Origin of the sequence: Pseudomonas mendocina (genome assembly GCF_003008615.1) — a bacterium.
In the GTDB taxonomy this organism is placed as follows: Bacteria; Pseudomonadota; Gammaproteobacteria; order Pseudomonadales; family Pseudomonadaceae; genus Aquipseudomonas; species Aquipseudomonas mendocina_C.
The window spans coordinates 2881314-2996656 of record NZ_CP027657.1 but is presented as its reverse complement, the minus strand read 5'-3'; the positions used below and the strand labels follow the sequence as shown (position 1 = coordinate 2996656).

At 61.8% G+C, this 115343-nt stretch carries 96 protein-coding genes, 1 tRNA gene and 2 pseudogenes (2 of these 99 cut by a window edge); 53 read left to right on the top strand and 46 right to left on the bottom strand.

Annotation, left to right across the window (positions count from 1 at the left end; genetic code table 11):
- The 12 genes from C7A17_RS13910 to C7A17_RS13855 all read left to right on the top strand — a co-directional run.
- A protein-coding gene (locus tag C7A17_RS13910) for an LPS-assembly protein LptD (RefSeq protein WP_106738595.1) crosses the window boundary here: on the top strand, positions 1–1072 show its 3' end. Its footprint begins 1727 nt before the window's first position; only the last 1072 of its 2799 coding nucleotides appear in the window; the start codon falls outside the window, past its left edge; it ends in the stop codon at positions 1070–1072.
- The gene (locus C7A17_RS13905; RefSeq protein ID WP_106738594.1) at positions 1053–2345 is read left to right on the top strand and encodes a peptidylprolyl isomerase; all 1293 of its coding nucleotides are present in this window, start codon (positions 1053–1055) and stop codon (positions 2343–2345) included. The genes C7A17_RS13910 and C7A17_RS13905 overlap by 20 nt, the downstream gene beginning before the upstream one ends.
- A gap of 101 nt (positions 2346–2446) precedes the next feature.
- Positions 2447–3442, top strand: coding sequence for a 4-hydroxythreonine-4-phosphate dehydrogenase PdxA (gene pdxA / locus C7A17_RS13900; protein ID WP_106738593.1), 996 nt, complete (start codon positions 2447–2449; stop codon positions 3440–3442).
- 114 nt (positions 3443–3556) lie between these two features.
- Complete coding sequence (rsmA, locus tag C7A17_RS13895) at positions 3557–4366, top strand: 16S rRNA (adenine(1518)-N(6)/adenine(1519)-N(6))-dimethyltransferase RsmA (protein ID WP_106738592.1); 810 nt, start codon at positions 3557–3559, stop codon at positions 4364–4366.
- 29 nt (positions 4367–4395) lie between these two features.
- The gene (gene apaG / locus C7A17_RS13890) at positions 4396–4776 is read left to right on the top strand and encodes a Co2+/Mg2+ efflux protein ApaG (protein WP_106738591.1); all 381 of its coding nucleotides are present in this window, start codon (positions 4396–4398) and stop codon (positions 4774–4776) included.
- Positions 4776–5594 (top strand): symmetrical bis(5'-nucleosyl)-tetraphosphatase, encoded by an 819-nt coding sequence (locus C7A17_RS13885; protein WP_106738590.1) that lies wholly within the window; start codon positions 4776–4778, stop codon positions 5592–5594. Before apaG ends, C7A17_RS13885 begins: the two co-directional genes overlap by 1 nt.
- 31 nt (positions 5595–5625) lie before the next feature.
- Positions 5626–5955: a thiosulfate sulfurtransferase GlpE gene (gene glpE, locus C7A17_RS13880; protein WP_106738589.1), complete on the top strand. Its 330-nt coding sequence runs from the start codon at positions 5626–5628 to the stop codon at positions 5953–5955.
- Between the two features lie 280 nt (positions 5956–6235).
- On the top strand, positions 6236–8158 hold the full coding sequence (locus tag C7A17_RS13875) for a PrkA family serine protein kinase (protein WP_106742930.1): 1923 nt from the start codon (positions 6236–6238) through the stop codon (positions 8156–8158).
- Positions 8159–8232: 74 nt separating this feature from the next.
- Positions 8233–9504 (top strand): YeaH/YhbH family protein, encoded by a 1272-nt coding sequence (locus C7A17_RS13870; protein WP_064495166.1) that lies wholly within the window; start codon positions 8233–8235, stop codon positions 9502–9504.
- Between the two features lie 10 nt (positions 9505–9514).
- Positions 9515–11080, top strand: coding sequence for a SpoVR family protein (locus tag C7A17_RS13865; protein WP_106738588.1), 1566 nt, complete (start codon positions 9515–9517; stop codon positions 11078–11080).
- Positions 11081–11141: 61 nt separating this feature from the next.
- Entirely contained in the window at positions 11142–11654 is a 513-nt protein-coding gene (locus C7A17_RS13860) for a DUF4136 domain-containing protein (protein ID WP_106738587.1), read from the top strand.
- A 126-nt stretch (positions 11655–11780) separates the two neighbouring features.
- Positions 11781–13022, top strand: coding sequence for a multifunctional CCA addition/repair protein (locus tag C7A17_RS13855; RefSeq protein ID WP_106738586.1), 1242 nt, complete (start codon positions 11781–11783; stop codon positions 13020–13022).
- Between the two features lie 46 nt (positions 13023–13068).
- Here the strand turns inward: C7A17_RS13855 and folK are convergent, their stop codons facing one another.
- Both folK and folB read right to left on the bottom strand, forming a co-directional pair.
- On the bottom strand, positions 13069–13611 hold the full coding sequence (gene folK, locus C7A17_RS13850; protein ID WP_106738585.1) for a 2-amino-4-hydroxy-6-hydroxymethyldihydropteridine diphosphokinase: 543 nt from the start codon (positions 13609–13611) through the stop codon (positions 13069–13071).
- Positions 13602–13958 carry a dihydroneopterin aldolase gene (gene folB, locus C7A17_RS13845; RefSeq protein WP_106738584.1) on the bottom strand — a complete coding sequence of 119 codons (357 nt, stop codon included), beginning with the start codon at positions 13956–13958 and terminating at the stop codon, positions 13602–13604. The genes folK and folB overlap by 10 nt, the downstream gene beginning before the upstream one ends.
- A 75-nt stretch (positions 13959–14033) precedes the next feature.
- Between folB and plsY the strand changes: the two genes are divergently transcribed.
- Positions 14034–14603, top strand: a complete 570-nt coding sequence (gene plsY, locus C7A17_RS13840; protein ID WP_106738583.1) for a glycerol-3-phosphate 1-O-acyltransferase PlsY — start codon at positions 14034–14036, stop codon at positions 14601–14603.
- A 56-nt stretch (positions 14604–14659) separates the two neighbouring features.
- On the opposite strand, the gene tsaD is transcribed toward plsY, so the two are convergent.
- Entirely contained in the window at positions 14660–15685 is a 1026-nt protein-coding gene (gene tsaD / locus C7A17_RS13835) for a tRNA (adenosine(37)-N6)-threonylcarbamoyltransferase complex transferase subunit TsaD (protein WP_106738582.1), read from the bottom strand.
- A gap of 202 nt (positions 15686–15887) precedes the next feature.
- Between tsaD and rpsU the strand changes: the two genes are divergently transcribed.
- From rpsU to C7A17_RS13785, 10 genes and pseudogenes are all read left to right on the top strand, one after another.
- The gene (rpsU, locus tag C7A17_RS13830) at positions 15888–16103 is read left to right on the top strand and encodes a 30S ribosomal protein S21 (protein WP_003290642.1); all 216 of its coding nucleotides are present in this window, start codon (positions 15888–15890) and stop codon (positions 16101–16103) included.
- Positions 16104–16248: 145 nt separating this feature from the next.
- Complete coding sequence (gene dnaG / locus C7A17_RS13825; RefSeq protein ID WP_106738581.1) at positions 16249–18240, top strand: DNA primase; 1992 nt, start codon at positions 16249–16251, stop codon at positions 18238–18240.
- A gap of 67 nt (positions 18241–18307) precedes the next feature.
- Positions 18308–20155 carry an RNA polymerase sigma factor RpoD gene (gene rpoD, locus C7A17_RS13820; RefSeq protein WP_106738580.1) on the top strand — a complete coding sequence of 616 codons (1848 nt, stop codon included), beginning with the start codon at positions 18308–18310 and terminating at the stop codon, positions 20153–20155.
- 198 nt (positions 20156–20353) lie between these two features.
- Positions 20354–24088, top strand: coding sequence for a bifunctional diguanylate cyclase/phosphodiesterase (locus C7A17_RS13815; protein WP_106738579.1), 3735 nt, complete (start codon positions 20354–20356; stop codon positions 24086–24088).
- 16 nt (positions 24089–24104) lie between these two features.
- A tRNA-Ile gene (locus C7A17_RS13810) sits at positions 24105–24181 on the top strand.
- A 138-nt stretch (positions 24182–24319) separates the two neighbouring features.
- Positions 24320–24682 (top strand): annotated as a pseudogene (locus C7A17_RS27085) (PAAR domain-containing protein); the annotation flags it as partial.
- Between the two features lie 1040 nt (positions 24683–25722).
- Positions 25723–26118, top strand: coding sequence for a putative Ig domain-containing protein (locus C7A17_RS26780; RefSeq protein ID WP_158704667.1), 396 nt, complete (start codon positions 25723–25725; stop codon positions 26116–26118).
- Between the two features lie 175 nt (positions 26119–26293).
- Positions 26294–26650: pseudogene (locus C7A17_RS13795) on the top strand (DUF4172 domain-containing protein); the annotation flags it as partial.
- 269 nt (positions 26651–26919) lie between these two features.
- Positions 26920–27510 carry a nuclease-related domain-containing protein gene (locus C7A17_RS13790; protein ID WP_106738578.1) on the top strand — a complete coding sequence of 197 codons (591 nt, stop codon included), beginning with the start codon at positions 26920–26922 and terminating at the stop codon, positions 27508–27510.
- 179 nt (positions 27511–27689) lie between these two features.
- Positions 27690–30854, top strand: a complete 3165-nt coding sequence (locus C7A17_RS13785) for a metallophosphoesterase (RefSeq protein ID WP_106738577.1) — start codon at positions 27690–27692, stop codon at positions 30852–30854.
- 25 nt (positions 30855–30879) lie between these two features.
- Here C7A17_RS13785 and C7A17_RS26775 read toward each other — a convergent pair whose 3' ends face one another.
- The 3 genes from C7A17_RS26775 to C7A17_RS13775 all read right to left on the bottom strand — a co-directional run bounded on the left by C7A17_RS26775 (position 30880) and on the right by C7A17_RS13775 (position 33218).
- Positions 30880–31062 (bottom strand): hypothetical protein, encoded by a 183-nt coding sequence (locus C7A17_RS26775; RefSeq protein ID WP_158704666.1) that lies wholly within the window; start codon positions 31060–31062, stop codon positions 30880–30882.
- Between the two features lie 581 nt (positions 31063–31643).
- On the bottom strand, positions 31644–32036 hold the full coding sequence (locus C7A17_RS13780) for a helix-turn-helix domain-containing protein (RefSeq protein WP_106738576.1): 393 nt from the start codon (positions 32034–32036) through the stop codon (positions 31644–31646).
- Positions 32037–32117: 81 nt separating this feature from the next.
- Positions 32118–33218, bottom strand: a complete 1101-nt coding sequence (locus C7A17_RS13775; RefSeq protein WP_106742925.1) for a GGDEF domain-containing protein — start codon at positions 33216–33218, stop codon at positions 32118–32120.
- A 225-nt stretch (positions 33219–33443) separates the two neighbouring features.
- On the opposite strand from C7A17_RS13775, the gene C7A17_RS13770 reads away from it, so the two are divergent.
- The 4 genes from C7A17_RS13770 to C7A17_RS13755 all read left to right on the top strand — a co-directional run bounded on the left by C7A17_RS13770 (position 33444) and on the right by C7A17_RS13755 (position 40057).
- On the top strand, positions 33444–34904 hold the full coding sequence (locus tag C7A17_RS13770; protein WP_106738575.1) for a sigma-54 interaction domain-containing protein: 1461 nt from the start codon (positions 33444–33446) through the stop codon (positions 34902–34904).
- Positions 34905–35555: 651 nt separating this feature from the next.
- Positions 35556–36941: a GntP family permease gene (locus C7A17_RS13765; protein WP_106738574.1), complete on the top strand. Its 1386-nt coding sequence runs from the start codon at positions 35556–35558 to the stop codon at positions 36939–36941.
- A gap of 75 nt (positions 36942–37016) precedes the next feature.
- Positions 37017–38576 (top strand): acyl CoA:acetate/3-ketoacid CoA transferase, encoded by a 1560-nt coding sequence (locus C7A17_RS13760; RefSeq protein WP_106738573.1) that lies wholly within the window; start codon positions 37017–37019, stop codon positions 38574–38576.
- A 125-nt stretch (positions 38577–38701) separates the two neighbouring features.
- Entirely contained in the window at positions 38702–40057 is a 1356-nt protein-coding gene (locus C7A17_RS13755) for a hypothetical protein (protein WP_106738572.1), read from the top strand.
- Between the two features lie 46 nt (positions 40058–40103).
- Here C7A17_RS13755 and speB read toward each other — a convergent pair whose 3' ends face one another.
- Entirely contained in the window at positions 40104–41069 is a 966-nt protein-coding gene (gene speB / locus C7A17_RS13750) for an agmatinase (protein WP_106738571.1), read from the bottom strand.
- Positions 41070–41098: 29 nt separating this feature from the next.
- A complete protein-coding gene (locus C7A17_RS13745; RefSeq protein WP_106738570.1) occupies positions 41099–42172 on the bottom strand; it encodes a polyamine ABC transporter substrate-binding protein in 1074 nt (357 codons plus the stop codon).
- Positions 42173–42312: 140 nt separating this feature from the next.
- On the opposite strand from C7A17_RS13745, the gene C7A17_RS13740 reads away from it, so the two are divergent.
- Both C7A17_RS13740 and C7A17_RS13735 read left to right on the top strand, forming a co-directional pair.
- The gene (locus tag C7A17_RS13740) at positions 42313–43218 is read left to right on the top strand and encodes a LysR family transcriptional regulator (protein ID WP_106738569.1); all 906 of its coding nucleotides are present in this window, start codon (positions 42313–42315) and stop codon (positions 43216–43218) included.
- 81 nt (positions 43219–43299) lie between these two features.
- Positions 43300–43857 (top strand): NADPH-dependent FMN reductase, encoded by a 558-nt coding sequence (locus C7A17_RS13735; protein ID WP_106738568.1) that lies wholly within the window; start codon positions 43300–43302, stop codon positions 43855–43857.
- Positions 43858–43948: 91 nt separating this feature from the next.
- Here C7A17_RS13735 and C7A17_RS13730 read toward each other — a convergent pair whose 3' ends face one another.
- The 3 genes from C7A17_RS13730 to C7A17_RS13720 are packed head-to-tail and all read right to left on the bottom strand — an operon-like array spanning position 43949 to position 46510.
- Positions 43949–44653: a type 1 glutamine amidotransferase family protein gene (locus C7A17_RS13730; RefSeq protein WP_106738567.1), complete on the bottom strand. Its 705-nt coding sequence runs from the start codon at positions 44651–44653 to the stop codon at positions 43949–43951.
- Positions 44653–45798 (bottom strand): aspartate aminotransferase family protein, encoded by a 1146-nt coding sequence (locus tag C7A17_RS13725; protein WP_106738566.1) that lies wholly within the window; start codon positions 45796–45798, stop codon positions 44653–44655. The genes C7A17_RS13730 and C7A17_RS13725 overlap by 1 nt, the downstream gene beginning before the upstream one ends.
- On the bottom strand, positions 45791–46510 hold the full coding sequence (locus C7A17_RS13720) for an MOSC domain-containing protein (RefSeq protein ID WP_106738565.1): 720 nt from the start codon (positions 46508–46510) through the stop codon (positions 45791–45793). Before C7A17_RS13720 ends, C7A17_RS13725 begins: the two co-directional genes overlap by 8 nt.
- Before the next feature lie 102 nt (positions 46511–46612).
- Between C7A17_RS13720 and C7A17_RS13715 the strand changes: the two genes are divergently transcribed.
- The 4 genes from C7A17_RS13715 to C7A17_RS13700 all read left to right on the top strand — a co-directional run bounded on the left by C7A17_RS13715 (position 46613) and on the right by C7A17_RS13700 (position 50190).
- The gene (locus C7A17_RS13715; protein WP_106738564.1) at positions 46613–47500 is read left to right on the top strand and encodes a LysR family transcriptional regulator; all 888 of its coding nucleotides are present in this window, start codon (positions 46613–46615) and stop codon (positions 47498–47500) included.
- Between the two features lie 117 nt (positions 47501–47617).
- On the top strand, positions 47618–48199 hold the full coding sequence (locus C7A17_RS13710; RefSeq protein WP_106738563.1) for a TetR/AcrR family transcriptional regulator: 582 nt from the start codon (positions 47618–47620) through the stop codon (positions 48197–48199).
- Positions 48196–49074 (top strand): alpha/beta hydrolase family protein, encoded by an 879-nt coding sequence (locus tag C7A17_RS13705; RefSeq protein ID WP_106738562.1) that lies wholly within the window; start codon positions 48196–48198, stop codon positions 49072–49074. Before C7A17_RS13710 ends, C7A17_RS13705 begins: the two co-directional genes overlap by 4 nt.
- A gap of 456 nt (positions 49075–49530) precedes the next feature.
- Positions 49531–50190 carry an endonuclease gene (locus C7A17_RS13700; RefSeq protein WP_106738561.1) on the top strand — a complete coding sequence of 220 codons (660 nt, stop codon included), beginning with the start codon at positions 49531–49533 and terminating at the stop codon, positions 50188–50190.
- Positions 50191–50253: 63 nt separating this feature from the next.
- Here C7A17_RS13700 and hutC read toward each other — a convergent pair whose 3' ends face one another.
- From hutC to hutI, 5 genes are all read right to left on the bottom strand, one after another.
- On the bottom strand, positions 50254–50967 hold the full coding sequence (gene hutC, locus C7A17_RS13695) for a histidine utilization repressor (protein WP_106738560.1): 714 nt from the start codon (positions 50965–50967) through the stop codon (positions 50254–50256).
- A gap of 277 nt (positions 50968–51244) precedes the next feature.
- Positions 51245–52780 (bottom strand): histidine ammonia-lyase, encoded by a 1536-nt coding sequence (gene hutH, locus C7A17_RS13690; RefSeq protein WP_106738559.1) that lies wholly within the window; start codon positions 52778–52780, stop codon positions 51245–51247.
- A 156-nt stretch (positions 52781–52936) separates the two neighbouring features.
- On the bottom strand, positions 52937–54601 hold the full coding sequence (hutU, locus tag C7A17_RS13685; protein WP_106738558.1) for a urocanate hydratase: 1665 nt from the start codon (positions 54599–54601) through the stop codon (positions 52937–52939).
- 26 nt (positions 54602–54627) lie between these two features.
- The gene (gene hutG / locus C7A17_RS13680; protein ID WP_106738557.1) at positions 54628–55563 is read right to left on the bottom strand and encodes a formimidoylglutamase; all 936 of its coding nucleotides are present in this window, start codon (positions 55561–55563) and stop codon (positions 54628–54630) included.
- Positions 55553–56770, bottom strand: coding sequence for an imidazolonepropionase (gene hutI, locus C7A17_RS13675; protein ID WP_106738556.1), 1218 nt, complete (start codon positions 56768–56770; stop codon positions 55553–55555). The genes hutG and hutI overlap by 11 nt, the downstream gene beginning before the upstream one ends.
- Positions 56771–57338: 568 nt before the next feature.
- Here hutI and C7A17_RS13670 point away from each other — a divergent pair.
- Complete coding sequence (locus C7A17_RS13670; protein WP_106738555.1) at positions 57339–58682, top strand: OprD family porin; 1344 nt, start codon at positions 57339–57341, stop codon at positions 58680–58682.
- Positions 58683–58742: 60 nt separating this feature from the next.
- Here the strand turns inward: C7A17_RS13670 and C7A17_RS13665 are convergent, their stop codons facing one another.
- The 10 genes from C7A17_RS13665 to bioB form a co-directional block, all read right to left on the bottom strand.
- Positions 58743–60521 (bottom strand): acyl-CoA dehydrogenase C-terminal domain-containing protein, encoded by a 1779-nt coding sequence (locus C7A17_RS13665; protein WP_106738554.1) that lies wholly within the window; start codon positions 60519–60521, stop codon positions 58743–58745.
- Positions 60522–60693: 172 nt separating this feature from the next.
- Entirely contained in the window at positions 60694–62013 is a 1320-nt protein-coding gene (locus C7A17_RS13660; protein ID WP_394337040.1) for a GGDEF domain-containing protein, read from the bottom strand.
- 115 nt (positions 62014–62128) lie between these two features.
- Positions 62129–63934 carry a phenylacyl-CoA dehydrogenase gene (locus C7A17_RS13655; RefSeq protein ID WP_106738552.1) on the bottom strand — a complete coding sequence of 602 codons (1806 nt, stop codon included), beginning with the start codon at positions 63932–63934 and terminating at the stop codon, positions 62129–62131.
- A gap of 169 nt (positions 63935–64103) precedes the next feature.
- Positions 64104–64838, bottom strand: a complete 735-nt coding sequence (locus C7A17_RS13650) for a putative metalloprotease CJM1_0395 family protein (protein WP_106738551.1) — start codon at positions 64836–64838, stop codon at positions 64104–64106.
- Positions 64839–64892: 54 nt separating this feature from the next.
- Positions 64893–65192, bottom strand: a complete 300-nt coding sequence (locus C7A17_RS13645; protein WP_106738550.1) for a hypothetical protein — start codon at positions 65190–65192, stop codon at positions 64893–64895.
- A gap of 99 nt (positions 65193–65291) precedes the next feature.
- Positions 65292–65978: a dethiobiotin synthase gene (gene bioD / locus C7A17_RS13640; RefSeq protein ID WP_106738549.1), complete on the bottom strand. Its 687-nt coding sequence runs from the start codon at positions 65976–65978 to the stop codon at positions 65292–65294.
- Between the two features lie 37 nt (positions 65979–66015).
- Complete coding sequence (gene bioC, locus C7A17_RS13635; protein ID WP_106738548.1) at positions 66016–66891, bottom strand: malonyl-ACP O-methyltransferase BioC; 876 nt, start codon at positions 66889–66891, stop codon at positions 66016–66018.
- A complete protein-coding gene (locus C7A17_RS13630; protein ID WP_106738547.1) occupies positions 66884–67606 on the bottom strand; it encodes an alpha/beta fold hydrolase in 723 nt (240 codons plus the stop codon). The genes bioC and C7A17_RS13630 overlap by 8 nt, the downstream gene beginning before the upstream one ends.
- The gene (gene bioF, locus C7A17_RS13625; RefSeq protein ID WP_106738546.1) at positions 67599–68768 is read right to left on the bottom strand and encodes an 8-amino-7-oxononanoate synthase; all 1170 of its coding nucleotides are present in this window, start codon (positions 68766–68768) and stop codon (positions 67599–67601) included. The genes C7A17_RS13630 and bioF overlap by 8 nt, the downstream gene beginning before the upstream one ends.
- 59 nt (positions 68769–68827) lie before the next feature.
- Positions 68828–69886, bottom strand: coding sequence for a biotin synthase BioB (bioB, locus tag C7A17_RS13620; RefSeq protein ID WP_106738545.1), 1059 nt, complete (start codon positions 69884–69886; stop codon positions 68828–68830).
- Between the two features lie 196 nt (positions 69887–70082).
- Between bioB and C7A17_RS13615 the strand changes: the two genes are divergently transcribed.
- The 5 genes from C7A17_RS13615 (at position 70083) to rarD (ending at position 74189) form a co-directional block, all read left to right on the top strand.
- On the top strand, positions 70083–70376 hold the full coding sequence (locus tag C7A17_RS13615) for a hypothetical protein (RefSeq protein WP_106738544.1): 294 nt from the start codon (positions 70083–70085) through the stop codon (positions 70374–70376).
- A gap of 42 nt (positions 70377–70418) precedes the next feature.
- Positions 70419–71159 carry a ComF family protein gene (locus C7A17_RS13610; protein WP_106738543.1) on the top strand — a complete coding sequence of 247 codons (741 nt, stop codon included), beginning with the start codon at positions 70419–70421 and terminating at the stop codon, positions 71157–71159.
- 61 nt (positions 71160–71220) lie between these two features.
- Entirely contained in the window at positions 71221–71985 is a 765-nt protein-coding gene (locus C7A17_RS13605) for a TOBE domain-containing protein (protein WP_106742922.1), read from the top strand.
- 98 nt (positions 71986–72083) lie between these two features.
- Positions 72084–73058, top strand: a complete 975-nt coding sequence (locus C7A17_RS13600) for a serine/threonine protein kinase (RefSeq protein WP_106738542.1) — start codon at positions 72084–72086, stop codon at positions 73056–73058.
- A gap of 237 nt (positions 73059–73295) precedes the next feature.
- A complete protein-coding gene (rarD, locus tag C7A17_RS13595; protein ID WP_106738541.1) occupies positions 73296–74189 on the top strand; it encodes an EamA family transporter RarD in 894 nt (297 codons plus the stop codon).
- A gap of 281 nt (positions 74190–74470) precedes the next feature.
- On the opposite strand, the gene C7A17_RS13590 is transcribed toward rarD, so the two are convergent.
- Complete coding sequence (locus C7A17_RS13590; RefSeq protein WP_106738540.1) at positions 74471–74989, bottom strand: glycine cleavage system transcriptional repressor; 519 nt, start codon at positions 74987–74989, stop codon at positions 74471–74473.
- Between the two features lie 34 nt (positions 74990–75023).
- Positions 75024–75473, bottom strand: a complete 450-nt coding sequence (locus tag C7A17_RS13585) for a GNAT family N-acetyltransferase (protein ID WP_106738539.1) — start codon at positions 75471–75473, stop codon at positions 75024–75026.
- Between the two features lie 479 nt (positions 75474–75952).
- Here C7A17_RS13585 and C7A17_RS13580 point away from each other — a divergent pair, with 479 nt between their 5' ends.
- Complete coding sequence (locus C7A17_RS13580; protein ID WP_106738538.1) at positions 75953–78130, top strand: malate synthase G; 2178 nt, start codon at positions 75953–75955, stop codon at positions 78128–78130.
- Between the two features lie 239 nt (positions 78131–78369).
- On the opposite strand, the gene C7A17_RS13575 is transcribed toward C7A17_RS13580, so the two are convergent.
- Positions 78370–80427 carry an LTA synthase family protein gene (locus C7A17_RS13575; protein ID WP_106738537.1) on the bottom strand — a complete coding sequence of 686 codons (2058 nt, stop codon included), beginning with the start codon at positions 80425–80427 and terminating at the stop codon, positions 78370–78372.
- 212 nt (positions 80428–80639) lie between these two features.
- On the opposite strand from C7A17_RS13575, the gene C7A17_RS13570 reads away from it, so the two are divergent.
- Both C7A17_RS13570 and C7A17_RS13565 read left to right on the top strand, forming a co-directional pair.
- Complete coding sequence (locus tag C7A17_RS13570) at positions 80640–82571, top strand: putative nucleotidyltransferase substrate binding domain-containing protein (RefSeq protein ID WP_106738536.1); 1932 nt, start codon at positions 80640–80642, stop codon at positions 82569–82571.
- Positions 82568–83275, top strand: a complete 708-nt coding sequence (locus C7A17_RS13565; RefSeq protein WP_106738535.1) for a 3'-5' exonuclease — start codon at positions 82568–82570, stop codon at positions 83273–83275. Before C7A17_RS13570 ends, C7A17_RS13565 begins: the two co-directional genes overlap by 4 nt.
- Before the next feature lie 229 nt (positions 83276–83504).
- Here C7A17_RS13565 and C7A17_RS13560 read toward each other — a convergent pair whose 3' ends face one another.
- The 9 genes from C7A17_RS13560 to C7A17_RS13520 form a co-directional block, all read right to left on the bottom strand.
- Entirely contained in the window at positions 83505–85163 is a 1659-nt protein-coding gene (locus C7A17_RS13560) for a cation acetate symporter (protein WP_106738534.1), read from the bottom strand.
- Positions 85160–85471 (bottom strand): DUF485 domain-containing protein, encoded by a 312-nt coding sequence (locus tag C7A17_RS13555; RefSeq protein ID WP_106738533.1) that lies wholly within the window; start codon positions 85469–85471, stop codon positions 85160–85162. Before C7A17_RS13555 ends, C7A17_RS13560 begins: the two co-directional genes overlap by 4 nt.
- 158 nt (positions 85472–85629) lie before the next feature.
- Positions 85630–86937: a prephenate-dependent tRNA uridine(34) hydroxylase TrhP gene (gene trhP, locus C7A17_RS13550; RefSeq protein WP_106738532.1), complete on the bottom strand. Its 1308-nt coding sequence runs from the start codon at positions 86935–86937 to the stop codon at positions 85630–85632.
- A 69-nt stretch (positions 86938–87006) separates the two neighbouring features.
- Entirely contained in the window at positions 87007–87801 is a 795-nt protein-coding gene (locus C7A17_RS13545; RefSeq protein WP_106738531.1) for a PA3715 family protein, read from the bottom strand.
- A gap of 144 nt (positions 87802–87945) precedes the next feature.
- Positions 87946–88248, bottom strand: a complete 303-nt coding sequence (locus C7A17_RS13540; RefSeq protein ID WP_106738530.1) for a hypothetical protein — start codon at positions 88246–88248, stop codon at positions 87946–87948.
- 48 nt (positions 88249–88296) lie between these two features.
- Entirely contained in the window at positions 88297–89634 is a 1338-nt protein-coding gene (creD, locus tag C7A17_RS13535) for a cell envelope integrity protein CreD (protein WP_106738529.1), read from the bottom strand.
- A gap of 146 nt (positions 89635–89780) precedes the next feature.
- A complete protein-coding gene (locus C7A17_RS13530) occupies positions 89781–91076 on the bottom strand; it encodes a TRAP transporter large permease (RefSeq protein ID WP_106738528.1) in 1296 nt (431 codons plus the stop codon).
- Positions 91066–91542 carry a TRAP transporter small permease gene (locus C7A17_RS13525; RefSeq protein ID WP_106738527.1) on the bottom strand — a complete coding sequence of 159 codons (477 nt, stop codon included), beginning with the start codon at positions 91540–91542 and terminating at the stop codon, positions 91066–91068. The genes C7A17_RS13530 and C7A17_RS13525 overlap by 11 nt, the downstream gene beginning before the upstream one ends.
- 80 nt (positions 91543–91622) lie before the next feature.
- Positions 91623–92624 (bottom strand): DctP family TRAP transporter solute-binding subunit, encoded by a 1002-nt coding sequence (locus tag C7A17_RS13520; RefSeq protein WP_106738526.1) that lies wholly within the window; start codon positions 92622–92624, stop codon positions 91623–91625.
- A 524-nt stretch (positions 92625–93148) separates the two neighbouring features.
- Here C7A17_RS13520 and C7A17_RS13515 point away from each other — a divergent pair.
- The 4 genes from C7A17_RS13515 (at position 93149) to C7A17_RS27200 (ending at position 97969) form a co-directional block, all read left to right on the top strand.
- Positions 93149–94780: a VRR-NUC domain-containing protein gene (locus tag C7A17_RS13515; protein WP_106738525.1), complete on the top strand. Its 1632-nt coding sequence runs from the start codon at positions 93149–93151 to the stop codon at positions 94778–94780.
- Positions 94777–97077 (top strand): ATP-dependent DNA helicase, encoded by a 2301-nt coding sequence (locus C7A17_RS13510; RefSeq protein ID WP_106738524.1) that lies wholly within the window; start codon positions 94777–94779, stop codon positions 97075–97077. Before C7A17_RS13515 ends, C7A17_RS13510 begins: the two co-directional genes overlap by 4 nt.
- A gap of 324 nt (positions 97078–97401) precedes the next feature.
- Positions 97402–97773, top strand: a complete 372-nt coding sequence (locus C7A17_RS13500; protein ID WP_106738523.1) for a VOC family protein — start codon at positions 97402–97404, stop codon at positions 97771–97773.
- A gap of 64 nt (positions 97774–97837) precedes the next feature.
- Positions 97838–97969, top strand: a complete 132-nt coding sequence (locus C7A17_RS27200) for a hypothetical protein (RefSeq protein ID WP_267895729.1) — start codon at positions 97838–97840, stop codon at positions 97967–97969.
- Between the two features lie 187 nt (positions 97970–98156).
- Here C7A17_RS27200 and creC read toward each other — a convergent pair whose 3' ends face one another.
- The 6 genes from creC to C7A17_RS13470 form a co-directional block, all read right to left on the bottom strand.
- The gene (gene creC / locus C7A17_RS13495) at positions 98157–99578 is read right to left on the bottom strand and encodes a two-component system sensor histidine kinase CreC (protein ID WP_106738522.1); all 1422 of its coding nucleotides are present in this window, start codon (positions 99576–99578) and stop codon (positions 98157–98159) included.
- A 3-nt stretch (positions 99579–99581) separates the two neighbouring features.
- Positions 99582–100262, bottom strand: coding sequence for a two-component system response regulator CreB (gene creB, locus C7A17_RS13490; RefSeq protein WP_106738521.1), 681 nt, complete (start codon positions 100260–100262; stop codon positions 99582–99584).
- A 271-nt stretch (positions 100263–100533) separates the two neighbouring features.
- Positions 100534–100974, bottom strand: coding sequence for a CBS domain-containing protein (locus C7A17_RS13485; RefSeq protein ID WP_106738520.1), 441 nt, complete (start codon positions 100972–100974; stop codon positions 100534–100536).
- Positions 100975–101143: 169 nt separating this feature from the next.
- The gene (locus C7A17_RS13480; protein ID WP_106738519.1) at positions 101144–103174 is read right to left on the bottom strand and encodes a methyl-accepting chemotaxis protein; all 2031 of its coding nucleotides are present in this window, start codon (positions 103172–103174) and stop codon (positions 101144–101146) included.
- A gap of 162 nt (positions 103175–103336) precedes the next feature.
- Positions 103337–103849 carry a retropepsin-like aspartic peptidase RloA2 gene (gene rloA2, locus C7A17_RS13475; RefSeq protein ID WP_106738518.1) on the bottom strand — a complete coding sequence of 171 codons (513 nt, stop codon included), beginning with the start codon at positions 103847–103849 and terminating at the stop codon, positions 103337–103339.
- 88 nt (positions 103850–103937) lie between these two features.
- Positions 103938–105176: an HD-GYP domain-containing protein gene (locus tag C7A17_RS13470; protein WP_106738517.1), complete on the bottom strand. Its 1239-nt coding sequence runs from the start codon at positions 105174–105176 to the stop codon at positions 103938–103940.
- Between the two features lie 162 nt (positions 105177–105338).
- Here C7A17_RS13470 and C7A17_RS13465 point away from each other — a divergent pair, with 162 nt between their 5' ends.
- From C7A17_RS13465 to aauR, 7 genes are all read left to right on the top strand, one after another.
- Positions 105339–106229, top strand: a complete 891-nt coding sequence (locus C7A17_RS13465; RefSeq protein WP_106738516.1) for an acyltransferase — start codon at positions 105339–105341, stop codon at positions 106227–106229.
- A 276-nt stretch (positions 106230–106505) separates the two neighbouring features.
- A complete protein-coding gene (locus C7A17_RS13460) occupies positions 106506–107414 on the top strand; it encodes a glutamate/aspartate ABC transporter substrate-binding protein (protein ID WP_106738515.1) in 909 nt (302 codons plus the stop codon).
- A gap of 471 nt (positions 107415–107885) precedes the next feature.
- The gene (locus C7A17_RS13455) at positions 107886–108632 is read left to right on the top strand and encodes an amino acid ABC transporter permease (protein ID WP_106738514.1); all 747 of its coding nucleotides are present in this window, start codon (positions 107886–107888) and stop codon (positions 108630–108632) included.
- Positions 108629–109297, top strand: coding sequence for an amino acid ABC transporter permease (locus C7A17_RS13450; protein ID WP_199796327.1), 669 nt, complete (start codon positions 108629–108631; stop codon positions 109295–109297). The genes C7A17_RS13455 and C7A17_RS13450 overlap by 4 nt, the downstream gene beginning before the upstream one ends.
- Positions 109294–110028, top strand: a complete 735-nt coding sequence (locus C7A17_RS13445; protein WP_106738512.1) for an amino acid ABC transporter ATP-binding protein — start codon at positions 109294–109296, stop codon at positions 110026–110028. Before C7A17_RS13450 ends, C7A17_RS13445 begins: the two co-directional genes overlap by 4 nt.
- A gap of 102 nt (positions 110029–110130) precedes the next feature.
- Positions 110131–112014: a sensor histidine kinase gene (locus tag C7A17_RS13440; protein WP_106738511.1), complete on the top strand. Its 1884-nt coding sequence runs from the start codon at positions 110131–110133 to the stop codon at positions 112012–112014.
- Complete coding sequence (aauR, locus tag C7A17_RS13435; RefSeq protein ID WP_106738510.1) at positions 112011–113333, top strand: two-component response regulator AauR; 1323 nt, start codon at positions 112011–112013, stop codon at positions 113331–113333. The genes C7A17_RS13440 and aauR overlap by 4 nt, the downstream gene beginning before the upstream one ends.
- 275 nt (positions 113334–113608) lie before the next feature.
- On the opposite strand, the gene fdhA is transcribed toward aauR, so the two are convergent.
- Together fdhA and purU are read right to left on the bottom strand one after the other, a co-directional pair.
- The gene (gene fdhA, locus C7A17_RS13430; RefSeq protein ID WP_106738509.1) at positions 113609–114808 is read right to left on the bottom strand and encodes a formaldehyde dehydrogenase, glutathione-independent; all 1200 of its coding nucleotides are present in this window, start codon (positions 114806–114808) and stop codon (positions 113609–113611) included.
- Between the two features lie 243 nt (positions 114809–115051).
- Positions 115052–115343 carry the final stretch of a formyltetrahydrofolate deformylase gene (purU, locus tag C7A17_RS13425; protein WP_106738508.1) on the bottom strand. The gene runs 572 nt beyond the window's last position, so 292 of the gene's 864 nt are visible here — the last part of the coding sequence; the start codon falls outside the window, past its right edge — the gene reads right to left on this strand; the stop codon is at positions 115052–115054.

The window sequence follows — 115343 nt, the reverse complement described above, 5'->3', positions numbered from 1 at the left end:
CAACCTGGACGGCAAGGGTAAAGACGAGCTTGCGACCATCGACCCTGATGACCAGTGGTTCGGCGTCGATTACAAGCGCTCACCCAACCGTGGCGTCGGTATGTTCAGCGTCGACAGCGGCCTGTACTTCGACCGCAACACCCAGCTGTTCGGCAAGGATTTCCGCCAGACCCTGGAACCGCGTGCGTTCTACCTCTACGTGCCGGAAGAAGACCAGACCGATATCCCGGTCTTCGACACCGGCGAGCCAACATTCAGCTACGCCTCGCTGTGGCGTGAAAACCGCTTCAGCGGCAAGGATCGCATCGGCGACGAGAACAAGCTGTCGCTCGGCGTAACCAGCCGCTGGATCGAACCGAACGGTTTCGAGCGTCAGCGCTTCAGCATCGGCCAGGCCTTCTACTTCGAAGATCGTAAGGTGCAGATGCCAGGCATCGACTACCGCGTACGTCAGGAGGCCACCGCCGACGTTTCGCCTTATGCGCTGGAGTACCTCTATCGCTTCAACCGCGACTGGCGCTTCTCGTCGACCTTCAACTGGGATCCAGATCAGCACGCGACCCGCTCGGGTAGTGCGATGTTCCACTACCAACCGGAAGCCAACCCGAACAAGGTGGTCAACGTCGGCTATCGCTATCGTAACGACACCGTGCGCTATGACCGCGACAGCGGTACCTGGACGACCAATCCGGACTACGGCACACCGGGCAGCCCCAACTACATCAAGAACTACTACAAGATCGACCAGCATGACTTCTCCGTCATCTGGCCGCTGGCTCCACAGTGGAGCCTGATCTCGCGCTGGCAGTACGACTACGGTCGCAACCGTACTCTGGAAGCCTTCGGCGGCTTCGAGTACGACAGCTGCTGCTGGAAGCTACGCCTGATCAACCGCTACTGGATCGACTATGACGAAGTCAGTCTCGACCCGTCGCGCAACGACGAGCCCGACCGCGGCATCTTCCTGCAGATCGTCCTCAAGGGCCTCGGCGGCGTTGTCGGCAACAAGGTGGAAACTTTCCTCGACCAAGGCATTCAAGGTTACCGTGAACGTGAAGACCAAGCTTTCTGATTGCCTGCGCCCCCTGCTGTTGGGCGCAGCACTGCTGGCGGTGACGGCTCAGGCCCAAGTCCGCCCCCTGGATCGCGTCGTGGCCATCGTCGACAACGACGTGGTCATGCAGAGCCAGCTCGACGCCCGCCTGCACGAAGTGCAACAGACCATCGGCAAACGCGGTGGCTCCTTGCCGCCCGAGCATGTGCTCAGCCAGCAGGTACTCGAACGCCTGATCATCGAGAACATCCAGTTGCAGATCGGTGATCGCTCCGGCATTCGCATCACCGACGAGGAACTCAGCCAGGCCATGGGCACCATCGCTCAGCGCAACGGCATGTCCCTCGAGCAGTTCCGCGAAGCCCTGGCACGCGACGGTTTGTCCTACGCCGATGCCCGCGAGCAGGTTCGCCGCGAGATGATCATCAGCCGCGTACGTCAACGCCGCGTGGCCGAGCGCATCCAGGTTACCGACCAGGAAGTGCAGAACTTCCTCGCCTCCGACCTGGGCAAGATGCAGCTGTCGGAAGAGTTCCGCCTGGCCAACATCCTCATCCCGGTGTCGGAAGCTGCCTCCTCCAGCGAAATCCAGGCCGCGGAGCGCCAAGCGCAGGAGCTGTATCAGCAACTGCAGCAAGGCGCGGATTTCGCCCAACTGGCCATCTCCCGCTCCGCCAGCGAAACCGCGCTGGAAGGTGGCGAAATGGGCTGGCGTAAGGCCGGTCAGCTACCGCCGCCGTTCGACAACATGATCAACATGCTGAATCCAGGCGAAGTCACCGAACCGGTTCGCACGCCGGGCGGCTTCATCATCCTCAAGCTGATCGAGAAGCGCGGCGGCGATACCCAGGTGCGTGACGAAGTGCATGTTCGCCATATCCTGATCAAACCCAGCGAAATTCGCAGCGAAGAAGAAACCCGTCGCCTGGTCGAGCGCCTGTATCAGCGCATCGTTGCCGGCGAGGACTTCGCCGAATTGGCGAAGAGCTTCTCCGAAGACCCGGGCTCAGCGCTCAACGGCGGCGATCTGAACTGGATCGACCCTAGTGCACTGGTTCCCGAGTTCCGCGAAGTGATGAACAACACGCCGAGCGGCGAGCTGTCCAAGCCCTTCAAGAGCCCTTACGGCTGGCACGTGCTGCAGGTCATGGGCCGTCGCGCCACCGACAGCAGCGTCCAGTTCCGCGAGCAACAGGCCGCCAACCTGCTGCGCAATCGCAAATACGACGAGGAACTGCAGGCCTGGCTGCGGCAGATCCGCGACGAAGCCTACGTCGAGACCAAGTTGTAATCCCCGTAGCTCGACCAGAAAGCCCGGCCCTGCGCCGGGCTTTTTCGTTATGCGCACAAGCAGCGTAAACTGACCGGCCCGCGACCTCTGCGAGACCGCCCATGAGCGCACACCGACTCTTTGCCCTGACCCCTGGCGAGCCCGCAGGGATCGGCCCTGACCTATGCCTTCTGCTCGCTCGGGAGAAGCAGCCCGAGACGCTGGTGGCCATCGCTAGCCGCCAACTGCTGAGCGAACGCGCAGCGCAACTTGGGCTGGACATCGAACTGCTAGGCGCCGAGCCTGGACAGTGGCCGGACAGCCCCGCAGCAGCCGGCAGCCTGTATGTCTGGGATACGCCACTGGCGGCACAAGCCGAGCCCGGCAAACTGGCCCCCGCCAACGCAGGTTATGTGCTTGAAACCCTGACCCGTGCCGGCCAGGGCTGCCTGAACGGCACATTCGCCGGGATGATCACAGCCCCCGTGCACAAGGGCGTGATCAATGAGGGCGGCATCGCCTTTTCCGGGCATACGGAGTTTCTCGCCGACCTGACCCATACCGAGCAAGTGGTGATGATGCTGGCCACCCGTGGCCTTCGTGTCGCCCTGGTCACCACCCATCTACCGCTGAAAGATGTCGTCGCCGCCATCACTGCTGAACGCCTGGAGCGCGTTACCCGTATCCTGCATGCCGATCTGCAAAGCAAGTTCGGCATCGCCGAGCCACGCATCCTGGTCTGCGGTCTCAATCCACATGCGGGCGAAGGCGGGCACCTTGGCCGCGAGGAAATCGAGATCATCGAACCGACACTGAAGCGCCTGCGCACAGAAGGCATGAACCTGATCGGCCCCTTGCCAGCCGACACCCTGTTCACTCCCAAGTACCTCGAACATGCCGATGCCGTCCTGGCCATGTATCACGACCAGGGCCTGCCGGTGCTCAAGTTCAAGGGTTTTGGCGCCGCGCTGAACGTCACCTTGGGACTGCCGATCATTCGCACATCGGTGGATCACGGCACCGCGCTGGATCTCGCCGGTACCGGCCGGATAGATATCGGCAGCCTGCAAGTGGCACTGGAAACTGCCTACCAGATGGCTGCCAGCCGAGCGAATTGAACCACTGACGCCACGAGCCGCGCCCGTGGCGACATTCGCTGGTAGACTGTGCGACTTCTTTTTTTGCATCCAGCCTCGATGCGTTACGCCTCGAGGCGCTCCGCGGAGCCGCCCATGTCCGAATACCAACACCGCGCGCGCAAGCGCTTCGGCCAGAACTTCCTGCACGATGCCGGAGTAATCGACCGCATCCTGCGCGCCATTCGCGCCAAGGAAGGCGAGCGTTTGCTGGAGATCGGTCCGGGCCAGGGCGCCCTGACCGAGGGATTGCTGGGCAGCGGCGCACAACTCGACGTGATCGAGCTGGATCTCGACCTCATCCCCATCCTGCAGCACAAGTTCGGCAGCAACCCGCGCTTTCAACTGAATCAGGGTGATGCCCTGAAGTTCGACTTCACCCGCCTCGGCGCCTCACCGCGGAGCCTGCGTGTGGTCGGCAACCTGCCCTACAACATTTCCACCCCGCTGATTTTCCACCTGCTCGACAACGCACCGCTGATTCGCGACATGCATTTCATGTTGCAGAAGGAAGTGGTCGAGCGCATGGCAGCAGGCCCTGGCGGTGGCGACTGGGGACGCCTGTCGATCATGGTGCAATACCACTGCCGCGTGGAGCATCTGTTCAATGTCGGCCCAGGCTCCTTCAATCCACCCCCCAAGGTCGATTCGGCTATCGTACGCCTGGTTCCTCATGAAACCCTGCCGCACCCAGCCAAGGATCACCGCCTGCTCGAGCACGTCGTTCGCGAAGCGTTCAATCAGCGCCGCAAGACCCTGCGCAATACCCTGAAACGGCTGTTGCCAGCCGAAGCCATCGAGGCGGCCGGCGTTGATGGCAGCCTGCGTCCTGAGCAGCTGGATCTGGCGGCGTTCGTCCGTCTGGCCGACCAGCTATCCCTGCAGCCCTCCGCTGCGCAGGACTAAACTGCAATCACGCCAAACGGGTTATCCGCATGTCCGACCCTCGCTATCAGATCGACGTCAGCGTTACCACTCGCTACCTGCCCGGCCAGTCGCAGCCGGAGCAGAACCGCTACGCGTTCTCCTACACCGTGACCATCGTCAATAGCGGCGAGGTGCCCGCACAGTTGCTGTCGCGCCACTGGATCATCACCGACGGCGATGGTCGCGTACAGGAAGTGCGTGGCGCCGGGGTAGTCGGCCAGCAACCGCATATCGAGCCAGGTGCCAGTCACACCTACAGCAGCGGTACGGTGATGGCCACCCAAGTCGGCATCATGCAGGGCAGCTACCAGATGCTCGCCGAGGACGGCAAACGCTTCGATGCGACCATTGCGCCCTTCCGTCTGGCCGTACCGGGAGCCCTGCACTGATGGCTGTGTATGCCGTCGGCGACCTGCAGGGCTGCCTGAAGCCGCTCAAGTGCCTGCTCGAGCAGGTGTCATTCGATCCGGCACAAGACCAGCTCTGGCTGGTAGGCGACCTGGTCAATCGTGGCCCGCAGTCGCTGGAAACCCTGCGCTTCCTTTATTCCATTCGCCACGCCGTGACCTGTGTGCTGGGCAACCACGATCTGCATCTGCTGGCCGTGGCCCACAACATCGAGCGCCTGAAAAAAGGCGACACCCTGCGCGAAATTCTCGATGCCCCGGATCGCGCCGACCTGCTCGACTGGTTGCGCATGCAGAAACTGGTGCATCACGATGCCGAGCGCAAGGTCACCCTGGTGCATGCCGGCATTCCGCCACACTGGACGCTGAGCAAGGCTCTGCGCCGCGCTGCTGAGGTCGAAGAAGCCCTGCGTGACGATGCGCGCCTACCATTGTTTCTCGATGGTATGTACGGCAACGAGCCTGCGAAGTGGAGTAAGGAGTTGCAAGGAGTAACCCGCCTGCGAGTGATCACCAACTACTTCACCCGCATGCGCTTCTGCAAGGCAGATGGCACGCTGGATCTGAAGAGCAAGGAAGGCGTTGGCAGTGCCCCGCCCGGCTTCGCCCCCTGGTTCAGCCACCCACAGCGCAAGATGCGCGGCGAAAAGATCATCTTCGGCCACTGGGCGGCGCTCGAAGGCAATTGCCAGGAGCCCGGCCTGTACGCACTCGACACCGGTTGCGTCTGGGGCGGTGCGATGACCCTGCTCGACGTAGACAGCGGCGAACATCGCCGCTGCACCTGCCCCAAGGAATAAGCCCCCACGAATCACACAAAGGCACCCGAACATGAGCGAATTCAAGCGTATTTCCCCACAACAGGCGCACGAGCTGCGCAGCAACGGTGCCGTCGTGGTCGATATTCGCGACCCACAGAGCTTCGCCAATGGCCATATCAGCGGCTCGCGTCACCTGGATAACCACTCGCTGCATGACTTCATCACTCAGGCCGACCTCGACGCGCCGCTGATCGTGTCCTGCTATCACGGCAATTCCAGCCAGGGCGCCGCAGCCTACCTGGTCAGCCAGGGTTTTTCCGAGGTATACAGCCTGGACGGTGGTTTCGAGCTGTGGCACGCCACTTACCCGAGCGAAATCGCACAAAGCAGCGAAGAATAAATTTCTCCAGCCGGCAGGCCGCGTCCGCTCTGGCCTGCCGGCTCTTCCCGACGCACGGTAACATCCAGTTATCGTTGTCCCGCCCTTGACGCTCGGCAGAACGAACTATTCTGTTACTTAGGCCATCCCACTCAAGGTACAGCCGGCCAACCGGCATCGGGCCATCGGTAACGACTTTCTGGTTTTGGGGGATTCTTCTCGGCTTGTTCTGAAGCCGGGGTTGCCCAGCACCTGCATGACCGATCCCGAGCCAGCCTTCAGCATCGAGCGAGGTGAAGTCATGAGCATTTTCAGTCACTTCCAACAACGTTTCGAGGCGACCCGCCAGGAGGAGTACTCGCTGCAGGAGTACCTCGAACTGTGCAAACAGGATCGCAGCGCCTACGCCACTGCGGCCGAACGCCTGCTGATGGCAATCGGCGAACCGGAGCTGCTCGACACCTCGAGCAACTCCCGACTGTCACGAATCTTCTCCAACAAGGTGATCCGCCGTTATCCGGCCTTTGCCGACTTCCATGGCATGGAAGAGTGCATCGACCAGATCGTCTCCTACTTCCGCCATGCCGCGCAGGGTCTGGAAGAGAAGAAACAGATCCTCTATCTGCTGGGCCCGGTAGGCGGCGGCAAATCCTCGCTGGCCGAGAAGCTCAAGCAACTGATGGAGAAGGTGCCCTTCTACGCCATCAAGGGCTCACCGGTATTCGAGTCGCCGCTGGGTCTGTTCAACGCCACCGAAGACGGTGCGATCCTCGAAGAGGACTACGGCATTCCACGCCGCTACCTGAATTCGATCATGTCGCCCTGGGCCACCAAACGCCTGCAGGAGTACGGCGGCGACATCAGCCAGTTCCGCGTGGTCAAACTCTACCCGTCGATCCTCAACCAGATCGCCGTGGCCAAGACCGAACCTGGCGATGAAAACAACCAGGACATCTCTGCCCTGGTCGGCAAGGTGGATATCCGCAAGCTGGAGGAATTCCCGCAGAACGATGCCGACGCCTACAGCTATTCGGGGGCGCTGTGCCGGGCCAACCAGGGCCTGATGGAATTCGTCGAGATGTTCAAGGCGCCCATCAAGGTGCTGCACCCGCTGCTGACCGCCACCCAGGAAGGCAACTACAACAGCACAGAAGGCCTCGGCGCGATTCCCTACAGCGGCATACTGCTGGCCCACTCCAACGAATCGGAGTGGCACAGTTTCCGCAACAACAAGAACAACGAGGCCTTCATCGACCGTATCTACATCGTCAAGGTGCCCTACTGCCTGCGCGTGACCGATGAGATCAAGATCTACGACAAGCTGCTGATCAACAGCTCGCTGGCCAAAGCCCATTGCGCGCCGGATACCCTGAAGATGCTCGCCCAGTTCTCCACCCTGTCGCGCCTGAAGGAGCCGGAGAACTCCAATATCTATTCGAAGATGCGCGTCTACGACGGTGAGAACCTCAAGGACACCGACCCGAAAGCCAAGTCGATCCAGGAATACCGCGACAGCGCCGGTGTCGACGAGGGCATGAACGGTTTGTCGACCCGCTTCGCCTTCAAGATCCTGTCCAAGGTCTTCAACTTCGACCCGCACGAGATCGCTGCCAACCCGGTGCACCTGCTCTACGTGCTTGAGCAACAGATCGAGCAGGAACAATTCCCCGCCGAGGTGCGCGAGCGCTACCTGCGCTACATCAAGGAATACCTGGCACCGCGCTACATCGAGTTCATTGGCAAGGAAATCCAGACCGCCTACCTGGAGTCCTACAGCGAATACGGGCAGAACATCTTCGACCGTTATGTGCTGTACGCCGACTTCTGGATCCAGGATCAGGAATACCGCGACCCGGAAACCGGCGAGATCCTCAACCGCGTAGCGCTCAACGAGGAACTGGAGAAGATCGAGAAACCGGCCGGCATCAGCAACCCGAAGGATTTCCGCAACGAGATCGTCAACTTCGTGCTGCGCGCCCGCGCCAACAACAATGGCAAGAACCCCACCTGGCTCAGCTACGAGAAGCTGCGCGTGGTGATCGAGAAGAAAATGTTCTCCAACACCGAGGATTTGCTCCCGGTCATCAGCTTCAACGCCAAGGGCAGCAAGGAGGATCAGCAGAAGCACAACGACTTCGTCAAACGCATGGTCGAGCGCGGCTACACCGAGAAGCAGGTACGCCTGCTGTCGGAGTGGTACCTGCGGGTTCGCAAGTCTCAGTAAGCCCTGTCCGGCGCGTACCGCGCGTCGGGTCATTCGCTGCCTGCCCGTAGCTACGGGCAGGCTAGGGAGACGTCATGAGCTATGTGATCGACCGGCGCCTCAACGGCAAGAACAAGAGCACGGTGAACCGCCAGCGCTTTTTGCGGCGTTACCGTGAGCACATCAAGAAGGCGGTGGAAGAAGCCGTCAGCCGGCGCTCCATCACTGACATGGAGCACGGCGAGCAGATCAGCATTCCCGGCCGCGATATCGACGAGCCGGTGCTGCATCACGGCCGCGGCGGCAAGCAGACCATCGTCCACCCTGGCAACAAGGAGTTCACCACCGGCGAACGTATCCCGCGTCCGCAAGGAGGTGGCGGTGGGCGCGGCAGCGGCAAGGCGAGCAACTCCGGCGAAGGCATGGATGAGTTCGTCTTCCAGATCACCCAGGAGGAGTTTCTCGACTTCATGTTCGAGGATCTGGAACTGCCCAACCTGGTCAAGCGCCACCTGACCGGCGCGGAAACCTTCAAGACCGTACGCGCCGGCATCAGTAACGAGGGCAACCCCTCGCGCATCAACATCATCCGCACCCTGCGCTCGGCCCATGCACGGCGCATTGCGCTGTCCGGCTCCAGCCGCGCCAAACTGCGCGAAGCCAAGGCCGAACTGGAACGACTGCGACGGGAAGAGCCGGACAACTTCGGCGATATTCAGGCGACTCAGGAAGAAATCGAACGACTCAGTGCACGCATCCATCGCGTACCGTTTCTCGATACCTTCGACCTCAAGTACAACCTGCTGACCAAACAGCCCAACCCCAGTTCCAAGGCGGTGATGTTCTGCCTGATGGACGTATCCGGCTCCATGACCCAGGCCACCAAGGACGTGGCCAAGCGCTTCTTCATCCTTCTGTACCTGTTCCTCAAGCGCAATTACGACAAGATCGACGTGGTATTCATCCGCCACCACACCAGTGCCAAGGAAGTGGACGAAGAAGAATTCTTCTACTCCCGCGAGACCGGCGGCACCATCGTATCCAGCGCGCTGAAGCTGATGCAGGAGGTCATGGCCGAGCGCTACCCGATCAACGAATGGAACATCTACGCCGCGCAGGCGTCGGACGGCGACAACTGGAACGACGACTCTCCCGTATGCCGGGATATATTGATCAACCAGATCATGCCGTTCGTGCAGTATTTCACTTACGTCGAGATCACCCCACGCGAACACCAGGCGCTGTGGTTCGAATACGAGCAGGTGGCCGAGGCCTTCGCCGACAGCTTCGCCCAGCAACAACTGGTTTCTGCGGCGGACATCTATCCGGTGTTCCGTGAACTGTTCCAGCGTCGCCTGGTGAGCTGAGGGCTAAGCCATGAATGCTACCGCCAAAAAGCGCCAACCGCTGTCCACCGGTTCGGAATGGACTTTCGAGCTGATCCGCGCCTACGACCGCGAGATCGCTCGCATCGCCGAGCGCTATGCGCTGGACACCTATCCGAATCAGATCGAGGTCATCACTGCCGAGCAGATGATGGACGCCTACGCCTCGGTAGGCATGCCGCTGGGCTATCACCACTGGTCGTACGGCAAGCATTTTCTTGCCACCGAGAAAGGCTACAAGCGCGGCCAGATGGGCCTGGCCTACGAGATCGTGATCAACTCCGATCCCTGCATCGCCTACCTGATGGAGGAGAACACCATCTGCATGCAGGCACTGGTGATCGCCCACGCCTGTTACGGTCACAACAGCTTCTTCAAGGGCAACTACCTGTTCCGCACCTGGACCGACGCCAGCTCGATCATCGATTATCTAGTGTTCGCCAAGCAGTACATCATGCAATGTGAGGAGCGTTACGGCATCGACGCCGTGGAGGAATTGCTCGACTCCAGCCATGCCCTGATGAACTACGGCGTAGACCGCTACAAACGCCCCTACCCCATCTCCGCCGAAGAAGAACGCAGGCGCCAGAAAGACCGCGAAGAACACCTGCAGAAGCAGATCAATGACCTGTGGCGTACCATTCCCAAAAGTGCGGACAAAGGCGGCGAGAAGGACAGCAAGCGCTTCCCCGCCGAGCCGCAGGAGAACATCCTCTATTTCCTCGAGAAGCACGCGCCGCTGCTGGAGCCCTGGCAACGCGAAGTGATCCGCATCGTGCGCAAGATCGCCCAGTACTTCTACCCGCAACGCCAGACCCAGGTGATGAACGAAGGCTGGGCCACCTTCTGGCACTACACCCTGATGAACGACCTCTACGACGAAGGCCTGGTCACCGACGGCTTCATGATGGAGTTTCTGCAGTCGCACACCAGCGTGGTCTACCAGCCGCCGTTCGACAGCCCCTACTACAGCGGCATCAACCCCTATGCCCTGGGCTTCGCCATGTACCGCGACATCCGTCGTATCTGCGAGGAACCCACCGAGGAAGACAAACACTGGTTCCCCGACATCGCAGGCAGCGATTGGCTGACCACGCTCAAGTTCGCCATGAACAGCTTCAAGGATGAAAGTTTCATCCTGCAGTTTCTTTCACCCAAAGTGATTCGCGACTTCAAGCTGTTCGGCATCCTCGACGACGACCAGAAGGACGAACTGCTGGTGCCGGCCATCCATGACGAACCCGGTTATCGCACCATCCGCGAACTGCTTGCCGCGCAATACAACCTGGGCAACCGCGAACCCAACGTACAGATCTGGAACATCGACCGTCGGGGCGACCGCTCGCTGACCTTGCGCCACCAGCAGCACGACCGCAAACCACTGGGCGACTCTACCGAAGAGGTACTCAAGCACCTGCACCGTCTGTGGGGCTTCGATATTCACCTGGAGGTGTGCCAGGGCGATCAACTGATCACCACCCAGCACGTCCCACCACGCGGTAGCGCCGAGGGGGACAACGAATATCCTCGCCTGGATCTGATCATTCCACCCATTTGATCGGTTGCCGGGCATGACGCGAGCAATCAGCATCGCAGGCAGACTCCGCGAGAAGCCGCGCATGCGCTTATTTCTGGTAATTCTCCTGTGCCTGGGACTGGCCACCTGCACCAGTCATATTCCCCAGGCACGCATACTCAGCCCCGCCGATGCCTCGCTCGCCGGGCGCCACAGTTTCGAGCTGATCGACCCACAATCCAGCCTGGAGGGCGAAGCGCCCTTTCCAGAGCGTTATCGCCAGCTTCCGCAACTGCTGCGCCATGGCCTATCCGCACGGGGTTACCACGAGAGCCAGCAGCCGCAACTACATCTCTATTACTGGCTGGCCGTGCAGGACAGCCCATTGATGTTCAAGGTCGACACGCCGCCACCCAACGCACTTGGTTCCTATCAGGCCATCCATCGCTTGCGCGACGAAACCGGTACCTTGCGCCTGCGCCTCACCGACCTTGACGGGCGCATTCTCTGGGAAGGCGTGATCAGCACCGGACTGAGCCCGGCGCGTGACAGTGCCGAACTGCTGGAGCGTGCTATTCAGGTGCTGACCGAGCAGATTCCGCAAGCCACACCGTAGCCCGGATGCAATCCGGAGATATCCGCGCGAACGTCCCGGATTGCATCCGGGCTACCTCTATAAACCGTTGCGCGGCGCAGCCTGGCGCGATCTTCGGTATCCTCTGCGCTCAGTGGAGGAACAGACATGCAGATCTACAAAGTCGGCGGCGCAGTACGTGATCGTCTGCTCGGCCGCCCCGTCAGCGAAGTGGACTGGGTCGTGGTCGGTGCCAGTGCCGAGCAGATGCTCGAACTCGGTTACCGCCCCGTGGGTGCCGACTTTCCGGTATTCCTGCACCCGCAGACGGGCGAGGAATACGCCCTGGCTCGCACCGAGCGCAAGAGCGGCCGCGGTTATGGCGGATTCACCTTTCACGCCAGCCCCGACGTCACGCTGGAAGAAGACCTGATCCGCCGCGACCTCACCGTCAACGCCATGGCCGAGGACGAACAAGGCGCGCTGATCGATCCCTACAATGGCCAGCACGATCTTCAGGCACGCATCCTGCGCCACGTTTCCCCGGCCTTCGCCGAAGACCCGCTGCGCGTACTGCGCGTCGCCCGCTTCGCCGCACGCTATGCGCCGCTCGGTTTCAGCGTTGCGCCGGAAACCCTGGCACTGATGCGTCAGTTGGCAGAGTCCGGCGAACTGGGCCATCTCACCGCCGAACGCAGCTGGAAGGAAATATCCCGCGCACTGATGGAGCCACGCCCGGATGTATTCATCCAGGTGCTACGCGACTGCGGCGCGCTGGCCGCCCTACTGCCAGAAGTGGACGTCCTGTTCGGCGTACCGCAACCGCCCGCCCATCACCCGGAGATCGATACCGGTGTGCATGTATTGAGCGTGCTGCGCCAGTGTGCCGAACATCAGCAACCGCTGAACGTACGCTGGGCGTGCCTGCTTCACGATGTTGGCAAGGGGCTGACCCCAGAGGCCGACTGGCCACGTCATATCGCCCACGAGCACAAAGGTCTGAAGCTGATTCAGGCGATCAACGAACGCTGCAAGGCACCGCGTGACTACGCTGAGCTGGCGTCACTCGTCGGCGAGTTCCATACCCACGGGCACCGTGCCCTGGAGCTGCGTCCCTCGACGCTGCTGGAGCTGCTGCAACGCTTCGACGTGTTCCGTCGGCCGCAGCGCTTCGCCGAGTTCGTCGCAGCTTGCGAAATGGACGCGCGTGGTCGCCAGGGTCTGGAACAGCGTGAATATCCACAAGCCGCATATCTGCTAGGCGCCGCCGAGGTCGCTCGGCAAGTGGCGGTCAAACCGCTGCTAGAAAAGGGTTTCAAAGGTGCCGAGCTGGGCGAAGCGCTCAATCGCGAACGTCTGAAAGCGCTCAAGGGCTACAAGGAGCAGCAGTCTCTTTTAACGAAACCGTAGAGTGCGCCATGCGCACCACTGGTAACTGCGGTGCGCGCGGCGCACCCTACGCAGCCCCGTCCGAATGCGCCTGCAACAGCGCCTGCGGCGTCAACTCGGCACCACGCCACTGAAAGGCGGCTGGCCAGAGTTGCTGATTGATCTGCGTCGCCGCCCACAGCTCAGCGAACGAACGACCATCCACCGGGTGCTGCAACTGCGGCGCCAGCAGCGCCAGGGGCCACAGCACGAAAGCGTTCTTGAGAATCTCCGCGCGCGGCAGGATCAAGCCATTGAAGTTGCCGACCTGCTCACCGTACAGCAGTACGTCGATATCCAGCGGCAAACCCTTGCGATCCGGCGCGTAGCGGCCGTTGTCGGCTTCGATGAATTTCAGCCGGCGATCCAGCTCCAGCAGCGGTAGCTCGGTCTCGCCCACCACCACCAGATTGAAGAAGTTGCCGCTCTTGATGCCCACGGCGTGGCTCTCGAATACCGGCGAGCAGCGCATGTCAGCAAGCAGACCAGCCAGTGCCTCGAGCCCGGCAACAAGGTGAGCCTCGCGCTCGATATTGCTGCCGAGGCCAAGGAATACCCGGGTCAGAGACATCCGCGCTCGATCTCCACGCCTACCCCACCACGTGCCGCCGGCACGGCGCCGGGCTTGGTCAGCTTGAGGCGTATCCAGGGAATCTGGAATTCCTCCATCAACACCTGCACCAAGCGTTCGGCGAAGGTTTCCACCAGGATGAATTGCGATTCGGAAGCGAAGGCCTGAATACGCGCGGACACGCTGGCGTAGTCGAGCGCCCGGTTGAGATCATCGTCGGCCGCGGCCGGGCGGTTATCCCAGCCCATCTGCAGGTCGAGGCGCAGGCACTGGCGAATGTCGCGCTCCCAATCGTAGGCGCCGATCACCGTATCGACCTCCAGCCCCTCGATAAATACTCTGTCCACCCACACTCTCCGCGCCACGACAAGGGCGCCACACCTCGTTAGAATCGGCCCACCCCATGCATTGGAATGGCCACCATGTTCTGGCTTCTGGCGATCCTCGCCTACCTGCTCGGCTCGTTGTCCTTCGCCATCCTGCTCAGCCGACTTGCTGGCGGGCCAGACCCGCGCGCCAGCGGCTCGGGTAACCCCGGCGCCACCAATATGCTGCGGGTGGCCGGCAAGAAGCTCGCTGTCATGACGCTGATCGGCGACCTGCTCAAGGGCCTGCTACCGATCCTGATCGCCAAGCTGCTCGGCCTCAGCCTGCATCAGCAGGCCTGGATCGGGCTGGCCGCTGTCGTCGGCCACCTCTATCCACTGTACTTTCGCTTCCGCGGCGGCAAGGGCGTGGCCACTGCCGCCGGCATGCTGCTCGGCCTCTACCCACCAGCCGCACTACTCGCCCTTGCGGCATGGGCTCTGGTCTTCCTGCTGACCCGCACCAGCTCACTGGCCTCGCTGATCGCTACCCCGCTGACGCTGCCACTGCTGGCCTGGCAACAACCGGCGGCCCTGCTACCGGCCTGCGTGCTGACCGGGCTGATCGTCTGGCGTCACCGCGGCAACCTGCGTGATCTGTTCGCCGGCCGCGAGCGCCGTTTTTAAGCAACCTGTCGGGATGAAAATCGCGGCTGAAGCCGCTCCTACAGGGCATCGACTCATTAGAGCGCCGGCAACGACTCCATCGGCCAACGCGCCTGCACCTTGATCGCCAGATCCTCATGCTGCCCGGCCAACAGGCGCTGACAACCGGCATAGGCGATCATCGCGCCGTTGTCGGTGCAGAAGCGTGGCCGCGCATAGAACACCTTGCCCTTCATCTCACCCAGCATGCGCTCCAGATGCTCACGCAGCGCCTTGTTGGCACTAACGCCGCCCGCGATCACCAGGCTTTTGAGCCCCGTCTGCTTGAGCGCACGCTTGCACTTGATGGTCAGAGTCTCAACCACGGCCTGCTGGAAGGCCAGCGCGATGTCGCGGCGAGCTTGATCGAGGTCGTCGTCATTGGTACGACACTGCTGCCAGGTATTGAGGGCGAAGGTCTTCAGGCCACTGAAGCTGAAATCCAGGCCAGGGCGATCGGTCATCGGCCGAGGGAAGACAAAGCGTCCCGGCGTGCCCTGCTCTGCCAGTTTGGCAATTTCCGGGCCGCCAGGATAATTGAGCCCCATCAGCTTGGCGGTCTTGTCGAACGCCTCACCCGCGGCATCGTCCAGCGACTCGCCGAGCAATTGATACTGGCCAATGCCATCGACCCGCACCAGTTGGGTGTGTCCACCGGAAACCAGCAAGGCGACGAACGGAAATGCCGGCGGCTGTTCTTCCAGCATCGGCGCCAGCAGGTGACCTTCCATATGGTGTACGCCGATAGCCGGTATGCCCCAGGCGAAGGCCAGCGCCTGCGCGCAGGAAGCGCCCACCAGCAGCGCACCGACCAGGCCAGGGCCAGCCGTGTAGGCCAGCGCGTCGATATCGCTGGCCTGCTTGCCGGCTTCGTCCAGCACCTGGCGGATCAACGGCAACATGCGTTTGACGTGATCGCGCGAAGCCAGCTCAGGCACTACGCCGCCGTAGACCCGGTGCAGGTCGATCTGGCTGAACAACGCATCGCTCAGCAGGCCGCGCTCGCTGTCATAGAGCGCAACGCCGGTTTCATCGCAGGAAGTTTCCAATCCCAGTACGAGCATGGAGTAAAGCCTTGGTTTGCCGCGTAGAACGAAGGCGCGCATGATAAGCGCCGCCCAATCCTCCGGCCAGCGCTTTTCGACCTAAGGGCTTTGCATTCCTCGCCCCGAGGGGGTAACATCCGCAACCCTTGAAAACCGACGCACCCCGAGCCATTTGCCGGGAACGCGTTGAACACCGGTAATTAACGAAGGTACGACCTGGATGCCAGCCGTCAAAGTTAAAGAGAATGAACCCTTCGACGTAGCTCTGCGTCGTTTCAAGCGCTCCTGCGAGAAAGCCGGTGTACTGGCTGAAGTCCGTAGCCGCGAATTCTACGAAAAGCCGACCGCTGAGCGTAAGCGCAAGGCCGCTGCCGCTGTTAAGCGTCACGCCAAGAAAGTGCAACGCGAACAGCGTCGCAGCGTTCGCCTGTACTAATTCAGTACACGCAACGCCCGACTGCCCGGCTTCGGCCGGGCATTGCATTTGAAGACTCCGCCTCGCGCCTCAGCGAGTGTGCGGAGTTTTTGCTTTTCTACCAATCGTTGTCCCGCGTTCGCGCCGGGCAGTATGCTGAGCGCCTATGGCCGGCCTGATCCCGCAATCCTTCATCGATGACTTGCTCAACCGCACCGACATCGTCGATGTGGTGAGTTCGCGCATCCAGCTGAAGAAGACCGGCAAGAACTACAGCGCCTGCTGCCCGTTCCACAAGGAAAAGACCCCTTCCTTCACCGTCAGCCCGGACAAGCAGTTCTACTATTGCTTCGGCTGCGGCGCCGGCGGCAATGCCCTCGGCTTCGTCATGGATCACGATCAACTGGAATTCCCCCAGGCGATCGAGGAACTGGCCAAGCGCGCCGGCATGGACGTACCGCGCGAGGAAAGCGGCCGCGGGCACAAACCCAGGCAACCGGTCGACTCCCCACTCTACCCGCTGCTCAATGCCGCGGCTGAACATTATCGCCAGGCACTGAAAAGCCATCCGCAGCGTAGATATGCAGTGGACTACCTCAAGGGCCGCGGCCTGACCGGCGAAATCGCCCGTGATTTCGGCCTCGGCTTCGCCCCGCCCGGCTGGGACAACCTGCTCAAGCAACTGGGCGCCGACGCCCTGCAGCAAAAAGCGATGATCGACGCCGGTCTGCTGATCGAGAACGCCGAAAATGGCAGGCGTTACGACCGTTTCCGCGACCGCATCATGTTCCCCATCCGCGATAGCCGCGGCCGGGTCATCGCCTTCGGCGGCCGGGTACTGGGCGACGACAAGCCCAAATACCTCAACTCGCCGGAAACCCCGGTTTTCCATAAAGGGCAGGAACTCTACGGCCTGTACGAGGCGCGCAAGCACAACCGTGATCTCGACGAGATCATGGTGGTCGAAGGCTATATGGACGTCATCGCCCTGGCCCAGCAAGGCCTGCGCAATGCCGTCGCAACCCTGGGCACGGCGACCAGCGAGGAACACCTCAAACGCCTGTTCCGCATCGTGCCCAGCGTGCTGTTCTGCTTCGACGGCGACGCGGCTGGCCGCAACGCCGCCTGGCGCGCACTGGAATCGACCCTGCCCAGCCTGCAGGATGGGCGGCGCGCACGCTTTCTGTTCCTGCCCGAAGGCGAAGACCCGGATACCCTGGTGCGCGCCGAGGGCACCGATGCCTTCCGTGCCCGTATCAATCAGCACGCGCAGCCGCTGGCAGACTATTTCTTCCAGCAGCTCAGCGAAGAAGCCGACCCGCGCTCACTGGAAGGCAAGGCGCACCTGGTAACCCTGGCAGCGCCGTTGATCGACAAGATTCCCGGCAACAACCTGCGCGCACTGATGCGCCAGCGCCTGAGCGAAATCACCGGCCTTTCCGGCGAAGCGCTCAGCCAGGTCGCCAGCAGCCCACGCAGCCATGCCCCAAGCACGACCAGCCAGGCACCGACCAGCGATTACCCGGACTATGGCGATATCCCCGACAGCGCCTACTACGACGCCACGCCGGATCTCGGCGGTTACGAGCAACCGGCACCGCAACAGCAGCACTACGAGCAGCGCAGCAACGACAACGGCAAAGGCAGCTGGAAAAAAGAAGGTGGCAAGTGGAGCAAGAAGGGCAAAGGCGACTTCGCGCCACGTGCCCCACGCACCGCAGTCAGCGTCGAATCACCGCATCTGAGCGCATTGCGCACACTTTTGCATCACCCGCAGTTGGCACAGAAGGTCGAGGACGTCAGTCATTTCGCCGACGAAGACGACACCTATGCCCAGCTACTGGTCGCCCTGGTCGGCGCCCTGCAAAAGTCGCCCAACCTGCGCTCGCTGCAATTGATCGCGCGCTGGCACGGCACGGAGCAAGGCCGTCTATTACGGGCATTGGCAGAGAAGGAATGGTTGATTTCTGCCGATAACCTTGAACAACAGTTTTTCGACACTATAACTACTCTTGCAGCCCGCCAACGCGAGCGCAGCCTGGAACAACTGCTGCGCAAGGCCCGTCAAAATGAGTTGAGCGCAGAGGAAAAAGATCAGCTGCGCGCCCTGCTAAGCCGTAACGCATTACCAGTTTCCCCCTCCCCAACTGGCGCGTAGGGCTCGTGATCAGGTATAATCCGCGGCTTGTTTTTAGCCCGCCAAGACCTTCAGTGGATAGGGTGTTATGTCCGTAAAAGCGCAACAGCAATCTCGTTTGAAAGAATTGATCAGCCGCGGTCGCGAGCAGGGTTACCTGACGTACGCGGAGGTCAATGACCACCTGCCGGAAGATATTTCCGATCCGGAACAGGTGGAAGACATCATCCGCATGATCAACGACATGGGGATCAACGTATTCGAGAGTGCTCCGGATGCGGACGCCCTGTTGTTGGCCGAAGCCGACACCGACGAAGCGGCGGCAGAAGAAGCCGCAGCCGCCCTCGCCGCCGTTGAGACCGATATCGGCCGTACCACCGACCCGGTGCGCATGTACATGCGTGAAATGGGTACCGTGGAACTGCTGACCCGCGAAGGCGAGATCGAAATCGCCAAGCGCATCGAGGAAGGCATCCGTGAAGTCATGAGCGCCATCGCTCACTTCCCCGGCACTGTCGACGGCATCCTCGCCGAGTACAAGCGTGTCACCACCGAGGGCGGCCGCCTGGCCGAAGTACTCAGTGGTTACATCGACCCGGATGACGGCAGCGTGCCCGACGAAGCCGCCGCTCCTGTTCCTGTAAAAGAAGGCGCCGCTGCTGAAGAGAGCGACGACGACGAGGAAGAAGAGAGCAGCGACGACGAGGAAGAAGAAGGCGACGGCGGCCCGGATCCGGAAGAAGCGGCACGCCGCTTCACAGCCGTGGCCGAGCAGCAGGAAAAAGCGCTGAAGGCTCTGAAGAAGCATGGTCGTGGCAGCAAGCAGGCCACCGAAGAGCTGGCCGCACTGGCCGAGCTGTTCATGCCGATCAAGCTGGTGCCCAAGCAGTACGACGCCCTGGTCACCCAGGTGCGCGATGCCCTCGACCGCCTGCGTACTCAAGAACGCGCCATCATGCAGCTGTGCGTGCGTGACGCTCGCATGCCGCGTGCCGACTTCCTGCGCCTGTTCCCGGGCAACGAAATCGACATGAGCTGGGCTGCCGATCTGGCCAAGGGCAAGGCCAAGTACGCCGAAGCCCTGGGCAACCTGCAAGCCGACATCCAGCGTTGCCAGCAGAAGCTGGTCGATCTGGAAGCCGAGTGCAGCCTGAGCCTGGCCGAGATCAAGGACATCAACCGTCGCATGTCCATCGGTGAAGCGAAAGCTCGCCGCGCCAAGAAGGAAATGGTCGAGGCGAACCTGCGCCTGGTCATCTCCATCGCCAAGAAGTACACCAACCGCGGCCTGCAGTTCCTCGACCTGATCCAGGAAGGCAACATCGGCCTGATGAAGGCGGTGGACAAGTTCGAATACCGTCGCGGCTACAAGTTCTCGACCTACGCCACCTGGTGGATTCGCCAGGCAATCACCCGCTCGATCGCCGACCAGGCGCGCACCATCCGTATTCCGGTGCACATGATCGAGACCATCAACAAGCTCAACCGCATCTCCCGTCAGATGCTGCAGGAAATGGGTCGCGAACCCACTCCGGAAGAGCTGGGTGAGCGCATGGAAATGCCCGAGGACAAGATCCGCAAGGTATTGAAGATCGCCAAAGAGCCGATCTCCATGGAAACCCCGATTGGCGACGACGAAGATTCGCACCTGGGCGACTTCATCGAGGACAGCACCATGCAGTCCCCGATCGATGTGGCCACGGTCGAAAGCCTCAAGGAAGCCACTCGCGAAGTGCTGGCCGGCCTCACTGCCCGTGAAGCCAAGGTTCTGCGCATGCGCTTCGGTATCGACATGAACACTGACCACACCCTCGAGGAAGTGGGCAAGCAGTTCGATGTCACCCGTGAGCGGATTCGTCAGATCGAAGCCAAGGCGCTGCGCAAGCTGCGCCACCCGACGCGAAGCGAGCATCTGCGCTCCTTCCTCGACGAGTGATACCAAAACCCCCGGCCCAAGCCGGGGGTTTTGCTTTCAGGGCACATCTGCGCAGAGCCACCTCGGGGGTCAGGGGAACAGCCCGTCGCCCCGCCAGGCCGCCCGCAAATAAACGGCACCGCTGCCGTTGCAATCAAACTGCCACCCCTGCATGGGCGGTCTACACTGCGACGATACCGATCGCGAAACGAGACCGTTATGCCCCGCTTGCCAGCCATTTTGATGTTGTGCCTGGCGTATTGGATGACCCCGGCCCTAGCCCTCACACTCAGCGAACAAGAGCGCACCTGGCTGGCCGCCCACCCCGAGCTGCGCCTGGGCGTCGATGCATCCTGGCCACCGTTCGAATTCCGCGATGAGCAAGGCAACATCCAGGGCCTTGCCGCCGACTACGTCAGACTGATCGAAAAGCGCCTCGACGTGCAGTTTCAACCCGTCGAACCCAGCAACTGGAGCGCGATACTGGAACATGCTCGTACAGGTCAGGTCGACCTGCTGCCGGCCATCATGTCGACGCCAGAGCGTCAGCAGTACCTCGCCTTCACCCGCCCCTACCTGAACTTTCCCATCATCATCATGGCTCGTGAGGGCGGGCCGCAGCCGAAGAAGATCAACGACCTGTACGGCCTGAGGGTCGCAGTCGTCGCCGACTACGCACCACACGAACTGCTGCGCCAGCAACATCCGGATCTCAATCTGCTCACCCTGCACAATGTGGCCGCAGCCCTTCAGGCCTTGGCCACCGGTCAGGCCGATGCCCTGGTCAGCGACCTCGCCTCCAGCGTCTGGAGCTTGCGTCAGCTCAAGCTCGAAGGCCTGTACATCAGCGGCGAGACGCCCTATCGCTACCAACTGGCGATGGCCGTGCCACGCGATCAGCCAATCCTGATCGGTATCCTCGACAAACTCTTCGCCGACCTCAGCCCTGCGCAGATATCCAATCTGCAAGCGCCCTGGATCGGCAGCGACCTGGACAACCGCAGCGCCTGGTATGAAGTGCTGTCGTACGCCTTGCCGGCACTGCTCATCCTGCTGGCCGTGATCGCGGCGATACTGCGCATCAATCGCCGCCTGAAACACGAAATACGCAACCGAGAGGCTCTGGAGCAGGAGCTACGCAGCCGCGAACAGCACTTTCGCGACATGGTCGAAAGCCTCTCGGCCATCACCTGGGAAACCGAGTCGAGCGGGCTCACCTACACCTACGTCTCGCCCCACGCCGAAAAACTGCTCGGCTACCCCCTGCAGGAATGGCTGCAGCCCGGTTTCTGGCAACGCCACCTGCACCCGGACGACCACCAACGCACCCTGCGCACGTGCCTGGAGCAATGCGCCAATGGCGAGGATCATGCCCTCGAGTACCGCCTGCTCGCAGCCGACGGCCGCACCGTCTGGGTTCGCGATATCGTCACCCTGCTGCAACGCGGCGAACGCCAGGTCATTCGCGGCCTGATGATCGACATCAGCGAAGCCAAGCAGACCGAACAGGCGCTGCGTCTGTCCGAGCAGAAATTCGCCTCGGTGTTCCAGCAATGCCCGGACATTCTCATCATCTCCCGACGTCTCGACGGCGTGCTGCTCGAAGTCAACGCCGCCTTCACCGCCCAGACCGGCCTCAGCAGTGAACAGGCCATCGGCAGAACCGCCACCGAACTCGACCTGTGGGGCATCCCAGGCATCGGCCCCAGCCTGCTACTGCGCCTGCAGGACGACCGCCTGCGCAACCTGGAAATGCCCTTCCGCCGCGTCGACGGCAGCCTGTTCACCGGGCTGATCTCCGCCAGCCCGTTCATCCTCGACAAGACGCCCGTGCTGGTCATCGTGGTGCGCGATATCAGCCAACTGAAAACCACCCAGCAGCAACTGCAGATTTCCGAGGAGAAGTTCGCCAAGGCGTTCCACGCCTCGCCCGATGGCCTGCTGATTACCCACCGCCGCGACGGCCTGATAGTCGAGGCCAACGAAGGTTTCAGCCGCATAACCGGCTACGGCCTCGACGAGATCAACGGGCAAAGCACGCTCAGCCTGGGCATCTGGGCCAACCCGGATGACCGCCAATACCTGATAGACAGCGTCCGCCAACAGGGCAGCGTGCGCGAAATGATTGCCCCGGTGCGCACCAAGGAAGGCCATCAGCGCCTGTGTGAGCTGTCCGCCCAACCGCTGCTCATCGGTGGTGAGGAGTGCCTGCTGACCATTGCCCGCGACATTACCGAGCGCCAGCGCATGCAGGACGAACTGCAGCAGGCAGCCACCGTTTTCGAGAGTACCGCCGAAGGCGTGATGATCACCGACCTCGAACAACGCATCACCGCCGTCAACCGCGCCTTCAGCCAGATCACCGGCTACAGCGAAGCCGAGGCCCTCGGCCAGCGCCCCAGCATGCTGGCTTCCGGTCAGCATGACAGCACCTTCTATGCCGCCATGTGGCACAGTCTCGCGGCCAACGGCCACTGGCAAGGTGAGATCTGGAACCGGCGCAAGAACGGCGAGTTCTATCCCGAATGGCTGAACATCAGCGCCGTGCGCAACAGCGACAACCTGATCACGCATTTCGTGGGCGTATTCGCCGATATCTCCAGCCTCAAGCATGCCCAGGCTCGACTCGATCACCAGGCCCATCATGATCACCTGACCGGCCTGCCCAACCGCTTGCTGTTCGAAAATCGCCTGCGCAGCGCGCTGGACAGCTCACGCGTCAGCGAACAATTGGGCGCGGTGCTGTTTCTCGACCTCGACCGCTTCAAACAGATCAACGACAGCCTCGGCCACCCGGTCGGCGACCAATTGCTCAAAGCCATCGCCGCACGCCTCAAGCTGCAGTTGCGCAACGTCGACACTGTCGCCCGCCTCGGCGGCGACGAATTCATCATCCTGCTGCCGAGCCTGCAACAGGCACAGGACGCCGAACAGGTCGCGCAGAAACTGCTGCATTGCTTAAGCGCCCCCTTCGAGATCGACGCCCACGAGTTCTTCATCAGCGCCAGTATCGGCATCAGCCTCTACCCGCAGGACGGCATGGACGTCGCCACACTGGTCAAGAACGCCGACGCCGCCATGTACCAGTCCAAGGCGAAAGGACGCAACCGCAGCGAGTTCTATACCCGCTCGCTGACCTTTCAGGTCAACGAGCGCATGGCCATGGAACAGGAACTGCGTCGCGCCCTGGAGCGCAACGAGCTGCGCCTGTACTACCAGCCAAAGTACTGCCTGCGCAGCCAACGCCTGATCGGCGCCGAAGCCCTGGTACGCTGGCCACACCCGGTATTCGGCGACATACCACCGGATCGTTTCATCCCGGTGGCCGAAGAAAGCGGGCTGATCGTTCCGCTGGGTGACTGGGTGCTGGAAGAGGCCTGCCGCCAACTGCAGGAATGGCAGGAGAGCAATCGCGGCTTCGGCACCCTCTCGGTCAACCTGGCCGGCGCCCAGTTGCACCAACCCAGCCTGTTACCGCGCATCAAAGAACTGCTACAGCGCTACGACCTGGCGCCTGAGTTGCTGCAACTGGAGATCACCGAAAATTTCATCATGAACCAGTCCGGCGAAGCGCTGGAGATTCTCCATCGCCTCAAACAACTGGGCGTACAACTGGCCATCGACGACTTTGGCACCGGCTACTCCTCGCTCAGCTACCTCAAGCGCCTGCCGCTGGATGTGCTGAAAATCGACCAGTCGTTTGTCCGCGGCCTACCCGACGACCCGCACGACCTGGCGATCACCCGCGCCATCATCGCCCTGGGCAACAGCATGCAACTGACAGTGATCGCAGAGGGCGTGGAGACCAAAGCCCAGGAACTCTGCCTGGCCGCCGAAGGCTGCCTGCAGATTCAAGGCTATGTGGTCAGTTGCCCCCTCTCCGCCGAAGCCTTCGCCCGGAAATTTCTTTCGCCAGGTCAAGCAGTTGGCGCTGGCGAGAACGCGCCGTTATAATCCGCCGGCCTTCTGGGGGCCTATAGCTCAGTTGGTTAGAGCAGAGGACTCATAATCCTTTGGTCCACGGTTCGAGTCCGTGTGGGCCCACCACCTTCAAAGCCGCGCATTGCGCGGCTTTTTCATGCCTGCGGCAAAACAGCTAGGCAGACAGATCAAGCCCTGGTGAAAGCCTGGCGTCTCTCCAAAAACGTGACTTTTCACTCAACAAGCAATTACTCGAGAGTCGGCGTGGTAGCTCAAGTAGTAGGATCAACTGCTACTAAAAGGAGCTTCACCATGAGCGGAAAACCGGCGGCTCGCCAAACTGACCCTGTCTCCTGCCCTCTTCCTGGGCACGGCACCAATCCTATCGTTACTGGCTCACCCGACGTCCTATTCAACCACTTACCGGCAGCACGTCTAAGTGATGCTGCCGCCTGCGGTCAGGCCATCAGTGGTGCCTTTTCCAGCACAGTTCTGATCAATGGAAGACCCGCCAGCACACTCGGCAGCACAACCGACCATGGTGGTGTGATAGTTGGCGGTTCGGGGGACATAATCATTGGTGACTCGATCGTGTCAGCCCCATTTAGTGCACCAATCTCGCTGCCAACTGCGAAAACCCAGGCACCAACGGTATCCATCCGAGGTATCGAAGTACCGATCTCTGCCATGGCCTCACATTTTGCTGCCCCAGCTAAGGCTGCGAGGCCGCTAACGCCTTTACCCCCTACCTCGCCGACGTCGCCTCCACCATTAGCGGCTGCAGCTCAAACGCTGGCGAGCTTCGAGAATGACAAGAACCGGCAGAGCCGTGTCTTCAACGACCAGGCCTATCCAATGGGCACACCTGGCGATCCGTTCGAGAAGAGTAAAGTTGTGGAGCAGCTCCGGGTACGAGTAGCCAGAGCACACGGGCAGTATGTGTCGACTCAGGAAAGAATCGCCCCCTACCCTAATCAGCAAGAGGCAAGCCTCTGTGGCCCCGCTGCATTCTTCTATGCCCTGCTAATGGATCGCCCTGATCTCTACACTCAAGCAATCGTCGACCTCTGGGAAACTGGCGAAACCACCATAGGGCAGTTGCATATCAAGCCCAGCCATGACTGCCGAAACCCCAAGAACTTCAGCGACACGTCGGCAGGCGACCGCATATCGGCAATTGACTGGATATCGCTAGCCAGCCTTCGTGACAGTGAAAATGCCTTCTTCGATTACGACTCACCCAGCGATCAGGTACCAGGGATTACCCTACCCGGAAAAGTGGAGTCTTGGTTTACAAAGTCTGGTGCTACCGTGGTCTTCGACAACATCCAATTTCGGGGGCATATCAATCTCAAGCAATTCATGGAGCTGCTTAGTTATCAAGGCCCTCAGTACCATGTCACTTCGCTCGTTTGCGCCATGATGGTAGACGGAGGGGTCGGGCTCGGTAAAAACCACTGGATCGTGTGGGAAGGCACTCCAGAGACTCAGGCAGGGGCGATAACCCCTACCACCGACCTGGAAGAAGAGATTACCAACTCCAGTTTCTTTTCCTGGGGCTACGTAGCGCACCAAACAAGGAGAGGCTACAGCCTGAAACAACTGCTGAAGGACATATTCGGCGGGATCGTTTTCAGCAGAATCCCATAATCAGGATGGACTTCCTTATGCTGCGCAAAGCACTTTTTACCCTTTTTCTCATTGTGCCGCTCTCCGGCTGTGAAACCATTATGTTCGGAAACGTTATGGTGAGCTGCGCAACTAGGCCGAATCCGGTGATGCTTCCCGAAAGCCTTCCAGTAGCAAAGGTCGGTCAGCCCTATAACGCCCACCTTGAAGTGGTCGACACTTCCACGCCGGTTCATGGCATCTATGTGAGTGATAAGCATCCATTGCCCGAAGGACTGCGAGTAGAGCACGAAAACCGCAGTCCGCATGGCCTAATCACTGGCACGCCAATGAAAGCTGGCTCCTACGAAGTACACATGTCCGCTGGCACCTATGGCACGCAATGCGCGGGCCTGCGAGCAAGACGGGTCTATACACTCGAAGTCACCGAGTAGAGCGCGACCGATCAAATGGCCTTGCTCGCGAATCACAACCGGGCCACCTATCAGAACCATTAGGCAGGAGCAGGCCAGCATGAGCTGCGGATTAGACAGTGAGCCGAATAGCCGACATTATCGGCTCACTGAATGAGCCGAATAGGCTCGCTAATCGGCTCATAGATCCCCCTCAATGAACGACCCGCTCTGGATCTGGCAGCAGCCCGACTGGCCACACGTCAGTTGGCAAGCAGAAACGCTTGCACCGCTGCTGCGCGCTTGCGCTCAGTCTCAGAGGCGTTTGTTAGGGATGCTTGGCGCGGTGGGCAGTGACACCGAAGTGCAGAGCAGCCTGGATGCCATGCTGCAAAACATCGTCGCCTCTTCAGCCATCGAGGGCGAGCAGCTGAATGTTGGTTCGGTGCGTTCATCACTGGCGCGACGCCTGGGGCTGAACGAAGAAGGTCGAACCACGTCGCGCTCCGAAGGCCTGGCGGAACTGCTGCTCGATGCCACCCGTGCGCACCAACAACCGCTGGACGAACAGCGACCCGCCACCTGAGCGACTTGCTGGAAAAGGGCTGCATCGAGCGGCTGCCCGGCGGTGGGCGCAGTATGCGTTACCAGATAGCACGCTGAGCGCCTGAACCGGGCTCATCAGCCGTTGGTGCGTCATCGCGACATAGGACAATGGTCGCGTCCCCCTTGAGCCATTGGAAGCAATTAGCCATTATCCGGAACAGTGCCAGGCAATTGGATTTCGGCACGCCTGCTCGCCCGCGACACGGGCGCCCACCAAGCAGTTGCTCAAGGAAGAAAATGGATTACAGCCCAATAGTCGCCCAAGTCTGGAGCATGCTGGCCTGGCTCATCCCGGCAGTCTTGTTAATCGGCCTGCTCAAATCGCCCTGGGCCAAGGGGCAGATCGGCGAACTGCTGGTGCGCCTGTTTGCCCATTGGCAGCTGGACAAGCAAACCTACCGCCGCCTGCACAACGTCACCCTGAACACGCCGGATGGCACCACGCAGATCGACCACGTATTCCTCTCGCCCTACGGCATCTTCGTACTGGAAACGAAGAACATGAGCGGCTGGATCTTCGGCAGCGAGAAGCAGGCGCAGTGGACGCAGAAGCTCTACAAACGCACCGTCCAGCTGCCGGTATTCAGCAAGGCTGAAGTCGACGCCATGCTACACGCTATGCAAACCAGTCGCCGCGCCCCGACCCTCGCTACTCATCGCACACATGTGCAAAACCTCAAGCGCCGCAGCGATCTCACAGCCGAGCGGCAATGTCCGAGATGCGGTAATACGCTGCTGATTCGCACAGTGAAATCAGGAGCTAAAGCAGGACAGCTATTTTGGGGATGCTCTGGACTTCCGAAGTCTCGGACGATGCAGAGCCTTTAAAGACAAGAGAGGGCAACGAATCGTGGTCTGCCCCCCAAACACCCACAAGAAGGGCCCCGCAAGAAAGGGAAAAATGTCGACCCAGTATGCCCCAAAGAGCCGAACCATACAGAGTGTCTGATTCAGGGAGTCACCGGAAATGTCTTTATGACTCTAAACATCAATAAGGAACTGAGTTCATGGAAAATATTTTACATATATCTGACCTACACATATCTACAAATCCCAAATATGGACTTCACTTCGAAAATAGCACACCCATTGCTAACGCAACCGCTAAAGACGCCATTGAGACGATGGCAGCATCAGGAAAAAAAATAGATTCGATAATATTCTCTGGCGATATCGCGTTTAGCGGAAAGACAGAGGAATATGAAAAAGCGCTATCTCACTTCGTTAACCCTCTTTTAGAAGCATTAGAGCTATCCTATAAAAACCTCTACATTTGCCCTGGAAATCATGACTCTGATCGCTCAGCTGTAGACCGCTTTGAAAAGTCGTATAGAGAAAACTCAAGCCTACAAGAAAAGAACCAACTAGCAAAGGACATTATTTCGGGATCTCAAACTTGGCAAAGAGTAAAAGCATACAATGAATTCAGATCCTTGATAGATAAAGAAAAGAACAATGTAGCGCAATCAAACCAGCTATTCTCCACATACAAAATAACTGAAAACTTCCACCTACTATGCCTTAGCAGTTCATGGCTCGCGCAAGATGACAACGACAAAGGGAAACTTTTCATCACCGAATCACAAATAAAAGAGGCCATTCGTAGCACCCCTGGCAACAGCCAAAGAATAATGATCATTCATCACCCAACAGGATGGCTTGACCAAGAAGACACTAAACAAGTATCAACACAGATAGAAAGAAAGATTGACGCCTTACTGTTTGGCCACATGCACGAGTTCGATCAAAGCATAGAATCAAAATTTTCCGAAGAAATCACTTTACGCCTTCAAGCGGGCACTCTAGATCCGGGAGAAGAAAACCCAGGATACTCCATAATCTGCTTACAAAATAAAGGCAATATAAAGTACGGAAAAATCATTTACAGAAAATATTGCCAAGAAAACAAACAGTATACCCAGTGGAATGAAAGAGGGAAAAATGGAGAGTTTGATTTCTCCACTGATGGAATCATTACTTTCGACTCAGAAAAATTCTCAGCACTATCCGGAAGGATTCTTGACAAAGCGGATAAAGAATTATTGATCAACACTGGGCTTTCTGATTCAAAAAAGAAGAGTGTACGAGATCTGTTCATTAGTCCAAACCTGGGCCGACCAGATTGCATAGAAATGTTTAGCTCGGTAAAAAAAATCAAAACCTTCGAAGAACTCCTCAACTTCAAAGGGGTTTCCATTATTTCTGGCGGAGTAAAAAAAGGCAAAAGTTTCGCACTACAGTATATATATGCTAAAAAATTAGAAAAACAGGCTACCCGCAATTTTTCTCAAATCGCATTTCACCTGGATTGCAAAGCTGAAAAACTACATTCTAAAAGCAGGATAATTCAAAAACTTTGCGAAACTTACATCGATCCTGATCTAGGAACTTCATTCGAGAAAAAAATAAAGCAAAGCATTTCAGACGGTTGCGCAACAATTCTCATTGATAATTTTTGTGAGGCAACAGCGGTAGAGCGCAGCTCAATTATAGATTTCATCGTAGAGAATCCCCTCTGCAACTATACTATTAGCATATCAACCGCCGAGGAAATGAGTGTAATCGGTGAGCTTTCAGACAGAGACGGACTAACCATTGGAGCCACATCCATTGGCGTATTAAAGAGAACAAACATACGAGAAATAATATCAAAATGGGCTCCTTCTATGTCTTTCGACACAGAAGACCGAATATTTAGTGACGTAATGCAAGTAGTTAAAAACTCTCAACTACCGCACAATCATTTCATTTATTCCATGCTACTCGCAATCTATGAAAACAAGCGCGAGTTAAAAGGAATTCTGAACGAAGCAGATGTTATAGAAAACTTCATAGAAATCTTATTAAAAAAACACTTCATCAGCACATCACCAAACCAACCGCAATACAAAGAACTGCTTCACTTCCTTGGTTTTCTTTGCCATGAAATGATTCTTAAAGACTGCTATACATTTGACAGAAACCATCTCCTGAGCATGGCGCTAGAATTCAACAAATATACAATGTTTAGCTACCCTGCCGAATCATACATTGAGCCATTAATATCTAGCGGGATCCTCACAAATATTCCCCCACATCAATTTACTCAACTGTGCTTTCTTGATTATGGGGTCGCATACTACATGCAACATTCCAAGGAGCTTTTAGAGCACGTGTTTGCAGATAGAAATTACTTGCGCCACGACAAAGCCATCGAGTACTTCGCATCGAAAAACCCCTCATCAATAAACTCTCTAAAATTTATAAAAGAAAAAACAGATGCTGCAATTCAGACCGCAAGAGACATCATAATCTCCGATCACAATATTGACATTTCAGCTTTAGACCTCAATAAAATTGACAACATTTCCTTTTTAGACATTGCTTCCACCTCGGAGCAATTCGAAGAAAAAATCAAAGAAGTAAAAAGTGATCGAGCAAGACACGATGAGCTAATGGACAAGATCAGTCCTCTTGAGCCCAAGGGGAAATTGGCAGAACGACCAAAGCCTTTCGCAGGCCCTAGCAGCTCTGATTGCATAGTAAACTTAAGAGAAAACCTGTCGCTGTACTCTAGGGTTTTTAGAAGTACAGAGCTAATCATGGATCCAAGTGAAACCCTCTCATTTTTCGAAGATATTGTTCTCGGCCATATATACCTAACAAAAGCAATAATTAGCAGACTTGACGAGGACTTAATAATTCCTCTAATCATGCCAAAGATAGATTCAGAATTTCTTGCAGAAGACATTACCAAAGAAGAGCGAGATGAATTTGTATCTACATTTAAAGCCCTTATATCCGTAATCAAGGGCGTCATACCAAACCATGTACAAGGATTAATGAGCGAAAACCTTTCAAGCCGAAAACCTAGACTTCACAACATAATTGAGCGATCTATTAAGGACAACGACAATGACGTCATACTTTCTCTTTTAATATTCTTGCTACTCGACATCGAACGCGGAGACACTATAAAAAACATAAACGCCCTAATTGATATCAACACAAAATTCTCTAAAACGGCAACATTCTTCAAAATTATACAAATGCTAACCAACAAACACGACTTACCTGAAGACGTAAGAACCTATCTTTCCAAGTCAGCACTACAGTTAGTTAGCAGCAATAAAGAAGGCTTAGGACAACGAATTCAGATGTTTCAGAAAAAAATCGAAGCCGAATTTGGATGAGCGATTAGAGATAAAAATAATTATCTTACACCGGCTTTACGCCGGTGTTTTTATATACTCGCAGACCCCGTGATAAAAAATAAACCACCTCTATAAAACCAAGTCTTCTTATATTTTCACTAGTTTTCAGAGTTCCTAAGCAATCCACCATCCTTATGCCAATTTTTCCCAGATTTTCTGCTTGAGGATGGTAATTACGCATCAGCATGCGAGTGTCCTTATGGCCAGTGAGAAAAGGTAGTTTATTTTCCTCTGTGGTGGCGCGCCGCTGGGCGCCTAATTACTAGGTGCTCTAACTCTTAATCAAAAGCCCCTTTTCTTCAGCCACTATTGCCAACCAACTCATCCTCAAAACGCTGCACAAAGCTGCTCAAGCTAATGTGTTGCCTGATGGCCTGGGACAACCAGCAGGTCAATTTGCTGGAGTGGCAGGGTGAGTTGTGGATCGCCCTGGGCGAGTTGCCGCGCTTCCATCGGCAGGTCCAGCCAGCGCCGCGCAAACCATGCTCGTGGTTGGCGCGCTGGTGGCGTGGGTCTCTCCGAGCTGGGGCAACGCGTTGAACCCCGAACAATCAAGGAACGACGATTACTTCTCGCGGCAATGCAACTTCAGACGGTGGGTTCGCTAACCCGGACGGCGACTAAACGAGACAGCGTATCGCCAGTTCATCGCCCCCGTTTCGCGGCGCCAGCAGAGGATACGAGTATTCCAGACGGCCCCAAAAAAAACCTGCTGCCCACCACCTTCAAAGCCGCGCATTGCGCGGCTTTTTCATGCCTGCCGCCGACTTATTCGCTGAGATTGGCCTTCGGCGCGATTCGGTCGAAGACCTCGGGCGTCAGCGCTGTATCACCGGCCTCGTCGAGGACGTCGCGTGGGCGTTCGCTGCCGGGGATGCTGCTATCGAGCATGCTGAGCAGTTGAGCGCCGCGCGGGGTCAGCACGAAGTTCTCGCCATTGCCGCCCTCTTCTTCCGGGCGCGGTTCGATGAAGCCGCTTTCCAGCAGGCGTGCCTCGTAACGTGCAGCCTCGGCGCGCAGGTGGTCGAGGTTGTCGACGCTCTCGCCCGCCTGGTCGAGTTCCTCGGCCAGGTCTTCGGCGTAACGGCGCGGCGCGAACGGTTTGCCGGCGCCGTTCTGCACTTCGTGGAGCAGGCGCTCGATCAGATCCCAGTTGTACATGGCGGCATCTCCGCTATCGATGGGCTTACTGGTTCCGACTGCCCAGCCCGGCGATAGGTTCGACCTGATTGCCCGGCCGTCTCAGAGGCGTACGTCGAACTTGTCCAGCAACAGCTCCCCCACTGGGTCGGCACTGACCAACTGGTTACGCCCCCGCTGTTTGCCACTGTAGAGACGGCGATCCGCTGCCCGGTAGAGCTCGGCGGCGCCGCGGCCATCCATGGGCCAGGTGGCCAGGCCGAACGTGGCAGACAGGGCAATCTGCTGGCCGTCATATTCCAGTGGTTGTTCTGTGATCTGTTGGCGCAGTTTCTCGACCATCGAGTAAGCGCCCGCCGCATCGGTGTAGCGCAACAGCAGGCCGAACTCTTCTCCCCCTAGCCGCCCGAGGAAATCGGTGACCCGCAGCCGCTGCTGCAGTATCTGGCAGATATGCCGCAGCGCCATGTCCCCCGCGTCATGCCCCCACTGATCGTTGACCTGCTTGAAATGGTCGACGTCGAGCAGTACCAGCACCAGCTTCCCACTGCTGCGTTCCGCCTCCTGAATGCTGCGCTGCAGGGCGTGCTGGAAGCTGCCCCGGCTGGCTACACCGGTCAGCGAGTCGGTTTGCGCCAGGCGCTCCAGCTCCTCGTAGGCCTGCATGCGCAGGCCGTCGTAGATGTGCACGAATACCAGGATGAGAACGCCGCACAGGGCCGCGTTGCCCAGGTCGATCAAGCCCTTGGTATCCAGGCTCAGGTGCTTGTCGGCGAAATACAGCAACAGCCCGGCAACCATGAAAGGGGCCGCCAGCAAGAAACCACGCTGCTTACCCAGCAGCAGATAGGCCAGCAGGGGAATCATGTACAGCCAGACGAAAGCTGCCGATGAGGCGTCCGGCATGATGATGATGTAGAGAATGAAGCTGAAGGTGGGGATCAGGTAGAGGTAGATCCACAGGTACAGATGACGAGCGTGCTCGATACGCCAGGCACCGAACAGCAGAATGGCCGTGCACAGCACCTCGAGGATGGCGAACGGGTAGTTGCCGGCCAAAGCCTGCAGGATGGAAAACCCGCCCAGGGTCAAACCGGTGGCGAGCAGGATGGTGCGCATCAGGGCGCGCTTGCCTGCTTCACGTAACCCTTCGCAATGCCCCGCGCCTATGTCCCTGTCATGGTTCTGCTTGCCATCGACCATTTTCATGTCCAACACCGCCGTGGTCGGTGCGCAGCCCTCCCCACGCACCATCACGCAACTATAGACCTCAGGCAGCCATTAGCCGTAGCTGAATCAAACGGCTGTTTACGCCATTTACCATTACCGTCGACAGCACCCGAGAAGCCGTACCCCTCAGGCGCGCTGCCTTGCTCGCGGCGCAGGGCCCCTCCCATAATCGCCGACACCTGATTTCGGAGAGCCGCCATGGCCATTTCCCGCGACGATCTCGACCAGCACGGCCTGATCATCGGTGTGTCGCCCGAGCGGTTCCGCGCGGTGGCCATGCCGCTGCTGTTCGACCACCTCGACGCCCAATGCGAGGGCACCATCGCGGTCAATCGCCAGGCGCGCATCGTCTGGATCAACGACAAGTACGCGCAGAAGGTCGGTATCGCCGATGCGCGCACAGCGCTGGGCAAGGAGATCGAGGAGGTGTTGCCTGCCAGCCGCCTGCGCGAGGTGGTGGAAAGCGGCCAGCCGAGCATGCTCGATCTGATGGCCTTCGGCAGCGAGCATTTCGTGGTCACCCGGATTCCGCTGCGTGATGAGGACGGCACCCTGGTCGGCGCGCTGGGCTTCGTGCTGTTCGACCGCGCCCGTCACCTCAAGCCACTGATGGCCAAGTACAACAACCTGCAGACGCAGTTGCTCGCCACTCAGCACGAGCTGGCCAAGGCGCGGCGAGCGCGCTACACCATCGCCGGGTTCATCGGCGCCAGCGCAGCGGCCAGCGAGGTCAAGCGCCAGGCCCGCCGCGCCGCGCAGCTCGATGCCACGGTGCTGATCCGGGGGGAAACCGGAACAGGCAAGGAGCTGCTGGCCCAGGGTATTCACAACCTGTCGCCGCGTGCCAACGGCCCTTTCGTGGCGGTCAACGTCGCAGCGATTCCGGAAACCCTGGTCGAGGCCGAGCTGTTCGGCACCGCGCCAGGCGCCTTCACCGGAGCCGAGCGCAAGGCGCGGATCGGCAAGTTCGAGGTGGCCAACGGCGGAACGCTGTTTCTCGATGAGATCGGCGACCTGCCGCTGCCCTTGCAGGCCAAGCTGCTGCGTGTCCTGCAAGAGCAGGAAGTGGAGCCGCTCGGCTCCAACCAGGTCAAGCCGCTGAATGTGCGGGTGATCGCGGCTACGCATATCGATCTGGAAGCCAAGGTGGCGGCTGGGCAGTTCCGCGATGACCTCTACTACCGACTCAACGTGCTGGCCCTGCGCGTGCCGCCGCTGCGTGAACGGGCCAGCGACATACCCGCGTTGATCGAACATCTGCTGGATGATCTGGCCAACCGCTCCGGCCTGGCGCCGCTGGAACTGAGTGATGACGCCCTGGTCCTGCTTTGCGCCCAGCCCTGGCGCGGCAATGTGCGCGAGCTGCGCAATCTGCTGGAACGGGCGCAACTGGCCGTCGATGGACGAGTGGATGGCGAGGCCTTGCGCGGTTTGCTGGTCGACCCGGTCGCACCGAGCGAGCCAGCGCCCGTTGTGCCAGCGGCAATCGACATGGCACAAAGCCTGGCCGAGCAGTTGGCGCAGGCTGAACGCCAGGCGCTGCTGGCGGCATTGGTCGCCACCGACGGTAATCGCCAGTTGGCGGCTGAACGCCTGGGGATTTCCCGCGCCGGGTTCTACGCCAAACTGGCGCAGCATGGGCTGGGGCGAAAGAGCTGAGCGCCCTCGTTGCTTTTCGTAGAAGCGGTTGGGCGGCATTTCGTTTCGGCCGCGATGCTCTCCACAACGCTTCGCGGCTAAAGCCGCTCCTACAGGTACCGGTGCCGGTCGCAATTGCGTAGCCCGGATGAAATCCGGGGATAGGTAACTAAAAAACCCGGATTGCATCCGGGCTACGGCGCGGCATAAAGACAGTTGGCGGGTTTCACCCGCCCTATGTATGGCCTCCTTGTAGGAGCGGCTTCAGCCGCGATTGCTGCTTCGTCACAGTCGCGGCTAAAGCCGCTCCTACAGATTCCGTTGCCGGCCGCAATTGCGTAGCCCGGATGAAATCCGGGATCAGGCCCCGCAAAAGTCCCCAATTACATACGAGCTTCGAATCCAGAATTCTGGAATTCAACTCAAATAAAATCCACAAACCTGGACTTAATCCAGAAAAATGGACACTTACCTAGATCTAGCCTGACGCCTCCGCGCTCGGCATAAACGCCTGAAACCCTCACTGTACAAGCCTTTCGAGGCTATCGACCAAAGTCTCACCCCGGTCTGGCACGACTCTGGCTCTATATCCGGCAAAGGCGCGCTGCCGCATCTGCGCCTTCCCGATAAAACGGCCTTGAGCCGGTAGAACAACAACAAAAGGAACCACCCATGGGTACCCTCGGTATTCTGATTTCCCTCGCATTGTTGATGTACCTCGCCTATCGCGGCATCAACGTCCTGATCCTCGCCCCGCTGCTGGCCTTGCTGGCGCTGCTGTTCGCTGGCGATATCGCCCTGCTGCTGCCCACCTACACCCAAGTGTTCATGAAGGCCATGGGCGGCTACGTGATCCAGTTCTTCCCGCTGTTCCTGCTCGGCGCCTTGTTCGGCAAGTTGATGGACGACTCAGGGTCAGCGCGCGCCATCGCCCACGGTATCGTCGCCAAGGTCGGTAGCGAGCGGGCGATTCTGGCTATCGTGCTGGCCTGCGCCATCCTCACCTACGGCGGCGTGTCGCTGTTCGTGGTGGCCTTCGCCGTGTATCCGATCGGCGCCGCGCTGTTTCGCGAGGCGGGCATTCCCAAGCGCCTGATCCCCGGTGCCATCGCCCTCGGCTCGTTCACCTTCACCATGACCGCGCTACCGGGCACGCCGGCGATCCAGAATGCCATCCCCAACCCGTTCTTCGGCACCGACGCCTTCGCCGCGCCGGGCCTGGGGATGATCGCCGCCCTGATCATGTTCGGTTTCGGTACCTGGTGGCTGAACAGCCAGGCGCGCAAGCTGAAGGCGGCCGGTGAGGGATATGGCCAGCACAAGGACGACCCGATCGTTCAGGACACCGGCTACACCCCGGGCTTCTGGCTGGCGCTGCTGCCGATCTTCCTGGTGATCGCGCTGAACTTCCTGATGGCCAAGCAGATCCTGCCCAATATCGACGCCAGCTACCTGGCCAAGCCGGAATACGGCGGCCTGCAGGATGCCCGCTCGCTGATCGGTATCTGGTCGATCATCGTCGCCCTGGCCGCCGCCATCGTGCTGCTGATCGCCATGCACTGGAAACGCTGGCTGGATCTGAAGAAGAGCGTCAACGAAGGCTCGTTCGGCGCGATGCTGCCGATCCTCAATACCGCCGCTGAAGTGGGTTACGGCACGGTGATCGCCTCGCTGGCCGGCTTCGTCATCATCCGCGACCTGGTGCTGGGCGTGTCAAGCAACCCGCTGATCTCCGAGGCGGTGGCAGTGAACATCCTGGCCGGGATCACCGGTTCGGCTTCCGGCGGCCTGTCCATCGCCCTCAAGACTCTCGGCGAGCAGTATCTGGAGATGGCCAACGCCGCCGGCATCAGCCCCGAGCTGCTGCACCGGGTGGCCGTGATGGCGTCCGGCTGCATGGACACCCTGCCGCACAACGGCGCGGTGATCTCGCTGCTGGCGATCTGCAAGCTCACCCACCGCGAATCGTACAAGTTCATCTTCTTCAACACCGTGGCCTTCCCGCTGCTGGCGCTGGCTGTCGTGATCACCCTGGGCACGCTGTTTGGCAGTTTCTGACGACCGCTGCAGGAGCGGCGGGCGGTGCTCCGCCCAGCCGCGCCTGCAAATACCCGTTTTGCATGAGTACCCGCTATGAGCAAGATCATGACCGCCGCCGCTGCCGTGGCGCGTATCCCGGACAACGCCAACCTGGCCACCGGCGGCTTTGTCGGCATCGGTTTCGCCGAGCAGATCGCCATTGCTCTGGAACAGCGCTTCGTTGCCGAGCAGGCACCGCGCGATCTGACCCTGGTGTATGCCGCCGGCCAGGGTGACGGCAAGGGCCGCGGCCTCAACCACCTGGCTCATGAAGGCCTGGTGCGCCGCGTGATCGGCGGTCACTGGGGCCTGGTGCCAGGGTTGCAGAAGCTGGCGGTGGACAATCGCATCGAGGCCTACAACCTGCCGCAGGGGGTGATCTCCCAGCTGTTTCGCGACATCGCCGCCGGCAAGCCGGGGCAGTTGTCACGCGTCGGCCTCGGCACCTACGTCGACCCGCGCCATGGCGGCGGCAAGCTCAATGCACGCACCACAGCCGATCTGGTGCGGCTGATGCCCATCGACGGCGAGGATTACCTGTTCTACCCGACCTTTCCGGTGCATGTCGGCATCGTCCGCGCCACCAGCAGCGATCCCGATGGCAACCTCAGTTTCGAGCGCGAGGCGTTGACCATCGAGAGCCTGGCCATCGCCATGGCTGCGCGCAACAGCGGCGGTCTGGTGATTGCCCAGGTCGAACGAGTGGTCGAGCGCGGTTCGCTCAACCCACGTCAGGTGAAGATTCCCGGCATCCTGGTGGATTGCGTGGTGGTGGCCGAGTCGGCCAATCACCAGCAGACCTTCGCCACCGCCTACAACCCGGCCTTCGCTGCGGAAACCCGCGTACCGGTGGACAGCCTGGCACCGCTGCCGCTGGACGTGCGCAAGCTGATCGCCCGCCGCGCGGCGCTTGAGCTCAAGAGCGGCGCAGTGGTCAACCTTGGCATCGGCATGCCCGAGGGCGTCGCGGCGGTGGCCGCCGAAGAAGGCGTGATCGAGCGCCTGACCCTGACCGCCGAGCCCGGTGTGATCGGCGGCGTGCCGGCTTCGGGGCTGGATTTCGGTGCAGCGAGCAACCACAGCGCGCTGCTCGACCAGCCTTATCAGTTCGATTTCTATGATGGCGGCGGCCTGGATATCGCCTTCCTCGGCCTGGCCCAGGCCGATGCAGCTGGCAACCTCAATGTGTCCAAATTCGGCTCGCGCCTGGCCGGCGCCGGCGGCTTCATAAACATCAGCCAGAACGCCAAGCAGGTGGTGTTCGTCGGCACCTTCAGCGCCGGCACGCAGGACATCCGCATCGAGGACGGCCAGTTGCGCATCGTCCAGGACGGCGCACTGCGCAAGTTCGTCAGCGCAGTGGAGCACCGCACCTTCGCCGGACGCCTGGCTGCCGAACGCGGCCAACCGGTGCTCTACGTCACCGAGCGCTGCGTATTGCGCCTGAGTGTCGAAGGCCTAGAGCTGATCGAGGTGGCGCCGGGCGTGGACATCGAGCGCGACATCCTCGCCCGCATGGACTTCGCCCCCATCGTGCGCGAACCGAAACTGATGGATGCGCGGCTGTTCCGGCCCGAGCCAATCGGCCTGGCGCAATGCCTGGGAAATCTTTGAGCGTGAACTCACGGGCCGCACAGGCCCGTTTTTTTGCCTGCGCTCACGCGCTCTAACCTGCATGGTTGCGCGCCCGGTTCGGGGCTGGCATGGTGCGCCTCTCTCATGAACAAGGATCGTTACCGATGAGCATGCCCGCCCCCACTCCGTTCGTTTTCTGCACCAACCCCATCGAAGGGGATATGCCCTTCCAGGCATGGCCAGATCTTTCCCTGGAAATCGATGGCCAACCCGAGCACAGCGAAAATCTGCTGAACCTGGCAGGTTTCCTGGTACGCCAGGCATTGGCCGACCAGCATCCGGAGCGCGTCAGGCACGCCGCGGATGTCGAGCCGCTGCTCTATGGGCTCAGAGCCCATGTCCAGTTGCACTCGGGTGGCTGCTTCAACTTCGGTGAGGAGCATCCTGATCCGGATCAGCCGTTGCATGAACACCAGATAATCCCCGGCATTTACATCGGCAATCTGCTGTTGCTGGCCGACGGGCCTGCCAGCGCCGGAGTCGAAGCACTGCACGCGCGCCTGAAGCCGGTCGATGCCATGGCCAAGGCACTGAAGCAATTGCAGGAGTCCGATATCTCGCAGCCCGTGAGACATACCTGCGCGCTGTTGCCAGGCATGACCATCACCCTGACCCCGGCGTTTGCCGATAGCCGAACCCTGGTTTACCCGAGCCGCCTGGATACCTATCAGGAGCAACTCAAACTGGAAGAACTGGCCGGCCTGCCACAGCAGCATTGTGAAATCGTCCTTGGTGGTCAGCCACTGGACGAAAGCCAGCCGGCCTATCCAGTCACCTACGACATCCTCTCGGCCATGCTGCGTGCGCTGCGCCAACGTGCTCTCGAAAGCGGTCAGCCCGACCTGTCCGCCCGCCAACAGGAATGGCAGCACGTACGCCTGGTGGTCGGCAGTGACGTGCACTACAGCGCGCAATACATGCTCAACCCAGAGACCTATCTGCCGGCCTTCGGCAAGCCGGTACGCGGTGTGAAGCTGGTTGGCCAACAAAGCATCCTGCTGCCAGAGCACCTCGAGCTGCCTGCGTTGGAACAGCTGTGGGAGGCCCTGGCACACGAGGAAATGCGTGAGGAATGGCAGCGGGTACAGGGGAGCGATGACGACGCCGACCGCTCGTTGATGATCAACCTCGAAGTGACCTGCAAACTGGAGGTACTCGCCATCGGAGCCGGCCAGCAACCGCAGGTACTGGAAAGCTATCGCGACAGTGAGCTCATCCAGGCACCCGTTGAACAGAAGGCCTTAAAGATAGAACCGGCAGGCTCGTTTGCCCCCTCGCGGGAGCCCGAACGCGCCACCGACATTGGCCAACTGGCGAATACCGCTGTAACCAATGTCGAGCAAAGGATAGACAGAGCCAGTGGCGATGACGCCGCTGCTGGCATGTCGAGTGGCCGCGGCGCGCTTCTGCTGGCCGTGGTAATGGTGGCTGTGATGGCGGCGGTTCTGCTCAAGGGCTGAAGACCGCAAAGCCAGCCTCGGCGCCTCCGGGCTGGCTTCGAGCGGCTCAACCGGCTACATCGACCTTATGCCGGGCGGCATACAGGCAGATCATCTCCATCGCCAGGGTGGCGCCGGCCAGCGCGGTGACCTCGGCGTGATCGTAGGGCGGCGCCACTTCCACCACGTCCATGCCGACCAGGTTGATGCCACGCAGACCACGCAGGATTTCCAGCGCCTGGTGGCTGGACAACCCACCACAGACAGGCGTACCGGTGCCGGGCGCGAAAGCCGGGTCGAGGCAATCGATATCGAAGGTCAGGTACACCGGATGGTCACCGACACGCGCGCGAATACGCTCGGCGATCTGCTCTGGCGTACTGCGATGCGCCTCACGCGCATCGAGTACCTGAAACCCCATCACATCATCATTGGTGGTGCGCAGGCCGACCTGCACCGAGCGCGCCGGGTCGACCAGGCCTTCGCGCGCGGCGTGGTAGAACATGGTGCCGTGGTCGATGCGCTTGACCTCTTCGTCCGGCCAGGTATCGCTGTGCGCATCGAAGTGGATCAGCGCCAGCGTGCCGTGCTTCTTCGCATGTGCCTTGAGCAGCGGATAGCTGATGAAGTGATCGCCCCCCAGAGTCAGCAACGCGCTGCCGGCATCGAGAATCCGCGTGGCGTGCGCCTCGATCACCGCAGGAGTGTCCTGCGGCGTGCCGTGATCGAAATGGCAGTCGCCATAGTCGACGCAGGCGAGCACATCGAAGGGGTCGAACTCCCAGGGGAAATGCCGTGCCCAGGCTGACTGGATCGAAGCCGCGCGGATCGCCCGCGGGCCAAAGCGGCTGCCAGGACGGTTGGTGGTGGCGGTGTCGAACGGCACACCACTGATGGCCAGATCCACCCCGGTGAGGTCACGGCTATAACGCCGGCGCATGAAGCTGGTGATACCGGCGTAGGTCGGCTCGGCTGCGGTGCCGTAAAGGCTGTCGCGGGTGATGGCCTGGTCGTTGTCGAAGGCTTGATCCATGGCGGTTCTCGATCTCTCAGGAAAGTCGCTCAGTACTGACTGCGGAACGCCGTCCACAGACGGGTGCGCTGACGCTGCTCACGCAGGCTCAGCACCTGCTCGGCGAACAGGCGCGCACGCACGGCCTCGGGCGGGTAGATATCCGGGTCGCCGCTCACCGCTTCGTCCAGCAGCGGCGTGGCCGCGCGGTTAGCGTTGGCGAAGAACAGCTCGTTGGTCAGCTCGGCGATGGCCTCAGGCTGCAGCATGAAATCAATGAAGGCACGCGCCGCCTGCGGGTGTGGCGCATCGGCCGGAATGGCCATGGTGTCGAACCAGATCAGCGTGCCTTCACGCGGGATGCGATAGAGCACCTCGAACGGCTGCTCGGCCTCGGCAGCGCGAGCGGCGGCCATGCCAGCGTCGCCGGTATAGGTCAGCGCCAGGCAGGCTTCGCCCTTGGCCAGGTCATCGATCTGCCGGGCATTGCCGATGTAGCGCAGGTTCGGTTGCAGCACCGCGAGCAACGCACTGGCAGCTTGCAGATCGGCGACATCAGCGCTGTACGGCGGTTTGCCCAGGTAATTGAGAGCGATGGCGATCACCTCCTGCGGCGAGTCGAGCACGGAGATGCCGCAGTCCTTCAATTTGCTGGCGTATTCGGGCTTGAACAGCAGATCGAGGCTGTTCAGCGCCACGCCGGGCAGGCGCTGCTCGACGGCCTGCTTGTTGATGGCCAGGCCCACCGTGCCCCAGGTGTAGGGCACGCCGTAGCGATTGCCGGGGTCGACACTGGTCAGCTTGGCCAGCAGTTCCGGGTCGAGGTTGCCGGCATTTTTCAACGCACCGACCGGCTGCAGCGCCTTGGCCTGAATGGCACGCGACAGGCCGCTGGAAGCCGGGAAAACGACGTCGTAGCCGCTGCCACCGGTCATCAGCTTGCTCTCCAGCACATCGGTACTGTCGAAGGTGTCGTATTTGACGCGGATTCCGCTTTCGTCCTGAAAGCGCTTGAGCGCCTGTGGCGCCACGTAGTCGGCCCAGTTGTACAGATTGAGCTGCTTGGTCTCCGCCGCCAAAGGCGTGGCGATGACCAGAAGCAGCAGGCTTGCAGCAAGACGCATGGTTCGATCCTCTGGCAGATGCGGTTGACTGTACCTCTCTCGTGGAGGCTGGGATATCTGCATCCTGCGCCCGCCGTTGCTTCGGATAAATACGAAGTGTTCTACTCCAACATCGACAGTCATCAATGTGTGGAACCCTGATGCTCAGCCAACTACGCGATCTCGACCTGCAACTGCTGCGGCTGTTCGTCACCGTGGTGGAGAGCGGCGGCTTCAGTGCCGCGCAGGGCGAACTGGGCATTGGTCAGTCGACCATCAGCACGCAGATGGCCAAGCTGGAAACCCGCCTGGGCTTTCGCCTGTGCGAGCGCGGCAAGGCCGGCTTTCGCCTGACGCCCAAGGGCGAACAGGTGCTGAGTGCCACGCGCAAGTTGTTCGCCGCCATCGAGACCTTCAAGGGCGAAGCCCAGGGCATGGCCGACAAGCTGCTCGGCGAATTGCGCATTGGCGTTTCCGAGGCGCTGTCGGATGAGGTGCTGGAACGTATCGGCGAGGCCATCGGACGTTTTCGTCAGCGCAACCAGGCGGTGCAGATCGAGCTGCTCAGCGCCATGCCCGCCGAGCTGGAGCGGCGCCTGCTACAGGATCAGTTGCAGCTCGCCATCGGCTACTTTTCGGGTAACCAGATGGCGCTGGATTATCAGCCGCTGTTCGATGAGCGCCAGCGCCTGTACTGCAGCCGCCAACATCCGTTGTTCGAGCGGGAAACGCTGAGCGTCGATGATCTGCAGGACTGCGACCGGGTCGTACATCCCTACCGCTTCGTCGCCGCCGACGAGCCATGGCAAGGCGGCACCAGCAGCGCACGTTGCGAACAGGTCGAGGGCAGCCTGGCGTTCATCCTTTCCGGCGCACACCTGGGTTACCTGCCCGAGCATGTTGCTGAGCCCTGGGCCGCCCGCGGCAGCCTGCGCGCCCTGCCCGGCAAGTGGGATTTCACCGTGCAATTTCATCTGGCCAGCCATCGCGGCCATCCTGCCAGCGAGGCGCAGAAAGCCTTCGCCGAAGATCTGCTGAGCGCCTTCGGCAACACGAATACAGGATAAGAGCACCGAGCCAGAGCACCCGCGGAAACATCCGGGGTCTATAGTGGTGATTCCTTCCTCACCACACCTTCGGGAGTACACATGAGCAAGACCTACAATGTCGCCGTACTGGTCGGCAGCCTGCGCAAGGCCTCCATCAACCGCAAGCTGGCACTGGCGCTGGCCGACCTGGCGCCGGCTTCGCTGAATCTGGAAATCCTCGAGATCGGCGACCTGCCGCTGTACAACGAAGACGCCGACGGCGAGAACGCACCGGCCGCCTACGCCCCCTTCCGCAGCAAACTCAACGCCGCCGACGCGGTGCTGTTCATCACCCCCGAGTACAACCGCTCGATCCCCGGCGCGATGAAGAACGCCATCGACGTCGGCTCGCGTCCTTATGGCAAAAGCGGCTTCAGCGGCAAACCCGGCGCTGTACTGAGCGCCTCGCCAGGCGCAATTGGTGGTTTCGGCGCCAACCACCATCTGCGCCAGTGCCTGGTGTTCCTCGACGTCTACGTGCTGCAGCAGCCGGAGGCTTACCTCGGCGGCGCGGGTAACTTCTTCGACGAGAACGGCGTGCTCAGCGACAGCATCAAGCCGTTCCTGCAGAAATTCATCGACGCCTACGCGGCGTGGGTGGCCCAGCACGCCGGCTGATCCCCGACGTCACGCAGTGGTCGCCAGGGATGGCAGGCCATAAAAAACGCCCCGCTGAACGGGGCGCTGCGAAAGGCTCGCCAAAGGGTGTTCAGGTCATGTGGGCATGGGCACCCGAGAGGTAATCGAGCATGCGCAGCAGCGTCGCGTTGGCCGATGCCGAATGGGGCGCGGCATCACGAATGCTGGCCGCGTCCTGAACCTGGCCAGGCAAGCGCAAATCGGCAGCATCATGCTGCAGGCGCTCATCCAGACTCTGCGCATCGCACTCCAACGGGCAGAGCAAACCGATGGCACGTTCCTGCCAGACGAAACCCTGCAACTCGTCCGCGGCTGATCCATACAAGGCGATGGCGCCATGCGGCAGGTTGCAAATCTCACGCTGCCAGTGCAGCGCCAGCAAACGCTGCGGCAACATGCGACCAAGCGGAGAAAGACGCGATTGCGGGTCTTTCTCCAACTGCCACCAACCGATGCGCACACCATCCGCACACGGGCTGACGCGCGCGCCCAGCGCCTCGGCAAGTAGCTGAGCCCCGAACGCCGTACCGAAGACCCGCTTGCGAGCCAGCAGCGCCCGATGAATCAGGCGTTTCTCCTCGGCCAGCCAGGCATGGCAGCGCTCATCGTGAACGCTCAACGAGCCACCAAGCAGCACCAGCAACTCGAACTCCTCCAGCATCGGCAGAGGCGTGCCGACATAAGGCCGGTGCACGCTCACTTGATGTTCGCCAAGCCAGCGCTCGAGCGCCGCCGGCCCTGCAGCTGCGCTGTGTTGAATCACCGCGATACGCATCAGGCCACCTCCACGCGCGCTTGCTCGACACGCTGCAGTGCCCGTCCCAGGCGCCTGAGCATTTCCTCGACGTTGCCATGGCTGACCGTCATTGCCGGGCTCAAGCGCAGACAGTCACCACGAGCCACCCCGATCAGCAGTCCCTGCTCACGTGCTGCACGCCGCACCGCACTGGCCGTCTGCCCGATCAGCGGCAGGCCGAGCAACAAGCCGTGCCCCCGCAAAGGGCCGTGCCCATGGCGCCGCGCCAGTTGCGCCAGGCCTTCGCGCAGATGTTCGGCCACTTCTCGTACCTGGCCGAGAAAACTGCCTTCGAGCACCGCCGCCAGCACCGCGACACCGGCGCAGGTCAACAGGGCCTCGCCAGGGAAACTCGCTGGCGACTCGGCATCGGCCTGCGCGGCGATGCTCCCTCGGGCCAGTACGGCAGCCAGCGGCAAGCCACCAGCCAATGCACTACCCAGGGTCAATAGGTCGGCGCGCACGCCGTACAACTCCTCGGCCAGCAACGTCCCACAACGTCCCATGCCGCTGCTGGTTTCATCGAGGATCAGTACGGCGCCCTGCTCACGGCATAGCCGCTGCGCGCCTTGCAGGTACTCCAGTGTCGCCGGCACCACACCAGCAGACTGTTGTAAGGGTTCGATCAGCACCGCAGCGCAACGCGAGTCGATGACTGCAGCAAGTGCCTCGAGGTCATTGAAAGGCACACGCAGCACCTGGCTCGCCGCCCCGAATACGATAGGGTCGAGGTGGCTGCCTTCGAGCAGAACCAGGCGCTCGGCGGCTGGATTCTGTGCGGCGGCCCATTGCAGGGCCAGACGCACCGCCAGTGCATTGGCCCGCACACTATCGCTGCAGAAGGCCACACGCTCACTGCCAGCGGCCTGACACAACTGCGCGGCCAGCTTCAGCTGACCACGGCTGCATTGCTCAAGCCCGGAGCTGATCAGCAAGTCCGCTTGCCGACGCAGGGTTTCCAGCAACAAGGTCGGGCTATGGCCAAGGCTGTTGGCGCCCAGGTTCTGGTCGAAGTCGAGATAGGCGCGCCCCTCGGCATCCCACAGCCAGGAGCCCTGGCCACGCACGCACAACGGCCCGGGCCGCTCGCCCATCAGATGCAGACGTGCCATGGCATCACGCATAACGACGCCCCTCTCCGGCCAGCATTCCTTCCAGCGGCAAGCCCAGCAGACGCGCCGACCAATCCTCCAGTCGGCCCGTTCTCAGGCGCTGCGCCGCAGCCTCACGCCAGCGGGCCGAGAGTGCCGGGCACAGCTGCAACTGCTGCAGGCCCGCCCGCTCCATGGGGAAGTGATAGAAATGATGCAGCGCCTGCGCCACGCTTAGGCTCGGATAACTGCGCTGTACCAGCTCGAAAGGATTCTCGGCGCTGACGAAACCGGGCTTGAGCACCCGATAGAACCAGCCACAGCGGCCACTGTCCTGCACCACTTGGGCTAACTCAGGGTGAGCGCCCAGCCGATTCAGGCGATAGCAGGGCGAGCGCGGCTGGCTGACCTGCAGCAGCACATCGCCCCAGCGGAAGATATCGCCGATGCATACCTGCTCCTCGGTCAGACCACGACTGGAGAGGTTTTCAGCGAAGCTCGACAGCGGCCATGGCAACGCCGGATACAGCGCCTGCCAATAGGCGTAGTGCTCGGCCGGGTAATGGTGCAATGCCCGCTCCGGGCCGCCGTGAAAGCGTGCATCGCCCTGCTCGTCCTGCCCCAACCCTTGCGGCCATAACCACAAACGGTGGTCGACTCGTTGCTTGCGTTGCGCACAACTGAGGCCGCCACCTATATCTTCGGCTTTACCTATGAAAACACCCTGAATCTCGACCTGACTCACCGACCGCTCCGGCCTTATCGGCTGTTGATCATGTGGCTAGACTAGGGAGCTTCGGGTTATTTTGACATTTCGATTTCCCTGCTTGATTCATAACTTGAACTTATGGATTTTCGTCAGCTCCGCTATTTCGTCGCACTCTACGAAGAAGGCCATGTCGGTCGCGCCGCCGAGCGCCTGAGCATCTCCCAGCCAGCGCTGTCACAGCAGATCCGCCAACTGGAAAGCGACCTGGATGTCAGCCTGTTCCAGCGCAGTGGCCGGCGCCTGCTCCCAACGCTGGCCGCGCATACGCTGTACAACCATGCGCTGCCCCTGCTCGACGGCATGGAACGGGCGCGCGAAGCACTGCGCAGCTTCCGTGGCCCGGGGCCGCGCAGCCTGTCCATTGGCGTGCTGCAGACAGTCAATGCCAACCTGGTGCCGCTGCTACTGGAACGTCTGCAGCAGGCGCAGCCGCAACTGGTGGTCAAGCTCTACGAACTGTCCGGAGTGGATATCGAGCGACGCCTGCTCAGCGGCGGCCTGGACATCGGCATCGGCTTTCTGCCGCCGCGCCAGCCGGGCCTGCACAGCCTGGCGCTGTACGAGGACGAGTTGCAGTTGGTGATACCGGAGAATCATCCGTTACGGGAGTTTCGCAAGGTGTCACTGAGCCAGGCCGCAGAGCTGCCGATGCTGCTGCTCGGCGAAGAGTTCCGCATTCGCCAGATCTGGCAGGAACAGCTCGCCCTGCTCGGGCGCAGGCCGCAGGTACAGGCCGAACTGAACCATATGAACGGCATTCTCGACAGCCTGCCACACACCACCCTGGCCAGCGTGTTGCCCGGTCGCGCGCGGCAGATGCACGCTCATCGCGGCCTGCTCTGGAAGCCCTTGAGCGAGCCACGTATCCCGCTGCATGTCGGCCTGGTCTACCGCGACGCACAGCGCCAGCAGGCGATGATCGACTTGCTGCGTACGGCGCTCGATGGTGCCTGGGAAACGCCCTAGGTTCTGTACGAAGAGTGTCTGTACATCGGCGATCCTACGCCTCGATTGCCGATATGCCGTGATCCACGGCCTGAATGGCACTCGCCACTAGACCGATCGGTCTACATAATCCTGGCCATGACCAAGAGCACTCGCGACAACCTGATCGACACCATGATCGATGCCCTGCAGCGCAAAGGCCTGCACGGCGTCGGCCTGAGTGAACTGCTGGCCAATGCCGGAGCGCCCAAAGGCAGCCTTTATCATCACTTCCCGGGCGGCAAGACCGAGTTGGCGGTAGCCGCCATCGAACGTGTCGGTTCGCGTGCCGAGCAGGCTTTCGCCACGCTGTTCGAGCGGCAGCCCGATCCACTCGATGCACTCAGCATCTGGTTGCAGACCGCTCTAGGCCAACTGCAAGGCAGTGCCTTCGAACGCGGCTGCCCTCTGGCCGCCATCGCCCTGGAAAGTGGCCCCGAAGACGGCGAAATCCGCGCAGCACTGGCCAATGCCTTCGCCGATATCCGCCGGGCATTGCAGCAGCAGTTGCAACGCCACGGCTATCCGCAGCCAGAGGGCCTGGCCGCACTGTTCGTCGCACTTTATGAGGGCGGCTTGCTGCAAGCGCGCGTCGCCGGTAGCAGCGAGCCATTGAAGCAGGCCGTCGACACCCTCCTCCTTCTGACCCGCCAGCACCGTACGGAGTCCAAGCCAGCATGAACGCGCCGATTCGCAGCGAAACCCAGCCTCTACTCGCCCTCGACGACTACCAACTCACCGCCACGCGCTATCACGCCGAGCGGCCCAAAGCACAGTTGCTGATCGCTGGCGCCACCGGCGTACCTCAAGGCTTCTACCGACGCTTAGCCGAACATGCCGCTGCTCGTGGTTTCGACACCATGACCCTGGACTACCGCGGCGTCGGTCAATCCAAACCGGCCAGCCTGCGCGGCTTCGACATGGACTATCTGGACTGGGCCCACCTCGATCTGGCAGCGGCGGTCGATCAACATCGGCATGCCGAACGCCCGTTATTCATGATCGGCCATTCGTTCGGCGGCCATGCCTTCGGCCTGCTGCCCAACCATGCAGAGGTGTCTGGTTTCTACACCTTCGGCACTGGCGCTGGCTGGCATGGCTGGATGCCCAAAACCGAGCAGGTGCGGGTACTTGCCATGTGGCGGGTGATCGGCCCGCTGATCACCCGTTACAAGGGCTACCTGGCCTGGAGCAAACTGGGCATGGGCGAGGATCTGCCGCTGGGCGTCTACAGGCAGTGGAAACGCTGGTGCCGCTTTCCACATTACTTCTTCGACGATCCGCAGATGGTAGGGCTGGCCGAGCGCTTCGCTAACGTGAAGACCCCGATGGTGGCGCTCAACACCCTGGATGATCTGTGGGCACCGCCCGCCTCACGCGATGCCTTCATGGCTGCCTACGTCAACGCACCCTACCAGGCGCGCACACTCGACTCGCAGGTCGAAGGCCTGGGCACTATTGGTCATATGGGTTATTTCCGCCCTGCGGCGCAGCGCCTGTGGGACGAGACGCTGGACTGGTTCGAGCAATTGCGCGTCGAGCAGCGAGCAGCTTGAGAGAGATGCGCAACGCTTAATTAAGAAGAGCCGGTGCGCGCAGCGCACCCTACATGACGGGGCGAAGGCCCCAAAAAAGAAAACCCCGCGATTGCGGGGTCTTGCAGACTGTTGTCCTGACATCCTTGATCTGCTCACCATCCCGGTGGCTGTCCAGCGTGTCCCTGTTCGTCGATGCGCTTCCTGCGCTGAATCCATGGAAGAAAGAGTACGCTCGTACCCGAACGGCTGACAGTGGCGATAATCGGGACATCGTGTAAGCCGTGGCTTACACGACTCCTTGCCCTCGCTCCGCCAAGCGAAACGGCGTTCGCGATGGCTTGTCATCCCCGTAGACCTCAGAGAGCGATGGCAAAAACTGCTCCCAGTGGTTTTTTGTGACGCACGTCTTGCTAGACTCCAGCTTGTCCTACAAAAACAACAGACTCCGACAACGGCGGTCACTGGGGCTCGAACATGCGCGTGGTCACACTGCTTCTCGGTTGCCTGGCAACCTGCATCAGCCTTCTTTCCCTCGCCAACGGCCAGAACCAGCTCGGCGACGTCAAACAGGCCATCGAACAGGCCTTCTGGCAGGATCTCTATGGTAATGGCGGTACGACCCTCTACTGTGGCCAGACCTTCCAGCGCGAGAGCGGCACCCTGATCGCCAGCCCCATATACAGCAGCAAGCAGCTCAAGAGCGCATTGCGCTGCGTCACTGACCGCCAGTGCACGATCATGAACCCGCGCTACCCCTACATCGTTGCGGATCTGCACAACTACTACCCGGCCCTGGCGCGCGTTGAGCTGGTACGGCGCAATGCACAGTTCGCCGACCTGGCCGACGACGTGCCGAGCAAGTTCGCCGATATCGGCTGCGACATGAAAACCAGCTTCCAGTTGGTGGAGCCGCGCGACGAAGCCAAGGGCAATATCGCCCGCGCCATCTTCTACATGCACATCGAATACGGCCTGCCCATCGTCGGCCTGGTGCCGATGTACAAGGCCTGGCACCGGATGGATCCGCCGGATGCCGAGGAGAAGGCGCGCAACGACAAGATCGAAGCGTTGCAGGGCACCCGCAATCGCTTTATCGACGACCCTTCGCTGGTGGATCAGCTGATCAGCGATTGACGTAGGGAGCGCCGCGCACCGAGGCTTTCGTGGGTTCGACTGGCTCGGCGCGCATGGCGCACCCTACACTCTGCGTTTATGCAGCGAGCGCAGCTTGTAGCGGTCACCGGGATGGATCAGCCGCGCGTAGCTGATCAGATGATCGTCCGACCAGGTACGACGGATCACACTCAGGCAGGGCATGGCCGGGTCGATCTGCAGGTGCTCGGCGGTTTGCGCATCCACCAGCACGGCCTCGACCACATGCTCGACATCCGAGATAGGGCAACTGGCGACCAATACTTCGTTGGGCGTCTGTCGGGTGAAATCGCTTTGCAGATAATGCGGCACCCAGCGCGGGTTGACGAAGCGATCCTCGAGCTGGATCGGCAGATCGTCCTGTAGATGCACGAGGATGCTGTGAAACACCTCCGAGCCCAGGCGCAGCCCCAAACGCAGCGCCACCTCGTCATCGGCGGCGATGGCCTCGCAGCGCACCACGCGATTGCCATAGACGTGACCGCGACCGCGCACTTCACTGGCGATGTTCATCACTTCATGCAGGGGCGATTCGGCCTTGCGGTCGGTGACGAAGGTGCCGAGCCCGGCCTGGCGTACCAGATAGCCCTTCTGCACCAGGTTCTGGATTGCCTTGTTGGCGGTCATGCGACTGACGGCGAAGTCACGCGCCAGTTGTTCCTCGGGCGGAATCTGGTGATTGACCGGGTAGACGCCGCCATGGATGCGCTCGAGCAGAAAATCCTCGATGGCTTTGTAGCGCGGGGTGGTGCTGGTCACGGAAGCTCCTTGGAAATGCCCGGTGCGCGGATGATAGCCTCCACCGCTACAACTGGCAGTAGAGCCATTGCCGAAACGGCAGAGCGTAGGGCGGACTCAGGAGCGCCAGCGAACAGTCCGCCTGCTCCAACGGCGTACTGCTTCGCGACGACTGCATGGATGCAGGAGGTAGAGCGACGCAGGAGGCCAAAGCCGAGTACGCCCTACAAGAGCTGTAGCGCGGATGCAATCCGGGAGCCGAAACGGCAACCACGGGATCGCATCCGCGCAACTCGAATCACCCCACCGACGGCAACATGCCGACCGGCAGCAGCGGGGTCAGCACACGCTCGGCGAGCAATGCATTGGCTGCGGCGATGTCCGGGGCGAAGAAGCGATCCTCGACGTAGTACGGCACCTTGGCGCGCAACGCCTGACGCGCCTGTTCCAATGCAGGAGTGCTCTTCAGGCCCTCACGGAAGTCCAGGCCCTGGCAGGCGCCGAGCCATTCCACGGCGAGGACGCCACGGGTGTTTTCGGCCATGTCCCACAGGCGCTTGCCGGCGTTAGGCGCCATGGACACATGGTCTTCCTGATTGGCCGAGGTGGGCAGGCTGTCGACGCTATGCGGGTGGGCCAGCGCCTTGTTGTCGCTGGCCAGTGCAGCGGCGGTGACCTGGGCAATCATGAAGCCGGAATTGACCCCACCATTGGCCACCAGGAACGGCGGCAGTTGCGACATGTGCTTGTCCATCATCAGGGAGATGCGGCGCTCGGACAGCGAGCCGATCTCGGCGATGGCCAGGGCGATATTGTCGGCAGCCATGGCCACCGGCTCGGCGTGGAAGTTGCCACCGGAAATCACCTCGCCTTCGGCAGCGAACACCAGCGGGTTATCCGACACCGCATTGGCCTCGACGCCGAGCACCTCGGCGGCCTGGCGCAGCTGGGTCAGGCAAGCGCCCATGACCTGCGGCTGGCAGCGCAGCGAATACGGATCCTGCACCTTGTCACAAGCCGCGTGGGAACGGCCGATCTCGCTGCTATCACCGAGCAGATGGCGATAGGCCGCAGCGGCATCGATCTGCCCGCGCTGACCACGAGCGGCATGAATACGCGCATCGAATGGCGAGCGCGAACCCAACAGCGCCTCGACGCTCAGCGCGCCACAGACGCTGGCAGCAGCGTACAGATCTTCGCCCTCGAACAGACCGCGCAGCGCGTAGGCGGTGGACACCTGGGTGCCATTGAGCAGAGCCAGGCCTTCCTTGGCGGCCAGGGTCATCGGCTCCAGACCGGCGATGGCCAGCGCCTCGCTGGCCGGCAACCACTGGCCGTCATGACGCGCCTGACTTTCCCCAAGCAGAACCAGCGACATATGCGCCAGCGGCGCCAGGTCGCCAGAAGCGCCGACAGACCCCTTGAGTGGGATATGTGGATAGACCTCGGCATTGACCAGGGCGATCAGCGCCTCGACCACCTTGCGGCGGATACCGGAGAAACCGCGCGCCAGGCTGTTGATCTTCAGCAGCATGATCAGCCGCACCATGGCGTCATCCAGCGCCTCGCCAATGCCGGCCGCGTGCGACAGCACCAGTGAACGCTGCAGCTTTTCCAGGTCATGGCTGGCAATGCGGGTCGAGGCCAGCAGGCCGAAGCCAGTGTTGATACCGTAGGCCGTACGGCCTTCGGCGATGATCGCTTCGACGCAGGCAACGCTGGCCTCGATGGCCGGGTAAGCGCTGGCATCCAGAGTCAGATGCACGGGCGCCTGGTAGACGGCGCGCAGGTCGGCAAGGGTCAGTTGGCCGGGCTTCAGGTTCAGCGTGTTCATGTTCTGTTCATCCAAGAGCTTGTTCAAAGTCTCGCGAGCTAGAGCCAAACGGTGGCGCAAATGGCTGAGGACGCGGAGTTTACGAGCTGTACATGAGCAGTCCGAAGTCGTTTGCAACGCCATTTGGCCGAGGCGCAGCAGACTTTGGACATGCTCTCAGCCGATCATCGGCAGATTCAGGCCCTGCTCACGGGCGCAATCGATGGCGATCGGGTAACCAGCATCAGCGTGACGCATGACACCAGTCGCCGGATCGTTGGTCAGCACGCGAGCGATACGTGCCGCCGCTTCGTCAGTACCGTCACAGACGATCACCACGCCGGAGTGCTGGGAAAAGCCCATGCCCACACCACCGCCATGATGCAGGGATACCCAGGTAGCGCCACTGGCGGTATTGAGCAGGGCATTGAGTAGCGGCCAGTCGGACACAGCATCGGAGCCGTCCATCATCGCTTCGGTCTCGCGGTTGGGGCTGGCCACCGAACCGGAGTCGAGGTGATCACGGCCGATGACGATAGGCGCGCTCAGCTCTCCCGAACGTACCATCTCGTTGAACGCCAGGCCGAGCTTGGCGCGCTGGCCCAGGCCGACCCAGCAGATTCGCGCCGGCAAGCCCTGGAAAGCGATGCGTTCACGGGCCATGTCCAGCCAGCGGTGCAGGTGGGCATCATCTGCGATCAGCTCCTTGACCTTGGCGTCGGTCTTGTAGATGTCTTCAGGATTACCGGACAACGCCGCCCAGCGGAACGGGCCGACACCACGGCAGAACAGCGGGCGAATATAGGCCGGGACGAAACCGGGGAAGTCGAAGGCGTTGCTCACGCCCTCTTCCTTGGCCATCTGGCGGATGTTGTTGCCGTAGTCGAAGGTCGGTACGCCGCTCTTCTGGAAATCGAGCATGGCCTGCACGTGCACCGCCATCGACTGTTTGGCGGCCTTGACCACCGCTTGCGGGTCGGTCTGCGCGCGGTCGCGGTACTGCTCCCAGCTCCAGCCAATTGGCAGATAGCCGTTGAGCGGGTCGTGGGCGCTGGTCTGGTCGGTGACCATGTCCGGGCGCACGCCACGGCGTACCAGTTCCGGCAGTATCTCGGCGGCGTTGCCCAGCAGGGCGATGGAAATGGCCTGGCCTTCGCCGGTGTACTTGGCGATACGCGCCAGCGCATCGTCGAGGTCGGCGGCCTGCTCATCGACGTAACGGCTGCGCAGACGGAAGTCGATGCGCGACTGCTGGCACTCGATATTCAGCGAACAGGCACCGGCCAGGGTCGCGGCCAGTGGCTGGGCGCCGCCCATGCCACCCAGGCCTGCGGTCAGCACCCAGCGGCCCTTGAGGTTGCCACCGTAGTGCTGGCGGCCGGCCTCGACGAAGGTTTCGTAGGTGCCCTGGACGATGCCCTGGCTGCCGATGTAGATCCAGCTGCCGGCGGTCATCTGGCCGTACATGGCCAGCCCCTTGGCATCCAGTTCGTTGAAGTGTTCCCAACTGGCCCAGTGCGGCACCAGGTTGGAGTTGGCGATCAGTACGCGCGGTGCATCCTTGTGGGTGCGAAATACACCGACCGGCTTGCCGGACTGAACCAGCAGAGTCTCGTCGTCGTTGAGCTGCTTGAGCGTCTCGACGATCTTGTCGAAACACTCCCAGTTGCGTGCGGCCCGGCCGATGCCGCCATAGACCACCAGCTCCTTGGGGTTCTCGGCCACGTCCGGGTCGAGGTTGTTCATCAGCATGCGCAGCGGCGCCTCGGTCAGCCAACTCTTGGCGTTGAGCTGAGTGCCGCGCGGGGCGCGGACTTCGATGTCGCGATAGCCTGTGGTCACAGCGGTTTCCTCTTGTTGTTCGGCGCTCAGAGGCTGAGCAGATGGATCAGGCGCGCTGCCGCCTTGGCGGTGCGGTTGTCGATGTCGTATTCGGGGTTGAGCTCGGCGAAGTCGATCAGACGCAGCTTGCCGCTGGCCTTGAGTCGTTCGAGCAGTGGCTCAAGCAACTCCAGACGCACGCCACGCGCGGCCGGGGCGCTGACACCAGGCGCTTCGCAGGCGGGCAACACATCGATATCGATGGTCAGGTAGAGCGCATCGCAGTCGGCAGCGAAGGCGTCGAGCTCGGCGCCGATAGCATCGAGGGTCGACTCGCGAATCTCGTGATCCTCATGCACCAGCACGTTCAGTTCGGCGGCGCGGGCAAATAACGCACGGGTATTGCTGGCGCGGCTGACGCCCAGGCAGGCGTAGCGGAACGGCCAGCCACGCGCCGCACTCTGCTCGGCGATCTGCGCAAACGGCGTACCGGAGGAGTGCACATGGGCCGGGTCGCGCAGGTCGAAATGCGCGTCGAAGTTGACGATGCCGATTCGTGGGACGGCCTTCCGACTCAGATGCTCAGCCAGGCCTGACCAACTGCCGAACGCCACCTCGTGCCCGCCGCCGAGCACCAGCGGCAAGTGGCCGGCGTCCAGCAGCGCGCAGACCTTGCGGCCAAGGCGCGCCTGCGCCGCCTCCAAGTCGCCATCCTCGCAGCAGACGTCGCCAACGTCATAAGCCGGCGCCAGGCGGTGCCAGGCCAGATTGGCCAGTGCCTTGCGCAGCGCCAATGGACCGCCCGCAGCCCCCACCCGCCCATGATTGCGGCGCACGCCTTCATCGCAAGCAAAACCCAACAACGCCAGGCCAGGCTCGCTGCCCTCGACCAGCGTCTGGATACGCTGATGCCAGCGGGTGCTATCCGCTTCGGGATCAACGCGCCCCCTCCAGGCCTCCATCGAATGACGATCAACGGTCATGGCTGATGGCTCCATTGAACACACGCTGGCGCAGGCGCCCGGCCTGCACTGCATAGGCCAGTTCGGCCGGTTGCTGGATGTCCCAGACGCAGAGATCAGCGGGTGCATCGACAGCGATACGCCCCAGCTCGGGTAGGCCAAGTGCGCGGGCGCCGTTTGCGGTCATGCCGGCCAGCGCCTCGCTCGGAGTGAGACGAAATAGTGTGCAAGCCAGGTGCGCCATCAACGTCGGCAGGCAGATTGGCGAAGTGCCGGGGTTGGCATCGCTGGCCACCGCCATGGGTACACCGTATTGGCGCAGCAGATCGATGGGCGGCAACTGGGTTTCGCGCAATACCTGAAAAGCCCCAGGCAGCAGCACGGCGACAGTGCCGGCTTCGGCCATGGCGCGCACACCAGCTTCGTCGAGGTATTCGACATGGTCGGCGGACAGCGCGCCATAGCGTGCAGCCAGAGCGCTACCCCCAAGGTTGGACAGCTGCTCGGCATGGGCCTTGATCGCCAGACCGTGCACCTTGGCCGCTCGATAGATGCGCTCACATTGTGCCGGGGAAAAACCGATGCCCTCGCAGAACACGTCCACCGCATCGGCCAGGCCCTCGGCAGCGGCGGCCGGAATCATCTCGTCGCAGACCAGGCTCACGTAGTCGTCGGCGCGACCGGCATATTCCGGCGGCAAGGCATGGGCGCCAAGCAGCGTGGTGATCACACGCACAGGACGCAGTTCGCCGAGCCGGCGCGCCACGCGCAGCATCTTCAGTTCATCGGCTACCGTCAGGCCGTAGCCGGACTTGATCTCGACAGTAGTCACACCATCGGCCAGCAGCGCATCGAGACGCGGCAAGCTGACAGCGATCAGTTCGTCTTCGCTGGCCGCGCGAGTGGCGCGTACGCTGCTGAGGATGCCACCACCGGCGCGAGCGATTTCCTCGTAGCTCGCCCCTTCCAGGCGCTGCTCGAATTCGCCGGCACGATTCCCGGCATACACCAGGTGGGTATGGCAATCGACCAGGCCGGGGGTCATCACTCCACCTCGCCCAGCTTCGACTGCGCCCTGGGCATGTGCTTCATCGAACTCACGCGCCGGCCACAGCCCGGCGATGCGCCCATCGGCTACCAGCACGGTCATCGCTTCGTCTAGCAATTCCAGACCATCGAAGACCTGCATATCGCGCCAGATCTGCCTGGGCATCGACTCAGTCGACATGGGATTCTCCGCGATTAATTTGTATATACAATATGAGGCAGTATTAATTGCGTCAAGCCATGCTCGCTGAATGGATCAGCAGCAGCTGAGACGGATATGGTTTTCTATGGGAACTCAGGTTTCAAACAGAGAAAAGTGCATCTGGTAGGTGAAAGCTGCCATAAGGTCATTATGGACGAGCGCCATTCTAGAGCTTCTCCGCCCACCAAATGTATATACATAAACTAGAAAATCCCGGGCAACGTAAAGCTCCGGGTTTGGCCTGATCTGCCAACGCCTCCTCGTGCAACTGGTCTGCGCCACTGAAAGCACGAATCTGGAAGCGACACCATCCGATGTCTATGCGCCACTTGGTCGGTTTCTGACCAATGAGTGTCGCTCCCGCCCGCCAACCCTGCCCTTGGCTACGTAACCTCCGCCGAGGTTCGTTTCTGACGAACCATTGGGGGATTTCGCTGCTTTTCGGCCAGCACATCGGCCCTTTCAACACTCTCGCCTGATGCAAGGGAGGACGCGACACCCCTTTCTCTGCCGCCAACGATGTATAAAAACATACGGAGAGCAAGCAATGTCATTGAGCAGAAAATCACTACTGGCCCTGGCCATCAGCGCCGCAACGGCCTCGCCATTGGCACTGGCACTGGCCAGCCAAGCCGAAAGCCAGGGTTTCATAGAAGACAGCCATCTGAGCTTTCTGGCACGCAACATGTATTGGCACCATGACTACCACACCTACAAAAACAGCCCGCAGTGGGATGCCGACCGTCGCGAGTGGGGTCAGGGCCTGCGTCTGGACTACACCTCGGGTTACACCCAGGGCACTGTCGGCTTCGGCATCGATGCCAGTGCTTATGGATTGATAAAACTCGACGGCGGGCGCGGTCACGCGGGCACTGCCGGGGTTCTGGTTCCCGATGGCGAGGGGGCTGCCGACACCGCGGGCTCGGTGGGTGCCAACGTCAAAATGCGCATCTCCAACACCGAGCTGAAATACGGCAACAATCTGCGACCGTACAACCCGGTATTTGCTGCCGCCGATGCACGCCTGGTGCCCGGCACCGCGACCGGTCTCTGGCTGACCAGCAACGAATTCTCGAAGGCCAACTTCGAGGCCGCTCACCTGACCGCCGCCAAGGACTTCAACAGCACCAACAGCGACGATGATTTCTGGGCCGCCTATGCGGGCGTGAGCACCGACACCGTCGACTTCGTCGGTGGCAACTTCACCATCACCGACAACCTGACGGCCAGCCTTTACGGCTCCGAGTACACGGACATCTGGCGCCAGTATTACGGTAACCTCAACTACACCTTCCCGATCAGCGACGACCAGAAGTTGAACTTCGACTTCAACATCTATCAGACCGATGATGACGGCAAGAAGAAAGCGGGCAAGATCGACACCACCGCCTACTCGCTAGCCGCGGCCTATACCCTCGGCGCGCACACCTTCAAGCTGACCTACCAGGAGATCGACGGCGACCAGCCATTCGATTACCTCGGCCTCGGCCCAGGCACCTTCCACGACTCCATCTACCTGGCCAACTCCTCGCAGTTGGTGGACTTCAACGGCCCGAACGAGAAGTCTTACGGGGCGTTCTACAACCTCGACTTCGCCAGTTACGGCATTCCCGGCCTGTCCTTTGGCATTCGCTACATCAAAGGCACCGACATCGATGGCAGCAAACTGGCCGGTAGTGGCAGTGCCTATGCAGGGCTCTACGCTGGCGCCGATGGCGAAGAGCACTGGGAGCGCGACGTCGACATCAAGTATGTGGTGCAGAGCGGCCCGGCCAAGAACCTTGCCACCCGTGTACGCTGGGCGACCCACCGTATCTCTGGCGCGGCCGGCTGGGACGGCGACGCCGATCAGGTACGGGTGATTTTCGAGTACCCCTACGAAATTTTCTGAGTCACCTGTAAATGCAAAAAGCCCCGGCACTATCGCCGGGGCTTTTGTTTTGCGCGGTACTTAGAACTGCTCAGCGTTCAGCAGGTATAGGCTTTCACTGCCAGCCTTGACCGAGGCACTCAGCGAGTGAATGCGTGGCAACAGGCGAGCGAAGTAGAAGCGCGCAGTGCCCAACTTGCTGGCGTAAAACTCGTCCTGACCTTCCTTCCCCTGGGCTGCACGCGCCATCAACGCCCACATGTAGGCGTAGGCGGTATAGCCGAACACGTGCAGGTACTCCACCGACGCGGCCCCAATTTCGTTGGGGTTGCCCTTGGCACGATCCAGCACCCAGGCGGTCAGCTCGTCGAGGTTCTGCACGGCGGCGGCCAGCGGCCTGGTGAACTCACCGAGACTGGAATCGGCCGAAGCGATGAAGGCTTTGATCTCGTCAGCCAGGTGTGCGTAGAAGCTGCCACCACTACCGACGATCTTGCGACCCATCAGATCCAGCGACTGGATGCCGTTGGTGCCTTCGTAGATCTGGGTGATACGGCAATCCCGAACAAGTTGTTCCTGACCCCACTCGCGAATGAAGCCGTGGCCGCCGAAGATCTGCTGGCCGTGCACGGTGGTTTCCAGCGCCATGTCGGTGAGGAAGGCCTTGGCCACCGGAGTCAGCAGCGCCACCAGCTCGTCGGCGCGCTTGGCGGTTGCCTTGTCCTCGCTGTACTTGGCGGTATCGAGCTGCATGGCGACGTAGCTGGAGAAGGCACGGCCGCCCTCGTTCAAAGCCTTCATGGTCAGCAGCATGCGGCGCACGTCCGGATGCACGATGATCGGGTCAGCCGCCTTGTCCTTGGCCACCGGGCCGGTCGGCGCGCGGCTCTGGATACGCTCGCGGGCGTATTCGATGGCGCTCTGGTAGCTGCGCTCACCCAGAGCCAGGCCCTGGATGCCGACGCCCAGGCGCTCGTAGTTCATCATGGTGAACATGGCATTGAGCCCCTTGTTCACCTCGCCAACCAGATAACCGGTGGCACCGTCGAAGTTCATCACGCAGGTGGCCGAAGCCTTGATGCCCATCTTGTGCTCGATGGAGCCGCAACCCAGCGAGTTGTTCTCGCCCAGTGAACCGTCGGCATTGACCATCACTTTCGGCACGATGAACAACGAGATGCCTTTCGGGCCAGCCGGTGCGTCCGGCAGCTTGGCCAGCACCAGATGGATGATGTTCTCGGTCAGGTCGTGCTCACCGCCGGTGATGAAGATCTTGGTACCGCTGATCTTGTAGCTGCCATCGGCCTGAGGTTCGGCCTTGGTGCGGATGATGCCCAGGTCGGTACCGGCGTGCGGCTCGGTCAGGCACATGGAACCGGCCCAGACACCGGCGTACATGTTCGGCAGGTACTGCGCCTTCAGCTTTTCGCTGGCGTGATTGAGGATCGACAGGCAGGCACCGGCAGTCAGCATCGGGTACAGGCCGAAAGACAGGTTGGCCGAGTTGACCATCTCCTCGACCTGGGCGCCGATCACCTTGGGCATGCCCATGCCGCCGAACTCGGGCGAGCCACCCACACCGACCCAGCCACCTTCGGCATAGGTCTGGTAGGCCTCGGGGAAACCGGCCGGGGTTTTCACCGCGCCGTTGTCCCAGGAGCAGCCTTCCTCGTCGCCACTACGGTTCAACGGAGCGATGCTGCCCGCGGTGACCTTGCCAGCTTCTTCCAGGATGGCGCTGGCGGTATCGGCATCCACCACTTCGGCCAGGGCCGGCAACTCGGCCCAGAGCTTGGAGACTTCGAATACTTCATTGAGCACGAAGCGCATGTCGCGCAGGGGGGCTTTGTAATCGGCCATGACACATCCTCGAAAACGGACTTACGTGAGATGGCCGAGTTTACTGGAACAACTTTATAGACACATAGGGTCGTGTTGTGACCAATAATTCACAAAAAGTCACCAAGTGCTTGACCTGAAAACACCCTGCCAAAAAGCCAAAAATGGCCGTGACCATTCGTCTGCAAAGTGCCTATTCACGACTCGGTGCCAGCTTGACCGCGCCCCGCCGCTGCCCGGCACTGCGAATGCAATTACGTCCAGCCGCTTTGGCGCTGTACAGCGCCTTGTCCGCCTCCTTGATCACTTCCTGCGGACTACGCTGCTCAGCCTGACGCTCGGCAACACCCATGCTCACGGTCACCGAGACTTCGCTAGCCGCCTTGCCGGCACGGCGCTGCTTACCCTCCTGGTCGTCATGCGGCCGACTCTGTTTGTCACGCAGTTGCATGCGGTACTGCTCGATGGCCAGGCGTACCGCCTCCAGGTGCGGCAAGCACTGCTCCAGGCTCTTGCCTGGAAACAGCAGGGTGAATTCCTCACCGCCATAGCGATACGCCTTACCGCCACCAGCGACCTTGCGCAGTTGGCTGGCAACCAGGCGCAGCACCTGATCGCCGACGTCATGGCCGTGGGTATCGTTGAATTTCTTGAAGTGGTCGACGTCGACCATGGCGATCACATAATCGCGGCCCAGGCGCTGCAGACGCTCATTGAGCGCACGTCGCCCAGGCAAACCGGTCAGCTCGTCACGGAAGGCCATCTGGTAGGCCTCATGCGCAACTGCGGCGACCAACATGAGCATCACCATGCTGATCATCACCTGCAGCGCATTGGCCAGGATGAACACCTGCGGCAGCATCCACAGCAGCCCGAGAAGTCCCACCAACTGCGCAGCATGCAGCGGCCGCGGGCGACGCAAGTACTGCACCAGCAGCGCGATGAAAGCGACCAGGAATGCCAGGTACACCAACTGCGCCAGGCTCATCCAGGCGCCGTGCAGGGATGGCCAGTGAATCTGCGCCAGCCAGTCGGCGATCCCTTGTGGATAACGCCGCCCCAGGCCGAAAGCCACCGCGCTGACCGCCAACAGCACCAACGCGCGGGCGAAGATGTCCTGCAGCAGATGCGAGCGCTCCTCCCAGCAGCCATAGAGCGCGTAGAGCAGTGGCAGCAGCAGGCAGATCAGATGGAAAACCAGCGCCGCGTCGTCACGCACCTGCCCGCTATCGCGAAAGTGGTCGATCTGGATGTCCAGCAGGAAGTAGCTGACATACAACACCAGCAGCAGAAAGACTTCACGCTGGCGGCCATAGACCAGACAGAACGCGCCGCCGAGCAGCAACAGCAAAGTCGGCAAGACATTGAACAGGGAGATGAAGAATTCGCTCAGCACCGGCAAGCGTGCAGCTACCAACCCGCCGACCAGCAAAGGCAACGACGAGTAGAAATGGCTGAGGCGCAGATTGGCCGGACGGATCACGCTGGCATCCCGAACGAGAGATGAAGGCATTCTGCCTGCTTCGACTCTTGAAAACAGCGACAGGATGCGACATTCACTTCAATGCCCAGTGCAAAAACGACAACGCCGCCCCTGAGGGCGGCGTTGTGGTTCAACCGATCAGGACTCAGAAGCCCAGAGCGAAATGCTCTTCTTCCATATCCATCAGGTTGTTGGCACCGGACAGCATGGCTTCGACATGCATGCGGGTACGCGGCAGGATGCGCGCGAAGTAGAAGCGAGCGGTCTGCAGCTTGGCCTTGTAGAAAGCCTCATCGTCAGTACCAGCAGCCAGCTTCTCGGCAGCCAGACGCGCCATGTCGGCCCAGAAGTAGGCCAGGCAGGCGTAACCGGAGTACATCAGGTAGTCCACGGAGGCGGCACCGACTTCCTCGCGATCTTTCATCGCGGCCATGCCGATCTTCATGGTGATGTCGCCCCACTCCTTGTTCAGCTTGGCCAGCGGCTCGACGAATTCCTTGACGGCGTCGTTGCCTTCGTTGGCCTGACAGAACTTGTGCACGATCTTGGTGAAGTTCTTCAGAGCGCCGCCCTGAGTCATCAGCACCTTGCGGCCCAGCAGGTCGAGTGCCTGAACGCCGGTGGTGCCTTCGTACATCATGGAGATGCGACAGTCACGCAGGTTCTGCTCCATGCCCCACTCGCTGATGAAGCCGTGGCCACCGTAGATCTGCATGCCATGGGAAGCGGCTTCGAAGCCCACTTCGGTCATGAAGGCCTTGGCGATCGGGGTCAGGAAAGCCAGCAGCTCGTCAGCGGCTTTCTTCTCTTCTTCGTTCTGGCTGTGCTGAACGATATCCACTTGCTTGGCAGTGAAGTAGACCATGGCGCGGTTGCCTTCGGCGAACGCCTTCATGGTCAGCAGCATGCGGCGTACGTCCGGGTGCACGATGATCGGGTCAGCGGCTTTTTCCGGCGCTTTCGGGCCAGTCAGCGAACGCATCTGCAGACGCTCGCGAGCGTACTTGATGCCACCCTGAAAACCGACTTCGGCGTGAGCCAGGCCTTGCAGCGCGGTACCCAGACGAGCGGTGTTCATGAAGGTGAACATGCAGTTCAGGCCTTTGTTGGCCGGGCCGATCAGGAAGCCGGTCGCACCGTCGAAGTTCATCACGCAGGTGGCGTTGCCGTGAATACCCATCTTGTGTTCGATGGAGCCACAGGAAACGGCGTTGCGCTCGCCTACGCCACCTTCGGCGTTGGGCAGGAACTTCGGCACGATGAACAGCGAGATACCCTTGGTACCAGCCGGTGCATCGGGCAGGCGGGCCAGAACGATATGGACGATGTTGTCGGCCATGTCGTGCTCACCAGCGGAAATAAAGATCTTGGTGCCGGTGACCTTGTAGCTACCGTCAGCCTGCGGTTCGGCCTTGGTGCGCAGCATGCCCAGGTCGGTGCCGCAATGCGGCTCGGTCAGGCACATGGTGCCGGTCCACTCGCCGGAAACCAGCTTGGTCAGGTAGGTGTGCTTCTGCTCGTCGGTGCCGTGAGCGCTCAGGGTGTTCATCGCGCCATGGCTCAGGCCGGGGTACATGCCCCAGGACCAGTTGGCCGAACCGACCATCTCGCTGACAGCCAGACCGAGCGATTCCGGCAGGCCTTGGCCGCCGTGCTCGACGTCATGAGCCAGGCTCGGCCAGCCGCCTTCGACGAACTGCTGATAGGCCTCTTTGAAGCCGGTCGGGGTTTTCACACCGGATTCGCTCCAGGTGCAACCCTCGGTGTCACCCACACGGTTCAGCGGTGCCAGAACCTGCTCACAGAACTTGGCGCCTTCCTCGAGGATGGCATCGACCATGTCTGGAGTGGCGTCCTGGCAGCCAGGGAGGCTCTGGTAGTGCGCTTCGTAACCCAGCAGTTCGTCGCGAACGAAACGAATGTCACGCAAGGGGGCCTTGTAGTCAGGCATAACGGTAAACCTCTGCGGTGGATTCCTAGTTGTTAGGGGGACCGGCTTGTCGGTCGCTTTTGGGATTACTCCCAGTTGCCTGGCCACTAGGTTGCGGCCAAAGCAGTCAAACAGGCGTTTGAAACATACGTTTACGCCACCCCCTTGTCAAGCACTGCCAATCGGCCGACTACGCGACCAGATCGATGCTCGGCTGCGGCGCGGATGACTCACCCAAACGCCGATACAGATCAAGATTAGGCGCTGACGGCAGAGGCTGCTGCGTCGGTGAGGAGGGTTGCTCCTTCACCTGCTGAGAGTCGTCACGCTCCTTGCGCGCCTCCACCGCGGCGATGGCCTCTTCGCGACGCTGTTCAGCCAGTTCTACGCGCGCCTGAGCCGCCTGCGCCTGAGCTAGAGCGGCTACACGCAAATCCTGTGGCGAGGGTTCGATGGGCGCGAGCGCAGCGCGCAAGACGATTTCCATCTTGCGCAGCGTCGCCTCAGGGTCGTTGGGGATGGGCGCGGTATCGATGCTGACTTCACCGGAGACGGCGTAACTCTGACCATCCGGCCCACGCTTGAATCCGTAGGTGGGCGCGCCAGCATATTGCCCGCCAACAGCGGCATGCGCCTGCTCGTGAGTCCTGACTTCGCGATCACGCTGTACCAGATCAGCGATTTCCAGCTGTTGCCGACGCAACTCCTGCGGGCTGGCCTCACCATTGCCTCCAGCGCCATCGGCCGGTGCTCGATCAGCCTCTTCACGTTCGGACGCGGGGGAATCCGCTTGCTGCTCCTGTGGCGCAGCAACAGGTGCCTGATCGGCACGAGCAATATCGGGGGAAACATCAGGCGACAGCGACCTGGCCGGCGCAAAAGAGGGTGCAGGAATGAAAGACGGCAGGCTGTTGCCGATCTGCATGAGCGTCCTCCTGCCCTGCTGCGGGCCGCCTCCGCGCGGCCAGGGTGAAACGGCTTATGCGCGGGTGTCGATCAGCGTTCCCAGAACCTCGTCGGCAGTATCGACGACACGCGCATTGGCGCGCACTTCGTTCTCGCCCACGCGCAACGCCACGAGGCTTTCCGTCAGGTCAGGGCGATCACGCTCCGTGACTTGCGAACTGGCATTGACCTGATTCTGCGGCGGAGTCTGGCTGACTTGCTGCGACGGATTGATGGTGTTGCTGGCGATATCACTGGCAGCCTGATCGACACGACGCTGACCGGCCTGGATACCGCTCAACCCCGAATTGAATGCATTGGTGGAGATTTCCATCTACGGCTCCCAGCGGGAATTAGAACCTTATGTACATCATTGAAGCAGAAATCGGCTAAAAAACGTACAGACAAAAGGCTATGGTCAGTCTGCTGTTTATTACCAGCCAGCCAGCAACTCGAGATCGAGGTGCCTCGCAACCGCTTCAGCCGATGCATCCGGCAGACGAGGTACGCGCCCCAGACAGGGTGCCGGCATACGCTCGGCAAGCGTTGCCAGATTCTCTTCAAGACGCGCAGTGTGCGGGTCGACGATATTGGCGACCCATCCGGCCAATGTCAGACCGTCACGCTCGATGGCCTCGGCACTGAGCAGCGCATGGTTGATACAACCGAGGCGCACGCCAATGACGAGGATCACCGGCAACCCCAGAGCAATGGCCAGATCCGAAAGGTTTTCCTCACCGGCTAGCGGTACGCGCCAGCCGCCGGCGCCTTCCACCAGAGAAAAATCAGCACCCTGGGCGAGGACGCCTCGGACAGGCTCCAGCAGGCTGCTGACATTCAGCGTAACGCCTACCTCACGCGCAGCCAGATGCGGGGCAATGGCCGGTTCGAAGGCCAGCGGGTTGATCTCTTCATAACGCAGCGGCAACGAACACTGCGCGAGCAGTGCCAGCGCGTCGTCGTTGCGCAGCCCTTCGGCAGTTCGCGTGCAACCGGAGGCTACCGGCTTGGCCGCCGCAGTGCTCAAACCTCGCAGGCGCGCCGCATGCAGCAGGCCGGCAGCGATGGTGGTCTTGCCGATTTCTGTATCGGTGCCCGTCACAAAGTAGGCATGGGCCATGGCAGCTCCTCGATCAATGCACGGTATGCGCGAACAACTAAAGCGGCTTTTGCAAAACGCCGTACACCACATGATAGGTAGCCGGCAGCCCATCGGGCTGGCGAAAGCGCTCGTAGGCCTCGATCAGTGCACGAATGCGCGAGCGCCCCGTCAGCCCGCCCGGACGACCCGGGTTGAGATTGTGCGCGCCGAGATCCTTCAGCGAGGTGGTCAGGCTACGCAAATCAGGGAAGTGCAGAACTTGCGCTTCACGTTGCAGCGCCAGCACCTGCAGGCCACTGACCGTGCACATCTGCCGGTAATCCTGGAAATGGCGGAAGCGATTGACGTGGACGAAGCCGTCGACCGCCAGCCAACTGTCACGCAGCTCCTGCAACGTGCCCACGCACAGGCTGGAAAAGGCCAGCACACCGCCGGGACGCAGCACGCGACTTGCTTCGCTCAATACTCCCGGGAAGTCCGAACACCATTGCAGCGCCAGGCTGGAGAACAGCAGATCGACGCTAGCATTCTGCAAGGGCAGAGATTCGGCGTCGCCGGCGATAAAGTGTACGGCGCCACCTCGCGGCCTGGCGTGCTGCAACATGCCTTCGGCGATATCCACAGCCAGCCCTTCGCCCTGAACGTAGCGCTCAGCCAACGCGCGCGTGAAATAGCCCGTGCCGCAGCCCAGATCCAACCAACGATGCGGCTGCAGCGACGCCGGCAAGCGCGCCAGCAATTGCGTGCCGACGTTGCGCTGCAACTCGGCTACCGCGTCGTAGCTCGCGGCCGCCCGGGAGAAGGACGCCGCGACCTGACGTTTGTCCGGCAACGCCGCATCACCGTGGGGTGCGCCATGCGCACCAAGAGGCTGGTGAAGCTGGTGCGCACCACCTAACAGGCTCCGCGACACCTCAGGATGTTCAGACATCGTTGGCCTCGCGGATAAAATCGAGCATCACCGTTGCCAAGGTATCCGTCTGGTCGAGCACGAAGGCATGACCGCAATCTTCCACCACGTCCACTTCGCCAGTTGGCAAAAGCGCCAGCAGTGCTTCAGCGGCCGCAGCAGGCACCAGCGCATCCTGCTCGGCCAGCAGGTGCAGTTGGGGCCCGGCAAAACTGGCCAGCGTGGTGCGATTGTCGAGGTTCGCCAGCAGGCGCAACCCGGCCAGCAAAGAGGCCTCGTCGCTGCACGCCAGATTGCCTTGCAGCTGTCGTGACAGGCCGCGCGCATCTGCGCAGCCCTGAGCACAGAGCATGGCGAAGCGCTTGAGGGTAGCGCCGGCGTTCTCCTGGCAGCCCTGATAGAAAGCTGCATAGGTCTGCGCCGGCATTGCCGTCGACCAGGCATCGCTGGCGACGAAACAGGCATTGCTGGCCAGGGTGATCAGGCCAAGGCAGCGCTCGCCGCGACGGGTAGCCAGGGCGCTGGCCAGCATGCCGCCGAGCGACCAGCCGGCCAACCAGCAATCATGCGGCAGACGCGTATCGAGCTCGTCGAGCCAATCGGCAGCCGCTGCGCTGCTCAGTCGCGGCAGGGCCGGCACCTGCACCTGAATTTCGCCGCCCAGCGCCTCGGCCAGCGGTTGCAGCACGGCACTATCCAGGCCCCACCCCGGCAGCAGGATCAGCTTCTCACGCATCGGCCTGCACCTGTGGCCAGCATTCGGCCAACGCATCGAGCAGACGTTCGAGCTGTGCATCGCTGTGCGCAGCGGACAGCGTCACGCGCAAACGGGCGCTGCCAGCCGGTACGGTTGGTGGACGAATCGCGCCAACCAGCAGACCACGCGCCTTGAGCAATGCCGACAGCTTGAGCGCACGCGCGCTGTCGCCCACCAGAATCGGTTGAATCGGCGTGGGGCTGTCCATCAGGCTCAGACCAATCTCGGCAGCGCCCTGCCGAAAGCGCGCGATCAGTCGGTTCAGATGCTCCCGACGCCAGTTTTCGCTGCTCAGCAACTCCAGGCTTTTCAGCGTGGCGCAGGCCACGGCCGGCGGCTGGCTGGTGGTATAGATATAGGGGCGAGCGAACTGGATCAGGGTTTCGATCAGTTCCTCGCTGCCGGCGACGAAGGCGCCGGCGGTACCAAAGGCCTTGCCCAGCGTGCCGACCAGAACCTGCACATCATCCTGGCCCAGACCGAAGTGCTCGACGATACCGCCACCGCTGGCGCCCAGCGGGCCAAAGCCATGGGCATCGTCGACCATCACCCAGGCCCCGGCGGCACGCGCCTCGGCACACAATGCCGGTAGATCGGCCAGGTCGCCGTCCATGCTGAACACGCCATCGGTGACCACCAGGCTGTTGCCCGTGGCCTTGCGCAAGCGGTTGGCCAGGCTCACAGCATCGTTGTGCAGGTAACGGGAAAATCGCGCGCCGGAGAGCAGGCCCGCATCGAGCAGCGAGGCGTGGTTGAGGCGATCCTCCAGCACGCTGTCGCCCTGCCCAACCAGTGCGGTGACGACGGCCAGGTTGGCCATGTAGCCAGTGGAAAACAGCAGCGCACGCGGCCGACCGGTGAACGCGGCCAGAGCCTCCTCCAGCTCATGGTGCGGGGTGCTGTGGCCAATGACCAGGTGCGATGCACCACCGCCGACGCCCCATTTCTCAGTGCCCTGCTGCATCGCGCGAATTACCTCGGGGTGATTGGCCAGGCCGAGGTAGTCGTTGGAACAGAAGGCCAGCAGCTCTTGACCATCAGCCCTCACCTGCGGCCCTTGCGGGGTCTGCAACAACGGACGCTGACGGAACAGATCGGCAGCCTGACGCTCGGCCAGGCGAGCAGCGAGATCGAAAGACATTACGCAGTACCTGTAGGCGCGAACGCATGGGCGAACAGGTTCGCGCCTACGTTGAGAGATCAGGCCGAGGCGGCGTTGTAGAACAACTTGGAGTCGCGCTGCTCGACCAGTGCCTGCTCGATGGCGGCCTGGTGCACCTCGTCGGCATGCTCCTCGCGCTCTTCGGGCTTGATGCCAAGGCGCTTGAACAGGGCCATGTCCTTGTCCGCCTGCGGGTTGGCGGTGGTCAGCAGCTTCTCGCCGTAGAAGATCGAGTTGGCACCGGCCATGAAGGCCAGGGCCTGCATCTGCTCGTTCATCGCTTCGCGGCCAGCGGACAGGCGCACGTGGGATTTCGGCATCATGATCCGTGCCACGGCCAAGGTGCGGATGAAGTCGAACGGATCGACATCCTTTTCCTCGGCCAGCGGCGTGCCCTTGACCTTGACCAGCATGTTGATCGGCACACTCTCCGGGTGCTCCGACAGGTTGGCCAACTGGATCAGCAGCCCGGCGCGATCGTCCACCGACTCGCCCATACCGAGGATGCCGCCCGAGCAGATCTTCATCCCCGCCTCGCGCACGTAGGCCAGGGTCTGCAGGCGCTCGCCATAGGTACGGGTGGTGATGATATTGCCGTAGAACTCCGGTGAGGTATCGAGGTTGTGGTTGTAGTAGTCCAGCCCCGCCTCGGCCAAGGCAACGGTCTGTTCCTGATCCAGACGGCCCAAGGTCATGCAGGTTTCCAGGCCAAGCTTCTTCACGCCCTTGACCATCTCCAGCACGTAGGGCATGTCCTTGGCGGACGGGTGCTTCCACGCCGCGCCCATGCAGAAGCGGGTCGAGCCGATAGCCTTGGCCTCGGCAGCGGCCTCCAGCACCTTCTGCACCTCCATCAGCTTTTCCTTGTCCAGGCCAGTGTTGTAGTGACCGGACTGCGGGCAGTACTTGCAGTCTTCCGGGCAGGCACCGGTCTTGATCGACAGCAGGGTCGAGACCTGGACACGATTCGGGTCGAAGTGCTGGCGATGGACGCTCTGCGCCTGGAACAGCAGGTCGTTGAAAGGCTGCTCGAACAGCGCGCGAACCTCAGCGAGGCTCCAGTCGTGGCGGGTGGTGATTTCAGCGGTTGCGCTCATCTGAGAAGTCCTTCGACGCTTGGTGGCATCTGTTGTCAGGCCCACAGGGGGCATTCAGGCTTTGGCCATCATAAGTGGCGATTGGATGCTGTCAACCACGATAAAGACACAGGTTTACATTTGATCATTTATCAACCAATAGAACTTATGTCATGGCACAAGGCCAAATGCTTACCCCTCCAACAGGATGCTCTGCATGCAGGTAGAAGGTTTTTTCGAAGGGCTCGGCGAAGCGCTGGGCCGCGCCATCCGCTTCATCGTCGACATGCTGTCCGGCGTGCTGGGTGCCATGGCCGATGCCATCGATGATTTTCTCCATGGCCTGGCCAGGGCCATCGGTATGGATGTATCGATCTTCAGCATCATCCTGCTGATCATTGGCTTGCTGTTTCTTTTCAGCGGCGTTCGCTCGTTGTTGCGCGGCTCGATCATCGGCGGGGTGATCTGGCTGTTTCTCGGGTTGGTAGTGATGGGCTGGCTCATTCGCTGAGAGCCAACTAGGCTCAGGGCTTTCGCTCACGGACGAGCTGCCATGCCTCCACTCGATCTGTCATCACTGCAACGCCCTGCCTGGCTATGTCAGCGCCGCCACTGCCAGCTTTGCGACGAAGCCACCGATCACCCCACGCACAACATCTGCACGGCTTGCGAATCCGAACTGCCCTGGCTCGGTGCGCACTGTCAGGTCTGTGCGGTTCCGCTACCCGCTCACGACCTGATCTGCGGGGCCTGCCAATCAAAGTCGCCGAGTTTCACCCGCGTGGAAGCGCCCTGGCGCTACGCCTTCCCGATCGACAACCTGATCACTCGCTTCAAACACCAGGCGCAATGGCCATACGGTCGCCTGCTCGCCGAGCTATTGGCCGAGCATCTGACGCATGCCTACGACGAGGGGCTGCCGCGCCCACACATGCTGCTACCTGTGCCCCTGGCACGTCAGCGCCAGCGCCGTCGCGGCTTCAACCAGGCGCAGATGCTTGCCGACTGGCTTGGCACCAGCCTGAACCTGCCGGTTCGCGCTGACTGGCTGCAACGCCGCGTGGACACGCCCGCACAGCAGGGATTGGACGCCGCCACGCGCAAGCGCAACCTGCGCCAGGCCTTTACCCTGGAGAGCAACGCCAGGATCACCGGCTGCCACCTGGCGCTGATCGATGATGTGCTCACCACCGGCGCGACTGCTGGCATTCTTGCCAACCTGCTGCGCCGAGCAGGCGCCCTGCGCGTCGATGTCTACTGCCTGGCCCGTACGCCACGACCGGGCGATGGCTGACTTGACGTGCCAAGCGCAGTCACGCACCGTGCCCGGCACTGCCCGCAGCCGCTCAGAAGCCATGTCACAACTCGATCCCCTAGCCCAATTGCTCAGCCGCCGCCCGAAACGCCTGGCCCTGCTGGAGCAGATCGCCGAACAGGGCTCCATCACCCGTGCAGCAAAGGCCGCCGGCCTCAGCTACAAGGCCGCCTGGGACGCCATCGACGAGTTGAACAACCTCTCCGAACAACCGCTGGTCAGCCGCAGCGTCGGCGGCAAGGGCGGCGGCGGTGCGCACCTGACGCCCGCAGGTGAGCGTCTGCTGGCATTGCACCAACGCCTGCAGGCGCTGCAAGCGCAGGTGCTGCAAGCCGTCGATGATGATGCCGACCTGCAATTGCTCGGTCGCCTGATGCTGCGCACCAGCGCACGCAACCAACTGGCCGGACGCGTCTGCGCCATCGTCGCGCAGGGCCACAACGATCTCATCGCCATCGAGCTGCCCGGCGGTGCGCGCCTGCAGGCACAGATCACCCGTGACAGTACCGAGCGGCTGCAACTGGACATCGGCAGCCCAGTGGTCGCTCTGATCAAGGCGGGCTGGCTGAAATTGCACCCCGCCTCGTCTGCCTGCGCAGATCTCGATAACAGCCTGGAAGGGCAGATCGAACAAATCCTGCCCGCCAACGACGGCCCCAGCGAAGTCCGTATCGCCCTGGCCAACGGCCAGACACTGTGCGCGCTGGCTGACGCCGAACATCTGCAACGTCTGGGACTGGAAGTTGGCGCCCCGGTGAACACGCAGTTTGCCGCCAGCCAGGTACTGCTCGGCACGCAACTGTAGGGCGGGTGCAACCCGCCAGCGAGCTCAACGGCGGGTTGCACCCGCCCTACGCCACGCGCAAGCCGTTAGACTGTGCAGCCAGTCATACGGAGCCGCTCATGAGCCACCCCTTTTCCACCCTCACCCCGGATCTGGTGCTCGATGCCGTGGAGAGCCTCGGCTATCTCAGCGACGCCCGCGTACTGGCGCTCAACAGTTACGAGAACCGCGTCTATCAGGTAGGCATCGAGGGCGAAACACCGCTGATCGCCAAATTCTACCGGCCGGATCGCTGGAGCGATGAAGCGATCCTTGAAGAGCATGCCTTCAGCCTGGAGCTGGCCGAACATGAGGTACCGGTAGTCGCACCGCTGGCGCGCGATGGCGAAACGCTGTTCAAACACGGGGGTTTTCGCTTCGCCCTGTTCCCGCGTCGCGGTGGCCGCGCACCGGAGCCGGGCAATCTCGACCAGCTCTATCGCCTCGGCCAGTTGCTCGGGCGCATGCATGCCATAGGCGCCAGCCGCCCCTTCGCTCATCGCGAAACCCTGGCGGTGGATAACTTCGGCCACGCCGCCCTGGCCTCCTTGCTCGAGGGCGGTTTCGTGCCACGCAGCTTGCTACCGGCTTACGAGTCGGTAGCGCGCGATCTGCTCGCACGCCTGGATGAACTGTTCGCCCGCGTGCGCTACACGCCGATTCGCCTGCACGGCGACTGCCACCCTGGCAACCTGTTGCACCGCGACGACGCCTTCCATGTCGTCGACCTCGACGACTGCCGCATGGGCCCCGCGGTACAAGATCTGTGGATGATGCTGGCCGGCGAGCGTCATGAGCGCCTCGGCCAACTGGCCGAACTGGTAGACGGTTATCAGGAGTTCCACGACTTCGCTGCCCGCGAACTGCCGCTGATCGAAGGCCTGCGCGCCTTGCGCCTGATGCACCACAGTGCCTGGATCGCGCGGCGCTGGGACGACCCGGCCTTTCCCCTGGCCTTCCCCTGGTTCGCCGGCGAACGTTACTGGGGCGACCAGATTCTCGCCCTGCGTGAGCAGATGGCAGCACTGGATGAAGAGCCATTGCGACTTTTCTGAGACGTAGCCCGGATGCAATCCGGGCTGCAATTCCCGGATTTCATCCGGGCTACGCCCATATCGGTATTACACGCGGCAAGCCCGGACATGACCGATACAGTTGTGCACACCGTGTAAAGTTTGCCTTACGACTTCCCCGATGCCTCGGTATACGGAAAAAACCGAACGAACAGACAACAGCAGAGCACGACGCTTAAAATCTCACGCCCCCTCAGCTGCCCTGACCAAGGATCCTCAATGGCCACCGCCAACCCGCAACGCGGGTACATTCTGGGCCTTACCGCCTATGTCATCTGGGGACTGTTCCCCATCTACTTCAAAGCCATCCAGCACATCCCGTCACTGGAGATCATCGTCCACCGCGCCATCTGGTCGGCGCTGTTCGGTGCCATCCTGCTGATGCTGTGGAAGCATCCGGGCTGGTGGCGCGAGCTGCGTGAACACCCCAAACGCTTGCTGGTGCTGGCTGGTTGCGGCCTGCTGATCGCCAGCAACTGGCTGGTGTACGTGTGGGCGGTGAACAACGAACGCATGCTCGAGGCCAGTCTGGGTTACTACATCAACCCGCTGATCAACGTGTTGCTCGGTCTGTTGATCCTCGGCGAGCGACTGCGCCGCCTGCAGTGGGTCGCTGTGGGGCTGGCCGCGATCGGTGTGGCGCAGCAGGTGTGGCAAGTGGGTAGCCTGCCCTGGGTGTCGCTGGTGCTGGCGCTGACCTTCGGTTTCTACGGGCTGATCCGCAAGAAGGCGCCCGTCGCCGCCCTGCCCGGCCTGGTGGTGGAAACCTGGCTGCTGTTGCCAGTGGCCCTGGCCTGGCTGGCCCTGCACCCGGCGGCGATGAGCAGCCAAGCGGAGTTCTGGAGCAGCTCGCAGTGGCTGTGGCTAGCCGCTGCCGGCCCGATCACGCTGATCCCACTGGTGTGCTTCAACGCCGCTGCGCGCCACCTACCCTACACCACCCTGGGCTTTCTGCAGTACATCGCACCGACCCTGGTGATGCTGCAGGCGATCTTCCTGTTCGGCGAGCACTTCGACCCGGCCAAACTGATGGCCTTCGCCTTCATCTGGGCCGGTCTGGCGGTATACAGCCTGGATATCTGGCTGAACCTGCGCAAACGCCCGGCCGAGTGAACGACCGGTGCGCGCGACGCCCTGTAGGGTGCGCCGCGCGCACCGGCTTTACCACGTGATTGAACAGAAAACGCTCACCGGCCGCCAAGCCGCACCACGCATGGCATGGCGCCTTCCACCCCCGGCTTATCCACAGAATCATCCCCGGCATTTGTGCACAAGCCTTTGATCCTGTTGATTTTTTAGCCGCCCAATGAAAAGCCCCGGCACACTAGGCAGTACACCGGGGCTCCCCAGTTTATCCACAGGGTGATCCACGCAAGCCGTGGATATCCGCTGCGTCAGTCTTCCTGACGCAGATTCAGCTCCACCATCAGGTCATCGGCGAGGGTTTCCAGGCGCGCCTGCAACTGCTCCAGCGCCAGAGTCTCCGGTACCGCCAGCAGCGCCTCGGCCGTGAACAGCAACTCACCACTCATCGGCGCTGGCGTCACCTCGGTGAGCAGGTTCTCCAGGTTGACGCCCTGCTCGGCCAGCACACGGGTGATATCGCGCACGATGCCGGGGCGGTCGTTGCCTACCAGCTCCAGCCGAATCGACGTGAAACGCCGGCCTGGTTCACTGCCGCTGGCCGCCAATTGCACACGGATACCCTGCGCGCTCAGCGCCTCCAGCTCCTTGATCAGGGCGCCATGCGCTTCGGCCGGCACGTCCACCCGTACGATCCCTGCGAACTGGCCTGCCATGCGCGCCATGCGGCTTTCCAGCCAGTTGCCACCATGGGCCGCGACGCTGCCAGCCAGACGTTCGACCAACCCCGGTTGATCCTCGGCAATCACTGTCAGTACCAGATGATCCATGTACTACCTCACTCGTTCACAGGACTCGGAAAGGTCAGCGACTCAGCGCCAGCCAGTAGGTGTAGAACTGCTCGTCGCGCACATAACCCAGGCGCTCGTACAGCCGCTGCCCGGCCAGATTGGTTTTCGCCGTCTCCAGCTGCAGACCGCAGGCGCCAGAGGCTTCGGCATGGACACGTGCCGCGTTCATCAGCGCCTCGCCGACGCCGCCACGCCGAGCCGTTTCGTCGACATACAGATCACTGAGCAACCAGGCCGGTTCCAGCGCCAGCGAGGACTGCAAGGGATAGAGCTGCACGAAGCCCTGCGCCACGCCCTGCTTGTCGCGGGCGATGAGCAACTGCGAATCGCCGCGCTGCAGGCGCTGGCCCAGGAAGGCGGCGATGTCCGCCTCGTCGCGTGGTACCTCGTAGAAACGCAGATAGCCCGCGAACAAGCGGGTGAGATCGTCCAGATCATCGGCAACGACAGCGGATACGGGCATGGCAGACTCCTGAAAGGTTCAGCGCAGTATAGGCGAGGTCGCGTAGGCCATATTCGGCGGGTTGTCAGTAGCCCGATCAATTAATCGTGTACGTTTTTACGAATTTTATGAAACAATGGGTCACTATTTTGCACACACAATGTATCGAACGTGACTGCAAATAGTCTTTTGGTCGCAGACTGACGCAACCCCACTGCATTTCCCCAGAATCTTGATGTAGTATGCCGCGCCTCGGACTACAAGACGGCGACTCCGTCTCCGACGGGCCTTCTGGAAAGTTAGGCGAGGCGCTCGGCGCATGGCGAATGCAGGCCAGGAAGCGGATTTCACAGACGCTCCACGGCCGCTTTCAGTGCAGCGCTGACGACACACGACTGTATGGATACAGACGGTAAGGCGACGCAGGAAGGCAAAGCCAAGGTGGTTTTTAGAGGTGCCCGAAGCGGCTATCGAGTAAAGCTCAGAGAGTGAGGCAAGTGATGACTGAACGCGTTCAAGTCGGTGGCCTGCAGGTCGCCAAAGCCCTGTACGACTTCGTGAACAACGAAGCCATCCCCGGTACCGGCATCGCTGCCGACAAGTTCTGGGCCGGTGCCGCTGCGGTCATCAAGGACCTGGCACCGAAGAACCGTGCCTTGCTGGCCAAACGTGACGAACTGCAAGCGCAGATCGATGCCTGGCACCAGGCACGCAAGGGCCAGGCCCATGACGCTGCTGCCTACAAGGCCTTCCTGCAAGAGATCGGCTACCTGCTACCCGAGCCTGCCGACTTCCAGGCCACCACCAGCAATGTCGACGAAGAGATCGCCCGCCTGGCCGGCCCGCAGTTGGTCGTGCCGGTGATGAACGCGCGCTTCGCCCTGAACGCCTCCAACGCCCGCTGGGGCTCGCTGTACGACGCCCTCTACGGCACCGACGTGATCAGCGAAGAAGGCGGCGCCGAGAAAGGCAAGGGTTACAACAAGGTACGTGGCGACAAGGTCATCGCCTTCGCCCGCGCCTTCCTCGACGAAGCCGCGCCGCTGGCCGCTGGCTCGCACGTCGATGCCACCGGCTACGCCATCGTCGGCGGCCGCCTGGTCGTCGCCCTCAAGGGCGGCAGCAACAGTGGCCTGCGTGACGACGCACAGCTGGTCGGCTACCAGGGTGACGCCAACGCGCCAATCGCCGTACTGCTCAAGCACAACGGCCTGCACTTCGAAATCCAGATCGACCCGAACAGCCCGGTCGGCAGCACCGATGCCGCGGGCGTCAAAGACGTGCTGATGGAAGCCGCGCTGACCACCATCATGGACTGCGAAGACTCCGTGGCTGCCGTCGATGCCGACGACAAGGTCGTGGTCTATCGCAACTGGCTGGGCCTGATGAAAGGTGACCTGGCCGAGGAAGTCTCCAAGGGCGGCAAGACCTTCACTCGTACCATGAATCCGGATCGCGTCTACACCAAGGTCGACGGTTCCGAGCTGACCCTACATGGCCGTTCGCTGTTGTTCGTGCGTAACGTCGGCCACCTGATGACCAACCCGGCCATCCTCGACGCCGAAGGCAACGAGATTCCGGAAGGCATCCAGGACGCGCTGTTCACCAGCCTGATCGCTATCCACAACCTCAATGGCAACACCACGCGCAAGAACACCCGCACTGGCAGCGTGTACATCGTCAAGCCGAAGATGCACGGCCCGGAAGAAGTGGCCTTCGCCAGCGAAATCTTCTCCCGCGTCGAAGATACCCTGGGCCTGCCGCGCAACACCCTGAAAGTCGGCATCATGGACGAAGAGCGTCGCACCACCGTCAACCTCAAGGCGTGCATCAAGGCCGCCAGCGAGCGCGTGGTGTTCATCAACACCGGCTTCCTCGACCGTACCGGTGACGAAATCCACACCTCCATGGAAGCTGGCGCCGTAGTGCGCAAGGCCGCCATGAAGAGCGAAACCTGGATCGGCGCCTACGAGAACAACAACGTCGACGTCGGCCTGGCCACCGGCCTGCAAGGTCGTGCGCAGATCGGCAAGGGCATGTGGGCCATGCCGGATCTGATGGCCGCCATGCTCGAGCAGAAGATCGCTCACCCGCTGTCCGGCGCCAACACCGCCTGGGTACCCTCGCCGACTGCCGCTGCCCTGCACGCCCTGCACTACCACAAGGTCGACGTGTTCGCTCGTCAGGCCGAGCTGGCCAAGCGTACCCCGGCGTCGGTGGATGACATCCTGACCATTCCGCTGGCCAAGGACACCAACTGGAGCCAGGAAGAGATCCGCAACGAGCTGGACAACAACTCGCAAGGCATCCTTGGCTACGTGGTGCGCTGGATCGACCAGGGCGTGGGTTGCTCCAAGGTGCCGGACATCAATGATGTCGGCCTGATGGAAGACCGCGCCACCCTGCGTATCTCCAGCCAACTGCTGGCCAACTGGCTGCGCCACGGTATCGTCACCGAAGCGCAGGTGGTCGAGAGCCTCAAGCGCATGGCACCGGTGGTCGATCGTCAGAACGAGAACGACCCGCTGTACCGCCCGCTGGCACCGGACTTCGACAACAACATCGCCTTCCAGGCTGCCCTGGAGCTGGTGGTCGAAGGCACCAAGCAGCCCAATGGCTACACCGAGCCGGTGCTGCACCGCCGTCGTCGCGAATTCAAGGCCAAGAACGGTCTGTAAGTCGCGCGACAAGGCACTACAAAACGTAGTGCCCGAGCATGAAAAAACCGCCCTCAGGGGCGGTTTTTTCATGGGCCGTGGATAACTGCAAGTGGCAGTACCTACGTTGGCATGGCCCGGCGGACTGTTCGCTCGCGCTACGAGCGGTCGGCGCCCCGATCCGCCCTACAACCTAACACCAGGGTTACCCCTGACATAGAGCGTACCGGGCGGCGATCCGTGCGCAAAGCAGTACGCCGCTATTGTGCCGCCTTCTCCGCCGTTGCCCCTGTGGTGTTGCCCAGCAGGCTGGCGGTCGCCGTCTGCACGAAGGCCGAGAGTTTGCGCTCCAGGTCACTGCGCGCCTGAGCGTCATCGATCACCTCTGCACGGGCGTCATGGCCCAACTGGTAACGGAACAAGCGCGCCTCGCGATCACGCGGCTTGATCAGAATCCGCTCACCGGTCACCAAGCCAACCGTCTGGTCGCTGCCGGACGGCTTGATCACCGCCAACCCCTCATCGCCCGGTGGCAGCGCCAGCAGGTCACGGCCCCAGCACTGCTGCTGCACCGGCTGGCCAAGGCGGCCCATGATGGTCGGCACCACATCGATCTGGCTGCCGACGGTGCTGCTGCTGCCACCAAAGGTTTCCTGCACGCCGGGGCCGATCAACAGCAGCGGGATACTGAAACGCGACAGATCCATCTCGGTGATCTGTTCGTCGTTACCGAACCCATGGTCACCCAGCACCACGAACAGGGTGTCCTTGAAATAAGGCTCCTGGCGCGCCTTGGCGAAGAACTGGCCGAGTGACCAGTCGGCGTAGCGCATCGCGGTCAGGTGCTCGTCCAGCGAGCCATGGCCGGTGACACGCTCGACCGGCAGGCTCGAAGGCAGGGCATAAGGCGTGTGGTTGGACAGCGTCTGCAGCAACGCATAGAACGGTTTTCCCTGGCTCCCAAGGCGCGCCAGTTCGTCAGCACCACGGGCGAACATGTCCTGATCGGACACCCCCCAGGTCGGGTCGATGAATACCGGATCGACGAAATCGTCGCGGCCGACGAAGTTGCGCATGCCCTGGTTGGCGAAGAAGCCGGACTGGTTATCCCAGGAGAAACTGCCGTTGTACACGTAGACATCGTCATAGCCCCGGGCACTAAGCAGTTGCGGCAAGCCGGAGAACTGATGGCCGCCCTCGGGCATGCGCATCAGGTATTCGAACGCCGGCAGGTTGGGGAAGCAGGCCATGGTGGCGAACATACCCTGGTGGGTGTGGGTGCCGTTGGAAAACACGCGTTGGAACAACAACCCTTCTTTGGCAAGCGCATCGAAATTCGGCGTGATGCCATCGCGGTTGCCCATGGCGCCGATGTAGCGACCGGCCATGCTCTCCATGAGGATCACCACCACATTGCGCACCTGCGGCAACTGGCCTTCGGCAGGCGGCGTGTAAACGCGGCGCACGGCGGCCTGGTCGGCGTCGATCAATCGATCACGCGGGGTCAGCAACATGTCGCGGGTGACCTGCAGCGCCTCGGCAGCTGGCAGGGTGGCCTTCCAGCTATTGTCGCGATGATCGGAGAAGTAGTTCGAGGCCGCGTCCACCAACGTCAGGGTACCGTTGAGCCCCAGATGATTGGCGAACATGGAATCGGTGGTATAGGCGTCGCCCCAGCGCAGCGGCGGGCCGGAACGCAGGGTGCCGCGCGCAGCCACGACGCAGACCAGCAGGAACAGCACGAATACCGCCGTACGCGCCGGCCAACGTGGGGCGACGGCATGCTCAGGAGCCCGCGTGGCGCGCTCGATACGGCGGAACAGCCAGGCCAGCAGCAGCGTCGCCAATGCCCAGACCAGCAGCAGGCGCACCACCGGGAAGCCATTCCAGATCATGCTGGTGACCGTGCCCAGATCCTCCTGCATGTACTGGAACACCAGACTGTTCAGGCGCTGGTGGAATTCCCGATAGAAGTTCAGTTCGACCACGGCGAAGAACAGGCACAGGCTGGTAGCGAAGGTCAGCCAGGCCACGTGCAGACGCCGCGCCCGCATCGCTCGCACACTGAGCAGCGACAGGCTCAGCGGAACGCACAGGTAGACGATCAGGCGCAGGTCGAAGCGTGCGCCATTGACAAAGGCTTCGACGAAGGTGGTGCTCGGCGTGTCGGCGATCAGCGCGTGGTTGTAGGCCAACAGCCCGGCACGGGCCAGGGCGAAGAGCAGCAACATGCACAGGGCACTGCCCAGAATGAATGCCAGATGACTGCCGATACTGATGGATGTAGCCGGTCTGCCTGCTAGTGAGGATGACTGCATTGGACTGCCTTGCGATTCTGCGGAGAGCCTGGCCTGCCGGGCGACGGAAGCGACACGGCATCAGGGGTCACCAGTGTGCATCAGTAGACGTTAAAATTTCGTCAAATGAGAAGAATTTTCGTCTCAAGCAATACCCCTACTACTTATGTGCAATGGGCAAGGTACGCAGGCCTGGCCACACTGGCATTCTCCCCAAACCACGAGGCCGCTCCATGAGCAAAGCGGACGCGCTCTCCCAGGCCGGCAAAACGGCTGTACTGCAGAACATCCACGGCACCATGGAATTCCTGCAGAAATTTCCGCCGTTCAACCAGATGGACACCGCCCACCTGGCCTACCTGGTCGAGAATTGCCAGTTGCGCTTCTACGATGAAGGCGAATCGATCATCAAGCCGAGCGACGGCGTGGTCGAGCATTTCTACATCGTCAAACAGGGCCGGGTGCACGGCGAACGACCGCACTCGGCCAGACGCGGCACCGAGACCACCTTCGAGATCACTGCTGGCGAGTGCTTTCCCCTCGCCGCGCTGATCGGCGAACGTGCCACGCGCACCGAGCACCTGGCTGCGGAAGAGACGTTCTGCCTGCTGCTGGCCAAGCACGCCTTCATCAAGCTGTTCGCCATTTCCAACCCCCTGCGCGACTTCGCCCTGCGTGGCGTCAGCAGCCTGCTCGATCAGGTCAACCAGCAGGTGCAATTGCGCGCGGTGGAAACCCTCGGCGCACAGTATTCGCTGGACACGCGCCTGGGTGAGCTGGCCATGCGGCAGCCCATCGGTTGCACTCCGGATACGCCACTGCGCGATGCCGTGCGCCTGATGCACGAGCAACATGTCGGCAGCATCGTGATTCTCGATGACAAGCGCCATCCGCTTGGCATCTTCACCCTGCGCGACCTGCGCCGGGTCGTGGCAGATGGCATCGACCTGGCCCAGCCAATCGCCAACCTGATGACCCACCGCCCGTTCTACCTGGCACCGGACGCCAGCGCGTTCGATGCCGCCATCGCCATGACCGAACGGCATATCGCCCATGTCTGCCTGGTAGAGAACGAACAACTGTGCGGGGTGATTTCCGAGCGTGACCTGTTCAGCCTGCAACGTGTGGATCTGGTGCACCTGGCGCGCACCATCCGCCATGCCGGCAAGATCGAGACCCTGGCCGGGCTGCGCAGCGACATCCGCCTGCTGGTCGACCGCATGCTGGCCCACGGCGCCAGCTCGACGCAGATCACCCACATCGTCACCCTGCTCAACGACCACACCGTGTGCCGGGTGATCGAACTGACCCTCGAAGAAATGGGCGACCCCGGCATTCCGTTCACCTGGCTGTGCTTCGGCAGCGAAGGGCGCCGTGAGCAGACCCTGCATACCGATCAGGACAACGGCATCCTCTTCGAAGCAGCCGACGCGGCCGAAGCAGCCCTCATTCGTGGACGGCTGTTACCACTTGCCGCAGAAATCAACCAGCGCCTGGGCCGCTGCGGCTTCACCCTGTGCAAGGGCAACATCATGGCTGGCAACCCCGAGCTGTGCCTGTCGCGCCAGGAGTGGTCACGTCGCTTCAGTCGCTTCGTGCTGGAAGCCACCCCGGAAAACCTGCTGGGTTCGTCGATCTACTTCGACCTGCGGGCGATCTGGGGGCCGCTGGATGGCTGCGAACAACTGCGCCATGAATTGCTTCTGCACGTGGGCGACAACAACCTGTTCCAGCGCATGCTGGCCGAAAATGCGCTGCGCCAGCGCCCACCAGTCGGACGTTTTCGCGACTTCGTGGTGGCCCGCTCCGGAGCCGACAAGGACACCCTGGATCTCAAGGTGCAAGGTCTGACGCCCTTCGTCGATGGCGCGCGCTTGCTCGCCCTGGCCAATGGTATTGGCGCGGTCGGCACGCTGGAGCGACTGCGCGCACTGATCGCCAAGGGTGTGATCGACGCCCAGGACGGCGCAGCTTTCGAAGAGGCCTATCACTTCATTCAACAGACGCGCATGCAGCAACACCAGTTGCAGGCGCGCGACGAGCGCCCCTACTCCAACCGACTCGACCCGGACAGCCTGAACCTGCTGGATCGACGTATCCTGCGCGAATCCTTCCGCCAGGCCCAGCGCCTGCAAAGCAGCCTGGCACTGAGGTATCAGTTATGAGCAAGTTCAACTGGTTCAGCGGCCGCGGCCCGGCCCTGACCCAGCAGCAGTTGGAGCGCCGCCAGGCCCTGGCCGAACCCGCGCCCCTCGACGAGCGTCCGCTGCGCGAGCAGCGCTTCGTCGTGCTCGATCTGGAAACCACCGGCCTCAACATGCGCCGCGACCTGGTCTTGTCGATCGGCGCGGTGGTGATCGAGAACGGTGCCATCGACCTCGGCCAGCAGTTCGAACGTACCCTGCATCGCCCGGATCATCACGCCAGCGCCAGCACCCTGATTCACGGCATCGCGCCGGGCGAAGTGGCCCGCGGCGTCGACCCTGCCCAAGCACTGCTGGATTTCATGGAGTTCGTCGGCGACAGCCCGTTGCTGGCCTTCCATGCCGAGTTCGACCGACGCATGCTGGCTGGCGCCCTGAAACAAAGCCTGGGCTATCGCCTGCAGCATCGTTTCTTCGATGTCGCCGAAATCGCCCCGCTGCTCTGTCCGCAATCACGTATTCGCCAGGGCGGCCTGGACAAGTGGATCACCGAGTTCGGCCTGCAGGTGCAACAACGTCACCACGCCAGCGCCGATGCCCTGGTCACCGCCGAGCTGAGCCTGATGCTGTTCAGCAAGGCTCGCCGCCAGGGCGCGGACAGTTTGATCGAGCTGGAGCGTCGCCTCTCCAGCCGCCGTCGGCGCCAGCAGGCAATGTCGCTCTGACCCTATCTCCACGCCAGGTACACGCGCTCTTGTCCAGCTGAGCTGTCGCCTGACCAGCGCCCGGTGCGCGCAGCGCACCATACTCCTTGAGCGCTCGCAAGTTGATCCCCCAGTAGGGTGCGCCGTGCGCACCGAATCCCACGCATTCCCCGATAAGCACGGAACTCCCCTGTGCCCACAACGAAAAAGGGCAGCCCGAGGGCTGCCCTTGTTGTTACCGCGTCAGGAATCAGTGAGCAGCTGCACCACTGGCACCCAGGCCGGTTTGCGAACGAACGAACTGCGGCAGGAAGCGTGCACGCTCGTCGTTGGCAGCCGTGGACTTGTCGGTGATCGAGAAGAACCAGATACCGATGAAGGCAACGGTGATGGAGAACAGCGCCGGATACTCGTACGGGAAGATCGCCTTGGCGTTACCCAGTACCGAGACCCAGACGGTCGGGCCGAGGATCATCAGGGTGACCGCGGTGATCAGGCCCAGCCAGCCGCCGATCATGGCGCCACGGGTGGTCAGGTTCTTCCAGTACATGGAGAGGAACAGCACCGGGAAGTTGCAGCTCGCCGCGATGGAGAAAGCCAGGCCAACCATGAAGGCGATGTTCTGCTTCTCGAAGGCGATGCCCAGAACGATGGCCAGAACGCCAAGGCATAGGGTGGTGATCTTCGATACGCGCAGCTCATCTTTCTCGTTGGCTTTGCCCTTCTTGTACACGCTGGCGTACAGGTCGTGCGACACGGCAGAGGCGCCTGCCAGGGTCAGACCGGCAACCACCGCGAGGATGGTGGCGAAGGCCACGGCCGAGATGAAGCCCAGGAAGATGCTGCCGCCCACGGCGTTGGCCAGGTGCACCGCCGCCATGTTGTTACCACCGATCAGGCCGCCCGCGGCATCGCGGAAGTCCGGGTTGGTGCCGACCAGCAGGATCGCGCCGAAGCCGATGATGAAGGTCAGGATGTAGAAGTAACCGATGAAGCCAGTCGCGTAGAACACCGACTTGCGGGCTTCCTTGGCATTGCTCACGGTGAAGAAGCGCATGAGGATGTGCGGCAGACCCGCAGTACCGAACATCAGCGCCAGGCCGAGGGAGATCGCCGAAATCGGATCCTTCACCAGGCCGCCGGGGCTCATGATCGCCTCGCCTTTCTCATGCACCTTGATGGCTTCGGAGAACAGCATGGAGAAGTCGAAGTTGACGTGCTTCATCACCATCAGCGCCATGAACGAGGCACCGGACAGCAGGATCACCGCCTTGATGATCTGTACCCAGGTGGTGGCCAGCATGCCGCCGAACAGCACATACAGCACCATCAGCACACCGACCATGATCACGGCGACGTGGTAGTCCAGGCCGAACAGCAGCTCGATCAGCTTGCCGGCACCGACCATCTGCGCGATCAGGTAGAAGGCCACCACCACCAGCGAACCGCTGGCGGACAGGGTACGGATTTCCTTCTGCTTGAGACGATAGGAAGCCACGTCGGCGAAGGTGTATTTACCCAGGTTGCGCAGGCGCTCGGCGATCAGGAAGAGGATCACCGGCCAGCCGACCAGGAAGCCGATAGAGTAGATCAGGCCGTCGTAACCGCTGGTGAACACCAGGGCGGAAATACCCAGGAAGGACGCCGCCGACATGTAGTCACCAGCGATGGCCAGACCGTTCTGGAAACCGGTGATGCTGCCGCCAGCGGTGTAGAAGTCGGAGGTCGAGGTGTTGCGTTTGGACGCCCAGTAAGTGATGTACAGGGTGCCGCCGACGAAGGCCAGGAACATCATGATGGCCGAGGTGTTCATCGGCTGACGCTGCACATCGCCTTCGATGGCGCCAGCCGCCCAGAGGGCCGAGCTGGTGAGCAGCAGAACTGCGAATGTCAGGAGACGGGCGATCATTTCTGCACCTCATCGAGCACGGCCTGGTTGAGGGCGTCGAACTCACCGTTGGCGCGGAAAACATAGACACCGGTCAGGATGAAGGCGGAGAGAATCAGCCCTACGCCCATGGGGATGCCCCAGGTGATCGGTGAATCGGGGCTGATGCGCGCACCGAGCACCTGCGGCTCGAAGGCGATCAGCAGGATGAAGGCCACGTACAGGCTCAACATGATGGCGGACAGTGTCCAAGCGAAACGATCACGCTTGGCTACCAGATCCTTGAAATGCGGATTCGCCTGAATCCGCGCGTAAGTATCGTCGTGCATTTTATTTTTATCCTCGACAGAGGGGGGCTGGTGAGCCGTACTCTAGGCTTGCCATACGCACGCGACAGACGACTTTAGTATTACGCGAACACCTCTAGAACAGGCTTATCCAGCGTTCTCAAGGGGGTTGTAACAAAATATACGACCAAGGTCGGGGGCTAGAGATCACGCAAAATCAGGGCATGACGGAGGTCGCCGGTTATTGGCACGGGCAGGTAGACCCGATGGCCATCACCTGGCGCGACAGCGGTGCGTTCACCACGGATATTTTCCATGTATTCGAGCGTGAATCGGTGATTGCCCTGCGGCGTCATCAACTCGATGCCGTCGCCCACCTCGAAGCGGTTCTTCACCAGCACTTGCGCCAACTCCCCACGCCGTTCGCCCGTCAGCTCGCCGACGAACTGTTGCCGATCGGCTTGCGAATTGCCGCGCTGGTAATTCTGGTACTCGTCATGCACGTGGCGGCGCAGGAAACCCTCGGTGTAGCCACGATTGGCCAGTGACTCGAGGTCGCCCATCAGGTTCATGTCGAACGCGCGCCCGGCCACCGCATCATCGATGGCACGACGATAAGCCTGCGCCGTCCGTGCGCAGTAGAAGTGGCTCTTGGTGCGTCCCTCGATCTTCAGCGAATGCACACCCATGGCCACCAGGCGCGGTACATGCTGCAGCGCGCGCAGATCCTTGGAATTCATGATGTAGGTGCCGTGCTCGTCCTCGAAGGCCGCCATCTGCTCACCAGGCCGACTCGCCTCTTCCAGCAGGAACGCCTGGCTGGTCGGTGCGCCCTGCCCCAGCGTCGGCTCGATTACCTGCACGATATCGCCGGTCTCGTTCTCCCTGGCCGGCGTGGCGTCGTACTTCCAGCGGCAGGCGTTGGTACAGGTGCCCTGATTGGGGTCACGGCGATTGATGTAGCCCGATAGCAGGCAACGGCCGGAATAGGCCATACACAGCGCGCCATGGACGAACACCTCCAGCTCCATCTGCGGCACGGCCAGACGGATCTCCTCGATTTCCTCCAGCGCCAGCTCACGCGAGAGGATCACCCGCGTCAGGCCCTGGCGGCGCCAGAATTCGACGCTGGCCCAGTTCACCGCATTGGCCTGTACCGAGAGGTGAATCGGCATATGCGGGAAGTGCTCGCGCACCAGCATGATCAGGCCGGGGTCGGACATGATCAGCGCGTCGGGCGCCATGGCGATCACCGGCTCCAGATCCTTGAGGAAGGTCTTGAGCTTGGCGTTGTGCGGGGCGATGTTGACCACCACGTAGAACTGCTTGCCCTGGGCATGTGCCTCGGCGATCCCGAGGGCCAGGTTGGCGTGGTCGAATTCGTTGTTGCGCACGCGCAGGCTGTAGCGCGGCTGGCCGGCGTATACCGCATCGGCGCCGTAGGCGAAGGCGTAGCGCATGTTCTTCAGGCTGCCGGCCGGCGACAGCAGTTCGGGACGGGAAAGCATGGAGCACCTGCTTGCAAGGCAAAGCCGGCGATTCTAGGAGGGCTCCGGGGCTGATTTATTGATCTGTATCTATGGCACGCCAGGCTCCGACACGAACTCTATCGGTAGCAGATAGCGGTCTTCGTCGTACTGGATCGAGAACTCCGCCCGATGGGTGCGTTCTTCAACCGTCTCGCACTCACCCGCCACTTCTGACTGACGGTGTTCCACCCGTGTCTGTTTGAGCAGCAGATCACGATAGCCCTTGTTCCCCATGCGCTCGGTCACGATCAGCACACGCTTGGTGTCGCTGAACTCGCCCGAACAATTGCCATCCCACTCGCCGCCGGAGTCGCTTATCGGCAACTCGCGTATGAGCGGGCGCAGTCGCTCGGCATCGACTTCATAGAGATTGAGCTGGGTTTCGTAAAACGGATTGACGCGCGAGCTACCACGCCGCGCGATACGCACACCGAACGCCAGATCATCGCCGCGCAGACGGTAGGGAGCGGTGTCGAACGTCATCGCGTCGACGTAGACCGCGTCCCAATCCAGCCGATTCGGTTCGACCAGACGCGCCACCAAGGTTTGCCTGGCACTCTCGAACACCAGCACTTCCAGATCGGCCTCGCCGTAATCGTCTTCCTCTTCGCGCACCAGCAGTAATGCCACCAGCGTCAGGTGCGGACGCGCCGGCCAGACCTTGCAGATGCTCTGTTCAGCAGCCACCCGATAGCGGCCGCGCTCATCCTCCAGCCCCCTTCCCTGCGCCTGGCCGGGATGCGCCTGCTCGATCCAGGCGGGCAGTTGCTGGCGGCAATCATCGGCCTGCGCCGCAGTGGCCAACAGCAGGCCCGCGAGCGCCATGAAGAGCGTGGCTTTCATCCTTGAGTTCCTCCGAGTCATCGGGCCGCGAGTCTACGTCAGCACCGACAACCTGCCCATGCCAGGCGTCACGAAACAACCAGCCGATGCGCACAGCCAGCAGGTGCCCGGCGCGCGCCTCCTCGCGCAAACCGATATGCCCGCTCATGCCCGATACCACAGGCGCATGAAGCCCAGCGCCAGCAGCAGGCCGACCTGGCCGAGCGCCGCGCACAGCGACAGGAAGGAGCGCAGCGTGCCATTGTTGGCCGCATCCTGTATGCCGGTCAGGGCACTCCAGAAGCCCTCCGGCAGCAGCACCAGGCTCAGGCTCGCGAGCGGCTTGCCGGTCAGTAACAGGCCGTCGATCAGGTTGAACCAGCCGCAGAACATCAGGCCGATGAGGATCATTACCGCCACCACCAGGCCAAGCCCCAGGCAAGCGGAAAACTGCATGAGAAGACGCATGGGATTTTCTCCAGAAAGGCGGCGCGGCCAGCGCCGCGCCGATCAGATTCAGGCGGCGGTGCGACCGACGCCGTACCAGTCGAGTTTGCGGGTCAGTACCATCACGCTACCGAGCACGCCGAACACCAGCAGCGAGCCCATCAGCAGCGCGTAGTCCTCGGCGCTGAGCAGGCCGAACAGCATCCCGTACAGCGCCGCCAGCAAGGCGCCAAAGCCCAGACCGCGCTGCCAGCTGTGCAGCACGAAGCTGACGTAGAAGCCGATCAAACCCACGCAGGCTCCCGCCGATATGCCATAGGCCAGGGTGAATGGCAGGTGCTCGGCCAGCGACAGCAGCAGCAGGTAGAACAGCGCCAGCGACAGGCCGACCAGGGCGTATTGCACCGGGTGCACGGCCAGGCGCTTGAGCACCTCGAAGAGGAAGAAGGTGGCGAAGGTCAGGGCAATGAACAGCAGTGCGTATTTGATCGCGCGATCGGTCTTCAGGTACTGATCCACCGGGTCGACGAAACTGACGCCGAAGCTGCGGCCGAACAGGCCCTGGCACTGGCTCTCGCTGGCGCAGCTGCGCAGTGCTTCCTCGAGGTTGGTGGCGAAGAAGCTGGTCTGCCACTCGGCGCTGAAACCCTGGGTGGTGATCTCGCGACGACTCGGCAGGTACTCGCCGACAAAGCTCGGGTGCGGCCAGTCGGATTTCAGGCTGACGCGGCTGTCGCGCCCCACCGGCACCACACCGAGCTGTTCGGTGCCCTGCAGCTTGAGGTCGAAAGCGAAGTCGAGCGACTGCCCGCCCTGGCTGTCCAGCGCAGGCAGCATCACATGCACGCCATCGCCAAAGCGGTTGTCGTTGGTACCGGGCGCAAAGCTCAGGGTCTGGCCATTCAGGCTCAGCTTGAGGTCGTTGCTGATCCCACGGATATCGCTGATCCCCACGGCGAGGAAGGGCGCGTCGAAGCGATAGAAACCCAGCTCATCGCCCAGGCCGAGACGCGCTGGCAGGCGGAACTGGCCACTGACCTGGCTATCACTGCGATACAGACGCGCCTCGTAGATGCCACGGGCACGCAACTCGGTGTTCACCTGCCCTTCGAGCACGAAGCGCTCGGGCAGGAAGTACAGACGCCCACGCCGCTGACGCTCCTCGGTGTAGCGCTCACCGGTCTTCTCGTTGGTCTTCCACTCGTGGGTGGTCTTGACGTAAGGCAGGACCAGGATCGGCCCGGTGATCTGCTGGCGGTAGCTGGAACTGCGGGCGATGTCCTGCAACACCTGATAGCGCAGGCCCTGACGCTCATCGACCAGACCATCGATCATCAACAGGGGAATCATCAGTAGAAGGATCAGCAGGGCAATGGCGCCCAGCTTGAAGCCCAGGGTACGGGTCATGGTACGGCTCTCCGTAGCGAGTGAAGGTACGGCAGAGTCTGGGCAGCGACGATGGGCGGCGTGTGGGGCGAGCGTGGAGATTGTGTGGAGAATCGGCGAGACTTAGGCAGCGATGCGGGAGCGGTGGGTACCGCCCCCACAACAGGTTACACCGTATAGCCGAGCTTACGCGGCAACCACAGGGCGATTTCCGGGAAGATCGCCACCAATACCAACGCGCTGCCCATGATCACCACGAACAGCAGCGCCCAGCCGACCGTCTGCTCCAGTCTGATCTTCGCCACTTCGGTGGTCACCAGCAGGTTCACGGCCACCGGCGGAGTGAACTGGCCGATGGCGATGTTCATCGCCAGCAGGATGCCGAACCACACCGGGCTCCAGCCGAAGTGCTGCATCACCGGGATCAGGATCGGCATGAGGATCAGGTAGATGGAGATCGCATCGAGCAACATGCCCACCAGCAGCACCGCGAGCATCACCAGGATCAGCAGCGTGGTGCCGTCATCCGACAGCGAGATCATCCACTCGGCCAGGTGACGGAAGGTACCGAGCATGGTGCCGGCCCAGGCGAAGATCCCGGCCAGGGCGATGATCAGCATGACCACGCCGGAAATCACCGCCGCCTCGCCACACAGACGCCACAGGCTGCGCCAGTCCAGCTCGCGGGTCACGAACAGACCGATGAGAATGCCATAGGCCACTGCCGCCACGGCCGCTTCGGTCGGCGTGAACAGGCCACTGCGCAAGCCGCCCAGGATCAGGATCGGGGCGAACAACGCCGGCAGCGCATCCTTGAAGCTCGCCCACAGCGGCGGACGTTCCTCGCCCTGCGGCGCTTCCCAGCCGTAATGACGGGAGATCAGCCACACCGGCAGCAGCAAGGTCAGACCGGCGAGGATGCCGGGGAACAGACCGGCGGCGAACAGCGCGCGCAGATCCACGCCGGGCACCACGATGGAATACAGAATCAGCGCAATCGACGGTGGAATCAGGATCGCCGTGGAAGCAGACGCGGCGATTACCGTCGCCGAGAATGGCTTGGGATAGCCCGCCTTGGTCATGCTCGGCAGCATCACCATGGCCACTGCCGCGGCGTCCGCCGGGCCGGAGCCACTCATACCGCCCATGATCATGCACACCAGCACCGCGACCATGCCCAGGCCACCGTGGCGAGGGCCGATCAGCGCCTGGGCGAAGCGCACCAGGCGTATCGCCACGCCAGCCTTCTCGAACACCAGGCCGGTGAGGATGAACAGCGGAATGGCGATCAGCGGATACTTGGCCACGCTGTTGTAGGTGTTGGTGCCAAGGGTGGCGAGCATGTCCGGCGACAACCCGGCGACAATGCCGATGGCACCGGACAGGCCAAGGGCGAAGGCCACCGGCACGCCCAGAATCAGCAGAACGAGAAAGCTGATGACCAGCAGCAGGTCAGGGCTCATCGCTGATCCTCCCGCGCAGGCGATCCAGGGTCATCTGGGTCAGGCGTACCAGCATGAACAGGCTCAGCAGCGGCAGCCAGACCACGTACCACCAGTTCGGCAGGCCCATGCCCGGCGACTCCGATTGCCACTGGAATTCTTCCCAGGCGAACTGGCCGCCGTACCAGCTGACCAGGCCCAGCACCAGCACACCGGCCAGCCACTGCAGCAACACCAGCGGCGTGCGCAGGCGCGGGAACATCTGCTCGACCATGCTGATGCGAATATGGCCGTTACGGCGCAGCGCCACCGAAGCGCCGGCGAAGGTCAGCACCACCAGCAGGAACACCGAGAGTTCCTCGGTGAAGGCGAACGACACATTGGTGAAATAGCGCACCACCACGTTGGCCAGGCTGATCACGCTGATCAGCACCAACGCCAGGGTGGCCAGCACGCGCTCGATGGACGCGTCCGGTTTATTGCTCATGGAAACCTCGGAGAAACGGGAGCCAAGCGCAGTGGTTTGCACGCAATCTGGAGGGCTCCCGATAAACAGCTAACGAAGAGTCAGGGCTGGGCGATGGCGCTCTGCGCCGCCTCCATCAGTTCCTTGCCAATACGCGGTGCCCACTTCTCATGAACGCTGCGGGTGGCATCGACGAAAGCCTGACGCTCGGCATCGTCGAGTTCGATCAGCTCGACACCACGCTCGCGGATGTCGGCCAGGCGCTTGACTTCCGCCTCGCGCGACAGCGCCACTTCCCACTCACCGGCGTCACGGGCGGCCTGGGCCAGCAACTCGCGGTCGGCCTCCGGCAGCTCCTTCCAGATACGCTGGTTGACGGCAAAGATCAGCGGGTCAGCCATGTAGTTCCACCGGGTCAGGTACTTCTGCCCGGCCTGGTCGATGCGCGCCACGTCGAACACCGACAGCGGGTTCTCCTGGCCATCCACCGCACCGGTGGTCAGCGCCGGCTTAGCGTCTGCCCAGCTCATCTGCGTCGGGTTGGCGCCCAGGGCGGTGAAGGTGTCCTGGAACAATGGCGAACCTACCACGCGGATTTTCAAACCCTTGAGGTCAGCTGGCGCACGCACCGGCTTGGCCGAGTTGGAGAGTTGGCGGAAGCCATTCTCGCCCCAGGCCAGCGGAACGATGCCGCGCTTCTCGATAGCGGCGAAGGCCAGCTTGCCGGCTTCGCCCTGGGTGATGGCATCCAGGTCGGCGTTATCGTTCATCAGGAACGGCAGGGAGAACAGGTTGAGCTCCGGCACCTGCGGCGACCAGTTGATGGTCGAGCCCACGGCCATGTCGATCAGGCCGGAACGCATGGCGGAGAATTCCTTGGTCTGGTCACCGGTGACCAGTTGCGCATTGGGGTAGACACGCAGGGTGATGCGTCCTTCGGAGCGCTCGTTGACCAGATCGGCCCACTTTTGTGCCGCCTGCCCCCAGGGGAAGGCATCGGACAGAACGGTGGACACGGAGTATTCGCGCGCCTGGGCCGAGGCACAGGCAGCGGTGAGCGCAGCGGCAGCAGCCAGTGCAGTGAAGCAGCGGGAGAGTTTCATGGGGCGTCCTTGTGGGATCATTGTGATTGTTAGTCCACGCCGAGAATGACTGCGGCATGGTTGATCCAGCGGCGACCGGGTCAGTCACCAGGCTGCGCCGGATAGGCGCATGTAGCGGGGACACCAATTGGGCGTCGGTATGCCGATCTGGCCTTGTGGGCAGGCGGCAGGAGCAGGTGGGTCGCACCTGAATCGCAGAGTGTAGCGTTGAGCGAAAATACTCGGAGCAACGCATGACAGATCGATAGCACGATACGTTACCCATCCAGCAAGAGAATTGCCAAATCACCTCGACTCGATAATCAGCCGCTGCCATGGCCAATGTCGTCAACCTGCCCGTGACGCCCCCATCCAATACCGCTCTGCCTGGCCCCAGACGACTGCCTTTACGCTGAATGTCGCCTGTGGCAGAGCCAGAGTACCGACGGACAGAGACCACTCAAGCGGCATGAGCCTATCGCCTTCCGTCTCGTCGTCATCGCAACAGCTGGCATCTGTATAAAAAACCAGTAAAAATCCGCTCCATGCTCACCCTCGATGCCCCTGAACTCTATTACCTGGCCAACTTCCGCAAGGCCCTCACCTGGCTCGACACCCATCACCGTGACCTGATGGATGACGCCGAGCGTGCCTTCGTCGCGGATTTCCCCCAGCTACCATTGCCCACCCAGGCGCTGCTGGTGCGCCTGGTGATGCGCAAGGGCGTGCACTTTCGCCTGAGCAAACTACGTTATGCCGAGATCGGCGACATCCCCAGCGCAGCCGCGCCGCTGCTGGAGCTGGGCTGGTTGATCGACTGCGCCGCGCTGAGTTTCGACGAACTCGGTGCCCTGCTGCTCAAGGACGAGCTGGCCGCGCATTTCGCCAGCGACCTGTCAGGCAGCAACCTGAAGAAGAGCGAACTGCTCGACTACCTGCGCGAGCTGCATATCGAGCCACGCAGCCTGGCTGACTGGTGCCCGCATCTGGACGAGCGTCTGCTGAGCCTGGCCATCGGGCCACTGTGCGACCGCCTGCGCCTGATGTTCTTCGGCAACCTGGCGCAGGACTGGTCGGAGTTCGTCCTCGCCGACCTGGGGATTTTCCGCTACGAACAGGTGCCGATCACGCCGGGCTCACGTGGTTTTCGCCACCGCCAGGACATGGATGACTATCTGCACCTGCGCGCCTGCCGCGAGGCTTTCGACGCTGGCGAAAGCGTGCCTGAGGTACTGCTGCAGCTGGGCGACTTCAGCACCGACAACCCCCATATAGGCAACCGCCATCAACGCCTGCAGCTACAGCTGGCGCAGCACCTGGAGCGCACCGGCGAGCTGGATTTGGCGTTGATGCTATACCGCGACACCCATGCTCCCGGCTCGCGCCAGCGGCAGATTCGTGTGCTGGAGCGGCTCGGCCGTGATGCCGAAGCGCTGGCTCAGGTCGATCAGGTGCTCAAAGCACCGCTCAATGGTGAGGAAGTGCAGCTGGCAGAACGGGCGCGCACACGCCTGAGCAAACGCCTCGGCCTGCCGCCAGCGGCCAAGGCGGCAAAAATCACCGAGGATCGCCTCGACCTGCGCCTGCCACGCGCCGCCAGCGTCGAGCTGGCCGTGGCCATGCACCTGGCCGAGCCCGATGCGCCGGTGCATTACGTGGAGAACACGCTGATCTGCGGGCTGTTCGGCCTGCTCTGCTGGGAGGCGATCTTCGCCCCGCTGCCCGGCGCCTTCTTCCACCCCTTTCATACCGGCCCGGTGGATCTGCACAGCGCCGACTTCCATGCACGGCGCAGTGATCTATTCGCCGCCTGCCTGGCACGCCTGGAGGACGGCAGCTACATCGAGGCCATACGCCGCACCCATGCCGAGAAGTTCGGCATCCAGTCGCCCTTCGTGTTCTGGGAGCTGCTCGACACCGAGCGCCTGGAACAGGCATTGGCCTGCCTGCCACCACAGCATATGGCCGCCTGGTTCCGCCGCCTGCTGGCCGATATCCGCGAAAACCGCGCCGGCATGCCCGACCTGATCCAGTTCTGGCCCGCTGAAGGCCGCTACCGGATGATCGAGGTAAAAGGCCCAGGCGACCGCCTGCAGGACAACCAGAAACGCTGGCTGGCGTTCTGCGCCGAGCATGGCATGCCGGTCAGCGTCTGCTACGTGGAGTGGAGCGAGTGAGTCTGCGCATCGCCGTGCGTGAGCTGTGCGAGTTCACCGCCAAGGAAGGTGACCTCGACCTGCGCTTCACCCCCTCGCCCACCGCCGCCGAAGGCATGGCCGGGCACGCCACGGTGGTTGCAAGGCGCGGCCCGGATTATGTTGCCGAGCTGCCACTGATCGGCGAGTTCGAGGGGCTGACCGTCAGCGGCCGCGCCGATGGCTTCGACCCCGAGTTTCGCCTGCTGGAAGAGATCAAGACCCACCGCGGCGACATCTCACGCATCCCGGCCAACCACCGTCTGCTGCACTGGGCGCAGGTCAAGGTCTACGGCTGGTTGCTATGCCAGGAGCTGGGCTTCGAGGAGCTGGATCTGGCAGTGGTCTACTTCAACGTCATCACTCAGCAGGAGACGGTGTTTCGCGAACGCCACAGCGCCGCATCGCTGGGCGAGTTCTTCGCCCTGCATTGCCGCCGCTATATCCACTGGGCACGCCAGGAGCAGGCACACCAGCAGGCGCGCAACCAGGCATTGGAAACGCTGGAGTTCCCCTATGGCGAATTTCGCCATGGCCAACGACAACTGGCTGAAGCCGTGTACCGCGCCGCACGCGACGGTCACTACCTGCTGGCGCAGGCTACCACCGGCATCGGCAAGACCCTCGGCACCCTGTTCCCACAGCTCAAGGCCATGCCCGGCCAGCAGCTCGACCGCCTGTTCTTCCTCAGTGCCAAGACGCCAGGCCGGCGCCTGGCGCTGGATGCCCTGCGACGCCTGCGCGAACCGGACACGCCGCTGCGCGTGCTGGAACACGTGGCCCGCGACAAGGCCTGCGAGCACCCGAGCAAGGCCTGCCATGGCGACTCCTGCCCGCTGGCCAAGGGTTTCTACGACCGCCTGCCGGCTGCACGTAGCGCGGCACTCAGGGAGCGCTGGCTGGATCAGCAGGCGGTGCGCAACATCGCCATCGCCCACGGCGTGTGCCCCTATTACCTGAGCCAGGAGCTGTGTCGCTGGAGCGACGTGGTGGTGTGCGACTACAACTACTACTTCGACCTCGGCGCCCTGCTGCACAGCCTCACCCTGATCAACCAGTGGCGCGTCTGCCTGCTGGTGGACGAAGCGCACAACCTGGTGGAACGCGGGCGCGGCATGTACAGCGCCGAGCTGGATCAGGCGCGCTTCAAGGCCATGTGCCGTGACGCGCCGAAGCGCCTGAAGAGCGTGCTGGAACGGGTCGATCGCCACTGGGATCAACTGCACCGCGAGCAAGCGGTAGCCTACCAGGTCTACCCTTTGGCGCCGGACCTGCTGCTCGCCGCCCTGGGCAAGGCGGTCAGCGCCATCACCGACCTGCTCACCGACCAGCCCGAAGGCAATGGCGGCGAGCTGCTCAGTTTCTATCTCGATGCCATGCTGTTCTGCCGCCTGGCGGAAAGCTTCGGCCCGCACTCGCTGTTCGATATCAGCCGAATCGAGGCCGGCAACGGGCGCAGCTATTCCACCCTGTGCATCCGCAATATCCTGCCGGCGCCCTTCCTCGGCCCGCGCTTCGAGGACGCCCACAGCGCCACTCTGTTCTCCGCCACCCTCAGCCCCAGCCACTACTACCTCGACCTGCTCGGCCTGCCGGAAGAGACCCAGTGCCTGGACGTCGCCTCACCCTTCAGCGCCGAACAGCTGCACGTGCAAGTGGTGCGCAACCTGTCGACCCGCTACCAGCACCGCGACGCCTCGCTGGCACCGATCTGCCAGTTGATGGCGCGCCAGTACGCCGAACGCCCGGGCAACTACCTGGCTTTCTTCAGCAGCTATCAGTATCTGGAGCAGGTGCTGCAGCAACTGCGCCGCGATCAGCCGCAGATTCCTGTGTGGACACAATCGCGACAGATGGACGAAGCCGCGCGCCAGGGCTTTATCGAGCGCTTCCAGATTGGCGGGCGCGGCATCGGCTTCGCCGTGCTCGGCGGCGTCTTCGGTGAAGGCGTGGATCTACCCGGCGAACGGCTGATCGGCGCCTTCGTCGCCACCCTCGGTCTGGCCCAGCTCAACCCGATCAACGAAGAAATCCGCCAACGCATGGACGCCCTGTTCGGCAATGGCTACGACTACACCTACCTGTTTCCCGGTATGCAGAAGGTGGTACAGGCTGCCGGCCGGGTAATCCGCACGCCGGAAGACCAGGGCGTGCTCTACCTCATCGACGACCGCTTCGCCCGCCCCGAAGTCCGCCGCCTGCTGCCGAGCTGGTGGCAGGTGGAACTGCTGCGTTTGCCGCACAAAACACCCACACCCGAGCCGCAACCTGATCTGTAGGAGCGGCTTTAGCCGCGATCATTGCCGCCTGAGAGCCTTAGTCTAGATTGAGCGTAGCGATACTCAGGGGGATCAGATATGCCGGTACGACGCGCCTGAATACGACTTGCCAATGGTTATCCCTGGGAGACCAAATCAGGCCCTTGGGTATTTCAAGTGAAGAGACAAGGAACATTGCTAATTGAAAAAGAATTTCATGTTCAGTAAACACCTTCCAATTGGTTAAAACCGCTCGCTGCGCTCACTGGGACGGGCTAAATCACGCCCCCTTAACAACGATTAGGCCGCGGACAGCATCCAGCGCTAATCCGCGTGGAGAGATATATGTTTGATCACCTGGGCATTGGCGTCACCAGCTTGGCCGAAAGCAAGTCTTTCTTCCTGAAGGCATTGCAGCCATTGGGCGTGACCGTCGCCATGGAAGGGCCTCACAGCGTCGGCATCGGACGCAACGGCAAGCCGTCGCTCTGGCTATCCGAATCTTCGGAGAAACCTGCTCATCTCCACATCGCCATCACCGCCCAGAGTCGCGCCGAAGTAGATGCGTTCTATACGGCCGCGCTGGCTGCGGGCGGAAAGGACAACGGCCCTCCTGGGGTGCGTCCGCACTACCATCCGAACTACTACGGCGCGTTCGTCATTGGCCCAGACGGACACAACATCGAAGCGGTTTGCCACCTGCATACGGACGACTGATGCACCGAGAAAGCAGAAGCGCCCTGGCAGCCTTTATCCTCACTCCGCTTGTACTGGCAGCGCCATGGCTCTGCTCTGCGGCTTCTTCGAGATCGCTTTTCTGAATATTCCACTGGGTGCGTTACTGCTTCTGGCAGCCAGTGTGATCGACGCAACAAGCGAGCAAGCGCTGCACAAATCCCAGGCGTTCACCTAGAATCGCGTGGGCAAAAGGCTACTCAGGAATGCGGCCTTCGGCCTGGCTGGAACGCTCATAGCGTCTTGGCATTCATTGGTTGTTTTGAGCAAGTAAGTAGCCTGGATTTCGCGTTGCTCTACCCATCCTACGCGCCCCATCGCGGCTAAAGGCTCTCCCACGAGGCAGCCGGTGCGCGCGGCGCACCCTACGCGGGGAGCGTCAGGCGTACTTCCACCCCTCCTTCGACATTGCCGATATGCAGCTCGCCACCATGCAGCTCGGCCACTTCCTGCACGAAGTTCAGGCCCAGGCCGGTGCTTTTACGGCCGCCGTTGGGGCGTGGCAGGGAGTAGAAGCGCTCGGTGAGGCGCGCCAGCGCGTAGCCAGGGATGGCTTCGCCCTGGTTGAACAGGCGCAGGACGATGCGCTCGCCCTGACGTTCGGCGGTGATGCGGATGTGTCCGCCGGGTGGAGTGAAGTCCAGGGCGTTGTCCAGCAGATTGGCCAGCGCCTGGCGCAGCAGGAAGCGTTCGCCGCTCAGGCTGAGACCGGCAGGCAACGCTTGGTCGATCTGCAGATTGGCGGCAGTGATGCGTGCCTGCTGCGCCTGCAGCAATTCTTCCACCAGTGGCGTCAGCGGCACGCTCACCCGCTCTTCCAGGCCCTGGCGCTGTTCCACCTGGGCCAGGTGCAGCAGGCGTTCGATCAGGTTCTGCAGACGCGCGCTTTCCTGCTGGATATTGCCCACGAAGCGCTGGCGCTGCTCGGCCGGCATATCACCTTCGAGCAGTTCGGCGGCACCACGGATGGCCGCCAGCGGGCTCTTCAGTTCGTGGGTCAGGGTGTGTACGTAACGCTCGACGTAGGCCTTGCCTTCGAGCTCGGTGCGCATGCGTTCCACCGCTTTGGCCAACTGCCCCAGCTCACCGCCGCGCACGTTCGGGGCCTCGGCGCGTTGGCCCTCGCTGACGGACTGAGCATAGCGAGTCAGCTTGCCCAGCGCCGCGCTGAGCCACCAGGACAGCAACGCGCCGATCAGCAGTCCAAGGCCGATCAGCCCTGCGCCGAGCCAACCCAGGCGCGTCTGCGAACGCTCGATATAGGGCTGCAGGGTGCGGTTGGGCTTGGCCACCGACACCACACCGATGATCTGCTCACCATCCTTGATCGGCGCCGCCACATACATCACCGAAGAGTCGGAGTCATTCGGGTCTTCGCGGGTCGAACGGGCGCCGTACTGGCCCCGCAGGGTCAGCAGCACATCGTTCCAGCGCGAATAATCCTGGCCGACCGCCTGCCCAGTGGAGTCGAGCAGGACAATGCCCTGGGCGTCGGTGACGTAGATGCGGTGGTTGACCTCGGCCTTGGTCAGCCCCCAGATCGCCGCCTGTGGCTGACGCCGACCATAGGCCTCCAACGCATCGTTCAGGCGCCCTTGCCCCAGGGTGCCGGCCCTGACCTCATCGCGCAGGATCTCGGCCAGCAGGTTGGCAGTATCGACCAGGGTTTCCTCGGTGCTCTGGCGTACGCCGGGACGAATCTCGTCCATCACCGTGCTCAGCACGAACCAGCCGGCCAGGCCGACGAAGAGGAAGTAGACGAGGAAGATGCGAACGCCGAGCGGCATGGCTCAAGCCTCTGGATCGTAGCTGTAGCCCAGGCCGCGATGGGTCTGGATCGGCTCTTCGGCGGGGGCGATGGTGCGCAACTTGGCGCGCACGCTCTTGATATGGCTGTCGACGTTACGTTCGTAGCCCGCCTCGCTGGCCACGCCAAGAGCGTCGAGCAGTTGCTCACGGGAATACACCCGACGCGGCTGGTCAAGCAGTGTGCGCAGCAGACGAAATTCGTGGCGAGTGAGGTTCAGTGCCTGGCCATGGTAGTGGATGCGAAAGGCCGCATCGTCGACCTGGAAGACGCTCGGTGCGCTGGCGGCTGGCGTTTCACGCGGAGCGACGCGCTTGAGGATGGCCTTGACCCTAGCGGCCACCTCACGCGGGCTGAAGGGTTTGACCACGTAGTCGTCGGCGCCGATTTCCAGGCCCACCACGCGATCGATCTCCTCGCTGCGCGCGGTGAGGAAGATCACCGGCACCTCGGAGAAACGGCGCAGGCGCTTGCACACTTCGAAGCCGCTGATATCGGGGAGGCCAACGTCAAGGATGGCCAGGTCGAAAGCGCCGTTCTCCAACAACGTCAGTGCCTCGCCCCCGAGGCTCGTCCACTGGGTGAGAAAGCCTTCGGCCTGCAGGGCATAGACCAGCGTATCGGCAATCGCGGCTTCGTCTTCGACTATCAGTATCTGCGGCATCGGGCGTCCTGCACCTGGAATTCGACTGCGGGAGACTGCCGAGCACGGGAGCCAGCGTCAAGTGAGGTATTGGCGGGTTTCACCCGCCCTACGGGATACTGACGTCAAGCCGGCCTAGGCGTGCCTGCACGCAGTAGTCGCTCGCAGTTGCACCGCGATTTCGCGGATAAATCCGCTCCTACAGTGGCTGGCCTCGTAGCCCGGATGCAATCCGGGGAATAGGCGGCGCGATTTCCCGGATTGCATCCGGGCAACTCACCGAGAACAGGTCTTACGGAATCTCGCCGCGGATGTACTGCTCCAGCTGGCGAATCAGGTCGGCCTGTTCGGCGATGGTTTCCTTGACCAGGTCACCGATGGACAGCAGGCCGATCAGTTCGCCCTCGGCCAACACCGGCAGGTGGCGCAGGCGACGTTCGGTCATCAGTTCCAGGCAGCTCTGCAGGGTGTCACGTGGGCCGACGCTGATGACCTCGCGGGTCATGATTTCGCTGACCTTGGCACTGAGCATCGAGCGCTCGGCCAGGGCGACCTTACGCACGTAGTCGCGCTCGCTGACGATTCCCGCCAGGCGCCCGCCGGACAGCACCACCAGAGCCCCCACGCCCTTCTCGGCCATGACCTGCAACCCCACCAGCAGGGAATCATCGATGTCGACGCTGTAGACATAGGCGTTTGGCTTGTTACGGAGAATCTCGGCGACGGTCTTCATACTGGGGTTCCTGCTTGTTCTTTTAAGGTGAGGCCTTCGACAAACAACGGACGAACGCAGGACAGAGCTATAGCAGAGTTACGCCGAACGGTCAGCCTTGGAGCGACACCAAGGCAACCGATTTGGCCAATCCAGCCTCAACCCAGCGTGGTCACTGGCCAACAACCTTTCAGTCCAGCCTGAAGCGCCGGGTATTCTGCGCCAGCCCTTCGCTGCCCCGACGCAACTGCTCGGCAGCGCTGCTCACCGCCTGGGCACCATCGAGCAATTGTCCGGCCGCCTGATCCACCTGTTGGATATTGCCACTGACCTCATCGGCCGTGGCTGCCTGCTGCTCGGCGGCAGTGGCGATCTGCGCCAGGCGATCGGTAACGCGTTGCACCGAGTCGACGATGGCCTGCAGGTCATCACTCATCGCCAGTACGCTGCCGATATCGCCATCCGCCTGCTTGCAGGCACTCTCCATCAAGGTCACCGACTGGCCAACCACGCGCTGCAGGTCGTCCACGGTCTGGGCGATTTCCTGAGTGGAGTCCTGGGTGCGCTTGGACAGCGAGCGCACCTCGTCGGCGACCACGGCAAAACCACGCCCGGCCTCGCCGGCACGCGCCGCTTCGATGGCGGCATTGAGCGCCAGCAGGTTGGTCTGCTCGGCGATGCCCTTGATCACCTCGACCACTCGGTTGATCTGCTGGGTCTGTTCGCGCAACTGCTGCAACGCTTCGGCACTGTCGCTCAAGCGGCTGCTGAGCTGGCGCATGCTAGCACTGGTGCGCTCGCTACGCTGGTTGCTGCCCAGCGCCACCTCGCGAGTCTGCTGCGCCTCTACGGCCGCCTGTTCGCAGCTCTGCGCCACGCTCTGGGCGGTGGCGGCCATCTGCGTGGCCGCGGTAGCGATCTGACTCATCTGCGCCTGTTGCTGCTCGACCGCATCCAGCGCATCGCGCGCCTGACCACCGAGCAGTTGCACCGTGCCATCGAGCTGCTGGCTTTCCTGATTGACGCCCTGCAGCGACTGGCGCATCTGCTCGACCGCGGTATTCAGTGCCTGGGCGATGGCGGCCAGATCATCGCGGCCGCTGACCTCCATACGCACACGCAGGTCGCCGTCACGTAGCCCTCGCGCCGCGTCGATGATGTTGCTGGTGCTGATGCGGATCGACGCGTTCAGGCACATCAGCACGTACATCGCCAACAAGGCCAGTACGACGAATGCGCCAATGGCCTCGATCATCGATTGCAGCGCCTGCTGTTGGTAGTGCCCAAGGCTGGCGGAGAACTGCTGATAGAGCGCCTGTTGCAGCGCCTGCAATTGCGTCTCCAGAGTCTCGACACGCTGCACGAACTGTTCGGGAGTCAACGCCATGGGGCTGGCGTCGAACATATCGCGATCGATCTGCAGGAGAAATTCGTCAAAAGCCTTGAGCGAGGCCTCGAAAGGCGCACTCAGTTGGCGCATGGCCTGCGGCGCCTTACGCGACAGGGTGGTCTGCGCCTTGACCAGTTGCGCCCGCTGCTCATCGAGGCTGCTGCGCAGGTCACGGATCAGCACTCGGCTTTGCAAGGTGAAATGCTGCGAGACCACCGCACCATGGCCCTGCGCGGCGAAGGTACCGAGCTGCTCGAGCAGACGCGGCATAATGTAGGTGATCTGCTCCATCATCAGGTAGGTATCGAGGCGCGGATCGAGAATCAGCGCGCTGTCTGTCGCGACCTGCTCGCGCAGAGCGATCAGATGGAGCAGGGCTTTCTGGTAACGCTCCAGCGCATCGGGCAATGCCACCTTGCTCAGACTGGCCGCGCGCAGACTGTCACGCTCGCCTTGCAGCGCTTGAAAATGCTGCCTCGCATCATCACTGACCAGCCCGCTCTGCAGCGGCTCAGCGGCCTTCTGCAAGGCCTCGTCGAGCTGCGCTTCACGTTGTTGCAGCAAACCCTCGGCGCTTTTCTCGGTGCCCTTCCAACGCGCCAGCAAAGTGCGCTGGGCGATCAGTTCCTGCTGCACCTGGGCCATCAGCTCGAGCGCCTGGGCACCTTCGACTTCGTGGTCGACGGACTGCAGCCTTGCCAGGTAATCGCTGCTGATCACCCACAGGGCATAACCAAGCGGCAATGCGAACAGCAGAAACACCAGCTGGAATTTGTGGGCAAAACTGAAACGCTGGAGCAGCCGTACACCCGGCTTGAGTACTCCTGTCATGGCGACACCTCAGCGACCTGTTGGGCCTACTGGCCTGGCAATAAATTGCTAATAGCAAAAAGCAGGCCCGTCGCCCCCAGAGTCGGGGAAGTCGCTACGGGACACTCTCGTCGAGTGTAATGGCCAATGAGTATCAAGCTTTTCCGAAATGCGACAATTAACTCAGCATTGGGGACGGTCGCGGGTGTAGCGCTCGGCCGGGTTCACTGCCGCACCAAGATCGCGCATGGCGCTGGCACCAATCAGCAGGGGATAGCTGAAAGTACTGCGATCAGTCAGGTTGACCTCGATCGTGCGCTCTTCATCACCCAGGCAGATCGGCATCTCGATTACTGGGCGCTGCGAATAGGCCACTTCCTGCGAGGCCGAGTCACCCGCCTCTTCGGCGCGCTTCTTGATCTCGGCGATGCGCACCAGCGGGTGTTCGTAAAGCGTGTCTTCGGCACCCTCGACAGCCAGGCGGAAGCGTACCCAATCCTCACCATCGCGTTTGAACGGTTCGATGTCCTTGGCCGACAACGAGGCGGTCATGGCGCCGGTGTCCATCTTGGCCTTGAGGGTCTGCCCCAGGGCGGGGAGTTTGATCAATTCGTAGCGGCCATAGAGGTCGGGCTGCTCATCGGCCAGCGTCGGCAGACTGATGACGGCGGCCAGTAGAAGCAGGGCGTATTTCACGGAAGAATCCTCATGCTCAGGTTGACCGCACTTCCGACTGTGGCGAGCGCGTCATGTTCCCGAAAAAGGATTACAGGGTGCTGCGTGACTAACGCCCTTGCCCATCCAGGGAAAGCCCACTCCACAACTCATCGAGTCGCTCGAACCCCCATTCCTCTGCCGGCTCGCGGCCAACGATGCGATCCTCGACGCCTGGTTTGCTCAGGTCGACCACAGCCTGCGGTAACGGCATACGTGACTTGGCCGAGAAGAACACCTTGACCCTCGGTGCCAGCAACGCCTTGGGGTTCTGCTCCAGCACCACCGCCAGGCGACCACTTTGCAGGCGCACCAGCGCTCCGACCGGATAGATGCCGACGGTCTTGACGAACGCCTGGAACACCAGCTCGTCGAAATGGCCTTTCCATTCGGCCATCTTGCGGATCGATTCAGCCGGATCCCAGCCCTGCTTGTAAGGCCGGTTGGAGGTGATGGCATCGTATACATCGCAGACCGCGCCCATCTTCGCCAGCAGGCTGATCTGGTCACCCTGCAGATGATGCGGATAACCACTGCCATCGACCTTCTCGTGATGGTGCAGGCAAACGTCCAGCACCAGCGCACTGACCTGCTTGCTGGCGATGAGGATGCTGCCGCCTTCTTCCGGGTGGCGGCGCACCGTGGCGAACTCGGTCTCGGTGAGTTTTCCCGGCTTGTCCAGCAGCGCTTGCGGCACCGCCATCTTGCCGATGTCATGCAGCAGCCCGGCCAAACCGGCCTCACGCACCGCCGCCTCGGGCAGGCCGAGCTGACGCGCCAGGGCGATCATCAAGGCGCAGACCGCCACCGAGTGCATGTAGGTGTATTCGTCGGCATGTTTGAGTCGTGCCAGGCTGATCAACGCGTTGGGGTGGCGCATCACAGAATCGGAGATTTCCTCGACCAGCAACTCGGCCTGCTCGAACTGCAAGGCCTGCCCCATGCGCGCATCGCCGAACATGGCCATCACCGCCTGCTTGGAGCGAGCGCACAGCTTCACCGCATGCTCGAGCTCCTGCTCCATCGACAGCGTCTTGACCTTGGGCGGCTCGATGGCAGCCAGCAGCCGCGCTTGCGCCTCGCATTCCACCTCGGCCTCGCTGGCGGCTTGCACACCGGCGGCGACATCGCTGCCCTTGCTGACGTCGATCCACAGCTCACGGATCGCGCTCTCCCGAATACGCGCAAGATCCTTTTCCGACTCGAGGAGAAACTTGGACTTCCAGAAGGGATGATCCATCCAGGATCCGCAAAACTCCTGAATGAACATTCCGACGCGTAGATCAGCGACGGCAATCCGCTTGAGCATGGTGTGTACCGGCAGGTGAGAGCGCCTTCCCTGGACGAGTGTCCATGGCAACGATCATTGGCATATAGCCGCTCAACTGGCAATAGGCCAGTCAGGGGCAATTTTGAGCAAAGCGCCGCGCTTGCAATAAGATGGCCTCTCACCGCCCGCCATGGAGTCGACATGCGCCCTCTGCTGACCGGCCTAGCCAACATCGTCCTGCTGCTCGCCAACACCCTGATCCTGATCGGGCCGCTGCTGCTGATCGCCCTCGGCAAGTTCGTCCTGCCCGGGCAAAACGCCCGCGATGCCTGCTCACGCGGCGTGATGTGGGTGGCCGAGTTCTGGGCCGAGAACTGCAAACGCATCTTCGCCCTGCTCACGCCAACGCGCTGGGACATCCGTGGTAACGCCGAACTGCGCAGCGACAGTTCCTACCTGGTGATCAGCAATCACCAGTCATGGGTCGACATTCCGGCCCTGGTGCAGGCATTCAATCGCAAGACGCCCTACTTCAAGTTCTTCCTCAAGCAGGAACTGATCTGGGTGCCCTTCCTCGGCCTGGCGTTCTGGGCGCTGGATTACCCCTTCATGAAGCGCTACTCCAAAGCCTTTCTGAAAAAGAACCCGCATATGCAGGGCAAGGATCTGGAAATCACCAAGGCCGCCTGCGAGAAGTTCAAGCGCTTGCCGGTGACCGTGGTCAACTTCCTCGAAGGCACTCGCTTCACCCCCGCCAAACAGGCTCAGCAGCAATCACCCTACCGCTACCTGCTCAAGCCCAAAGCCGGCGGCGTGGCCTTCGTTCTGGCCGCCCTGGGCGAGCAGATCGACGCGGTACTGGACGTCACCCTGGTTTACCCCGACAAGCAGGTGCCGGGCTTCTGGGCGTTGCTCAGCGGCCAGGTGCCCAAGGTGATCATCGATATCCAGACACGCGAACTCGACCCGACCTTGTGGCAGGGCGATTACCAGAACGACCCGGCGTTCCGCCAGCAGATGCAGGACTGGGTCAGCCAGCTTTGGCAGGACAAGGATGCCCGCATCGAACAGCTGCGCGAACAAGCGCCGTAGGGTGTTACGTGCGCACCAATGGCTCTGGAGGGGCGGTGCGCACGGCGCACCCTACGGTTCGCGTTCGGCTTTCCGAACGAGCCACCCCGGCTTATTCGCCAAGCCGAACGCCCCATCTCACCACATCAAAAATAAAACCATTAAAAATCAATAAATTAGGGTTGATTCAGGCACTGGCACACATCCTGCTCCGTCCTCTTCAGGAATGCGATAGACCTTCCCTGAGCAAAGTGGCGTTCAAGCGCCATCACAACAACAACATCGAGGACTCGATTGATGCGTACCTTCCACCGTGTACTGAGCGTGGCCATTGCTGCAGCCGTCCTTTCCACTCCAGCCATCGCCGAAGAACTGACCGGCACCCTGAAGAAGATCAAGGACTCCGGCACCATCACCCTGGGCCACCGCGACTCCTCCATCCCCTTCTCCTACTACGGCGACAACTCCCGTCAGCCGATCGGCTATTCCCATGACCTGCAACTGAAAGTCGTCGAGGCGCTGAAGCAGGAACTGGGCATGCCCGACCTCAAGGTGCGCTACAACCTGGTCACCTCGCAGACCCGTATTCCGCTGGTGCAGAACGGCACCGTCGATCTGGAGTGCGGCTCCACCACCAACAACATCGAGCGCCAGCAGCAGGTCGATTTCTCCGTTGGCATCTTCGAGGTGGGCACCCGCCTGCTGGCCAAGAAGACCAGCGGCATCAACGATTTCGAAGACCTGAAGGGCAAGAACGTGGTGACCACCGCCGGCACCACTTCCGAGCGCCTGATCAAGTCGATGAACGCCGAGAAGAAGATGGGCATGAACGTGATTTCCGCCAAGGATCACGGCGAGTCCTTCCTGATGCTCGAATCCAACCGCGCCGTCGCCTTCATGATGGACGACGCCCTGCTCGCTGGCGAAATGGCCAAGGCCAAGAAGCCGGACGACTGGGCCGTGGTCGGTACGCCGCAATCCTTCGAAATCTATGGCTGTATGGTGCGCAAGGGTGACGCCGGCTTCAAGAAAGTGGTCGACAAGGCCATCAGCGACACCTTCGCTTCCGGCGAGATCAACGACATCTACGCCAAGTGGTTCCAGCAGCCCGTCCCACCGAAGGGCCTGAACCTGAATTTCCCCATGAGCGACGAGCTGAAGAAGCTGATCGCCAACCCGACCGACAAATCCGCAGAACAGATTTGACGGTGATGCGCCGCCACGCTCACGAGGCGTCACGGCGCGGGGACTCCGGGGAAGCCAGCGGCTTCCCCAACCCAATTTCTGACGAAGCCGAGACCGTCCGCTAGGGAAGCGCTGAAAAGCCCCACACCGTCACTCCCGCGAAGGTGGGAGCCCAGGTGCTGCGGGGTTCTGGATTCCCGCCTGCGCGGGAATGACGACTATTTCAGCCCCCCCCAGGCGGATACGGGGAACTGTCGCCCGCTTTCGCGCTTCGTCATCAAAGCCGTACCTAGGATCTCGCGAGCTAGAGCCATGCAAGGCAGAAAGAGGCGAGGAAGCGGAGTGTACTTTTGTACATGAGCATGACTCACTTCGTTCGCCCCTTCGGGGTCGCACTGAAGTGCGTTAGTCGCAAACGACTTCCGAGCCTGTTTCTAACGCAGCAGGGCTGACGCGCAGCAGATCCCGTCCTCACAAGAGGGGAAAACCGTAATGAATTACAACTGGGACTGGGGTATCTACTTCAAGTCCACCGGCATCGGCAGCGAGACCTACCTGGACTGGTTCATCACCGGCCTGGGCTGGACCATCGCCATCGCCCTGGCTGGCTGGATCATCGCCCTGGCGCTGGGCTCGCTGCTTGGCGTCATGCGTACCCTGCCGAACCGCTGGCTGTCCGGCCTGGCAACCGCCTACGTGGAAATCTTCCGCAACGTACCGCTGCTGGTGCAGCTGTTCCTCTGGTACTTCCTGGTGCCGGATCTGCTGCCCGAACCGCTGGAGCTGTGGTTCAAACAGGATCTCAACCCGGCCACTTCGGCCTACCTGTCGGTGGTGGTGTGCCTCGGCCTGTTCACCGCCGCCCGCGTCTGCGAACAGGTACGCACCGGTATCGAGGCGCTGCCCAAGGGACAGACCGCCGCAGCCTACGCCATGGGCTTCCGCCTGCCGCAGATCTACACCAACGTGCTGTTGCCGCAGGCGTTTCGCATCATCATTCCGCCGCTTACCAGCGAGTTCCTCAACATCTTCAAGAACTCCTCGGTGGCGTCGCTGATCGGCCTGATGGAACTGCTGGCGCAGACCAAGCAGACCGCCGAGTTCAGCGCCAACCTGTTCGAAGCCTTCACCCTGGCCACGCTGATCTACTTCACCTTGAACATGAGCCTGATGATGATCATGCGCATGATCGAGAAGAAGGTCGCCGTACCCGGCCTGATCTCCGTAGGGGGTAAATGATGGATTTCAGCGAAATCATCCCCGCCCTGCCGGGCCTGTGGGAAGGCATGGCGATGACCCTGCAGCTGATGGCCCTGGGCATCATCGGCGGCGTGGCTCTGGGCACCCTGCTGGCCCTGATGCGTTTGTCGCACAGCAAGCTGCTGTCGAACATCGCCGCCACTTACGTCAACTACTTCCGCTCGATCCCGCTGCTGCTGGTGATCACCTGGTTCTACTTCGCGGTGCCGTTCATCCTGCGCTGGATCACCGGCGAGGACACCCCCGTAGGCGCGTTCAGCTCGTGCCTGGTGGCCTTCGTGATGTTCGAGGCGGCCTACTTCTGCGAGATCGTCCGTGCCGGCATCCAGGCCATTCCCAAGGGTCAGATGGGCGCTGCCTCGGCTCTCGGCATGACCTACGGCCAGAGCATGCGCATGATCATCCTGCCGCAGGCCTTCCGCAAGATGACTCCGCTGTTGCTGCAACAGAGCATCATCCTGTTCCAGGACACCTCGCTGGTGTACACCGTGGGCCTGATGGACTTCCTCAATGCCGCTCGCTCGCGTGGCGACATTCTGGGCCAGCCCCATGAGTTTCTGATTTTCGCCGGTTTGGTCTACTTCACCATCAGCTTCGCCGCCTCGCGCCTGGTCAAGCTCCTGCAAAAAAGGTTAGCCGTATGATTTCCATCCAGAACGTCAACAAGTGGTACGGGGACTTCCAGGTGCTGACCGATTGCAGCACCGAGGTGAAGAAGGGCGAAGTGGTCGTGGTGTGCGGGCCGTCCGGCTCGGGCAAGTCGACCCTGATCAAGTGCGTCAACGCGCTGGAGCCATTCCAGAAAGGCGACATCGTGGTCGACGGCACCTCGATTGCCGACAAGAAGACCAACCTGCCCAAGCTGCGCTCGCGCGTTGGCATGGTGTTCCAGCACTTCGAGCTGTTCCCGCACCTGACCATCACCGAGAACCTGACCATCGCCCAGATCAAGGTGCTCGGCCGCAGCAAGGAAGAAGCGACCAAGAAGGGTCTGGCTCTGCTCGACCGCGTCGGCCTGTCCGCGCATGCGCACAAGCACCCGGGCCAGCTCTCCGGCGGTCAACAACAACGCGTGGCCATCGCCCGTGCCCTGGCCATGGATCCGGTGGTGATGCTGTTCGATGAACCGACCTCGGCGCTTGACCCGGAAATGGTCAACGAAGTGCTCGACGTGATGGTGCAACTGGCCCACGAAGGCATGACCATGATGTGCGTGACTCACGAGATGGGCTTCGCGCGCAAGGTCGCCGACCGGGTGATCTTCATGGACGCCGGACAGATCGTCGAAGACTGTCCGAAGGAGGAATTCTTCGGCGACATCAACGCCCGCTCCGATCGTGCTCAGCAGTTCCTGGCGAAAATCCTCCAGCACTGACCGGACAGCTAGGGTGCGCCGTGCGCACCAATGCCAACGCACCACAACCGGTGCGCGTGGCGCACCCTACGCGTCGAGCAACTGGTCAGCCTGGGGAGGACTATGATGCAATGCCTGTCCATCAGTCCTCGCGCCGACCTGATCGTGAAACCGCGCCTGCTCCGTCACCTGTCGCTGATCCTGCTGTTCCTGCTGCTGGTGCTCGGCTGTGGCTACGCCGGCTACCACATCAGCGACCGTGCCGGTATCCGCGCCCTGGCCGAAAACGGTGAGCGCCAGCTGGAGCTCAACGCCCGCGCCGTCGAAAGTGAGATCACCAAATACACCTACCTGCCCAGCCTGCTGGAGCTGGAAGGCAACGTCTCGCGCCTGCTGCTGGCGCCCACGGCCTATCGCCGGCATCACGTCAATCAGTACCTGGCCGGCCTCAACCAACGCAGCGGCAGCCTGGCCATCTACGTGCTCGACCCGGATGGCCGAGTGATCGCTACCAGCAACTGGGAGCAAGCCGACAGCTACCTCGGCGAGGATCTGTCGTTCCGCGCCTATTACCAGGACGCAATCAAGGGCCTGCCCGGGCGCTTCTACGGTATCGGCAGCACCACCGGCGAGCCTGGCTACTACCTGGCCCACGGTTTGCGCGACGGCAAACGCATCATCGGCGTGGCGGTGGTCAAGGTACGCCTCGATGCCCTCGAAGAGCGCTGGCAACGCGCCCTGCTGGAAGCCTACGTCAGTGACGAGAACGGCATCATCATCCTCGCCAGTGACCCGATGGTACGCCTCAAGGCCGTGCGTCCACTCGATGACGAGACCAAGGAACGCCTGGCGCGCAGCCTGCAATACCACTGGGCCGCGCTGGAGGAACTGCAGCTGTTCAACCGCTCGCCACTGGACGACGGCATCGAGCAGGTCAGCTTCGCCACCGCCGGTACGCCAGCCAATTACCTGCTGCAAACCCGCCGCCTGGAAGACACGCCCTGGCACCTGACCCTGCTCAGCCCGCTGCAGGAGCAACGCAGCGCCGCCATGATCCACGGCATGCTGGCGGCCGTGGCGGCGGCACTGCTGGCCTTCCTGCTGATTGCCTGGAACGAGCGCCGCAAGGTGATCGCCACGCGCCTGGCCGCCCGCGAAGCGCTGCAAGCGGCCAACGATGAGCTGGAGCGCAAGATCACCGAGCGCACCGCCGACCTGCAGGCCAGCAACGAGCGCCTGCAAGCCGAGGTGCGCGAGCGCGAGCAGGCCGAAACCACTCTGCGTCAGGCCCAGGACGAACTGGTGCAGGCCGGCAAGCTGGCGGTGATCGGGCAGATGTCCACCAGCATCGCCCACGAGCTGAATCAGCCACTGGCGGCGCTGCGCACGCTGTCCGGCAACACCGTGCGCTTCCTTCAGCGTGGTGCGCTGGATGTCGCCAGCAGCAACCTGCAGAACATCGGTGAACTGGTCGATCGCATGGGTAAGATCACCGGCAGCCTGCGCGCCTTCGCCCGCCGTACCGGTGATAGCGGCGAGGCCTCGCTGCAGCAGGCGGTGGATGCGGCCGTTATGCTCCTGCATCCGCGCCTGCAACGCACCAGCATGACCATTCATCGCGACTATTTACACCCGGAGCAGGACGAGGTGCGCCTGGCCATCGAACAGATTCGCCTGGAGCAGATTCTGGTCAACCTGATCAGCAACGCCCTCGATGCCATGCGCGACCAGGTCGACCGCCAGCTGTGGCTGAGCGGCACCGCTGAAGCCGATGGCTACCAGCTGGAAGTGCGCGACAACGGCCCCGGCATTGCCCCGGAAACCCGCGCGCACCTGTTCGAGCCGTTCTTTACCACCAAACCCGGCGAACAGGGCCTGGGCCTCGGCCTGACCCTGTCCGCCAGCCTGGCCGCAGCCGCAGGCGGCAGCCTCACCGTACGCCACCCGGACGAGGGCGGCACCGCCTTCATCCTCAGCCTACCCTACCCGCGGGAGCCCAAAGCATGAGCGACAGCCTCACCGTCCTGATCGTCGAAGACGATCCCCATGTGCTGCTCGGTTGCCAGCAGGCACTGGCCCTGGAAGACATCGACAGCATCGGTGTAGGCAGCGCCGAAGAGGCCTTGCAGCGGGTTGACGAAGATTTCGCCGGCATCGTCATCAGCGACATTCGCCTGCCCGGCATTGATGGCCTGGAACTGCTGACCCGCCTCAAGCAGCGCGACGCACGCCTGCCGGTGGTGCTGATCACCGGCCACGGCGACATCGGTATGGCCGTCGGCGCAATGCGTGACGGCGCCTACGACTTCATGGAAAAGCCCTTCTCCCCCGAACGTCTGGTCGACGTCGCCCGCCGCGCCCTGGAGCAACGCAGCCTGGCTCGCGAAGTCAGTGCCCTGCGCCGCCAACTGGCCGGGCGCCAGGCACTGGAGCAGCGCATCATCGGCCGTTCGCCGGCCATGCAGCAGCTGCGCGAGCTGATCGCCAACGTCGCCGACACCAACGCCAACGTGCTGATCGAAGGCGAGACCGGTACCGGCAAGGAACTGGTCGCCCGCTGCCTGCACGATTTCAGCAGGCGGCAGAGCAAGCAGTTCGTCGCCCTCAACTGTGGCGGCCTGCCGGAAAGCCTGTTCGAGAGCGAGATATTCGGCCACGAGGCACATGCCTTCACCGGCGCCGGCAAGCGGCGCATCGGCAAGATCGAACATGCCGACGGTGGCAGCCTGTTTCTCGACGAGATCGAGAGCATGCCGCTGGGCCTGCAGATCAAACTGCTGCGTGTGCTGCAGGAGCACAGCCTGGAACGACTCGGCTCGAACCAGTCGATCGATGTCGACTGCCGGGTGATCGCTGCCACCAAGTCCGACCTCGACGAGCTGGGCAGACGCGGCGAGTTTCGCAGTGACCTGTACTACCGGCTCAACGTGGTGACCCTGGAGCTGCCGCCGCTGCGCGAACGCCGCGAAGACATCGCCCTGCTGTTCGAACACTTCCTGCAACTGGCCGCGCTGCGCTTCGACCGCGCGGTACCGGAACTGGATCGCCACACCCTGGCGGCCCTGACCGCACACGACTGGCCGGGCAACGTGCGCGAACTGCGCAATGTCGCCGAGCGTTTCGCCCTGGGCCTGCCGGTATTCAAGAAAAGCGGCCAGGCCGACAACCACGCACTGGGCTTCAACGAAGCGGTGGAAGCCTTCGAGCGCAACCTGCTGGGTGCGGCGCTGGAGCGTCACGCCGGCAACCTCAGCCAGGCCGCCCAGGCACTGGGTCTGGCCAAGACCACGCTGTTCGACAAGGTGAAGAAATACGGGCTGCAATAACCAGGCGCATGCGTGCCTGGAGGTGAACACGGAAATGCCATTGTGTGAGTGGCTTCAGCCGTGATGCTCACCTGTAAATCCGCGATGGCGCCATGCTCATGATGGATGGATCGGTGCGCACGGCCTAAGCGGCCCCCACACACCCTGCAGGACGCCCCGCAACTTCACCAGGCAAAGAAAAGGGGAACCCGCAGGCTCCCCCAAAAAAGGCGCAAGCACTGCGCCCATGCCGTGAAACGAACGCAGCCCGGAGCCACCCGGGCTGCGCTTTGCACTTACGCCGCGCTGAAACTCTTATGCGGGTCGATGACAAATTTCTTCGGCACGCCGGCATCGAACTCACCGTAGCCACGCGGCGCGTCGTCCAAGCTAATGACCTGCACACCGACCACTTCGGCGATGTTGATGCGATCCCACATGATGGCCTGCATCAGCGCGCGGTTGTACTTCATCACCGGGGTCTGGCCGGTGTGGAAGCTGTGCGACTTGGCCCAGCCGAGGCCGAAGCGGATGCTCAGGGAACCGATCTTCGCCGCCGCATCCACCGCGCCCGGATCTTCGGTCACGTAGAGGCCGGGAATACCGATCTTGCCGGCTACACGCACGACGCCCATCAGCGAGTTGAGCACCGTGGCCGGCGCCTCCTGCTGGGCGCCGGCATGGCCGTGGCCACGGGCTTCGAAGCCCACGGCATCGACCGCGCAATCCACTTCCGGCTCACCCAGCAGATCGGCGATCTGCTCATGCAAAGGCGTGTCCTTGGACAGGTCGGCGATTTCGAAGCCCTGAGCCTTGGCATGCGCCAGGCGCACCGGATTCACGTCACCGACGATTACCACCGCAGCACCCAGCAGGCGCGCCGAGGCGGCAGCAGCCAGACCGACCGGACCCGCGCCGGCGATATACACCGTACTGCCTGGCCCAACGCCGGCAGTGACCGCGCCGTGGTAGCCGGTGGGTAGGATGTCAGACAGGCAAGTCAGGTCGCGGATCTTCTCCATGGCCTTGTCGCGATCCGGCAGCTTGAGCAGGTTGAAGTCGGCGTAAGGCACCAGCACGTACTCGGCCTGGCCGCCGGTCCAGTCGCCCATGTCGACGTAGCCGTAGGCACCGCCGGCACGCGCCGGGTTGACGGTCAGACACACACCGGTGTGCTGCTCCTTGCAGGAACGGCAACGACCGCAAGCGACGTTGAAGGGAACGGAAACCAGATCGCCGATCTGCAGGCGCTCGACATCACGGCCCTTCTCGATCACCTCACCGGTGATCTCGTGCCCCAGCACCAGGCCGACCTGAGCGGTGGTACGACCGCGCACCATGTGCTGGTCGGAGCCGCAGATATTGGTGGAAACGACTTTCAGGATGACCCCGTGCTCGATCTTCTTGCCGCGCGGATCCTGCATTTTCGGGTAGTCGATCTTCTGTACTTCGACCTTGCCCGTACCGAGATAAACCACACCACGATTACCAGACATACGTAACTCTCCTTTCTTGTTGTGGACACAGGACGCGACCGACGGGCCGCGCGGCCTTGCACTGGAGCTTCTTTCGTCTGTTGCCGGTCACCGCCGGTAAAGCCTGGCAGGGCGGTGAGCCCAGGGTGCGCCATGCGCACCGATGTACTTGCGTTGATTCCCGGTGCGCACGGCGCACCCTACGAGTGAAGTCGTTACCGTAGGGTGGGCTTTAGCCCACCAATATTCGGGTTAGCGATCCCCTCAGGCGTTGAGCACCACCGTGCGGTTGGCGTTGAGGAACACCCGACGCTCGATGTGATAACCGACCGCACGGGCCAGGGTCAGGCATTCGATATCACGGCCCTTGGCGATCAGGTCTTCCGGGTAATGTGCGTGATCCACTGCCTCAACGCCCTGGGCGATGATCGGCCCCTCGTCGAGATCGTTGTTGATGTAGTGCGCCGTGGCGCCGACCAGCTTGACGCCCTTCTGGTAGGCCTGGTGATAAGGCTTGGCGCCTTTGAAGCCGGGCAGCAGCGAGTGGTGAATGTTG

What these genes read in the sequence shown, in the direction of transcription:
- pdxA (WP_106738593.1), top strand. Translation starts at nt 2,447, where the DNA reads ATGAGCGCACACCGACTCTTTGCCCTGACCCCTGGCGAGCCCGCAGGG.
- rsmA (WP_106738592.1), top strand. Translation starts at nt 3,557, where the DNA reads ATGTCCGAATACCAACACCGCGCGCGCAAGCGCTTCGGCCAGAACTTC.
- apaG (WP_106738591.1), top strand. Translation starts at nt 4,396, where the DNA reads ATGTCCGACCCTCGCTATCAGATCGACGTCAGCGTTACCACTCGCTAC.
- C7A17_RS13885 (WP_106738590.1), top strand. Translation starts at nt 4,776, where the DNA reads ATGGCTGTGTATGCCGTCGGCGACCTGCAGGGCTGCCTGAAGCCGCTC.
- glpE (WP_106738589.1), top strand. Translation starts at nt 5,626, where the DNA reads ATGAGCGAATTCAAGCGTATTTCCCCACAACAGGCGCACGAGCTGCGC.
- C7A17_RS13875 (WP_106742930.1), top strand. Translation starts at nt 6,236, where the DNA reads ATGAGCATTTTCAGTCACTTCCAACAACGTTTCGAGGCGACCCGCCAG.
- C7A17_RS13870 (WP_064495166.1), top strand. Translation starts at nt 8,233, where the DNA reads ATGAGCTATGTGATCGACCGGCGCCTCAACGGCAAGAACAAGAGCACG.
- C7A17_RS13865 (WP_106738588.1), top strand. Translation starts at nt 9,515, where the DNA reads ATGAATGCTACCGCCAAAAAGCGCCAACCGCTGTCCACCGGTTCGGAA.
- C7A17_RS13860 (WP_106738587.1), top strand. Translation starts at nt 11,142, where the DNA reads ATGCGCTTATTTCTGGTAATTCTCCTGTGCCTGGGACTGGCCACCTGC.
- C7A17_RS13855 (WP_106738586.1), top strand. Translation starts at nt 11,781, where the DNA reads ATGCAGATCTACAAAGTCGGCGGCGCAGTACGTGATCGTCTGCTCGGC.
- folK (WP_106738585.1), bottom strand. Translation starts at nt 13,611, where the DNA reads ATGTCTCTGACCCGGGTATTCCTTGGCCTCGGCAGCAATATCGAGCGC.
- plsY (WP_106738583.1), top strand. Translation starts at nt 14,034, where the DNA reads ATGTTCTGGCTTCTGGCGATCCTCGCCTACCTGCTCGGCTCGTTGTCC.
- tsaD (WP_106738582.1), bottom strand. Translation starts at nt 15,685, where the DNA reads ATGCTCGTACTGGGATTGGAAACTTCCTGCGATGAAACCGGCGTTGCG.
- rpsU (WP_003290642.1), top strand. Translation starts at nt 15,888, where the DNA reads ATGCCAGCCGTCAAAGTTAAAGAGAATGAACCCTTCGACGTAGCTCTG.
- dnaG (WP_106738581.1), top strand. Translation starts at nt 16,249, where the DNA reads ATGGCCGGCCTGATCCCGCAATCCTTCATCGATGACTTGCTCAACCGC.
- rpoD (WP_106738580.1), top strand. Translation starts at nt 18,308, where the DNA reads ATGTCCGTAAAAGCGCAACAGCAATCTCGTTTGAAAGAATTGATCAGC.
- C7A17_RS13815 (WP_106738579.1), top strand. Translation starts at nt 20,354, where the DNA reads ATGCCCCGCTTGCCAGCCATTTTGATGTTGTGCCTGGCGTATTGGATG.
- C7A17_RS26780 (WP_158704667.1), top strand. Translation starts at nt 25,723, where the DNA reads ATGCTGCGCAAAGCACTTTTTACCCTTTTTCTCATTGTGCCGCTCTCC.
- C7A17_RS13790 (WP_106738578.1), top strand. Translation starts at nt 26,920, where the DNA reads ATGGATTACAGCCCAATAGTCGCCCAAGTCTGGAGCATGCTGGCCTGG.
- C7A17_RS13785 (WP_106738577.1), top strand. Translation starts at nt 27,690, where the DNA reads ATGGAAAATATTTTACATATATCTGACCTACACATATCTACAAATCCC.
- C7A17_RS26775 (WP_158704666.1), bottom strand. Translation starts at nt 31,062, where the DNA reads ATGCTGATGCGTAATTACCATCCTCAAGCAGAAAATCTGGGAAAAATT.
- C7A17_RS13780 (WP_106738576.1), bottom strand. Translation starts at nt 32,036, where the DNA reads ATGTACAACTGGGATCTGATCGAGCGCCTGCTCCACGAAGTGCAGAAC.
- C7A17_RS13775 (WP_106742925.1), bottom strand. Translation starts at nt 33,218, where the DNA reads ATGGTCGATGGCAAGCAGAACCATGACAGGGACATAGGCGCGGGGCAT.
- C7A17_RS13770 (WP_106738575.1), top strand. Translation starts at nt 33,444, where the DNA reads ATGGCCATTTCCCGCGACGATCTCGACCAGCACGGCCTGATCATCGGT.
- C7A17_RS13765 (WP_106738574.1), top strand. Translation starts at nt 35,556, where the DNA reads ATGGGTACCCTCGGTATTCTGATTTCCCTCGCATTGTTGATGTACCTC.
- C7A17_RS13760 (WP_106738573.1), top strand. Translation starts at nt 37,017, where the DNA reads ATGAGCAAGATCATGACCGCCGCCGCTGCCGTGGCGCGTATCCCGGAC.
- C7A17_RS13755 (WP_106738572.1), top strand. Translation starts at nt 38,702, where the DNA reads ATGAGCATGCCCGCCCCCACTCCGTTCGTTTTCTGCACCAACCCCATC.
- speB (WP_106738571.1), bottom strand. Translation starts at nt 41,069, where the DNA reads ATGGATCAAGCCTTCGACAACGACCAGGCCATCACCCGCGACAGCCTT.
- C7A17_RS13745 (WP_106738570.1), bottom strand. Translation starts at nt 42,172, where the DNA reads ATGCGTCTTGCTGCAAGCCTGCTGCTTCTGGTCATCGCCACGCCTTTG.
- C7A17_RS13740 (WP_106738569.1), top strand. Translation starts at nt 42,313, where the DNA reads ATGCTCAGCCAACTACGCGATCTCGACCTGCAACTGCTGCGGCTGTTC.
- C7A17_RS13735 (WP_106738568.1), top strand. Translation starts at nt 43,300, where the DNA reads ATGAGCAAGACCTACAATGTCGCCGTACTGGTCGGCAGCCTGCGCAAG.
- C7A17_RS13730 (WP_106738567.1), bottom strand. Translation starts at nt 44,653, where the DNA reads ATGCGTATCGCGGTGATTCAACACAGCGCAGCTGCAGGGCCGGCGGCG.
- C7A17_RS13725 (WP_106738566.1), bottom strand. Translation starts at nt 45,798, where the DNA reads ATGCGTGATGCCATGGCACGTCTGCATCTGATGGGCGAGCGGCCCGGG.
- C7A17_RS13715 (WP_106738564.1), top strand. Translation starts at nt 46,613, where the DNA reads ATGGATTTTCGTCAGCTCCGCTATTTCGTCGCACTCTACGAAGAAGGC.
- C7A17_RS13710 (WP_106738563.1), top strand. Translation starts at nt 47,618, where the DNA reads ATGACCAAGAGCACTCGCGACAACCTGATCGACACCATGATCGATGCC.
- C7A17_RS13705 (WP_106738562.1), top strand. Translation starts at nt 48,196, where the DNA reads ATGAACGCGCCGATTCGCAGCGAAACCCAGCCTCTACTCGCCCTCGAC.
- C7A17_RS13700 (WP_106738561.1), top strand. Translation starts at nt 49,531, where the DNA reads ATGCGCGTGGTCACACTGCTTCTCGGTTGCCTGGCAACCTGCATCAGC.
- hutH (WP_106738559.1), bottom strand. Translation starts at nt 52,780, where the DNA reads ATGAACACGCTGAACCTGAAGCCCGGCCAACTGACCCTTGCCGACCTG.
- hutG (WP_106738557.1), bottom strand. Translation starts at nt 55,563, where the DNA reads ATGACCGTTGATCGTCATTCGATGGAGGCCTGGAGGGGGCGCGTTGAT.
- hutI (WP_106738556.1), bottom strand. Translation starts at nt 56,770, where the DNA reads ATGTCGACTGAGTCGATGCCCAGGCAGATCTGGCGCGATATGCAGGTC.
- C7A17_RS13670 (WP_106738555.1), top strand. Translation starts at nt 57,339, where the DNA reads ATGTCATTGAGCAGAAAATCACTACTGGCCCTGGCCATCAGCGCCGCA.
- C7A17_RS13665 (WP_106738554.1), bottom strand. Translation starts at nt 60,521, where the DNA reads ATGGCCGATTACAAAGCCCCCCTGCGCGACATGCGCTTCGTGCTCAAT.
- C7A17_RS13660 (WP_394337040.1), bottom strand. Translation starts at nt 62,013, where the DNA reads ATGCCTTCATCTCTCGTTCGGGATGCCAGCGTGATCCGTCCGGCCAAT.
- C7A17_RS13655 (WP_106738552.1), bottom strand. Translation starts at nt 63,934, where the DNA reads ATGCCTGACTACAAGGCCCCCTTGCGTGACATTCGTTTCGTTCGCGAC.
- C7A17_RS13650 (WP_106738551.1), bottom strand. Translation starts at nt 64,838, where the DNA reads ATGCAGATCGGCAACAGCCTGCCGTCTTTCATTCCTGCACCCTCTTTT.
- C7A17_RS13645 (WP_106738550.1), bottom strand. Translation starts at nt 65,192, where the DNA reads ATGGAAATCTCCACCAATGCATTCAATTCGGGGTTGAGCGGTATCCAG.
- bioD (WP_106738549.1), bottom strand. Translation starts at nt 65,978, where the DNA reads ATGGCCCATGCCTACTTTGTGACGGGCACCGATACAGAAATCGGCAAG.
- bioC (WP_106738548.1), bottom strand. Translation starts at nt 66,891, where the DNA reads ATGTCTGAACATCCTGAGGTGTCGCGGAGCCTGTTAGGTGGTGCGCAC.
- C7A17_RS13630 (WP_106738547.1), bottom strand. Translation starts at nt 67,606, where the DNA reads ATGCGTGAGAAGCTGATCCTGCTGCCGGGGTGGGGCCTGGATAGTGCC.
- bioF (WP_106738546.1), bottom strand. Translation starts at nt 68,768, where the DNA reads ATGTCTTTCGATCTCGCTGCTCGCCTGGCCGAGCGTCAGGCTGCCGAT.
- bioB (WP_106738545.1), bottom strand. Translation starts at nt 69,886, where the DNA reads ATGAGCGCAACCGCTGAAATCACCACCCGCCACGACTGGAGCCTCGCT.
- C7A17_RS13615 (WP_106738544.1), top strand. Translation starts at nt 70,083, where the DNA reads ATGCAGGTAGAAGGTTTTTTCGAAGGGCTCGGCGAAGCGCTGGGCCGC.
- C7A17_RS13610 (WP_106738543.1), top strand. Translation starts at nt 70,419, where the DNA reads ATGCCTCCACTCGATCTGTCATCACTGCAACGCCCTGCCTGGCTATGT.
- C7A17_RS13605 (WP_106742922.1), top strand. Translation starts at nt 71,221, where the DNA reads ATGTCACAACTCGATCCCCTAGCCCAATTGCTCAGCCGCCGCCCGAAA.
- C7A17_RS13600 (WP_106738542.1), top strand. Translation starts at nt 72,084, where the DNA reads ATGAGCCACCCCTTTTCCACCCTCACCCCGGATCTGGTGCTCGATGCC.
- rarD (WP_106738541.1), top strand. Translation starts at nt 73,296, where the DNA reads ATGGCCACCGCCAACCCGCAACGCGGGTACATTCTGGGCCTTACCGCC.
- C7A17_RS13590 (WP_106738540.1), bottom strand. Translation starts at nt 74,989, where the DNA reads ATGGATCATCTGGTACTGACAGTGATTGCCGAGGATCAACCGGGGTTG.
- C7A17_RS13585 (WP_106738539.1), bottom strand. Translation starts at nt 75,473, where the DNA reads ATGCCCGTATCCGCTGTCGTTGCCGATGATCTGGACGATCTCACCCGC.
- C7A17_RS13580 (WP_106738538.1), top strand. Translation starts at nt 75,953, where the DNA reads ATGACTGAACGCGTTCAAGTCGGTGGCCTGCAGGTCGCCAAAGCCCTG.
- C7A17_RS13575 (WP_106738537.1), bottom strand. Translation starts at nt 80,427, where the DNA reads ATGCAGTCATCCTCACTAGCAGGCAGACCGGCTACATCCATCAGTATC.
- C7A17_RS13570 (WP_106738536.1), top strand. Translation starts at nt 80,640, where the DNA reads ATGAGCAAAGCGGACGCGCTCTCCCAGGCCGGCAAAACGGCTGTACTG.
- C7A17_RS13565 (WP_106738535.1), top strand. Translation starts at nt 82,568, where the DNA reads ATGAGCAAGTTCAACTGGTTCAGCGGCCGCGGCCCGGCCCTGACCCAG.
- C7A17_RS13560 (WP_106738534.1), bottom strand. Translation starts at nt 85,163, where the DNA reads ATGATCGCCCGTCTCCTGACATTCGCAGTTCTGCTGCTCACCAGCTCG.
- C7A17_RS13555 (WP_106738533.1), bottom strand. Translation starts at nt 85,471, where the DNA reads ATGCACGACGATACTTACGCGCGGATTCAGGCGAATCCGCATTTCAAG.
- trhP (WP_106738532.1), bottom strand. Translation starts at nt 86,937, where the DNA reads ATGCTTTCCCGTCCCGAACTGCTGTCGCCGGCCGGCAGCCTGAAGAAC.
- C7A17_RS13545 (WP_106738531.1), bottom strand. Translation starts at nt 87,801, where the DNA reads ATGAAAGCCACGCTCTTCATGGCGCTCGCGGGCCTGCTGTTGGCCACT.
- C7A17_RS13540 (WP_106738530.1), bottom strand. Translation starts at nt 88,248, where the DNA reads ATGCGTCTTCTCATGCAGTTTTCCGCTTGCCTGGGGCTTGGCCTGGTG.
- creD (WP_106738529.1), bottom strand. Translation starts at nt 89,634, where the DNA reads ATGACCCGTACCCTGGGCTTCAAGCTGGGCGCCATTGCCCTGCTGATC.
- C7A17_RS13530 (WP_106738528.1), bottom strand. Translation starts at nt 91,076, where the DNA reads ATGAGCCCTGACCTGCTGCTGGTCATCAGCTTTCTCGTTCTGCTGATT.
- C7A17_RS13525 (WP_106738527.1), bottom strand. Translation starts at nt 91,542, where the DNA reads ATGAGCAATAAACCGGACGCGTCCATCGAGCGCGTGCTGGCCACCCTG.
- C7A17_RS13520 (WP_106738526.1), bottom strand. Translation starts at nt 92,624, where the DNA reads ATGAAACTCTCCCGCTGCTTCACTGCACTGGCTGCTGCCGCTGCGCTC.
- C7A17_RS13515 (WP_106738525.1), top strand. Translation starts at nt 93,149, where the DNA reads ATGCTCACCCTCGATGCCCCTGAACTCTATTACCTGGCCAACTTCCGC.
- C7A17_RS13500 (WP_106738523.1), top strand. Translation starts at nt 97,402, where the DNA reads ATGTTTGATCACCTGGGCATTGGCGTCACCAGCTTGGCCGAAAGCAAG.
- C7A17_RS27200 (WP_267895729.1), top strand. Translation starts at nt 97,838, where the DNA reads ATGGCTCTGCTCTGCGGCTTCTTCGAGATCGCTTTTCTGAATATTCCA.
- creC (WP_106738522.1), bottom strand. Translation starts at nt 99,578, where the DNA reads ATGCCGCTCGGCGTTCGCATCTTCCTCGTCTACTTCCTCTTCGTCGGC.
- creB (WP_106738521.1), bottom strand. Translation starts at nt 100,262, where the DNA reads ATGCCGCAGATACTGATAGTCGAAGACGAAGCCGCGATTGCCGATACG.
- C7A17_RS13485 (WP_106738520.1), bottom strand. Translation starts at nt 100,974, where the DNA reads ATGAAGACCGTCGCCGAGATTCTCCGTAACAAGCCAAACGCCTATGTC.
- C7A17_RS13480 (WP_106738519.1), bottom strand. Translation starts at nt 103,174, where the DNA reads ATGACAGGAGTACTCAAGCCGGGTGTACGGCTGCTCCAGCGTTTCAGT.
- C7A17_RS13470 (WP_106738517.1), bottom strand. Translation starts at nt 105,176, where the DNA reads ATGCTCAAGCGGATTGCCGTCGCTGATCTACGCGTCGGAATGTTCATT.
- C7A17_RS13465 (WP_106738516.1), top strand. Translation starts at nt 105,339, where the DNA reads ATGCGCCCTCTGCTGACCGGCCTAGCCAACATCGTCCTGCTGCTCGCC.
- C7A17_RS13460 (WP_106738515.1), top strand. Translation starts at nt 106,506, where the DNA reads ATGCGTACCTTCCACCGTGTACTGAGCGTGGCCATTGCTGCAGCCGTC.
- C7A17_RS13455 (WP_106738514.1), top strand. Translation starts at nt 107,886, where the DNA reads ATGAATTACAACTGGGACTGGGGTATCTACTTCAAGTCCACCGGCATC.
- C7A17_RS13450 (WP_199796327.1), top strand. Translation starts at nt 108,629, where the DNA reads ATGATGGATTTCAGCGAAATCATCCCCGCCCTGCCGGGCCTGTGGGAA.
- C7A17_RS13445 (WP_106738512.1), top strand. Translation starts at nt 109,294, where the DNA reads ATGATTTCCATCCAGAACGTCAACAAGTGGTACGGGGACTTCCAGGTG.
- C7A17_RS13440 (WP_106738511.1), top strand. Translation starts at nt 110,131, where the DNA reads ATGATGCAATGCCTGTCCATCAGTCCTCGCGCCGACCTGATCGTGAAA.
- aauR (WP_106738510.1), top strand. Translation starts at nt 112,011, where the DNA reads ATGAGCGACAGCCTCACCGTCCTGATCGTCGAAGACGATCCCCATGTG.
- fdhA (WP_106738509.1), bottom strand. Translation starts at nt 114,808, where the DNA reads ATGTCTGGTAATCGTGGTGTGGTTTATCTCGGTACGGGCAAGGTCGAA.